A 115,343-nucleotide genomic window follows, 5' to 3' on the forward strand; every position below is an offset into this window, starting at 1 on the left:
AAAGCAACACATGTTCCGCATCCCTGACAAAGACCGGGATTGACCCGCGCCACTGTCTTAATCACATTGCCTCCACGGTCTTTTATCTCTTCACGCTCAATGGCTTGATAAGGACAGGCAGTCTGGCACATGAAACATCCTACACAAGTGCTGAACATCGGCGGTGCCGTACGATTGACCACTGCAATCAACGGTTCACGAACCAGATTAGCTTGTGAGAACAATCCGGCAACCTTAGCGGCGGCTCCTGATGCCATTCCTACTGTTTCGGGAATGTCTTTCGGCGCCTGACAAGCTCCGGCAAGAAAAATACCTGCCGTGTTTGTTTCCACCGGTTTTAATTTGGGATGTGCTTCGGCAAAGAACTTGTAAGGATCATAAGAGACATGCAGCTTCTGCGCCAACTCCTCAGCACCTTTATTGGCAACTCCGGCTGTGGCAAGTACTACCATATCGGCTTCTATCTCCACAGGCGAAGCTCCCAGCAAAGTGTCTACTCCTTTTACAATCAATTTACCATTTTTCTCATAAATGCGCGAAACACGTCCACGTACATAGTTCACCCCATCTTCTTCGATGGCGCGGCGTACAAACTCTTCATAGTTTTTACCTCCGGCACGAATATCCATGTAGAACACATAAGACTCGCCCTCATGCACTTTGTGCTGATAAAGCATGGCATGTTTAGCCGTGTACATACAGCAGATTTTAGAACAATAAGGGATTCCTTTGGCCGGGTCACGCGAACCGGCACAGGCCACAAATACTATTTTCTTAGGAATCTGTCCGTCAGAAGGGCGACGTATTTCCCCCAATGTAGGACCGGATGCCGAAGCCAGACGCTCAAACTGAATACCTGAAATCACATCCTTATATTTTCCATAACCATATTCCGGAAAGAAGTCCGTATTTAATACATTGAATCCGGTGGTCACTACCACTGCTCCCACCTCTTCGGTGATGATACGGTCTTCCTGATCAAAACGGATAGCACCGGTAGGACATAGCTTCTCACAAACCCCACACTTCCCGGTACGATAGTGTGTACAATGCGCCCTGTCAATAACCGGTTTATTGGGTACTGCCTGAGGAAAAGGGACATAAATAGCAGTACGCATACCCAAACCTGCATTAAATTCACTTGGAATCTTCCTGGTGGGACATTTAGTAGTACAAAGCCCGCAGCCGGTACATAGTTTTTCGTCGATACTCTTTGCTTTCAACCGGATACTCGCTTTGAAGTTTCCAATGAATCCTTCTAAAGAGTCCAGTTCGGCGTATGTATAAAGAGTGATATTGGGATGTTGCGCAACTTCCACCATCCGGGGGGTAAGGATACATTGAGAGCAATCCAGTGTCGGAAAGGTTTCGGAGAGTTGCGACATATGCCCACCAATAGAAGGTTCTTTTTCCACCAGAATCACCTGATGTCCGCAGTTGGCTATATCCAGACTGGCCTGTATACCGGCAATCCCCCCCCCAATAACCAATGCTTTCTTTGTGATAGGCACCTGAATAGGGGTCAGCGGATGATTGCGCTTGACTTTCTCCACCAGGCTCTTTACTATATCGATGGCTTTATGAGTGGTATTCTCCCCTTTCTCGTGTACCCATGAACAGTGTTCACGTATATTAGCTATTTCACAGAGGTAAGGATTCAACCCAGCTTCTGCACAAGCTCTGCGAAATGTAGGTTCGTGCATACGCGGTGAACAAGCTCCTACCACAACACCGTCCAACCCATATTCCTTAATCGCTTGTTTGATCAGTGTCTGTCCCGGATCGGAACACATATATTTATAATCAATAGCACAGGCTACTCCATCCATCTTTGCAGCTGCTTCGGCCACCTTTTCACAATCTACCGTAGCACTGATATTCTCGCCACAATGGCATATAAAAACTCCTATTTTTGACATACTTCTGCTTCCTTTAGATTGACGGTGATAAAATGGCGGTTCAAACCCAACTCAGCGGCAGTAAGGCCGATAGCCAGCCCGATAGCCTGAGTGATATACAGAACAGGAATATCAACCGGCTTTTTAAGATAACGATTAATGGCAGGACGCCGCATATCCAAATTAGAATGACACATCGGGCAAGCTACAATCACAGCTTCTGCCCCTCTGTCGTCCGCATCTTTCAGTATATTACCAGAAAGACGTTCGACAAGATCTGTACGAGAAACCGACAAACCAGCTCCACAACATTCGGTCTTAAAAGCCCAGTCCAGAGGGATAGCACCAATCAGAGACATTAATTTGTCCATACTCTGAGGATCTTCCAGACGATCAAAATTCAAAATCTTATGAGGACGTACCAACAAGCAACCATAATAACAGGCTACATTGTGGGCAAACGGATGTACAACTTTATCAGGAAGTGTACCCAACATATATTTCTCTATCATCTGAATGACATTGAGTATCTTTACAGTACCCAGATAAGTCATACCGATAATTTCCAAAACTCTCTCTTTCAGTGTTTCATCACTTGCCAGTTCATGCTGGACTACACTCAAGCGGTTATAACAGGAAGCACATGGAACAACTATTTCATCCAGCCCCTGCAATTCAGCCAATGCCAGCACCCGGGCAGGCAAAGAAAGAGCAAGCTCCTTATCCATAGAGTGAGCCGCTGTTGCACCACAACAGTTCCAATCTTTTATCTCTACCAACTCAAGTCCGAAAGCCTTTGCCAGTGCTTTGACCGATTCATTATATTCCCGTGAAGTGCCTGTAAGCGAACATCCCGGATAAAAACCTGTTCTCATAGTCTGCATATTATCTGGACTTTTCAATGGTTCGTGCAAATATCTTTTTGATTCTTCCGGTATCTTTTATTGAATCAGGAAGCATATGTAACTTTCCTTTCATCAACATAGAAGGAACTACATTCAGGTCTTGTGTCAAACGGAAAGTACGGACCTTGAATCCAGCCACTAATCCTACTTCGTACAACCTCCCCGTATACTTCACCGAATCAAGAAAAGCGGAATGAAAAGCAACCACTGGTTTTGCTTCTTTATTAATAGCTCTCGTTTTACGGGCCTCTTCGCGCAGATAGTCCATAACTTTGGGGATGTCAACTTCTTTAGGACATCTGGCAATACAATTTTCACAGTTTAAGCAAATCCAAATGGCATTGGAACTCAAAACGCGACGATCGTTCGCCTCGTTCTTTGTTTGTAACAGTCGTATGATGTAGCTGGGGGCATAGTCCATATCCTGAGCCAGTACACACCCGGCAGTACACTTACCGCATTGATAGCAATAAGATACTTTCACACCAGTTCTCTGCTCCAAACCATTGGAAATACATTTTTTGTTTTCCATGTGGGCATGAATAAAAATAGGTAATAAAAAAATAGATTATCGAAATCGCAGAGAAACTGAGAAAGTATAGAAATTACTTACTCTGCAAATGGATAGAATAGTGAATTGACTAAATAAGAATATGAGCTAACGTATAGATATAGTATCCACACGAATACTTCATGCAACTGGTACTGCAAGGTAAATTCCTGTACTTGTTCTCGGGTAACTGAACACTGAGTGCACTAAGAATCTGTATAACAGAAGTTGGCTTATTAAATTTCAAAAGTTTAAACGGTGCAACATTCCTTGAACCGGAAAGGCTGGAAAGAATCCCGTCACAAACCTTATAACCAGATGATTCATCATGAAATACAGAATGCGTATCTCTGACACAATCATTATCTGTTCTGGAAGATAGAATGCAAGCAGACTTTACAGATTGAGAGGTATCACCTACCCGGACTTCAATTTCATTCTGAAGTCCGGATAATTCTTGTCCGGGAGCGATGGTCAGTCCCAATACAAAAAATATACCTATCAATATGTAAAATGCATACTTTATCATAATCGCTGCAAACGTAATAATTATTTTTAATGAAAAACACACTCTACACAAATAATTAACTATTATTGCAACTTGTCTTTCCTATAAACCATGCACCACCTTCATCAATTGTTCCCCCAATCCAATAGTATATCCCTGAGACACAAAGACTACCCTGTTAAATGTATCGGCGATGATAAATATCGGCAATGTTTCGGAATTCGACAATTTCATAGATTCCGCAATTTGCTTTTGAATACTTCCGTTCACATCCACCCCATAAAGAATAATAGAAGGTAATCCTGGGAATTCTGCCGGATGAAACTTTTTATACTGTTCTTCATCGGGGAAAAGAAATACCATTTTACGTCCCCACTTCTCGAAATCGCTACCCAATGCAGCAATATCTTTCAGAGCATGATTGGTGGGCTCCTGCCCTGCGCCCAGTATACCCACAACAAAGTAACCACGTCCACAGGCTTGCAAGATACTTTGCATATCACTACCCTCTACCGGACGATACATAGACTCAGAATTAAAATTACCGATAACCTGCACCTGAGTTTCACTTTGCCGCATTGTCAAAGCAGTCGTTGTCACCTGGTCTTTCTCTACATTGAAGAAAGAGAGATTAGCAAGTACAGAGCCATTGGCAAGGCGGGTCCCGGTGGTAAGCATATAATAACCGGCATCCAGTCGTGTACCGTTCTTCAACAGATTTTCCCAGGAAGTAGTACCTTCATCATAGTTCAACAGATGAAAAGTACCCTCTTTAAAACGTGACAGTGTAAAATGAGAGTAATACTTGGGATTATCGAGTGAGCGGATAGGCCGATAAGTGGCTTTTACAACACCCGAAGGTGCCAGGGTCTGTTCGGCCACCTCAAAATCCACATCGAAGGTTTCTCCATTCTTCAATCTGTTATTAGCAAAATCTTTATACTGTATTTTCCCCGTCACCTCGTCTATCCAGGCAGGAATGCCTAAAGCACGTGCCAAGGCTACAAAGAAAATATCCCTGGATTTTTCATCAGCTACCGATGCTTTCCATACACCTGCAGGCGACATAGGAATACGTTGTGAATTCAACTCATTATTAATAGCAATATTCTTTTTGCACCAAGCTACCAATGCTTGTGGATTTTTTCGATAGTGTTCCACTTCATCAGCCGAAACAGCTTTCTGGAAAAACTCCTTATAAGGAGTCAGCATTTCATTTGCTATCCGCGGATTGAGAATAGAATAATAATAATCTCCGCAATACCCGGCAACGGAATGGCGGAAATGATCTTCCAGAACTTCCGGTGTTACATCGCGCAAATCCTTATCCGATACCAACCTGAGCAAACTAAGTGCAAGCTCTGCCTTCTTCTCTTTGGCAGCAACCGAAAGAAAATCGGTCAGCGTTTGATGATTACCCCTCGAAGCAACCAACAGACGAGATACAGACTCAGCATTCATAGCATACTCACGGGCAAATGCCACTCCTTGCTCTTCTGTGGTAAAGGTAGCCACATATGCATTACGAATAGAATCCTCCTGTGCCATACGACGATTGTTTTCTGCCCGCTGTTCCGGAGTTACTTCAGGCAAATCCGTACCTTCGGCAGGAGGAACAATATCCAGTGTCAGTGAATACGTCTCACCCGGTTTCTTATCAAGGACAAGCGTCAGTTCACTCTCTTTTCCAAAAGATAGTTTACTGAATCCGAAATTATCTCCTTTTGAAGCCCACACCAGCATATCTCCTTTACCCGCTGTCAACGAAACCCGGCCGGTGTCATCTGTATACTTGGTAGCTACTGAGTAGAACTCGGCATAATTGTATACCTTAAACTCCACCTTAGCCTCCGACACAGGATTACCACCGGCATCTACCACCGTAACAACTGCTTTTGCCGTAGGGGCATAGTTCTCAATAACATTAATTTCAGTATAGTTGGGTGTTTCATACATGATTTCTTCTGCTCCTTTATAACGTCCAAATACTTTTGTATGCATCAGCATCCCCCGGCTGGCAGGTGCGTTAAACCATCCCAGATTCAAGACAGGCTCCGGTTCGCAAGCTCCGAAAAAATACCATTTACCATCTGCCCAAGCCTCTACCCAGGCATGATTATCATCTGTGTGTGCCCAACGCGGAGTATATACCTGCCGGGCAGGAATCCCCACCGCCCGAAGTGCAGCTACGGTAAAGGTAGATTCTTCACCACAACGTCCGTAAGCCGTCTTGACAGAAGCTAACGGTGAACTGGTACGGGCATCACTCGGACGATAAACTACCTTCTCATGGCACCAGTGATTTACTTCAAGAATAGCATCCTGCATCGAAAGTTTTTTAATGCGTTCTTTCAACTCACCATAAAACACACTACGGGAATTATCCAGGTTCTCATTATTCACCCGGACAGGAAGTACAAAATGACGAAAAACATCTTCTGGGATCTTCTTTCCCCAGGGCATTTCTTGCCGGGCCTGTTCAGACAAACGGATATTTTCCAGATAATAGTCTCCCGAATAGTCAGTGATATCTCCTATAGGCATATAAGCATACAAAAACATCAACGCTTCCCGTTCCGCAGTAGTCAACGTAGAATCATTAAAGATAGCAAACAAGTTACCCAAAGGAAGTTGCAATTGTTTTATTCCGAAATCAGCTTTCACCTGATTACGATATGCTTCCTCCTTCAGGAAATGAGTTTCACCACAGGATAATAAGAAAACAGCCAACAACAGGCACGAGAAAAAGTGAATCGATGTTTTCATTTTATTTCTATATTATATAATAAGGTACAATCAAAATCTGCTCAGTTAGAATAGTATCATAGAGCACAAAGTTATGTAATATATTTGTAATATCCACTTGTCATTTCGGCCTCTTTCAAGAAAAAAGAGGGTAAAAAGCATAATTTTTATGTTGCACAACATGTTTTTCGTGAACTTTTCGTATCTTTGCAGTGTTAATAGAGAAAACAAGATATAAAACCGCTCTTCAAAACGTGGAGGGCAAAAAAAGATGAAGATTATGAAAAAGAATGCAAATGAAAAAATTATGATGTTGCAGTATCGTATTAAACGTTATCATGCAATGGGAAACGGAACAATGTGCCAGACTTTGAATGGCCAACTTCAAAAACTGCTTTCAAAGCAGATTGCCATGTAATAAACACACCACTATATTATATGTAACAAAAGCGGAGAGTCTGAAAAGGTTCTCCGCTTTCTTTTTATCTACACAATTCATTTATGCGCAAGAGTTTATTGCAAACTGATCTGTACCGTAACAGATTTTATCCCCAGTCACTAAACTCAAAACTAAGCTGCTCCCACACTCCGTGCTGTTCTTCTATTTCATCTTTCGGATTGGAAACAGAAAGCCCTATCAACCGAATGGGGTGATGTTCATAATCCACCTCTTTTAATAACTGTTTTGCTAAGGGAAGAATCTTATCCAAATTTATCAGTTCATTAACCTGGGTGATACTACGCGTTATCTGACTAAAATCATGAAACTTAATCTTTAACGTCAATGTATTTCCTTTAAATTCCTTTCGGTGTAACCTCTCTACCAGCTCCACAGCCACATGATACAGTTCAATAATAACTGAAGAGCGTAAAGAGATATCTTTCTCTAATGTTCGTTCGCAACCAATCGATTTACGGATGCGAATAGCTTCCACCGGGCGAAGGTCTATTCCGCGGGCAAAATCATAATACAATGTACCAACCTTACCAAACTGACGGATAAGCATTTCCACCGAACATGTGCGTAACTGTAATCCATTATGAATACCCAAAGAATGCATTTTTTTTGCTGTCACCGGCCCTACTCCCCAAAATGATTCAATAGGTAGAGTACCTATAAAATCCATAGCCTGATCCGGATGAATGGTACACAACCCGTCGGGCTTACGATAATCCGAAGCAATCTTTGCCAAAAACTTATTGTAAGACACACCGGCAGAAGCTACCAGGTTCAATTCTTCCCGAATACGTTTTTTTATTTCACAAGCTATGTCTACAGCAAGCCGGATCCCTTGTTTGTTCTCCGTCACATCCAGGAAAGCCTCATCCAGTGAAAGTGGTTCAATGATGTCTGTATAATCATGAAATATTTCATGTATCTGACGTGATACAGATTTATACACTTCCATTCGTCCGGGAACAAAGATCAAGTGCGGACACAAACGTTTGGCCTTCTGCGATGCCATGGCCGAACGTACTCCATAACGACGAGCCTCATAACTGGCAGCCGCCACTACACCCCGCTCTTCCGAATGCCCCACAGCAAGCGGTTTACCACGCAGTTCCGGATTATCCCGCTGCTCTACGGAAGCATAAAATGCATCCATGTCAATATGAATTATTTTTCGTTCCACAGTCTTCAGTTTCGAAGATCAAATATAAGAAAATCCGCATATATCCTAATAGGATTTACACGGATTTTCATTTCACTAACCTCCGGTTATAAACTATTCACAAACTTTTTGGGCGATTCTCCGTAATACTTCTTAAAAACCTCCCGGAAGTATTTCGGATCACTAAATCCTGTAAGATCTGCTACCTCGGCTACCGTATATTTTTTACTCATCAACAGAATCAAAGCTTTATTCAGCTTCACCGTACGAATATAGTCGGCCGGTGCCTGATGAGTGATCGATTTGATCCTGGTATAAAAACCGGATCGGCTCATATTCATCTCAGCACTAAGTACATCCACATTAAAATCGGGATTGGAAAGATTCTCCTCTACGAGCCTCCGTACTTTATCAAGAAAATTTTGTTCATCTCCGGAGAAAGCATCTTCAAGATCGGATTTAGCCTCATCTTTACCGCCAAGCACTAATGTTATATATCTTTTTCTTATAATCCGACGATTAAATATCAAGTTGTTTATCTCTACCCGCAGGCGAGATATATCGAGAGGCAACGCCAAACAACAATCTGCCACTCTTTGAGAATCATCTTCCACATTCACAGGATCTTTGAATAGAATAACAGGAATATGAGCAGTTTTCACATCAGATTTTATTTGAAGACAAAGTTTTTCTCCCGAAATCATATCAAAAGCCTCAGCCAAAAGTACAACCTCCGGTCGTTCTTTACGCATTACATCACAGATCGACTCTGCTTTAGATACCGTATGAACATTGTATTCTTCTGATAACACCTGTATTAAGAACGAACTGAACTCTCGATTTTCTTCCACCAACAGGATAGAATGCTTCTCTCGATTTTCTCTTTCTGAAAACTTCCCGCGAACGGTGTCTCTTAACAAAAAAGCCTCCTCATCCGGATGTTTTTTATAAGTAGAAAACGAAGTTCTGAATAATGAAGTAACTGACAATGAATGCTGCACACTTGAGAATTTTCTGAAAACGATAGGGAAAGTAAGCATGACAGATGCTTTTTTATTTTTGTTTGAACAGAAAAGAATTTTTCCTTTATGTAATTGTATTAATCTGCGGATTAGTAACCAACTTATTACGCCAAATGAGTAAGTTTCCGCCCCTTTTTTGTGATATAGCATTTTTTTTTAATACAGTCATTATCTGTAAATTCTAATTTAATTTTCCAGTTTCGCAAAGTATATACAGTAACTATTTCGATACTTTCTCCCTCATTCATACAATCAACTATCATTTCTAATAGTCCCTGTAATATTGCCGTCATCTTTTCTTTATCAATCCAAACATGTACAAAACCGGGGGTTCCTTCCCAATGCAGTTTTATTTTTTTCTGCTTTACAGAAGAAGATATGGATTCTATTGTTTCACCCAAGTAAGTATTCAACTCTGTTTCAAGTAAAGAGAGGCGCCGGGAATGAGAAGTTATACGCCCAACAGTAACTAAATTAGTAAACATACTATCAATACCTTTGATCTGTTGCAAAATATTTTTAAGAGTATCCGAAGAGTACTTCCGACATAGATTTTCCAATGGATTTTTAATCAATGTCAATGGCATGCACACATCACGGGCGGCACTAACAAAGACTTTCACTGTTTCCCGGGATAAGTTTCTCTGTCTCCATACCAACCAAACATAAACAAACAGAAAGCCCAATAACACGATCAATATGCCGTAGCATAAAAAAGCCCCTCTCGTTTGCCACAAGGGGGGATGTATGATGACCCGCATATTTCTTTGTGAAATCGGATTACCATTCTGCGCGGATACTGCCCGCACAGATACCAGATGTTCTCCCGGAGTTAGATTAGAAAAAGAAATAAGATTTTTTCGGGTAAGTGGAGTCCACTCCCGATTATTTAATTTCCATGAATACAAAATCAAATCAGATGCATCATAATTTATAGCAGCAGCTGTAAATGAGAATGTATTTTGATCATAACTCAAATTCAGCACTTTCGTATAATTCAGAGCATGGTTTAGGGGAGTATTCTTCGTGGTAGTAGTAATCAGTTGATGTAAAATACTAAAATTATCCAGATACAGATATGGATGAATGCTATTCAACGAAAATGATGCCTGCTTATCAAACCGGAATGCTCCCATAGAGGTGCCCAACATAAAAATTCCGTCCTCCAAAGAGCTTCCGGAAGTAAGATAGTCAATTCCCCCCAACAGTAAATGAAATTCCTTATTCGCCGGATTAAAATTATATAGTTCTTTTCCGGTTCCTATCAGCATACAATCTCCATCCGGTACAATCAAGGAAATGTCCCGAATGTATTCACTGGCATAAATTTCAGTCTGATCTTCTTCCTGATTTATAACTAATAATCCCTTCCCTCCTGTACCAATATAGAGTTTACCATATTTATCCTGATAGAGTGAACGGATAAAAGGTTGTGAAGACACTGGTAATTTAATTTTTTTCCACTCCTGTGTTTTCCCATTTAGTAAATATAATCCACAATCAGTACCTATCCATACATCAGTTTCGTCTTTTGGAAAAATTACATTAGCAGATATTGCATCAGCAAATTTATCTCCTATTTCCATTTCACCTTTACGAATCAGAAACAATCCATGCATATAGTTGGTTACACAAATATCTCCCGATGGTAATTCGCAAAGCGAGGTATATAGCTTACAAGGTAAGTTTGATGCCACCTCCTGCCACCGACTGGTTTCAGGAGAAAAACAACAAACGCCCTTATCTGTAGCAAACCAGATGTGCCCTCCCGAATCCTTCAGCACAGCATTTACCCTGTCATTAATCAGTGACTGACTATTTCCGGCAATGTGTCTGAACCATTTATATCTTTCCTGACCAGGTGGCGTATACATCGTTATTCCATCCGGAAAATCAGCAACCCATAGGCGTTGGTATTCATCCACATACAAATCGGCAATTCGATTACTGCGGATACTCATTTCTTTTCCAATATCAGTATCAAGAAAAGGAGTGATCCGATAATTTTCCATATTCATTTGAAAAACCCCTACTCCATCGGTAGCAATCAGAAGATTATCCTCTCCCAATAACTTCATGTTATTTACCCGAAAATTCTTCCAGCTTTTATGAGAACAGAGTAATTCACCATTATTGCAATCAAAAATATTTATCCCTTGCGACCGGTCAACAATGACAAGACTATGCCACTTGGGAGAGTAAAACAGATTATATATCTGCTTACAGTGCCCTCCCGACAGTTCCTGAGAAATATTTGTAATACTCTCATCCAACAAAGAAAAAGAAAAAACGCCCCGATCAGAGCTGAGATAATATTGACTATTCCCCACAGGCAATATTCCTGTTATATACCCCAAAGGGTGCTGTATCCGACGTACGGCCTTGGTAGGTAAATAGCAGACATACAATTCATTTTTACTACAAAACCAAAAATTATCCAAACTGTCAAGAGTCAGAAACGTGAAATTTCCTTCTATCTGCTTCCGAAAGTCAAAATAGCCTTCAAAACGGTCGTCTATCCTGTTATAAGACAATAAATAGCCATTTCGGGTAACTACCCACAACTCTTTTTTACTATCAGTAAAAAGTTCACTATTAACTGAATAAAAGTCAATCGAGTCATTATCAGCATGTAAATCATAGTGTTTCAAAGAAGTGCCATCATAGCGATTTATCCCGTTATAAGTCAAAAACCACATGTATCCGCACACGTCTTGCTGAATTCGGAAAATAGACCGGTTATCTGTATCTCCATTTCCTGATACGTGTTTACAGATGCCGGCATTACACACTAAGCCGTACATCATTATAGCAATAAATAATGCATATTTCATTTTTTTATAAAATTTAAATTGAAAGAAAGTAGTTTGTAAAAATCAGAAACTATTCAGCAGACTTTAAAAAGAAGTAATGCTGCCCTATTCACAGCGTGAGTAGGTGATCTTATTTTACGTGCTCCTTCACGATTCAAGCCCTGCCCCTTCATGGTATAGGAATTAAACAAAATACTATTTATATTCTTATATCAATCTTATTGATCAGACATTGAGTATAATGGAGATGAGGGAAACGTACAAAATCAATCCGACTGATATAACAACGAATGACACATTCAAATTGTTTAGCAGACTCTACAAATATTGAAAAATAGAAAGGAAAAGAGTAATTATACAAACTAAAAGAACAATATAAAGATCAAGAAAAGAGAAAATGAAGTATACAAGAGTGAAGCATTCACGACAAGAAAACAGATATAAAAATAAAAAAAGTTCTCCCATACCTTTGAATCTCAAAAAAATGAGTAATTTTGCATGCCATAAAAATAAAAATTCTTATGGCAATCTACGTAGAAGAAGTTTCCAGAACTTTTGGTGAATACTTACTTATTCCCGGTCTTACTACCAAGCAGTGTGTACCCTCTAATGTTTCATTGAGAACACCGTTGGTAAAACACAATGTGGGTGCACAATCGGCAATCGAGTTGAATATCCCTTTTGTTTCAGCAATCATGCAATCTGTATCTGGTCCTGAATTGGCTATTGAGCTGGCACGTAACGGAGGTCTTTCTTTTATCTTTGGTTCACAACCCATTGCCAGCCAGGCAGAAATGGTGCGAAAAGTGAAAAAGTTTAAAGCTGGTTTTGTAACAAGCGATTCAAACCTGACACCGGAACATACGTTGGACGATGTACTCCGTCTGCTTGCACAAACAGGGCATTCTACTATTGGGATTACAGACGATGGTACCCCGAATGGCAAACTATTAGGCCTTGTTACCAGTCGTGACTATCGTATATCAAGAGATGCACGTGACAAAAAGATCAAAGATTTCATGACCCCTTTTGAAAAACTGATTGTAGGTGAAGTAGGGCTTACATTAAGCGAAGCCAATCAGATAATCTGGGATCACAAACTCAACACCCTTCCTATCATTGATAAAGAACAACATCTGGCTTATTTCGTTTTCCGTAAAGACTATGACAGTCATAAAGAAAATCCCAATGAAGTATCCAGCCCGGACAAAAAACTGTTGGTAGGTGCCGGAATCAATAGCCGTGATTACATGGAACGTGTTCCCGCTCTGATAGAAGCCGGTGTAGATGTACTTTGCATCGACTCTTCAGATGGTTACTCGGAATGGCAATATGAAACTTTGAAATGGATCAAAACAAAATATGGCAACAAGGTACTGGTTGGTGCCGGTAATGTTGTTGATAAAGAAGGTTTCCGTTATCTGGTAGAAGCCGGAGCCGATTTCATAAAAGTAGGCATTGGCGGAGGTTCTATCTGTATCACCCGCGAACAGAAAGGTATTGGACGTGGACAAGCAACCGCTTTGCAGGATGTAGCCAAAGCACGTGACGAATACAAAGCTCAAACGGGTATCTATGTGCCTATTTGCAGTGATGGTGGCCTGGTACAAGATTATCATATGGTGCTTGCTTTGGCTATGGGAGCTGACTTCCTGATGATGGGACGTTATTTTGCCCGTTTTGACGAATCTCCTACTAAAAAGCTATGTATCAAAAACAGTTATGTAAAAGAGTACTGGGGTGAAGGCTCCAATCGTGCACAAAACTGGCAACGGTATGATATGGGTGGAACGGAGTCATTGAAATTCGAAGAGGGTGTAGACAGTTACGTACCTTATGCAGGCAAGATGAAAGACAACCTTGCTGTAACTTTGGGCAAAATTAAAGCAACCATGTGTAGCTGTGGTGCTGTCAATATCCCGGAATTGCAACAAAATGCCAAGATTACCATGGTTTCATCAACAAGCATTACCGAAGGTGGTGCACATGATGTGATTCTGAAAGAAAAAGGGTAATAATTATTATCTATCATATACACCCCGAAAGTTCATTCAACAAATACGCAGTTTGTTAATAGTGTTAATGCATTTTTTAACACTTTGGATTTACTTTACAAAAATGTACATTTTAGTCTGTCAAGAATGTACAATGTAGTATAGCAAAAGTGTACAATTAACATTCGCATAAGTGTACACTCTTGCTTACCTTTAAACAGGATATGTATATTAGCTATAAATCAAGCGATTACATAAGAATAAATATTCATATACTATCTTACATCTCTTTTTTTAAAATCTTGTACTTACTTTTTTGACAACCACGTATTTGTTGGATGAACATAAAAAAGAAACCACCCTTAAAAGAGTGGTTTCTTTTTTTTGTGTGGAGCTGGAGGGAGTCGAACCCTCGTCCAAACGAGGAAATCATAAGCTTTCTACATGCTTATCTTTGCCTAATTTTTCGTGTAACGGCAGAACCAAAGCCATCAACCATTACCTTATCCTCTTAAGTTTCACCCAAAACGCGAGGCCGCTTCAGGCTATCCCCGATGTAACTGCACCACTGAACCGGAATGCTTCGGAGCAACAGCTTCCGAGTGATGTCTCGTCCTGGCACCTGGTGCCTGGATTAAGCTAATCTACTATGATTCGATTAAGCAGCAAGAGCGTAATTAGTTTCGCCAGATAAAATTTTGAGGACTGAGATTTAAGTGCCAATCAACGACGCACTGCATGCTTACTCACTATTTCTGCCCGCTGTCAAATCCAGTCAACCCCAGATATAGTTCTGCAAAGATAGAAAATCTTTCGTGACATTGTGTCATGTATTCACAAATATTATCAATCATTCTACACTACTTCCTAAAAGTAATAAACAAAAGTACCTCTCCGGATCATTTTTCTCCTGTTTTCGGACTATTTTACCCCTTCCTTATCATAAACATACACTATCTTTGACCCTCAGAATATTATTAATAAAACCACATACCATGAAAAGACTTATCATTGCGACTCTGCTCTTGGGAAGTACTCCGATACTTTCGGCACAAAAAACAATGAAGTTACCTGCCGTATACAAACCTGTAAAAACCGAAATGTATAAAAAAGGCTGGATAGATTTTAATAAAAACGGCATTAAAGATGTATACGAAGATCCCACTGCTCCCATCGATGCACGTATTGAAGACTTACTCAGTCAGATGAACCTGAACGAGAAAACCTGCCAAATGGTGACCCTCTATGGATACAAACGGGTACTGAAAGATGCATTACCCACTCCCGAATGGAAACAAATGTTATGGAAGGATGGTATGGGAGCTATCGACGAACATCTCAATGGATTCCAGCAATGGGGATTACCCCCCTCGGATAATGAGAACGTATGGCCTGCTTCGCGTCATGCCTGGGCTTTAAACGAAGTACAACGTTTCTTTATCGAAGAAACCCGATTGGGTATTCCCGTAGATTTCACCAATGAGGGAATTCGCGGAGTAGAAAGTTACAAGGCAACCAATTTTCCTACCCAATTGGGATTAGGACATACCTGGAACCGTAAACTCATCCATCAGGTAGGACTCATCACCGGTCGGGAAGCACGCATGCTGGGATATACCAATGTATACGCTCCCATACTCGATGTAGGACGTGACCAGCGTTGGGGACGCTATGAAGAGGTATATGGAGAATCGCCCTATCTCGTAGCCGAACTGGGTATCGAAATGGTAAAAGGCATGCAACACAACTATCAGGTAGCCGCTACGGGAAAGCACTTTATCGCTTACAGCAACAACAAGGGTGCCCGTGAAGGTATGGCACGTGTAGATCCGCAAACGTCTCCGCGCGAAGTAGAAATGATACACGTTTATCCCTTCAAACGGGTCATTCAGGAAGCCGGATTGCTGGGTGTGATGAGTTCGTATAACGACTATGACGGACTCCCTGTTCAAAGCAGTTACTACTGGCTGATGACGCGCTTGCGCGGACAAATGGGTTTCCGCGGATATGTGGTTTCCGACAGTGATGCAGTAGAATACCTCTATACAAAACACGGTACTGCCAAAGATATGAAAGAAGCTGTGCGCCAAAGCGTTGAAGCGGGACTGAACGTGCGTTGTACCTTCCGCTCTCCGGATTCATACGTACTTCCTTTACGGGAACTGGTGCAAGAAGGCGGACTAAGCGAAGAGATTATCAATGACCGTGTACGTGATATTCTGCGGGTAAAATTCCTCGTCGGACTTTTTGATACTCCCTATCAGACAGATTTGAAAGGAGCAGATGAAGAAGTAGAGAAAGAAGAAAATGAAATCGTAGCTTTGCAGGCATCCCGCGAGTCGATTGTACTATTAAAAAATGACAAGAACACACTTCCATTGGATGTAGCTTCTATCAGGAAGATAGCTGTCTGCGGCCCCAATGCAGACGAAACAGCCTATGCACTGACTCATTACGGACCATTAGCAGTGGATGTAACTACCGTGCTCAGCGGTATCCGTCAAAAAGTAGACGGAAAAGCCGAGGTACTCTACACCAAAGGTTGTGAATTGGTAGATGCCAACTGGCCGGAGTCAGAAATCATTGATTATCCGTTGACAAACGACGAACAGAACGAAATAGACAAAGCAGTGGCACAAGCCAAAGAGGCAGATGTAGCAGTGGTGGTACTGGGTGGCGGACAACGGACCTGCGGAGAAAATAAATCCCGCAGCAGTCTTGATCTTCCGGGACGTCAGCTTGACCTGCTGAAAGCAGTACAGGCTACAGGCAAACCAGTTGTACTGATACTTATCAACGGACGTCCGCTCTCTGTAAACTGGGCAGATAAATTTGTACCTGCCATTATAGAAGCCTGGTATCCGGGATCGAAAGGAGGAACGGCAGTAGCCGATGTACTGTTTGGTGATTATAATCCGGGTGGTAAGCTTACAGTCACTTTCCCGAAAAGTGTAGGCCAGATACCTTTTAACTTCCCCTGCAAACCTTCTTCGCAAATTGACGGTGGTAAGAATCCCGGACCGAAAGGTAATATGTCGCGTGTGAACGGTGCCCTTTATCCATTTGGGTATGGGCTGAGTTATACTACATTTGAATATTCGGATATCAGTATTTCTCCCAAAATCATTACTCCCAACCAAAAGGTGCAAGTGCGTTGTAAAATAACCAATACCGGAAAACGTGCCGGAGATGAAGTGGTGCAACTTTATGTACGCGATATCCTGAGTAGCGTCACTACCTACGAAAAAAATCTTGAAGGATTTGAACGTATTCATCTGCAACCGGGCGAAACGAAAGAAGTATCGTTCACTCTCGACCGCAAAGCACTGGAACTTCTCAACGCCAAAAACGATTGGGTAGTAGAACCGGGAGACTTCAGTATCATGCTGGGTGCTTCTTCGGAAGATATTCGGTTAAGTGATATCCTGACTGTAAAAGAGTATGGTGCCATAGAGACAGGACAAACAAAAACAGCCGACCCTGTCAGTGCCAGTACTAACGGAGAAATGAAGAATAATGTACTTGATAACAATTTATCCACTGTCTGGGAAGGAAATAAAGGAGATTATATTACCTTTGCTCTTGAGAACGGAGCCAAAGTAGACGGAGTTTCCATAGCCTTCAGCCGCGCCAACGGACTACCAGCCGAATTTGAAATTCAGCTCTCGGGTGGCGGAGGGCAATTCCTTACCGTATACTCAGGCACTGTAAAAGAGTATAACAAACTGCTTCCTTTCCGTTTCAAGGGAACCACCGCAAGCGACCTGCGTATCGTACTGGGCAGTGACCGCGTGGGTATCTCAGAAGTGAAACTGGAGCAGTTGAAAAAGAAATAAATTATGTTCAGATTGGTTATCGGCCTGTGTGCCGCCAGTATGCTGTCATCCGCCTGTACTACCCGCAATGCATCTCAACAACGGGCAGAACATGAATTGACTATGCTGGTGGGTACTTATACATCAGGTAGCAGTAAAGGCATTTATACATTTCGTTTCAATGAAGAGAGCGGCGTGGCAACTCCACTTAGTGAAATAGAAGTATCAAACCCCTCCTATCTCACCCTCTCACCCGACAATCGATTTGTATACGCTGTCAGCGAAGAGAACGACACAACAGCTTCTATCAATGCTTTTGCCTTTGACAAGGAGAAGGGTACATTGACCCTTTTGAACAAACAAAGAACAAAAGGAAAAGATCCATGCTACGTAGCTACCGATGGGAAAAAAGTGCTTACTGCCAATTACAGTGGTGGCACAATGTCTGTTTTCCCTATCCGGTATGATGGTTCTTTGGAATCAGTCGATACGCTGTTTCAAGGTACAGCTTCAGGACCGGACCTGGACAGGCAGGCTACTCCACATATTCATTGTACGCTCTTCTCTCCGGATGGTAATTATATTTTTGCTACAGACTTCAGTGCCGACCGTATATTACGCTATGCGGTACATTCAAAAGAGGAGTTGCCACGACCTCTGTCCGAGGCTGTAAACATTCAGCCCGGATCTGGTCCAAGACACCTGATATTCAGTAAAGACGGAAAGTATGCTTATTTAATAAACGAATTGTCCGGAAAAGTAATTGCTTTCACTTATTCGGACGGGAGACTGAATGAAATACAAACAATTGTAGCAGATACCATACAGGCAAGAGGTAGTGCAGATATCCACCTGAGTCCGGATGGAAGGTATTTATATGCGAGCAACAGACTGAAAGAGGATGGAATTGCCATCTTTGAAGTGAATCCGGAAAAAGGCACACTGGCTAAAGTTGGTTATCAGCTAACAGGCCTTCATCCACGTCATTTTAATATAACTCCTAACGGAAAGTTTTTGTTGGTAGCCTGCCGGGATAGTAATATGATCCAGGTTTTCGAAAGAGACACAGTAAGCGGATTACTTAAAAATACCGGTAAGGATATAAAAATGAGCAAACCTGTATGTATTCAGTTTGCTAAGAATAAATAAGTATGGACATGAAGCTGTTCACCACGGAGGACACGGAGAGCACAGAGATATTATTTTCTCTGATGAAACGCGGATGATCACAGATGAACGCAGATTAAAAGACTGCAGTTCTTTGTTTTATCGTTATTTCCCTTTGTGGGAATCTGCGATCATCTGCGTTTTAAAAGATTTAAACTCCGTGTCCTCTGCTACCTCTGTGGTGAAATACCATACAGAAATGAATCTATTTAAACAAGCTAAATTGTATTTGCGTAAATCTGCGTTTCCGAAGACACCCATTAAAGGTCCTATCAGACTTTTAACACCCTCACTAAAAACAGTTGAGCCTGTTTCAACCCATTACTTTTTGGCTATTGCTTTCACCAATATTCCATTTCCTTTTTTTGCACATTGAACGCACTCTTTACGTAAAGTACCTTCTTTCAAATTAAAAATGAGATCCGGATTAAAATGTTGTCCGTTAATTCGGGTTTCAAAATGCAAATGCTCTGTCGTAGCCCGTCCTGTACGTCCGGTCAAAGCCACTGGTTGCCCGGCTAATACCCTATCTCCACTCTGCACCAGATTCTTCACATTATGACTATAAATGGTCTCAAGTCCGTTCGAATGCCGAATCACCACTACATTTCCATAAGCAGCATAAGGTTTTGACATTCGCACAACTCCGCAAAAAGCAGCACGTATCGTATCGCCGGCACACGTTTTTAAGTCCGCTCCACTATGTCCTCTCCGGGTTCCATACGGAGAAATAACCTTTGCACCAGGCAATGGAAAAGCGTATTCATTCTCTGTCAGAGTGTCTAAATGCAACAAGAGACTCTCATCCTTAGTAAATAATCCCGGTGTCGCTACCCGGATATGATTGATCTCCATACTTGAAAAGTGTGGTTTCTCGGGTAAATCTACATTATTTACTATAGAAAAAAGAGTGCATAATAGCCAAATCAATGTGTTTTCCATGCTTTCGATAATTATTCAAAGAAAAATAGTTGCGCACTATCACAACCGGCATATTTTTTTAATAATTCCTGTATCATATCAGCCGCTTCAGCCAATCCGTCCGCACCACTATATCCATTGACTATTGCAAGGATATGAGTAGTATCCAATCCCATCTTTGTTCGTTCATTATCACTGGTAGGCGTACCTATGCCTCCTATTTCATCCCTGTATACGGGTAATCCTTCAATATTCAGCACACCTCTGCCAATACCTTCAAAAGGTTCATTTGCTTTTCCGATCCCCAATTCCAATGTTGTCCCCTTTATTTTATCGGCATCAAAACCACCAATGGAATAACCGGTACGAAGCGACACCAGATTAATCAAATCAACCAGCGTATCTATCTGATACAATGGAATACCACGCATTAAACGTCTGCGCAAAGCCTCAGCCGAAGGACGGTAACGTCCCGGATCTTTACCACAACGTTTATATGCCTCACGTGTAGCAGCAATAGCTGGCTGCAACTTAATATCTTCCATCCGTGTAGTCGAAGTCAATTCTTTAGTAAAAGCATTTATCTCCTCCCAAAGTCCTTTACAGTAAGCTGTGTTTTTGACTTCTGCATAGACTGCTACTCCCGCAAAACCGGGACATGCTTCTTTTATTTCTCCAGATACTGTTATCATAAAAAAATTATAGAATTATAGAGCTATGGAAGAGGTGAGGATTATAAAGTTATAGGGTCACTATAAAAGCTAAAAACATAACTCTATAACTTTATAGCCTATCACTCTATGGCTCTGTTACTCTCTTCATTATTCCCGATAAAATACGCCCTGAGGTGATGCCCAACCTTCGTGCCGAAAAGAATTCATCATGATGAATATAAGTACAAATGCCCGATACTTCGATCTGGCAACCGGGGACACCAAAGTCAAGCAATTGCTGGCGATTGGCCTCCCACAGATCGATATGATATTTTCCCGTCTCCGCCTTACGATAAGAGATACGTGACATATCAAAACCATTCAACCGAAAGGTATCATATACCTCATCACCGACTTCAAAGGATTCCAACGAAATACCAGGACCGATGCAGGCCACAACCTCCGAACCTTCCGTTCCATAAACCGTCCGCATCTGTTCCAGTGTATGACCAACGATAAAATTCACCGTCCCCCGCCACCCGGCATGAACGGCAGCTGCCACCTGATGCTGCCTGTCATATAGCAATATAGGAACACAATCTGCCGTAGAAACGCAAATACAACAACCTTCCTCACGAGTTATCAGGGCATCAATACCTTCCAGACGCATACATCTATCCTCTTCAGAAAGAGCAAGAAAGGCTTCATCTACCACCAGATTCTTCGTTCCATGTGTCTGGTGTGGGATAATCAATTCATGAGGCTTCTCCGGCATTGCTTCAAACAAGATCTCCTGATTCCGGCGGACACATGCCATCTCGTCACCAGCAAAAGGCGAGCAATTGAATGTAGCATATGTCCCCTCACTGCACCCGCCTATACGGGTGGTTACAAAATGAAAAATGTCGGAATACACATCCAATGATACATATCCCAACATTCTTTTATCTTTTGTAAGTGAAATCATTTCTCTTCCCAATCCTCTTCTTCGTATTCATAATCCAGATCATCGTCATCATCGCCGTCCTCATACTCATATTCAAGATCTTCATCCTCTCCCATGGCTTTGAGTTCTTCCTGCAAGCGACTTACATCCTTAGGACGATGTACAATAGCCTCTATCTTATTGCTTTCTTTATTCAACTCTTCCCACAGGATATCTTTCAATGCTGAAATTCCCAAACCGGAAACAGAAGAAATAAACAAATGCGGAATCCCCTGAGGCAACGTAGGTTCTATCTCATCCATCAACTCCTGATCGAGCATATCACTTTTTGTAATAGCGAGTACACGCTGCTTATCAAGCATTTCCGGATTAAAGGTACTCAGTTCATTCAGCAGTATTTCATATTCCTTACGGATATCATCACTATCTGCCGGGACCATGAATAACAAAAGAGAGTTGCGCTCAATATGACGCAGGAATCGCAATCCAAGTCCCTTACCTTCACTGGCACCTTCAATAATTCCGGGGATATCGGCCATCACGAACGATTTCCCGTCGCGATAAGAAACAATACCTAAATTGGGTTCCAGTGTAGTAAACGGATAGTCGGCTATTTTGGGCTTAGCAGCAGAAACGGCAGACAATAGTGTAGACTTACCCGCATTGGGGAACCCCACTAACCCCACATCAGCCAAAAGTTTCAACTCCATGATTACCGTCATTTCCTGCATCGGCTCACCGGGTTGTGCAAAGCGGGGTGCCTGTCGGGTAGCCGTTCTGAAATGCCAGTTTCCTTGTCCACCGCGTCCACCTTTCAACAAGATAACTTCCTGTCCATGTTCGGTCACATCACAGATATACTCTCCTGTTTCAGCATTGTATACCACTGTTCCACAAGGCACTTCAATTATTTTGTCTACACCGTCCTTACCAAAACTCTTGTTTTTACTACCGGATTCTCCATGAGTAGCCATCGCATGACGGTCATACTTCAGATGGAGCAACGTCCAGTAGTTACGGTTACCTCGCAAAATAACATGGCCTCCTCTTCCGCCATCGCCCCCATCAGGACCACCGTTAGGAACATATTTCTCGCGCCTCATGTGCGTAGAGCCTCTTCCGCCCTTACCTGAGCGACAGTATATCTTTACGTAATCAACAAAATTCGATTCAGCCATAATATTTAGTAGTTAGAATTTAGTAGTTAAGTAGTAAGTAGAAGATGGATTTAGTAATATTTCAGCAGACCTTGACAATAAGCATTCAGCATTCTACTCACTTCAGAAGCCAACCCCAGGAGTACTGTTTTATCTTCTTCTGAAATATATCCCAGGTCTTTGGAAAGAATAACGAAGTTTCTTGTTTCCTCCAATGAGCCTTGTGATATGTTGTAAAAGTGTAATTTATCTTTCTGCCCTACTCTTACAAATCCTTCTGCAATGTTAGCAGTAATAGAAGCAGAGGCACGTCGCATTTGATTAACCAATCCGAACATCTCTTCTTTAGGAAAGCCTTTAGTCACCCGATAAATATTTAAAACATATTTATGAGCTTTTTGCCATACTAAAAGATCTTCAGATGATTACGCCAGCATTCCTACTTAACTACTTACTACTTAACTACTCTAATTATTTATAATGTATCTACCGCCTTACATATTTCCTCAAAAATACCATCCATTGAGCCAAGCCCATTGATGTGTTGGTATTTTCCTTCACCTTTATAGAATTCTTTCAAGGGTGAAGTCTGAGTATTATATACTACAAGACGTTTTTTGATTGTTTCTTCGTTGTCATCGGCACGTCCTGAATCCTTTCCGCGTTTGATAAGGCGAGTCATCAACTCATCTTCGGGAACATCCAGGTCAAGCATTACAGAAATATCCTGTCCACGTTCTTTCAACATTACTTTCAACGCTTCTGCTTGCGGAATAGTTCTTGGGAAACCATCAAAAATAACTCCCTTACTATCCTCAAAACTATCAAAAACGCTGGCTAGAATATCTACCATCAGTGCGTCGGGAATCAGTTGTCCCTGATCAATATAACTTTTAGCAGTCTTGCCCAACTCTGTACCATTTTTAATTTCTGCACGCAAAACATCTCCGGTAGAGATGTGATTGATACCATACTTTTCTACAATACGTTCACTCTGTGTTCCCTTTCCTGAACCGGGAGCACCGAAAATTACAATGTTCAACATCTTTTTTACCTATAAATTAGTTTGTATTTGAATTTAGTCTACCACAGTATAAATGTCCGGATAGTTTCGCCCGAAACCGTCATAATCGAGTCCGTAACCAACAATAAAGTCGTTCGGTATTTCCATTGCTACATATTCGATATTCAAATCCACTTTCAGTTTGTCGGGCTTCACCAGCAGAGAAGCAATATGTATAGTCTCCGGATTTCGGGTACCCAATGTCTCGAGCAAACGCTGCATCGTAAAGCCTGTATCTACAATATCTTCTACGATAACTACCGTGCGGCCGGCAATGTCTTCGTTCAGACCGATCACTTCTTTGATAACTCCCGTTGAAGTGATTCCCTGATAAGAAGCCAGTTTCACGAAAGAAATCTCGCAAGGGATAGTGATATGTTTCAACAGATCGGCAGTAAACATGAACGAACCGTTCAGCACACTGAGGAACAAAGGGTTCTTACCTGCCAGGTCCCGGTTAATTTCGTTCGCTACACGAATTACTTCTTTTTGAATATCCTGTTCTTTAATGGAAACAGTAAACAATTTGTCTTTTATCTGAATGGTGTCCATAACCGATTATTTAAAAAAGTTGGATGCAAAAATACAATTTTTATTCCACTCCATGCATCATCTTTTGCAATTTCTTCGAGAGAAGGAACAGAATAAGGGACGCAATGCCCGACATAATGACGAACACCATAAAGAAGTCGTACATATTTGCAATCTGATATCCAAAGAGTATTTTTACTTTACCTGCCTCGGGGTAAAGCCCGGCAAGCATCCCGGCAAATTTATTGGCAGTAGCAGTAGAAAGATACCAGATTCCCATCATAAGGGAGGCAAAACGAATCGGAGTCAGTTTATTTACCATCGACAAGCCAATGGGCGACAAAGCTATCTCACCCATTGTATGAATAAAATAAAGCCCTGTCAGCCAGATGATACTTACTTTCACACCCGGTTGGGCATCTTTCACTCCAAAGCAAATAAAGAGGTATCCCAAAGATAAAAGTAACAGACCAATAGCTTGCTTGGTAGGTGAAGAAGGCTCCATATTCCGTTTGTTGAGAAAAGCCCAGACGCCCGGCATTATATAGGCAAGTATTACCACAAAAAACGGATTGAAAGACTGAAACCAGGAAGCCGGCATCTCCCAACCTAAGATATCACGATTCGTCTGGTCGGCAGCAAAGAGAGTTAAGGAAGCACCGGCCTGTTCATAAGCTGCCCAAAAGAAGATGACGAAGAATGCTACAATGTAAATTACAAAAATACGGCTACGTTCGATCTTTGTTAATGAACCATCCAATAAAATGGTGGTAGGAAACACGATGCAAGCGGTGAATATACCGATACTGACCCATTCGTCGCCAAACCAAAGATAAAAGAGACTGCCCAATACTAGTGTAAGAAGCACTAATAGAAAAATATTCCGCCTTTTCTGGCTCCGGCTTAGTTGCGGATGAGCTATTTTTTCTTCAGTATCCATCTTTTTCTCCTTCTTCGCGTCCGGAATTATACCCAGCGGTTCACCGTCAGGAGATATCAAATACTTGTTCTTCTGCGTTTCAAACAAAAGGATAGTAAATACAATCATACATGCAGCAATCAGAAAACCCCATTTAAAATCTTCCGGATTACCGGTATCTCCAAAATAGCCACAAACCAAAGGAGCAATAAAAGAGCCCACATTCACTCCCATATAAAAAATGGTATAGCCTGCATCAAGACGCTTATCTCCCGGTTTATAAAGTTGTCCTACCAATGACGATACAGTAGGTTTGAATGAACCATTTCCTAATATAAGAAAGGTGAGCCCACCATACATCAACCAATGTGACAGTTCCGCTTTATCGAGCATGGAGGCACTCAGAAACATCATTAACTGTCCTACCCCCATCATTACAGCACCCCAAAAAACAGAACGGCGTATCCCCCAATACTTATCGGCTATATATCCGCCAATCAACGGAGTTAAATATACCAATCCGGTATAGCTACCATAAATGGATGCTGCTGCTTCGGTATCAAAAAGTAGAGCCTGAGTTAAAAAAAGAATAAAAATAGCACGCATACCGTAATAGCTGAAACGTTCTGCTGTGCTTGTTGCAAAGATTAAATAAAGGCCCTTTGGATGCCCTTGTAATGCTCCCATAAGTAGAGTGTTTAGTAGTTTATGGGACGCAAAGGTACGAAAAAGTACTTTTATTCCGTAAAAAATATGCAACTAAAGGTGAAAGAAACAATGTGTTTCATCCTGTTTCATTACTATGAGAATTTTGTTTCAACCTATTGAGAATTTACTCTCAACCTATTGAGAAAAGTTTCTCAACGTATTGAGAATTTTTTCTCAATGCATTGAAACAACTACAAAAAAAAGCATTGTATGGAATCTTTCGGGTTACTTAAGTAGCCGAAAGGAGCAAAGGATTCATACTAAAACAAGTTTTAATCGGACAAATAATTACTATCTTTGCGAGTCAGAAAATTAAAGAAACAAATCATGAAAATATTTCCAAGTAACACTATCAAGAAGCTGGATGCTTATACCATTGAGCATGAACCCATTCAGTCAATCCAACTGATGGAGCGTGCAGCCAATGCACTAACAGAAGCCATCACTAACCGCTGGGATAACGAAACCCCGGTTACTGTATTTGCCGGACCTGGCAATAATGGAGGAGACGCCCTTGCCGTAGCCCGTATGATGGCAGAAAAAGGGTATAAAGTAGAAGTTTTCCTTTTCAACACCAAAGGAGAACTTTCACCCGATTGCCAGGCCAATAAAGAACTGGTAGAGATCATGGACGAAATAACCTTCCACGAAGTAAGTACGCAATTCGCTCCACCGCCCTTGACGGATGAACATCTGGTTATCGACGGTTTATTTGGTTCCGGATTGAACAAGCCTCTCAGCGGAGGGTTTGCAGCAGTAGTCAAATACATTAACTCTTCGCCTGCTACTGTAGCATCCATTGATATTCCTTCGGGACTGATGGGAGAAGAGAATACATTTAATGTCCGGGCCAACATCATCCGGGCCGATGTTACCTTCAGCCTGCAACTGCCTAAACTTGCTTTTCTTTTTGCTGAAAATGCTGAATTCATCGGAGAATGGGAGTTACTTGACATCAACCTGAGCCAGGAAGGCATCGAGGAGTTAGATACCAACTATGAAATGTTGGAAGTGGAGGATATACGGTCTATTATCAAACCCCGAAAGAGATTTTCGCACAAAGGAAACTTTGGTCATGCACTATTGATAGCCGGTTCACGCGGAATGGCAGGAGCATCGATACTGTCGGCTCGTGCATGTTTACGCTCGGGGGTAGGTTTACTCACTGTGCATGCTCCTATTTGCAACAATAACATTTTACAGACAGCGGTTCCCGAAGCAATAGTGGAGCAAGACGCCAGTGAGACTTGTTTTGCCATACCAACAGATACGGATGACTATCAGGCAGTAGGCGTAGGACCGGGATTGGGACGAAACGAAGAAACAGAAGCTGCACTGCTGGAACAATTGAATGGCTGCCAGACTCCTTTGGTAGTAGATGCGGATGCACTGAACATATTGGCCAATCATCGCCATGCACTGACCAACCTACCCAAAGGTTCAATCCTTACTCCCCATCCCAAAGAGTTGGAACGCCTGGTAGGTAAATGCCAGGATTCTTATGAACGCCTGACCAAAGCAATAGAGCTTGCCCGTACCGCCAAAGTACATATTGTATTAAAAGGTGCCTATTCTGCTATCATCACTCCAACCGGAAAATGTTTCTTTAACCCCACCGGCAATCCGGGAATGGCTACTGCCGGAAGCGGAGATGTGTTGACAGGCATCATTCTGGCATTACTCGCTCAGGGTTATACGGCAGAAGAAGCTGCCAAGACCGGAACATTCGTCCATGGACTTGCCGGTGACTTCGCTCGTAAAAAGTTAGGTACAATTGGGCTTACAGCAGGAGATATCGTCAACAGTCTGCCTATGGCATGGAGACTTGTAAGCGAATAAAGGTTAAGAACTTATGAATTTCCGAATAAGTTCATTAACTTTGTTTTCTAAACCAGTTAAAAATAGACAGAAATGAAAAAACTAATCATATTGACAGGACTGTTGGCTACCACCACTATGATATCTGCTCAAACAGATGTTGTGGCTGGTGTAATGCGAGGCAAAGATTACGGAGTAACCTATGCACTTCCCAAAACACAGATAGAGCTCGAAGTCAAAGTTAATAAAACAACATATACACCGGGAGAATTTGGTAAATATGCAGATCGCTACCTGCGGCTAAACAACATATCTGTTGATCCGAAAGAATATTGGGAATTAACAAGCGTAAAAGTAAAACCGGTAGGTATACCCGATAAAGAGAATGTATATTTCGTAAAGATGAAAGATAAAACCGTAGCTCCGTTAATTGAACTGACAGAGGATGGAATTATCAAATCAATCAATGTACCTATCGAGGGAAAAAAGACTCTGCCTGCCAAGACAATTGTACCTGCACAGAAAAAGGTTAATCCAAGAGATTTCCTCACAGAAGAGATCTTAATGGCCAACTCAACAGCTAAAATGGCAGAACTCGTGGCAAAAGAAATCTACAACATCCGTGAAAGTAAAAATGCGCTGGTACGCGGACAAGCAGACAACATGCCCAAAGACGGAGCACAACTCAAACTGATGCTTGACAATCTGGAAGAGCAGGAGCGGGCTATGACAGAAATGTTCTCTGGCACATACAATAGAGAAGAGAAAATATATACGATTCGCCTGAATCCCGCAAAGGAGATGAATAATGAAGTAGCTTTCCGATTCTCAAAGAAACTGGGCGTGGTAGCCAACAATGACCTTGCAGGCGAACCGGTTTATATTACCCTGAAAAATCTGAAAACAGTTAATATTCCACAGGACGACGGTAAGAAAAAGGTAGATGGTGTGGCCTACAACGTACCAGGCAAAGCTTCTATTTTACTGACTCAGGGAAAAGATGTGTTATTTGAAGATGAAGTGCCTGTTACTCAATTCGGAACAGTAGAATATCTGGCACCTACATTATTCAACAAAAACTCAACGATTAAAGTAACATTCAATCCGGTTACCGGTGGTCTGGTTAAAGTTGACAGGGAAGAAGGGAAATAAACGACTATTATTCATTCTCTAAATAACTTATAATATGGGTGGCGAAGGACATATGCTCGACATGATCCGTCGATTGAAAGAAGGCAGAGACTCTGCCAACTTACGCAGAGCGCGAACCAACGAGAGGATGAAACGCTTACAAACGAAAACACCCTATCCCCTACCCGACACGACTCCTGAGGAAATGGGACGTATCATCCGGCAATCCAAAGAAAAGAAAGAAGCCGATGACCGTTACTTTGTGTTCGGAACTCTCATTATCATCGGGGTTCTATTGGCATGCGCCGTTATATTATGGGCTATTTTTATTCGTTAATTGTCAGTTTGACAAATCCATCTTTTTGTAACTGAGAAAAATAAGCAAGTATCCGAGACTCGTAGTTCTCTTCATGGTTGAAGTGATCTGCGAGTTTTTCTATTATCTCACGTATCGTACTTTTGCCATCTATTTGCTCCCACACGGCAGTACCATGTTCTTCAAGATGTACATGAATATCAGAGGGCATTCCTTTGGGTAGTAAAAAACGTTGCATCCATTCATACTTAAACCGGGGAAAAGCGATGACAATAGTACCATCGCTTTCCTTTTTGGTTGTAATGTGTGCACTGCGGAAGGGAATAACCTCCAACAAGTTGATCTTTTCTTTCGCAGCCATACATTTATTTCTTTATATTGGGTAATTCCAAACCATATCCCTTCTTTTTATCAACTACCTTTAACAAGAAAGCGACAAACAAAGACAAGGTGGCTAAACCTGTAAAAATACACATCGGGATTGTATAGTCATACTCGTTAGCATTTCCACTTGTTCCCACTACACAATAGGTATCAAGTACCCAACCAATAAGAGTAGGAATACCCCACAGACCTATATTCTGTATAAAGAAAATAAGAGCATATGCCGTTCCTAACTGATTTACAGGGAATATTTTTGCCACAGAAGGCCACATGGCCGAAGGTACCAGAGAAAAAGCAATGCCCAGAATAATCATCAAAACAATTGCTACAAGCCAATTATCAATGCTGGGAATTGCATAAATAAAGTGAACACAAATCAACATAGCTGCACCCAACATCATAATAGAAGCAGCTTTTCCACGTTTATCAACCAGACCACCAAAAACCGGAGTCAGTATCAATGCTCCCAAAGCAGGCAGGCCCACAATAGAACCAGCCACGCTTTCATCAATCCCATATTTACCAATCATCAGCTCGGATGCAAACTTCTGGAACGGAAAAACACAAGAATAGAACAGCACGCACAACAATGCAATCAACCAAAATCCCGGATTGGTAAGAATGTGCTTTACATCTTTAAAGGAGAACTTATCCTCATCTCCATCCTCAGTAGAAGCCTCTACTTGCTTATCCAGCTTTTTGTCCATCATAGAGAAGGCAAAAAAGGCAACTAACCCTCCTATAAGTAATACAAAACCAATCAACAGAGGAGTATCAATACTAAAATTACGTGCCAAAGGTATAGCTACAGAATAAGCAGCTTGGGAACCGATACGTGCCAAGGCAACCTGTACCCCCATAGCAGTGGCCATCTCCTTTCCACGAAACCATTTAGCTATAATTTTAGAAACAGTAATACCGGCTACTTCAGCTCCCACTCCAAAAATAGAGTAACCGGCAGAAGCGACAAATACCCCGGTTTTATATCCAAATATAAGTGATTCATCTCCAGCCAGAGCTGTAATAGCATAGTATTCCAATCCCGTACCTACTACCATCAGGATAGCTGCCAACTTTCCGGTGAAACGAATACCAAAGCGATCCAGAATCAATCCTCCCCAAATCAGCATCAGCAAGAATACATTCAGGAAGCTGTATGCTCCCGTGAAAAAGCCAAACTCCGTACTGGTCCATGCCAAATCTGATTCCAACATGTTTTTCAATGGCGCCATTACATCATTCACATAATAGGCTGCCATCATAGTAAAGGCAACAATGGCTAATGCTCCCCAACGGGTAGCCACAGAGTCATTCAATTTCTTTTTTAATTGTTCCGTCATAGTTCTATTTTATTAACAAAAAAAGGCTACAAATCCCCTGGATTTATAGCCTCTTCTCTTTTTCTTTAACTTTCCATCTGTAATTATTCTGCCACAGGAGTTTCTGTTGCAGGTGCAGTCGGTGTTTCTGCAGCAGGTGCTTCAGTAGCAGGTGCAGCTGTACCCGAAGGCAGGTTATACGGATTTGTTTTTTCTTCTTGCTGAGCTTGTTCCAAAATTACATCCTGTCCTCTGGATGCATTAGTAGGGACAACATAAGCTGTAGCAATACTCATTATAACCATGAATGCTGCCAATCCCCAAGTAGCTTTTTCCAAAAAATCTGTAGTTTTGCGAACGCCCATTATTGCATTGGATGATGAGAAGCCGGATGCAAGACCACCACCTTTAGAATTTTGAATCAGTACAATAAAGCACATCAATATGGCTGCAATGACCATTAAGATAACGAATAATAAGTACATTTTTTGTTATTTTGATTTAGCGTTAATAATCAGTTTCTCTAAAAATCTTATTTGATCTGCAAAGTAAGCATTTTTTTTTGGATATTTCAAACTTAATTTTTTAATAATTTCAAGAGCTTTGGAATATCTTTGCTGTTTAACATAGATTTTAGCCAATGTTTCTGTGAAACAGCTATCATCCTCCTCTTCTTCTTCGGTACTCAATTCTTCGGAAGAAGATTGTTCCGGAGATTCTTCTCCTGATAAATTTCCATCTGGCAAAGGTTGTAACTTAAGAGCCGGTTCACTCTCACTTTTTTCAATAAACCCATCAATCAGTTCAAAGCCACGAAGTTTGGGTGCTTCGGTTTCATCATCGGTAGAAATACCATCATCCTGTAGTAAATAAGCCGTATAGTCCGTCGTATAATCCAGGCTGGTCTGAGAAGTTACTTCTTCCGGTACAGTAGACAAAAAAGCATCTATCAACGCTAAAGTGCGATCAAGATTCGGCTCTATTTCCGGCAATTCATCTACAGAGGTTGTTTTCTTTTTACGGGATTGCAATATATACTTATCTCCTTCTATGAGGTAGAAAAGTGAGCGTCGGTCGGCCACATAAAGAGTTGCTTTACGTAATTCGGCCCCGAATGTAATGTCGTGTAATAAATACAAATTCTTTAAATATAGTAACCACAGCGTTTGAAAATAAGGATAGCGTGTAAGCATCGTCCGAAGCTCATACAACGTATCCTTATTCAGCATCTCGGGGTGCTGAATCCATTGTTGAAGGTTAGCAGAAGTCATTCAAATTACCAATTTGCCACTGTCGCATTAAATATCTGATCAGTTATCTCTTTCGTTATTTCAGCAATCGTTGCATCCGGTATATTCGGTAATAATGAATTCGGATCGAGGTCGGAACGGAAAGCCGAAAATTGTTGTTCGAAGTCTTCTGCATGATTGGTATTATTCACAAAACGAACATTAACTGTAACAGTTACTTTTGCTTTTGAAGAAAACCCATCAGCCGAAACAGCTTCATTATACACATTTATACCTGTTATTTCTCCTTCAATCTGCAAATCAGCATTGGCATTTCTCACCAATTGCAAACGAGTCTGACGAGTAAAAATATCTTTTAAATCGTCATTAAACTTATTTGCCAAAGGCTGATAAACATAAGCAGATTTTATCGGAAAATCAGCAATTGAGATTGTCTTTACTTTATCATAATTAATAGACGCCCCATTAAACTTATAAGAGACTGTACACGCCAGAAGTATTACCGGCAAAGCCAGTAATAACATCCATTGTGGTATTTTTTTATTCCAATCCATATTCTTTTATTTTTCTGTAGAGGGTGCGTTCCGAAATATTCAAATCCTGAGCTGCACTTTTTCTCTTCCCATGATGTTTATCCAGGGCTTTACGTATCATTTCTTTCTCCACTTCATCCAAAGAAAGAGACTCTTCCACATACTCTTCCGTATCTTGTATATCATCATCTACCGGGCAGGGAGCCTTCACCGTATGAATGATTGTAGGCATTGTTGAAGGTGGCGTAGGTGCCACAATGGGCACACTTCCCTTCTCTGCCATCAAATTGTGAACCATCTTCTTCAATTCAGATACTTCCTGTCTCATATCAAACAAAACCGAATAAAGAATCTCACGTTCACTCTCAAACCCTTTATTATCTTTTATTCCGAACAAAGCCGGCAGACGTTGCGTGTTCTGAGCCGGGAGATATGTTTGCAAAATAGCTGCGTTAATCTCACGATTGGTTTCTATAATCGAAATCTGTTCTGTTATATTCTTTAGCTGGCGCACATTTCCCGGCCATGGATAAGCTAGTAACACCTGTTTGGCATCTTCTGTCAGCTGAATAGCAGGCATACGATACTTCTCGGCAAAATCACTGGCAAACTTACGGAATAGTAACAACACATCTTCACCACGTTCACGCAAAGGAGGTATCTGAATAGGAACCGTATTGAGACGATAGTACAGATCTTCGCGAAAACGTCCGTCCGCAATAGCCTGTGTCAGATTAACATTAGTAGCAGCAACGATACGTACATCCGTCTTCTGTACTTTTGATGAACCTACCTTGATAAACTCTCCGCTCTCAAGTACACGAAGCAAACGAGCTTGAGTTGGTAAAGGCAATTCCCCTACTTCATCCAGAAATATTGTTCCACCATCAGCTTCGCCAAAGTATCCCTTTCGTTCGCCAATTGCTCCCGTAAAAGCTCCTTTTTCATGTCCAAACAGTTCAGAATCAATTGTGCCCTCAGGGATAGCACCACAGTTTACTGCAATGTATTGCCCATGTTTGCGACGGCTATACTGATGAATAATCTGCGGAAAGCTCTCCTTTCCCACACCACTTTCTCCGGTTATCAACACGGACAAGTCAGTGGGTGCAACCTGGATGGCAACATCAATGGCGCGCGACAAAGCCTCTGTATTACCAATAATACCGAACCTAAGTTTTACTTGTTGAATTTCCGCTTTCGTCATAATCGCACTATAAATTCCTTCTTGTGTTTTTGTTTATACATCATCATCCACAGTGTCAAGCTTCAACTTATCACTGTCATCACGTTTCTCGTAATATTGTTTTCTCAACGGATTAACATGAGCTTCTTTATCACGCAGGCGATTGCGGAACACATCTATTGCCACATAGATTGCCTGACGGAAAGAGTCTTCACAAGCCAGTCCTTTTCCGGCAATATCATATGCTGTTCCATGAGCTGGCGAAGTACGTACTACCTGAAGTCCGGCCGTATAGTTTACCCCTTCATCCATAGCCAATGCCTTGAATGGTGCCAATCCCTGGTCATGATACATAGCCAGCACACCATCAAAATGAGTAAAGTTACCCGAGCCCATAAATCCGTCAGCCGGATAAGGACCGTAGCAAAGTATTCCTTTAGCAGCCATTTCCTGAATTGCCGGGATAATAATCTCTTGCTCTTCGGTACCAAGTAACCCCTCATCTCCTGCATGAGGATTCAGAGCCAGTACAGCAATACGTGGTGCACCAATACCAAAATCCTGCTTCAGGGAGCGATTAAAAATAGCAATTTTCTCCTGAATAAGTTCTTTAGTAATGGTTGAAGCAATATCACGTACGGGAATATGCCCTGTTACCAGTGCCACCCGAAAGTCGTCCTTCATCAGGATCATCAATGATTTACTTCCATCACCCAGTCTCTCCTCAATATATTCGGTATGTCCGGGAAATGAAAATCCTTCCGACTGAATGGTATGTTTATTGATCGGAGCCGTCACGATGACGTCAATCAATCCTTCTCTAAATTCTTCAATAGCCTTCTCTAAAGCACCGAGTGCAGCTTTTCCTGCTTCCGGATCCGGTTTAGAGAATTCCACTTTCACTTCGTCGTCCGTACAGTTTACTACACTCAAACGATTGAAAGCTGCCTCAGAAGCAGAATTAACAATACTAAAGTTAGTAGGTAAATCCAATGATTTACGATGATAAGCTGCCACTTTAGGGGAACCGTAAATAATTGGAGTACACAACTCCAGCATAACAGGATCGGCAAAAGTTTTCAATATCACTTCATAGCCTACGCCATTGATATCTCCTTGCGTAATACCAACCCTTATTTTACTATCTTCCATGTGTCGTTATTTATTAGTTTGTTCTTCTCTGGCCACACCCATCGGAATCTCTCCCAGTTTTTTTTCTGTAGGAAGCTTCAATGTATACAACGATGCTTCGAGCATACGTACCAGATTACGTTTTAATTTATTAGGTGAATATACAAATACTTCTGCTGTTACAATGCGCTGATTGGCTTTGTCCAAACGGGTATGAGACACAAACGGACCACCCATAAAGTCGCCCTTCATACGCCAAAGTCCACGGGCTTCCATGGTGTAATCTCCATGCACATCGATAGGACGGACATCCACTGTTATAGAATCCGTAGACATATACATGCCTTCTTTAGCTCCCGGAATATTAGCTTTCATCACAGAGTCACGCTTATGAATAAAATATTCTTTAGTAAAAGTATCCTTATCAGTATAAGGATAAGAATAGATCACAAAGTTCTGATCTCCGGTAGCCGTATTAGTAGATGCCCAGAAAAAATCTTCCCCTTCTTTAGAAGAAGATAATTCAGACGGAAGCCAAATATCACAATCAAATTTACTGCCTACTTTGGTAGAGATGTAATCATTGTGTTTATTATGAAGCTGGGAAATTTGACGATTCATCTCAGCACGTGTGAAGAAGTCGATAATCTGTTGTTTGTTTTCCTCTACAAACTTTTCAAACTCCTGCTCATTGGGAGCCTGAATAGTCAAAATAAGCTGAGGAGCAGCATATACATCCTTTGCATACTTAAATGCCGGTTTGGTATATATATCACGCACATCCACTATAATAATGTTGCGTATTAATTTTAATGTAGAATCATAGTCTCTCGGAGAGGTATACATAATCCTGAATGAACGTTCAGACTGCGGTAATCCCGGAACATCCGTATCAAGCACATCAAACAAAGCTCTTCCCGCAGGACGCTCCCACAAGGCATGATCAACTACTACAAGAATCTCATATGCACGCCCACTGGAGGTCGGAGTAAACACACCCTTCTTGCCGTTACAAGAAGAAAAAGTCAATGCTACAAGAGCCATACTGATAAAAAACAGATACTTCTTCATATTGATCATTTTTAATGTTTTTACAAAACTACGATAAGTTCGTATATTTTCATCGGATAAGTTAATAATTTATATTAATTCTTGTTATTCCCCTCCCGCTTTGCAGTAGACAACATACCACAAGCCGCAAAAATGTCTTCACCGCGCGAAGCACGAATCGTAGAAAAAACACCATGTGAAGTCAGATAATCACGGAATGTTACCATTGTCTCCATATCCGTTCCTTCCAGATCTACTCCCGGAATAGCATGAAAACGAATCAGGTTTATTCTACAATCTACCCCACGGAGCAATTTCACAAGTTCTTTGGCGTATATCATCGAATCGTTGACGCCTTTAAAAACAATATATTCAAATGAAAGTCTGCGTTGTTTGCTAAAATCATAGTTCTTTAACAAATCTACAATTTCAGTAATAGAAAAAGCACGCTCTGCAGGCATTAGGTCTAAACGCTGCGAGGGAATCGGAGAATGTAAACTAATAGCCAGATGACAATCACTCTCCTCTATGAAACGCTGCAAACCTTTACGCAAACCGATAGAAGAAAGTGTTATTCGCTTAGGACTCCAACCATAACCATAAGATGCAGTTAAAACTTCCAATACCTTTAACACTTCATCCAGATTATCCAAAGGCTCGCCCATTCCCATCAACACAACATTAGTCAGCTTGTCCCGCTCGGGCAATGAACTGATCTGATTTAGTATCTGATTAGCAGTCAGGTTTGTAGTAAAACCTTGCTTACCAGTCATACAAAACTTACAATTCATCTTACAACCTACCTGAGAAGAAACACAAAGTGTTGCACGATCGTCATCAGGAATGTAGACTGCCTCTACAAAGTTCTTCTCACCTACCTGAAAAAGATACTTAATAGTCCCATCTACCGAATGCATTGCCTCAACAGGAGGCACCCCTCCTACTTCGTATTCTGCCCCAAGTGCTTCACGGTGTTTCAATGACAGATTTGTCATCTCATCAATAGAGTTTACCTTTTTATCATAAAGCCACGATGCAATCTGCTTAGCAGCAAACTTCGGCATTCCCAGGCCTCTCACCACCGACTGCAACTCATCAAGAGTCATTCCTAAAAGAGGATATTTGGACATATTCTGTACAATTCAATGTTTATTTATGCAAATGTAAGGAATTAAAGTTGATTTCAGAGCAGACTACCACCAAAAGTTAACGTAAAAAGGCTGCTCCCTATGCGGAAACAGCCTTTTCATATATAAGTCAGTTCTTCTTAGAAGAACAGATAACGTGTATCTTTCACCTCAGCCTTCAGATAGAGATCGTTCATCAAACGTCCCGCCAGGCGTGCATGCATATTTTCCAATGTAGCTTCTTCAGCTTTTACATCAAATGTTTCATTCAACTTGTCCTTAGCATACATCTGCAATACAAATACTCCTGCATTACCTTTAATCGGAGCACTCAACTTATTCAACTCAGCAACCGAAGCATAAGCACCTACTAAAGGTTCACTACTACGCAAAGCCGGTATATAAGCAGGAGCCGCAAAAGTTACATGTTTTACAGAGTCGCTCACAGCGTTAGCCATTGACTTATACTGATCAAAAGAAGTCGCATTGACAGCCTTCATATCATTCATGATCTTTTCGGCTTTCTTATCCTTTATTATTTCAGCTCTCAACTGATCCTGTACCTGTTTCAAAGAACGGTAACCTTCAGGAGTTATGCCAGCCAGTGCAACCACCAACATTCTGTCGCTCTCACCACATTCATACAAACCAGAAACTTCACCTGGCTTAGCTGCGAAAGCCCACTTCAAAGCTTCTTTTGTACCCTTAACTCCACCAATTCCATGCTCAGAGCTATACAGATCATTTCTTTCGAGTAATCTATAACCAGCTTCTTCAGCATTAGCCACCACTTTATCCAAAGAAGGATTAGCTGCGATAAACTGGCTGAAATCATTATAAGCTCTACTATAAGTTTCCTTGCTAAAGTCCACTGTACGTTTAATAACAGCCACTTTATATTTATCCTTAACGGCTTTCTTATTAGTAACCTGAAGAATAACATTAGCCTGTCCCAAAGGAAGATTGGTCATTTCGTTTACACCCAGATTATTAATAGTTGAGATAAATTTCAGATTATCACCATCAATCTGCGCATTTTCATAATTGGCAGATGAAACCCAGTTTGCTTCTCCGGTCTGACCATATTTCTTTGCTAAATCAACAAAGTTTGCACCACCTTTTATTGCATTATAGATACTATCAGCCAATGTTTTAGTCTTTGCAGCATCTTCAGCTACAACTTGAATCTGACGGAACTCTACAGAGTCGGCAGCTGCAGTTTTAGCAATAACTTTGAAAGAGTTGATTGTGTTATCACTACCATTATAGTAAGGACCATACACTTTATTCAGAACTGCAGAATCCATACGGGCTACTACATCTCTCGGGAAAGCAGTTTTGTTATAATACAAATCAACATAAGGTTTTTCTGAACCTGTCGAACGAATAAAAGTAGTATATTCACTTTCAGTATTTGCTAACTGCTGAGTATATTCGCCCACTTCTTTTTCGATAGCAGCTCTGTCTTCAGGACTTGCAGTTACCTGTACATCGATGTATTTAATGTCACGGGTTTCTACATACTGCTTGAACTGTTCTTTCTTCTTATTATACAGATCTTTCAACTCAGACTCTTTCACTGTTATTGTAGAATCAACAATAGAAGAATAAGGAACGGCAGCAAGCAACAAATCCATCTGATTTACTCTTGCATCAAAAGCATCCTGTGCTTCTACCGGATTAGAGAACAGTGATTTTGAGATCAATGCCTGATATTTCTCAGCAAGACGATTCTGTATCAGACTTTTTTCTACAAATGACCAGAACTTATACATTGAGTTATAATATTCAGCGTATTGTGCCGGCATTTGAGACTGATTCATTTTAGAATAATCTACCAGGAATTTTTTCAGCATATCTTTATCAAAAGCACCAGTCTGCGGATTACGAAACGGAGTCTGCTGTAAAAGCGGATGAACACCTGCGTCAATAATTGCCTGGATTTCAGCTTTTGAAACTGTAAGACCTAATTTTTTTGCTTCTTTTTCAAGAAGTTTATTATTTACATATGTACGCCATACTTCATCTTTCACCTGATTGGTTTGCTCATCATTCAACGAATTTGTTCCACTGGAGAACTTAATTACGTCAGTATATTCTTCTACCAATGCCTGATAGTCCTGAGCGGAAAGTGCGTCCCCGTTCACCTCTCCTACGTCATGTGATTGGTGTGGCTGAAGAACTTTCCATGCGTCACCCGCAATGAAAGCAAACAACGCCAAGCCAATAACGATCACCAATAAAGGTCCTTTCGATCTAATGTTTTGTAATGTTGCCATTTTAATTAATACAGTTTATTTGTTTATTATTATTTTCGTCTCAGTTGTTTTAGCGCACGAAGATACAAAAAATGCTAATATACATCTATTTATTAGCAAAAAAAATGGAGGTCTACACCATTATTCCATCACTTTCAGCCGCACAAGCTCTATTTTAGTCGGTGTTACCTTAATAATTTTAAACTGATAACGCCCTACGGAAATTATTTCATGCAGTTTCGGGAAGCTTTGATACTGGCTCAGAATCAATCCACCAATAGTCAGATAGTCATCCGCTTCCGGTAAATCAAGATCAAAAGTTTCATTTACTTTTTCAATTTCCAAACGGCCGGAGAGCACATACTCCCCCTCTCCTATCTGCTTACAGATATACGATGTATTATCATGTTCATCTTCTATGTCACCAAAAATTTCCTCTACCAGATCTTCCAGAGAAACAATTCCGGCAGTACCTCCAAACTCATCCACTACCACAGCAATCGTTTTCTTTTGCTGCATAAAAAGTTTCATTAATTTGTGAGCAGCCATCGTCTCAGGCACAATAGGTACCTCCTTTACATTGTCCCGCCAATCCTTAGGGTTACGAAACATTTCTGAAGAATGGATATACCCGACTACGTTATCAATATTTCCGTCGTAAACAATAATTTTTGAAATTCCGGATTCTACAAAGCGATTTTTCAAATCTTCAAGTGAAGTAGATAAATCAACAGCCACTACCTCTGTACGTGGCACAATACAATCCCGGATTTTTATAGTTGAGAAATCAAGCGCATTCTGAAATATCTTCACCTCGGTATCCAGTTCATCACTATTATCAGCGTTATCAATACCGGATTGTACAAAGTAGTCCAAGTCAACTTTACCAAATGCTTTTGCTGATGCCTCCTTATTTATCTTCATTCCGAAAAGACGCAGAAACATATAAGAAAGTCCGGAAGAAAGTTTCGATATGGGATAAAGGATAATATAACAGATAAACAAAGGAACGGCACATACATTCAGTACCAGATTAGGGTTGATTTTAAACAATGTCTTAGGCAGGAATTCACCTGTCACCAAAATAATTAATGTTGAAATGATGGTTTGTACCAATACCATCAGAAAGTGGTTAGTGATAAACCCGGACAACAAATTATCTCCAATAATCTGTGCCATCAGAATACCATAAATGACCAATGCTACGTTGTTACCAACCAACATCGTAGAAATAAAATCATTTGGATTTTTGAAGAATACAGACAGAATTTTTGATGACAGCCCCTCTTTTCGCTCAAGCTCAAAACGTAGCTTGTCAACAGAGACGAACGCGATCTCCATGCCCGAAAAGAAGGCTGAGAAAGCCATAGTTATTAAAAGGTAAACAATAATACTCATACTTATCTTACAGAATCCGTTGATGCTTTTTGTTCTTCTTCATCTACGTAAAAAATACCTCCCATATTTCTTATCTGATAGATGGTCATTTGCTGATTAGAATCAAAACCATACCCGGTAATAATCCGATCGGGCTGTTCTATACGTATAAACCGATCCGAATAAACCTTCTCGGTGGCCTGATTCCAATACAACAGTTCTGTATTAAACCGTTCTCCCTTTCGGTTTTTAATATCGACATTTCCCATCAGCTTCCAAAGTTTTTGCTTATCATAGAAATAAGCAGTATCAGCTTTTATACTGGCATCTACATTAAATAAAGAATCAAACTGTTCAAGATAGACACCTTTTTCAAATGCCCAGTAAGAAGGTCTTTTACGATCGTACATCAACCATTCCTCGGCCTCCATACGATAGCGTGTCACACCCGAATCCGAAATATAGGTTACAACCCCTAAAGTTGCCATCGAAGGCAAAGAATCCCGTTCCGTTATAGCCTCACCAAGCTCTTTCTTCTTCCCTCCGCAGGAAGAAAATAAAAGAAGCATAACAATTGTCCCCAGGACAATTGTTATGCTCATGTTTTTACTAAATAAAAAGTTACTTTTTTCTTGTAACATATTATATTATCTGATCGTTGTAGTCTCTCCGATCCATCCGCCAATTGTGATACGGTCGCCAGCTTTATAACCTAACATGAACAGGTCTTTAGCTTCCGGAGTATAAGCAGAGTATGAAGAAATCAACTTATTAGCTTCTTCAGCCACACTTGGATCTACTGCTTTAGCTCTTTGCAATTTATCAATGGCAGCAAAGAAAGTACATTTATTCAATGCCGGTTCATCATTCCATTTATAATTACCAGCATATAACTGAGCAATCAGGATATAAGGAGCACCATAGTTTTCATTGAAACTGATAGCTTTCTGGGCATAGCTTCTTGCCTGCGAAATCTTCTTAGCTGATGCCAATACACTGGCAGCCTTATATGCCGACTCTGCTTTCTTTACATTATCAGTTTCATAAGATATAGCTTCATCGAAGAATTTAACGGAACCGTCAATATCTCCTTTTTTGAATGCCATAGCAGCACAACCGATAGCAGCATCAGCACTTGGTTCCAGTTTGTAAGCATATAAAGATGCCTGAAGATATGCATCACTATCTTTACAGCCCATCATAGCCATCACTTTAATTACCTCTTTCAAAGCTTCCAGATTTCCCTGATTAGCTTCTACTTTAGGAGCATATATCTCTTGCAATGACTCACAAGTAGCAGCTCCACTATTTATGAACTGTGCATCCAGACCTTCTCTAACAGATCTCAAAGCAGCCTTAATGTTCTCTTTCTCAGTTTTAGCAATTGCTTCATCCGTATACTGAGTGTCAAGTAAGTAATCCTTAATAAACTGTTCTTTATGAGAAGGATCAGCTTTCAACTTTTGCAAAGACATATCCAGGAAGAAATGCATCACATTAGGAGAAGCATCAGCTTTAGCTCCTTCAAGAGACTGTTTAAACCATTCATAAGCCTGATTTACATCCGGAGATGGCGCAAACTGAATGTAGGCCAATGCCTTATCACCCAATGCATCTTCTACCGAAGGAACTCCCTTCATTCTTGTCTGGAAATCGGGAATATACTTCATACGCACATCATGCGTATGCATCAAATCATCAAAATACTTCTTATATTCAGGACTATTCCTATCAGTCATTTTGGACATCAAACCCTCCAAAATTGTAAAACCGTCCTTAAAAGTATAATAGCGAAGTGTAGGACAGGTTTCCAACACTATTTTCCACGGCGCATAGGCATCTTTAAAATTACCTGCTTTTACAGCTTCATGTGATACACTACTGTTGGGGATACAGATGCTATCGTTCTGTGCCGCAACAGAGGTTGCACCCGCCGAAAGGAACAACACAGCCACAAGCGTTTTAATCTTCATTGTATCTAAATTTTAGTTGTTATATAATTAGTCTATTCAATATTAATCAACCTTACGTTTGAAGAACCAACGTTCATTAAACGTGATTCCAATGCTGAATCTCAAAATATTTTCATTCAACATACCAGTCTGCAAACCCTCTACACGCACATACTGCGCTGTTAGACTAACGATAGAACGTGAGCGTGGAATAGGTAAACCCAAACCAGCTGTAACACCATACTCACGTGAAGCCCTTTCACCAGCTTCTGTCTTGTAATAAGGAGTAGTGTAATAACCTCCTAAACGATATTTCACATGTCCAAAATAAGTTTTTCCAAGTTTCGAAGGCAAATATTCAGCGCCTACCGAAATTTTTGTACGATCACAAAATGCATTAGGTTGATTCATATAAGTCACATCCCCCCACTTTTGCAAGCTGTAATCAATTCCCACCGTCAGGCGGTCATCATATTTATAAGTAATACCAGCTCCAAAACTATTCGGTAATCCGAATGTTGCAATCGTATCTTTAGTAGTTATTACACTCGTATTGGTTTGCACATAAGTATCATTATTCAAATTATGCTTCGGAGAAAACACAGCTCCCAATGTTACTAAATGTTTCTTACCAATAGGTTGTGTATATTGTATACCAAAATCCAGTTTATAATCACGAACCGACATTCCGGTCGACTCTACATACGAATTGGAAACTGTTTGCCCGTCTACATCCGTATAAGAAGGATATACCATAGCCAAGGTACGTGTTATGTCTCCCCAAAAATAAGAAACATTAGCACCAATACTTAAGTTATTAAGTACCTTCACACCCAAACCGGCATATAATTGATGCAAACCTCCATCACCTAACAGCTGCTTTGTGTAACTCGGACTGGCAGATGTCTCCGAATATCCCTGTGACACATTATAACCGACATTTGAGAAAGGCAGCAATCCGATGCTCATTGCCAGTCTTCTATGCAACCGAAACTGCATCGCAATATAATCAAAGCTCGAATTTTTTACATTCAACTTCAAAGCGCCATCACTGATATTAGCATTTTGCATACTCACTCCTCCTTCAAATAAGAATGTCAGTGAGTCAATAGCAGTATATGAAGCAGGATTCAACGGATTAATTTGTGAACCATCGCGCAATCCAAAGGCAATCCCTCCCATTGCTTTACTATTTCCGAAATTCTGATTGACTAAATCGCCATAGCCATATCGTGTATAAGGAGAGTTTGTATTATTTTGAGCGACTGCCACTCCTGCAAAAGTCGTGAGCAAAAGCGCACAAAGTGTCTGTTTAAATCCTACCATTATTATAGTTTAAAATTCTATTTAATCCTTTCAACACTAAAAATCTATCTGCAAAGATGACACTTTTTACGTTCGTATCAAAAGAAAAATCATCTCCGCCCGTTAAAAAAACCAAAACTTCAGGATATTTATGTTTCATAGCCGTAATATAACCTGATATTTCATATTCAATACCTTTCCATACTCCGGCACGCATAGCAGTCTCTGTATCCTTCCCCAAAGCCGGCGTACATCCCTGTGGACTAACTAATGGCAAACGTCCCGTAAACTGATGAAGTGCCTTAAAACGCATCTGCAACCCCGGAGAGATATTCCCACCATGGTATTGCCCCAGAGAATCAATAAATTCGTAAGTAATACAAGTCCCCGCATCAATCACCAGAATATCCCTTCCCGGAAATTGTTCATTGGCAGCCACCACAGCAGCCATCCGGTCATACCCCAGTGTCTCGGGTGTTTCGTATAAATTGATTACCGGAAGCGGAGTATCTTTATCCAGCCAAAGCAAAGGTACAGAAAGCTTACTTATTTGTCCGGAAACACGCTCATTCAGATTAATGACAGTTGCAACAATACCTCTGTCAATCGGATATTCAGTACAAATATGTTCCAGACAATCCAGCGATTCATTAGAATCATAGATAACATTTACCATTGTAGCCCCCTCAAAGAGTGCCACTTTAGCTACCGTATTTCCTATATCGATAATTAAATTCACTGTTTTTATCGTTTTGAGCGTGCAAAGATACAGATAAAAATTCAAGCACACTGCACACACATATAAAAAAACTCCCGGCAAGTTCTCTTTCACAGAACCGCCGGGAGCTTTCTCCACTCAATTATCGTCTTTTATTTCAGAACGTCATTGCCTGACCGCCAATTACTCCTGCAATAGCACTGGCCACTGCAATAATCACTTTCAGAATCGTACTCCAAACCATCTTTTTCATAGATCTCTTTTTAATTATTAGTTATTACATAAAAGCTTCAAACACCGCGCAGCCAACTTTCAACTTTCAATTTTCAACTCTCAACTAAACCGACGGATCCTCACCTTCTCCCTCATTTCCTCCGCCATTGTTATCAATGCCTTTCTTCATCAAGTCAGCATGTGCAAATGACAATCCCTGAGTCAGTGCCCGGGTAGTACCCACTGCTATCGGACGGAAATATTCAGGAGTAAACTGACACTGTACCGATGTGATCTGATTAGGATTCACCTTGTCTTCTGTTTCTACCCCTTTGCCTTGCGAACGGACCTTCATTGTAAAAGTCCCCAGCCCTTCAAGGCGTACCGTATAGCAATCCAACAGATATCTACGCATCACCGAAAGCAAGTTCCGTACCACATTCTGCACATCACCCGGTGTCAGTGAAGCCTTTTCGGCAATCTCCTCTGCCAAGGTTTGTGTATTAATCCTTTTCTTCATCTTCACCAAAGACGGATGCCATGTTTTCACTCCGGCTTTATTGGCTTTACTGGTTTGTATTCCCTTATAAAATAAAGGCATAAATCCCTCCTCTTTTTAATGTTACTAATCGTTTTTTCATTCACGTTTTGTTGATCAACATTGCAAAGATGGAGGTTTATTCTAAGCCCTCAAAGCAAAAAGGAGTCTGCTGAATGATTCACAACACACTGATTTTGTATTCTGTTATTTATCAACAAACTACAAGCCTTCGAAATCATAAAAATAAAACTAGCCAAGCATTTCCACAAACAGGAAAGCCTGGCTAGCTAACAACTACATTTGAGATGAAAAGAATGCAGTATTATAATTCAAAAAAAGGATCTACAAAACTTTAATAAAAAAGCCCTCCTTATAAATAAACCACGCCTGATTTAAAAGGAGGGCTACACAAACAAACAATAATATTAAGCAGAATTATCATGATTCACATCAGAATAATCCGGCACTCCTTACTCCATCTTAATCTTTAAAGTAAGGAAGAAAGCATTGGACGAATCCAATGTTTGGGGTTATAGAGTCGTCTTCTGTTTCCAGGCAAAATAGGGAATACAAAAGAACAAGAAAAGTCCCTTTAACAAGTTCAAAAAAGTCCTCATCAAAAGCTTATTTTTTACAAGGGCATCTAACAAATATTTATCTGTCTCATACTCTTAATTCGAAAAATAACGATTAAGAATTTCATGTTTTATCAATCTTCTGTGGTCAGAATAAGTATGTGTAGAAAGTCCATATTTCTTTTATGAGTGTCTTCATCAATAAGCTCGCAACACAATTTCGAAGGCCTCACTATACTCCTGTCCCCACTGACCACCTCTCATCGCAGCAAGACCAGTGATGTATTCTGCTGAACGTGGATGTGGATATGGACGCATCACACCACGATACATTGAGAGAGCCTTCACCTTAGCATCAACGCCTTCCTTGCCTACCTCTATATAGCAGTTAGGATTGAATGTTGTCATTGCATTGTTGATCTTCCACTCCGTACAACTAGGAACCTCCATATACCAGAACTCCTGCACACGCTTCACTTCTGGTCTACGTTGGAATAGACGGATAGCCTCTTGGCACGCTATAGAAGTCTGTAGGTGGTCATTGTTAGTATCCGCAGGATGATGAGTGATGATAACATCTGGCTCGCTCTCTTTGATGGCACTCTCAATGAACTGCACCAGTTTGAGATGAGGTACAGTGTTCATCTCGATATTCGGGAACGTACCCTCATATATGCGGTTCACACCCAGGAACTTGTTCGAGGCATTCGTATCATCGCCCAATTCCTCGTCTGAAGGTCGGAAGGCCCTCGCCTTCGCCTCCGTACACATGATGCACACGTCCACCTGATGGCCCTCGCGTGCCCATTTCCACATAGACGCACCTGCGCCCAGCGTCTCATCATCAGGATGAGCCACTACAAGTAAGTATTTCATATTCTCTAATTTTTAACAATTATACAACTTGGGGTTCGTATCTACAGGAACCAATATCAGACACAAGCTATTTACAGTAATACTTCGAAAGATTGTTTTAGGATTGATCACCCTCACTTCCCGCAACACTTCTTGAATTTCTTACCGCTTCCACAAGGGCAAGGATCACTTCGACCGACAGCTTTGAATGGATTCACATAGGGTTGCTGCACACCATTCACCAGATAGTCTAACTCTTTCGGAATCAAATGGCTGAAAAAACCATCCTATAAAAGACCGAACCTTTTCATCCTTGCCCTGCAATAAGGCTTTTTGAAAGCGATCCCTCATATGAGCCATACAACACGTAATTAATTGGACGTCTACAAATCAATTCAGATAAACCTCCGCATTTTCTCTATCCAGTTTCTCATACACAGAATTATTCGACTTAAACTCAGGTACCACCTGTTTCATCAGTCTCACCGTATCTTCAATCTTCACCGAGAGTGCCAACTCCGCCAGTTTATCATAAGAGGCAAGTATCTCATCCCGTTTGTATTCCCTCACTTTGGCTATACGTATTTTATAATGATCCGTCGGAATCGTATTCTCCTCATTACTCAAGACCTCCTCATAAAGCTTTTCACCGGGACGCAAACCGGTAAACTTTATTTTAATATCTTCACCCGGAATGTATCCTGCAAGGCGGATCATTTTCTCGGCCAAGTCTACAATCTTCACCGGTTCACCCATATCGAAAACAAATATCTGATTACCGGTACTCATTGTGGCTGCCTCCATCACCAAACGGCAGGCCTCGGGAATAGTCATAAAGAAACGGGTAATCCCGGGATCGGTGACGGTCACGGGGCCGCCTTCCTGTATCTGTTTTCTGAAATATGGAATCACACTGCCATTACTGCCAAGTACATTTCCAAACCGGGTAGTCACAAACTTCGTTTTTCCTTTCACCTGCCCATGTTCCATAGCAAGACCCAGACTTTGTACATAAATCTCAGCCAAGCGTTTGGAAGCTCCCATCACATTCGTCGGATTAACGGCCTTATCGGTGGAAATCATCACCATCTTCTCTACACAATATTGTACACAGAAGTCGGCAACCAACCGGGAACCAACCACATTGACCCGGACCGCTTCACAAGGATTCTCTTCCATCAAAGGAACATGTTTGTAGGCGGCCGCATGAAATACGACCTGTGGATGGAACCTCTCAAAAGCCATCTGAAGACGTTCTTTCTGGCGGACATCACCAATAAAAGGAACAAATGTCAGTTCGGGGAAAAAGCGTTCCAATTCCAGACGGAGTTCGTGCATGGGAGTTTCAGCATTATCAAACAGAATCAATTGTTTAATCCCGAAGGTAGCCAACTGGCGGCATAATTCACTGCCAATACTACCGGCAGCTCCTGTAACCAAAATGGTTTTACCTGTAAAATTCTTAATAATTTCCAGCATGTTGATCTCGATCTCATCACGCCCCAATAAATCCTCTATCCGAATTTCTCTGATGACAGTTTTCTTCAAACCATCCCCCAAAACATCAATAGGAGGAGAAACATAGTTTTTCACATTATTATCCTGACAGAATTTCACCAAATGCCCCTGCTCCTTCTGAGCATCTTCATACGAAGGAAAAATAATGCCGTTAATATTGTGTTTTTCTACAAAACACACAAAATTGGATTCATCTGCAAAATAATAAACCGGTGACTCTGATACTGAATACGCTTTAAGATTTTCATTTGGATTCACAAAGCCGACTACTTGAAAATGCTTACTTGTGTACATACGCTTCTTGAGTGCAACACTTTTATCACCGGTGCCATATACCAACACTCTAGCTTTTCTGGAAGTGAACTGTGATACAACAACATCATAAATCAAAATGAGCATAACACGAATACCCACCAAAATAGCTGTCGTTGTCAGCAGGTCAATAAAACAGCATACATACAAATATTTTGTCGGTAACCATGAGCCAATCATCATGGCAATAATTAATAGAGATAGCTCCTTCAACATTATTGCCATTTCAATTTTACCTACACTTTTTATCGATGCATGACGTATAATGTTTCTACTTACTTTCAAAAAGTGAAAAGTAAGAAAACTGATGATGCCCGAACAAACTGCAATAGTTATGATGACATTTTTCTCTACACTAATAATGAAACCATTAACAAAAAGCAGAGTAATGCATGTACCTGTAACAGACAATATTACATCAATGAATAAAACAGCCCGATAATTTACAAATTTCTTCCTTTCAAACAGGTTGTCGAAAATCTTACAAATAATACTTCTCACAATATTTTTTTTAATGTTAGTTAGCGTCCAATTTTGACGTGTAGCCCAAGGAAAGCCCCCACAAGGCGGTTCCCTAATTAATAACGTCAAAAATGATATTGATTTTTAATATTTGTTTTTAATTTAGTCCGATTGTCAAGGGCAATAAATGTTCATAATTCCTACGTCCTTTAACAATTTCGCAGAAGAATCTTTTGAAATAATCCAGCACTGCCCCCTGCATCTTGACCTAAAACGTTTCTCAAACATGCTATAAGACCGTTGGTCATAGCTGAACAAACGCACCAGACGTAAATCTTTAGACATCACTATCCTCCGGTTCACGGTTCAACTGTTGATGAATTATAGATAAAACATTCTCATTTTTACAACGCATATCGTGGAAATCACGGACAAGAAAAAAGCGGTTGAAACCTGTTATATTCAACATAAGTCCTCCAGTTTCCCTACCAGATTTTTCAAACCTTCGTAACTCAAATTCTTCTGACTGACATGCACACCGTTGCTCATACGGATATCCACCAATATACGAAGTTCGGTATGCGAAAGAACCAGGGAATCGCTTGTCGGATTCTGATTCAAAATCGATGCAGATGTTTCCACCAAATCCACCTCCGCGGGAGGGGTACCCAGGACTTGGACAGGTATTATCTTTTTTCAGGTATCCTTGTACCATTTTTCAAACAGGTTATAAGGTACTTTGTTGGACAAACAAAATTGCTCTATGGAGATTCCATTCGGAACCCCTTCTAATTTGTAACGCAAAAACAGACGTTCAAATTCATTGTAACTATACATAAACTTTACTTTTTGATTTAACGGAAGCAAAGTTCGGAGTTTTGCAACGGGTAAGTAATACGTCACTTTTAGACGCTAACGACATTCCTTACGTCATTTTGTCTTATCTGTTTTTTGTGAAACAAAAAAATAACTTATAAATTGCCAAATGGCATATATGTATTTCATACTTCACAATGGGTCCTTACATTTCCTTTGAATACTCCACCAACTTGTTGTGCATCCACTGAGGGTACTTTCCGCAAGCGGTATAAAGGATAGCCAATACAGTCCAGTTGATGAGCTTGATGTCTCCAAAGAAAGAGGCATGCTTTACATAATATACATCTAGTTTCAGCCGAATAGGTAGCACCTTCTCGTTGTACTTATCTTCCTCCTCAAACTGGTCGCCATAGATGTAGTCCCACAGACTTGACTGACTAGTCAGTCCGCAAGGAACGGTAGCAGAAATGGCATTCTCACCACCTCTGGTAATCTCCACCTGATCCACAGCAGCCGGACGAGGTCCAACAATACTCATCGTACCATTCAGGATATTCAGCAACTGTGGTAGTTCGTCAATCTTGAACTTACGCATAATCTTGCCCCACCAGAATATTCTATCCTGATCAGGACGCAATGAAGCCTCATTCGCTCCCCTTACCACACGCATAGAACGGAACTTCCACATCTTAAATTTCTTGTTATCCTTGCCCACACGATTCGCGAAATAGAACAACGGTCCCCAATCGCTAGCTAGTGTGAGCACAATACTCATAATCCAGATAGGCGAAGTGCCAATGATACCAATCAAAGCGCAAGTAAAATCAAATATGCGCTTAACTATTTTGTAAACCATATCAATAAAGTCTTACTACTGTTTCAAACGCTTCAGCATAATTGCAACCCCACTCACTACCACGAATAGTAGCAAGTCCAAGGATATACTTCATTGCTCCTTGGGTGCGGATACGAACGCATAAACCTCTATACATGCTCAGGGCTTTCACTTTAACATGTACACCTTCCAAACCTACTTCAACATAGGTATTGGGACGGAACGAATTCATCGCATTGTTAATCTTCCATTCAGTACAAGAAGGAACCTCCATATACCAAAACTCCTGCACGCGCCTCACCTCGGTCCTGCGTTGGAACAGGCGAATAATCTCTTGGCATACCATCGATATCTGAGATGGTCATTGTTCGTGTCAGCAGGATGATGAGTAATGATCACATCAGGCTCGCTCTCCTTGATGGTGCTCTCAATAAACTGTACCAACTTCAAGTGAGGCACAGTATCCATCTCAATATTCGGGAACGTACCCTCGTATTCACCCCAAGGAACTTATTAGAAGCATTGGTATCATCTTCCAGTTCATTGTCCTCTGGACGGAACGCACGAACCGCATCTACCACAGTCTTATCGAGAGTAAGTGAGTTGCACATCATATCACGAGTACTTACGTCATACTAGAAGTTCTCTACCTCAGTACGCTTCTTATCCAACTCCCCTGGAGTATCGAAAGCAATATAAGCTTTATCGTTATCGAGGAGTACCTTAACATACTTGCGATAAATATCTCTACGTTCACTCTGGCGGTAAGGGCCATGCTCACCACCGAAGCTCACACCTTCATCAAACTTGATGCCGAGCCAGTTAAAAGCCTCAATGATATACTCCTCAGTACCCGGAATAAAACGAGTAGAGTCTGTATCTTCAATACGAAAAATAAGATCACCTCCATGTTGCTTTGCATAAAGGTAATTATAGAGTGCTGTACAAACACCTCCTATATGAAGGGGGACCTGTTGGCTCGATGCAAAGCATACACGTACTTTTCTGTCATTTATATTTTGTCAATGATTTATTATTGTTTCGAGATTATCTATACATTTGCCTAGTACGAAATTCTTTTCATAATACCACCTACCTTTTCTTCCCATGTTAGCAAATTCCGACCTATTTGGTAATACTTTCTCTACAATAACATTTGCCAACGCCTTATAATCCCCAGGATCTACAGCATAACCACAATCTGCTTCTCGTATTAAATATTGAGACCCTCTACCTAACATTGCTAGTATCGGCTTACCCGCAGACATATACGACTGTACTCTTGCTGGTACAGTCATATCCAGAAACTCATAACCACCCTTTAATGTTGCTAATAACGCATCAGCTTTCTTGAAAAAAGATGGCATTGCACCACCAGGGTATCTTCCCATTAAAAATGCAATATCTGTGAGATCATTTTCTTTAATGAACGATTCTAACCATAGTTTCCTACTTCCGTCTCCTACAAAAATCCACTTAATTTCTTTATATTCCTTAAGTAAAAGCATGCATTTACCTATGGATTCAAGATTTTGTCCATCGCCCAAATTTCCAGCTAACATAATTCTAAATCCTTTAGGGAGGTTTGGTATGTTATATTGTGGATCTATTTTAGACATATCTACACTCCAATTAGGGAAGTAGACTATTTTATCGTGAAAATCTTTATTGCGGCAAATAAGTTTCTCGAAACCCTTTGATGTAATTAAAATTCTAGTAGATTTCTTATAAGTCCATTCTGTGATATAAGTAAGAATAGGTGAAACTCTCTTATACAACTTAGAGCTAACGCTCAACATTATGGAATCTGGCCAAATATCCATAATCCATGAATATACGCTTGTACTTCTTATTATACCTAATAAACAAGCAGGAATAAGTTGAGTTATTGGAGATGGTTCATGTGTAATGATGGCATCATACTTTCTTTTCCACATAAAGTAGAATATAATCCATAATATACCAGAAAAAACGAAAGATAAATAGTTAAGCGACAACCCTATAGCAGAAGCACGCCTACCTCGTGGTAGCTGCAAGCATCTATAGAAAGTAACTCCATCTTTCTTTTCTATCCTACGCTTAAATAAGTTATATCCTTTGTAATATACCCCCTCCGGATAATTAGGGATTCCAGTCAACACATCAACCTTATACCCCCTTTTCGCAAGTTCAAAAACAAGTTCATTGCTTTTGAAATTTTCAGGGTATATATATTGTGTCACTACTAAAACTCTTTTCATAACTGAAGGCGATTATCTCATATATTTTCTTATATCAAGCCCTTTCAACGAGTCCTCAAAACTTACGACATTATAATCAAAGTCATAAATACTCATCTCTGGGTCGTAGTATGAATCTGAGAACATCTTGGGTATTGGAGGTAGAAAATAACTACCCAACCATACCAATGGGTTAAACAATCGGGTAATCCAGATTTTGTGACCATTCTCTTTCGCAAAGTGGCGCACAATCTCCACCGTATCCACCAGTTCCTTGTTCTGAGGGAAGAATGTTCCGTTCATCTCGCGCACAATTATCAGCTTCACAAACTCTGCCAGATTGTCCACATGCAACATGCTTCGTTTGTTGTGCCAAGCAGGGAAGATTGGAGTCTTCGTAGCCAACCAACCCAATCGAGGCAGGTTACCCTTATTGCCCACACCATAAATCATAGGCGGACGTAAAATACACACCTTGAACGTTGGGCAATCCAAATCTTTCAGTCCATTCTCTGCCTGCAACTTAGAGTCACCATAGAAATCATTAGGATCTGGCTGAGTGTCAATCGTGGTCACGTTCGCCTTCATCGACTTCGATGCACGATACACAATTCTCGAACTCATGAAGATAAATTGCTTCACCCCCATCTCCTTCGCCCATTTTGCAATCTCAATAGTCAGATCCTTGTTTACCTTGTAATACAATGGTGCCATTTCAGGTTTAGGATTTACATGTGCAATACCTGCCACATGAAACACTACATCATATTGTGAGAAATCAGCTTTCTTCCAAGCCTCATTCATTGTATCTACCGTATCCACAAAGAATTGCTTCTCCTGTCCGTCAAATGACTTATCAAGCCAACGCTCTATCGACATGCCAACAAAACTGTTAGCACCGGTTATCAATACTCTTTTCATAAGTTTTCTTGTTATACCGAAAAATTATAGTTGTTTGCAGGCATCTATAAAATGACCAGCATATATTTTAAATTTCTCAGACATTTTCACCAATCTATCAAATGAAGCTGACGCCTGTTTTTTGTTGCTATTCTGAAATTTTGTAAACACTTTCATACCTGGAATAAAAGAGTCTCCGGTAAACAACATTCCGTCGATTTCATAGCACAAGCAAGACGGATCATACCCAGGTGTTTTAAAAATATTAAAGGATACATCCTTGAAGCCAACAGAATCACCATCATTCAAACAAACCACATTAGAATTATCCTTTATTCTAAATGAAGTTTCATGGTAGCAAGAAATATTTTCCATTGGATCATTTAATGCTATCATTCCATAACGATTGGTGTGTACATCTATTAATGGATATTCCTCTAATAATTCATTTAGTCCATAAATATGATCAAAAAGCACATGAGTCAGTAGGACTCCTTTTAGCGTGAGTCCGACCAACATAATCTTAACATCCTTATAATCTCCTACATTAATTAATAATTTTTACCACCCAAATCTGTTATTAAATAACTGATAGATGAGAATATAGAATTGATGTGATGAGTGACTTGCAACATTAAATTAGGTCATAGTTCGATAGGTTTACATCCCAGCATTTGATATTGAAAACCTCATTCTTCTTAACTGCTTTCTCGTCCAGAATCTTAGCTGTAAAGAAGAATTTCTTTGGTTCAAACTTCCTTGGAATACGAAACATGCCATTACAATTAAATAACAGCTCACCTACGTATAAAAGTAAATCAAAATTATTTGTCTCATGCTTCATGATATATCTCACTGCTTTACAATAGTTCTTAGCAGATTTTTGAGTTACGTCTATCAAAAATGCAGTACGAATACCTTCATGTACTTTTACCTTGTAGAAAAATATTACGCCATCAATATCTACTTTAGAGTATACGCCATCCATACACTTATATCTGGTCTTGTTGAAAGTTTCATCTTCCTTTGCTATTACATTTTTTTTAACATCAGAAGACGCAAACAAAGAGGATAAACCAACCCAAGCCATACAGAATAGTTCAGAGGCCCAATTAAGGAAACCCATACCTTTCTTAATACCACCTATTCTATAGGGTAAGCAATAGGTATGAAGTTTATCAACATCAAGCAAAAACTTCATTGCTGTAATAAGTGGGTGTGCATTATCATTGGGGAATCCAATAACCATTGCATAACCATCTTCCTTATATCTACAATAAGCCGTATCCATCAGTTCATAGTAATTCTCAATGCCACGATGTTCTTTAGCTATCATAGTGTCAATGTTACATATTACTTTTACGCGTTCGCCATTTACTATGTAATAACTAGGAACTCCAGAATTATGGCCTACTATCTTATCATCAACTATAAAAAGTGTATGATAAGAATAGCCCATAGGATTTTGGATATTTTGATTCTCATATTCTTGTAAAGGCCTTTCTCTTTCAAAGACAGTATTAAACAGGTTGAGAATCTGTTCCTTCTCCGCAACTGTAAGTTCAGTTGTTTTCTTTACGATGAATTTCTCCATTATTACTTATTTGCAGTGTAACATTGTAGCACCCCAACTGAGCCCTACGCCAAAACCAGCCAGCAGCACGTTACCCTTTAGGAGACCTTCTTTCTGAGCCTCATACAAAGCAATAGGTATGGTATTTGAAACTGTATTCCCAACATGTTCCATGAACACATAAAACTTTTCTTTATTTATGCACATCAACTTACGCAAATAGTTAATCATATATTTATTTGCCTGATGGAAAATCCAAAGATCCACGCCATCCTGATCCAAGTTTTCTTTCTTTAACAATTGCTCTACCATTACGGGTACAACATCCGAAGTGAAATTGAAGATCGCGCCACCATCCATGTAGAGATTATCATCCCATTTCTGTGTATCATTCCCATCCTCTGTTACACACCCCGCTTTTTTAGGCAGACGGGCACCACCTGTTTTTAACATCAGCATTTCTGCTCCTGAACCATCTGTTCCAAGAACAAATTCACCTATCTCGGCAAACCCCTCCCTTGCAACAATGGTTGCAGTTCCAGCATCACCAAAGATTGTCTGGTTACCCTTGTCTTCGGGATGGATGTATTTTGTATATGTCTCTGCAGTCAGAACCAGCACGTTAGTTGCTATACCACCTACTATCAAGCCCTTGGCAACCGCCAATCCGTATTCATAACCGGAGCATCCCAAGTTAAAATCAAAGGCACCACACGATGTCTTCAATCCCAACCTATTCTGCAATATACATGAGCTGGATGGAAGCTTATAGTCCACACTCTGCGAGCAGAGCAACAGGAAATCTACTTTCTCACGTTCCTCGGGATATTGTGCAAATAACTTTTCTGCCGCCTTATACGCTAAATCAGCTGCGGTTTCATCCTTGCCCGACAAGTGACGCTCTTTAATACCCACCTTATTGGCCACCTTTTCTGCATTCCACTCCGGGAAACGTTCCGCTATCTGTTCATTTGTTAATACGTTCTCAGGCAAGTAATAATCCACTGCCTTAATGAATGCCTTACTCATCATATTTTCTTCAACTTTGTTTTACGTTAATTTAGGGTATATCCACCATCTATCAACATTGATGTTCCTGTCATCCATTTTGTTGCATCAGATAGCATATATACAACAGCATATCCAACCTCTTCAGGCTTTCCATAACGCTTTAACGGATAACGCATTTTATCAGCCTCTATCTGTTCCATGTCTATGTCACTACCATCAAGTATTGGAGTTTCTACCATGCCTGGAGTTACAGTATTCACTCTAATCTTCTGTGGAGCTAGTTCAAGTGCAGCCGCCTTGGTGAAACCTTCCAACGCCCCCTTAGTCGCACCATATAGTGAGCCTCCAATATAACCACACTTTACTCCAGAAATAGATGAAATAAACACAACTGAACCTTCCTTTGCTAAGCACTTTTGTTGAATTATTGTTCTTAACAAACGTATAGAAGAGAAAACATTTGTGTTAAATAGTTTTTGAAGATCTTCATCCTCGGTGAACTTCAGCATCTTTGTTTCTACAACTCCCACACAGCATACCACACCGTTCACTTTCGGCAGTCTCCCGATCAGTTCTTCGATGGCATTCACGTCACTCAAATCAGCAATAATCATCTGGTGATTTTCACCCTCCAAACTTATCAGAACCTCCTCTAATCGTCTTTTGTTTCTAGCTGTGATGATACAGGTAGCTCCTGCCGCAGCACATTGCTGTGCTACGGCTTTACCAATACCTGATGATGCACCTGTTACTAAGATTGTTTTTCCTTCAAGGGAAAAAGTTGTAAGCATTACTTTTTAGATATTACTAAATTATACAGACCCTCAATAGTGTTTGTTAACTTTAACTCTGCCGGAGTTACTTTTACACCATATTTCTTACCAATCATATTTAGAACTGCCAAACCTGTCAAGCTACTCCATTCTTCGAAGTCACGAAATTCGCTTTCAGCCTTAAACTCACATGCATCTGTCTCATCAAACTGATCTGCAAAATCTGCGATAAATTCTTTGATTTCCATTTTGTTAAATTTTAAATTATTTTTAATTGAAATTTTATATTTCTATCTTTTACATCTTGTTAAAGTCAGTAATTCATTATATAAATTGACATATTTCTGATAACTATCCCTCACATCATAGTGCACCTGGACGTGACGAACACAGTTTACAGAATAGACATTAGTCTTATTTTTCCTAATTTTCTTAATACAAAAATAAGCCTTTTTGTAATCACCATCGGGAACCACAAAACCTGTAGAGTTCGTAATATGATACGGTGGAGCAGAATTATTATATACAACTGCAGGTGTTCCACATGCCATTGCTTCAATTATTGTCAATCCAAATGTTTCTGCTTTTGAAAAACTGACAAAAACATTAGCCCGAGTGTAGGCCGCAGTTAATTCCTCAGTTGAATTAGTACGTTCGAGCCCGATAATATTATTCGGTAATTGCTGTATCATCTTTCGTGGCAATCCTATTAGTAGAATCTTCTCATCTTGTTCTAACATTTTGCTTAATTCCACAAAATCTTCAAATCCTTTTCCAACATCCCATTGAGAGGCAACGCCTAATATTAAAAAATCATTACTTCCTATCATTGAATGATTAAATCCTACAGTAGGCTTAAAAACATTCAAATCAACACCGTTATTAATCACAACATGTTTTTTTTTGCGAAGGAATGAAATTGACAAATATTTGTCAACCCATTCTGATACTGAGACAATTGTTAAATTAGGGTTTTGGGAGAATAATTTTTTTTTCTTTAAGTAGTTCCTTCTAGAAAAATCTGAAATAGAAGAAGGGTATTCTTTATGTAAAGGACAATTAAAACAAAGCTCCTTCCATTTGTAACAACCTATACCACAAAAATGAAAACAATGTCCTGTAATCGCCCAAAAATCATGAAATGTCCAAACAACCTTAACATCTGTGTTGTTAAGATAGCCAAATAAAATATCATAATTCAAAACATATCCATGGATGTTATGTAGGTGTATGATGTCTGGCCTTGACAATTCTATAAATTTAATGAGTTCACGGGTTGCTCGACGCATACTTAAGCCAGCACGATCTAAAAGGCGAGTTTCAAGAACCGCAAATAGAACATCGAACTTGTTACCTATACGAAATAGATTGGAACTAGATGAATTTGCAATTCGTGAATAGGCGATATAAGTATCCCAACCGGATTTCTGTGCTGCCAAGTTAATACCTTCTGCAATGCGTCCTGTAGAGCCCCAATTAGCTGATACATTTATTTGTAAAACTTTAGGCATATTTGATTAACAACTAAAGTGATGTCTTTTCGTACGGTTCTTAATAACATCTAAACCTCCAAAGAGGATACATTTCAAACGGAAAGTAGAACTATCTTGTACAAGATTTCTGCAAATAATATTTTCATTAGGATCATAACTGCCAGGTACACTAATGTAAATTTTAGTATAACCAGCTTTAGTCGACTCATCAATAACCTTTTGTGAATAGTTGCCACAAGGATAACATATTGAATCTATCTCAGAGTTGAGATGAGCCGATATTATTGCTCGAGAATCAGCTAATTCTTTTACAAGAACGCAATCGTCAACATCTGTTAAAACTACATGATTGTATGTGTGACTTTGAAAGTTAAATCCTTTCTCTTTTAAAAATAATATTTGTTCCCAGTTGAGATAGCCGTGTTTGCCAACTAATCCAGGAGCTATGAAGACTGTAGGAAATATATTATTATTTATAAAAAAATCTTTTGTATCCCAAAGCCCCAACCAGCCATCATCGAAACATAAGTGAATCTCAGAATCATAAATAGGTAAACGATTTACTATCTTGAAACCATTTTTTTTTATTACTGAAATATGGGACATAAACAGTTCCAAACTAGTACCCATATCTGTATACTGTACTTTGTCAAAAACATCATGGTAGTATATAATCTTACCATGTTGATTTTTGTTAAAAAATGAATGGATTGCAATTAATATTGTTTTAATTATTTGTTTCATCGTCTTATTATAGGCTTTATTATCAGTTTAAAAAAATAAAAAAAGGACTTAAAAGTCTGACTTATACCTCCACATATAGTTTTACTATATGATAACCTATATAACAAAGAAAGCTCTGGCTTAAAATTATTAATCTTATAATCATAGCCACCTCTACCAAAATTAATCTCATAATTAGAAGATATCGTGGAACACTTATTTATAATATAATGTGTATTGTTCCACAAATTATACTTTGGCTCTGTATACAATATTACCCACCTCACAGAGATATTCTCGTTAAAAAAGACCATACCAGCAGAAACAGGATTACCTTCTTCTTCTAGTATACCAATTTCTATAAGATTACTATCAAAACAAGACTCAACAAAAGACCAAAAAGAATCGTTAAACGTGTTAGCAGATCGAAGCCCCTTTTTTACCATTATGCTAGAAATCTCAAGAAGTTGCTTCTTCGGGAACTGGTGTTCTAACTTTTTTTTGAACATTTGGAATGTATACTCCCTAGTAGTTGCTACGATTTTTTTGAGTTTTTTCTTTTTGTCATTATTTAAATTGCAAAAATTATCGTAAACATTTGCCAAAGGACAACAACTTAAATATGAATATTCATTAATGCAGTATATTAGCGATGATCTAGAATAAATTCTAAAATATGGCAAAAGAAGTGAATCTGGTCGAATATTATCAAGAGTAATAGACTTTACATTGTCATCATGCTGAATGAAATCGAAAAGTTCGGAAAAAACATCGTGTTTCTTCGCATTTTCATCGATAATAATATCACAAAAGTCTGTATTTCTATCATTAATAAAACTTAACTCCCCCAAATACAAATATGTAGGTAATATTGCCTGAAGTTGATTATTAGGATTTCTATAACATAATAAATATAGTTCAACCTTCCTTTTTTGAATGTAATCAAATGAGATTTTATTATATGCATAAGATTGGAATACTGAATAATTACCATAATTATACAATCTGTTCCAATCTGTTTCTATATTAGCAAAGCTATTTTCTACTCGTATCATTTTTTAGCTGTTTAGAATTACAAACACAACGTGATAGTATTAAGAAAAATGCGAAGCTTGTTCTATATGAGAACAATACTGTTGATGAAATTATCCAAAAGAATAGTAATATAGCTATAATATTTATACCTCTTAACTTACCTATTGTTTTTATCAAAAATGTGAAATATACAACTATGAAAAAATATCCATAAAAATACACTGCATTGCCCCATTCTGAATCGAACTGACTAAACGGCGTATGATAAACCGTACATATAGAATCTACATCAAAATTTCCGACAAGAATTTGTCTCGCCTCTGTAACAATATTATTGTAATACGCAAAATTTGCGTATTTATATACGATGCTGCCTCCGTCACTTGTCCCATCCTTTATATCAAACATACGAAATTGACTTGAAAAAATCTCGGATACACAATAGAAAGTAATGATAATAAATACAGCTGGAAGAAAGATTGTTTTTATAGATACTTGTTGTTTCTTCCTTAAAAAAAGCATCAAAGCAACAGTAGCAAATACAATAACAAAACCAGTTCTACTACCAGAAAGCAACGCAGAGGAAAACACTATCGCCCAAAAAGGAAGTTGTAATTTTATAGGTGTTTTAAGATTCTCAATAGCATAAATAATTGAGCACATTGAGATATATTTCATACATTGATTTGAGTTATGAAATAGACCACCAAATCGAATATTCTGCAAATCGCTCAATGATGCTGCATTAGCAGAATGTTCTAAAAGATAATCAGTAGATTCTGAAACCACATCCCCAGTATATGGATATAAAAAATCCATAATACTTATTATTACTCCTATACCATATACAAAAGCTAATTGCGATAACAAAATTACTACTACTATTATATATATATATACGTTTCTAAATTGGACATTCCCGATATATGGAAAGAGAACCAGTAATTCAATGATGTAGATTCCTCTAATTATTGACTTAAAATCTATTGGAATGCCATAGAACATATTCCAACATAAAGATAAGACAATCAAAAGCACCATTATTATTTGAAAGGGGGATGGTACTTCTGTTTTAGGAAACTTAAATGCTAAATATAACAGTAGTATAGGATTTACAATATACAAAATTCCAATGTGTGGAAGCAAAACAGATATTATCAATATAATGCCTGCTAACCTTTCTTGTGGCGTAAATTCAGTATAATGTGCCGAGATTTGTTTAAATAAACTCATCTAATGCCTTTTTAAGAGATTCTAAGAAGCCTGTGCCATATTTTAAATCAGGCTCAATATAATTACCTTCCCCCCATTCGTTCCATGAACGCAAGAATACTATTCGCTGTGGTTGTGGCTTATCTTTTACAAAATTCAGCACTTTCTTCATATATTTATAGAAAGCTTCAGGAGTAGAATCCGTTAAGATTAATCCATTTCTTTTTGAGCGAGGCGAGTGATCCCAATTAGGTATAATAGATGGAATAGTAGCGATATCTTTGTCCAACGATTTACAGTAATAATCAAGTGCTTCGCTATACTTGTATGTGATAGGTATATTAAAACATTTTTTGCCTATATAATGAATTGCTCTAAACAAGAAACTCTTTTCTTCATGAATGGTTAACACAATAGTATATATTGCACTAAATCCCATGTCTACAATTTTCTTTTTATCTCTGATGGCACCTTGTGCTACAAAATAGAAACCATCTATACCGTTCTCTTTTGCCAATCTATTCCATGTATTAATAAATCTACTAGTATATGGCATGTCAAATGGTGAGTAGATAACAAACAAGGGCTTTCCATTTATACGGATATAGCGTTCATCCATAAATGCAGGTAGCAAATGATAGAAGTGCTTAATATCGTCCTCTTCGCCAAGATACTTCTGCTCAATTAAAAGTTTATCTTCCTTTCCCGGTTCCCAAGTCTTATTATACCAAGAATGATTAGCCCATGCAAGACAGAAAGGAAAATCAGGCTTCTTAGATTCAACAACTTCGTTGAAAGGGCGCTCGAGGAGCTGTTTACCATCACCGAACCAATAATGCCAATAACAAAAACCCTCAACACCATACTTTTTGGCCATCTCGGCTTGGGCCTCTCTTGTCTCAGGTACTCGAAGATCATAATAACCCAAATCTGCAGGAACTCGAGGTTGATAATGCCCTCTAAACAAAGGCTGAGCTCTACCTACATTCGTCCATTCTGTAAATCCTTTGCCATACCATTCATCATTCTCAGGAATTGGATGGAATTGTGGTAAATAAAATGCTATAACTCGCACGGATTTTTTTTCTTTCTTATCCATATTTATTTATTTTTCATTTTGTATATACACATATTGATTGATTGTCTCTCAGCGCGTGTCATACCTATGGCATAAATAATTAATACTGAAAATAATATTGATACAAATGTTATTGCTATTAGTCTAATAATAGAATCTGAGAATATAACACAGATGAATAATGGAATGGTAACTGATGTTAAAGTCACTATAAAAATCCGGAACAAAACATTCTTACAATAATCAAATATGTGCATACCTGTAAGCTTTACCATATACATTATGCGTTGTACTTGCGTGAGCAAAGTCACAACTGTAGATATTATCAACACAGAATATGCATCATATCCCAATTTGATAAACAGAATACTTAATGGTATGGTTAGTAATAAAACTATTGAAATTGCAATATTATATCCCTTAATCACTCCAGTTGCTTGAATCGAAGTCACCAAAGGTGTGCAAAGAGCTTCTATCAGAGCCATAAGAATCAAAATTCTTGAAAATCCCAAGGTATATGCGGGATATTCACCAAGCCAAATATCAAGAATACAAGGAAGTTCAATAATACAGGGAATCGCGACAATCATCAATAAGAAATAAGAGTATTTCGAAGATAAATATACGAGTTCGAACATACGCTCCTTGTTATTTTCAGCATATTTCTTTACTATTTGAGGTTGTACTGCCAATAAGAAACTGCTTACAAATTGATTTACTGCACTATAAATCTGATTAGCAACAGCAAAGGCTGCATTAATTATAGGCCCGAAAAATGAATTTAGGACAACCACTATACCTTGAGCTTTAATAACAGCTGAAAAAACGCCTAATGTATTCCAACCTAAATATTTCGTTAACTCCTTGTATGTATCTTTATGCCAGTATAGTTGAAGCTCACACTCAGGAAACCGCTTTACTGAATAAGTTGCATAGACGATTAGCTTAATGACTGAAACCAAAAATAAAAGAATTGAATACACCACTAAACTATCAAAATCCACATACAACAAAAGAAATACAACAAGCAGCTTGAGGATCACTTCCAAGATACTAATATATGCGTAAATAGACATCTTCTCCCTAGAAATAATCACTGAATTAAAAGGTATCTGAATAAAACTAACAACGAGTGTTAATATTGAGAAATGGAAAACCCCCATTGTTGCATCCATACGATCTGATGGAATTCGTAAACATTTTTCAATGAACCATTCCCCAGACACTTCAGCAATAATTGCTATTATTAAGCCAATAATACCATATATTATTAGGAGAGAGTTAAACAATTGTCGCAACCGTAATCCATCTCCCTTGCCAAGGTAATATGAGAAATATCTTTGGGAAACAGATGTCAACGTATTACTTAAGAATGCAAATATTGCAATAACGCCACCAATTGTGTTATAGATACCATAATCGACAAAACCTAGTATTTGAAGAGTTACTCTAACAGTGTATAGAGTTACTATCATTATTAAAAATGTTCTCAAATATAAAAGGAGACTATTTTGAGCAATCGTCTTATTTTCAGATTCCATTTCAGTCGGCCATTTTTGTTAATTGTGCATCAAGAAAGTCAACCTTAGCTTTTAAAGATTCCATATCATACTCCCACCATTTTTGATCTTGAAGAAACGCTATTTGTTGTTCATTAAATCTCTTTCTAATTATTTTAGCCGGATTACCAGCTACGACTGTATACGGTGGAACATCATGGGTAACAACACTTCCTGCTCCTATAATTGCTCCGTCACCTATTTGCTTGACAGCAGGGCAAATAATAACACCGCTTCCGGTCCAAACATCATTACCAATTTTCAAAGGAGGCCTATCTAGCATGTCTTTGCTAGTATATTTGAAAATAGGATTATATAGAAATGGATGAGTGGTAAATCTATTTGAAGGATGGTTCGCTCTAAACACTTTTAAACCCGAACCAATACTACAATACCGGCCAAAAGAGATATGACAAGGTTGAGGGAAATTTACATGATGAAAACACCCACCATAAGTACCGTATCCAATTTCGAGACCATAATACTTTTTATACAAATATCGCAAAGAAGTAGAATATGAATATCCACCCTCAATCCTCAGTAATATCTTTTCAATAATGCGACGTAGATATCCATTGTTTATAGAATACAGTTTTATGAAAAGATTGTTCATTTCGATAACCAATTATTAAGTCGTTGCTTTGCCCCCAGGGCCTCTTTTATCCCCCGCAATATATTATACTGAGCACACAGTCGGATTAGCGATAAATCCTTCAAATTAAACAATCTACCAGTAGTAAAATTAACAAATGCAAGCTTATATCCGCTAGAAAGTCTTTTCCTGACATGATTTGGCTGTACATAATTGAGCATAGACTCTTCCATCAAGTCTGCTTCTATGTAAGTGTCACTTAGCATAGAGTCAAAAATAACTTTAGACTTAGAAGATCTAAGTAACACACAACTTACTCCTGGTCTGTCTGCAAAACTAATTTTGCCATTCTCATAGACCCATGAATCGCAAACTGAAATATCTGCAATAGTGCCAACACTATCTGGACAAACCTTACACCTATAATGGATATCTTTACCTAGATAATTCATCCATGCATCCTCATAAGTTTTTATGTTGCAAGAACTATCATCATAGATGATTGTAAAATCCCCTGGCCACCCATTTCCTCTATATTGATATCTAGATATTCCTTGTGTGTTTTTAAACGAATCAGCTATCTTTATTGAAGCGTTATATGATGGCATACCTGCACAGAATATACAGATTGTGCAATATATTCTATCCTTGTAATTTGGATATTCTTTGATAAAATTGTTTAGGCAAAGGATATCGCATGACTTTCCTACAAAGACGTACTTTTTGTTGTCTAAATCAAGTATTTGTTTGATTTCACTAAACACTAGGGCTGGAGCATAGCGTGACGAACAATTATTAATTATTTCCTCTTTTGTAAACGAAGCCTTTAACTTGTTTTCAATAGGTGAACCATCAACCAAACCAACATGTAACACACCGTTTACTAATCCTTTTTCCAAAAGATAGATACATGTCGAAGTTACAAAACCTCCGCTTGAAGCCTTATACCTTATATTAGAATCAGTACTATAGGTATTATAGACACCTACATTATGTCCCCAAATATTAGAGTCACCAACTCCTGATATTGAAACAGAAGGACAACAAGAGGCCAACTTAGCCTCTAATCGAGTATCGCGCATAGAACTTTCAGGGACATCAACAGAGTAAAATCCATTCGGTTTTAAAGATAGTTTATAACCTTTCTCTTTCCCTAATGATTCGCATAAACCGCACCCCATGCATAGTTTATAGCCTATTATTTTATCAAATTTGCTCATACTATGATTTCAGAAATTTGCTAATATGCATTTTCATTACTTCATACTTTTCTTTTACCACTGTATTTAATAGTATCGCTATCTCCTCCTTTATTGCTGCTCTGTTATCAAAAGTATCCATAAGGTTCTTAATGACCTCATCGTTACTCATTGTTGTTAAATCCCCCACATGGTTGTATCCTAAGGTTTCCATAAATAGACCATTAAATTTTCTACTATATGCTATTGGGAAAACAGGCACTCCAGATGAAAAAGCACCAATACATGCATGCATTCTGGCTCCAGTAAAGAAATCCATTGTGCTTATATAGTTTTTGGCTTTAATAGGATCTATAAAGAATGGAGATAGTATGATTCGTTCATTATGATAATGCTTCCAAAGATCGTAACATAATTCGTAGTCATTTCCCAAAGATACATTCTCGCAAACTACATGTGGTATGAGGTGTAAATACACATTGTCCATTGATAAAAACTTCTCAATAATACGAGACATAAGTTCTCTATAATTATCTTTATAACTCATTACCTCATCCAGATTTTTATTCCAAAGCATCTTGGAGATTCCTATACCAACATTGATAGATCCCTTTTTAAGGATAAGGTCGTCTTTTGTGTAAGGCATATAGAATGCCATATCAATAATCTCTGCTGATAACACATTTGGCACATCTTTATGAACAAGATCGTAACTCATTTTATCCCTACATAGTAGTACTTGCATATTGCTCATAGCTTTTATAGCAGCCTTGTGTACTTTCGTATCAAAAAAGGGGCCTACAGTCTGTGGTAATAGCATTTGTTTTTTACCTAAGAATGAGAAGAAGCGCTTTATTGAGTTGTGAGACAAAAAGTTTGGTACGCCATAAATATCAGAATAACTATCTCCATATCCTGCATCTAATACATAATCTAACTTACGATATACCAGCAATTTTTTAAAGTAAACTAATAATTTGGCAAAATGGTTAGGTCGATAAATACTTATTAAAGGAAGTAGATAAACTCTTCTTTTAGTTCCATTAATATCGAGCTCAGTGTATTCAGGTAACCCTGAACCATTTAATATAAAATAATACGTGTACTCATTTTTCTCCTGTGCAGCAATATCATCCAGGATATTAATTATCGAGTAAGAAAGAGCTCCTACACCTCTATTCCCGTCAAAAGGGTTAACACCAGTTATACCAATACTTATTCTTTTCATATTTTACGTATACAAACTAAATGATTACACAACAATTGTTAAGAAAATTTTATAACCATCAAACAGGAATCATTAAATTAACGTTCTTTGTACATATCTTCATAATACTTCTCGTATTTACCTGAGGTGATATTGTCCATCCAAGCCTCGTTCTCAAGATACCACTTCACAGTCTTTTCTATACCCTCTTCAAACTGAAGTGATGGGGCCCATCTCAATTCCTTCTGAAGTTTTGTTGAGTCAATAGCGTAACGTACGTCATGACCAAGACGATCAGTAACATATGTAATCAGATCCAAGTCGGCACCCTCTGGACGACCGAGGAGGCGATCAACTGTCTTAATGACAATATGGATGATATCAATATTCTTCCACTCGTTAAAACCACCGATATTGTAGGTCTCTGCAATGGTTCCGTTGTGGAAGATGGTGTCGATGGCACGAGCATGATCTACTACATACAACCAGTCGCGTACGTTTTCGCCCTTGCCATAGACAGGAAGTGGTTTACGATGGAGGATGTTATTAATAAAAAGGGGAATCAACTTCTCTGGAAATTGATAAGGACCATAATTGTTAGAACAGTTTGTCACAATGGTAGGCATTCCATAGGTATCGTGGAAAGCACGAACAAAGTGATCTGAGCTCGCCTTAGATGCAGAATATGGGCTATGAGGATTGTACTTGGTAGTCTCATTGAAGAAATCCTTGCCGTACGCTAGATGGTGCTCTGAACTTGAAGCAGTAGTAACGAAAGGAGGTTCTATTCCCTCAGGGTTTGTCATCTCAAGAGTACCATAAACCTCATCAGTTGAGATGTGGTAGAAACGCTTACCTTCATACTTCTCAGGGAGTGACTCCCAATAGAGTTTAGCAGCCTGCAGCAAACTCAAAGTACCCATTACATTAGTGCGAGCAAAGATGAAAGGATCCTTGATAGAGCGATCCACATGGCTCTCTGCAGCAAGATGGATGATACCATCAATCTGCTTTTCCTGAAAGAGTTTGTAAATGAAGTCAAAATCACAGATGTCTGCTTTGACAAAATGATAGTTGTGCTTATCTTCGATATCTTTGAGGTTAGCCAAATTACCAGCATAGGTAAGTTTATCGAGATTGTAAATCTGATAATCGGGGTACTTATTAACAAAGAGTCGTACAACATGACTGCCAATGAAACCAGCACCACCGGTGATAAGAATATTTTTTGCCATGATTATTTCTTTAAGTTGCTGATACATTTTTTGAGTGAATCTGTCCAATAAAGTACTGTGATACCAAAAGCTTCTTTGATCTTAGTCTTGTCAAATACAGAATAGAATGGACGGGTAACAGAACTCGGAAACTCGTTTGAGTGGCAAGGCTGAATGTCACAAAACCCCTCTAAATCTCTCTGTTTAGGAAGACTTTCATAATATCCCATTTGTAAGGCTATTTCCTAAATCATCTTGGTAAAATCGTACCATGAGCAGACACCCTCATTACTGTAGTAATAGATACCACAATAGGTTTCAGGAGTTTCACAAGTTTCAAGGGCTTTCTTTATTACTACTGCAAGATTCCATGCATAGGTTGGTGTACCACATTGGTCAAAGCCCACCTTCAATTGTGGTTTTGTGGCTGTGAGGTCCAACATTGTCTTACAGAAGTTCTTACCAAACTCTGAATAAAGCCATGCTGTACGATGATGATGTACTTACAACCGGAAGCTATAATCTTCTCCTCACCATGTAACTTAGTTAAACCATAAACACCCGTTGGAGTTCCTTTCTGGTTTTCCTTACATGGAGTATTATAAGACTCCTTTCCGAATACATAATCAGTAGAAATTTGCACTAACCAACCATCGACCTCTTTCATAACCTTAAGCACCTGTAACCAATATATTCATATTTTAAATGATTTCAAGTTTCAAGCAAACTTAAGATACAAATCCATATCTATTGAGAATGGGCTATCAAAGTCCATCAAGCATTCATAAAGAGTATCCTTTTCGCTAAGAAGGGCTTTGTCTATAGGTATCTTCCAGTCAATGTCAAGGCTCTCATCCTTGATACTGATGCCACCATCTGCCTGTGGTGTATAGAAGTTATCGCACTTATACTGGAATACAGCCGTCTCAGAGAGGACAGCAAAGCCATGAGCAAAGCCACGAGGTACAAAGAACTGTCGATGATTATCTTCTGTAAGTTCTACTGCTACATGCTGGCCGTATGTAGGAGAGCCCTTACGAATATCTACAGCCACATCGAGCACGGCACCTTTCACACAACGTACAAGTTTGCTCTGTGTGAATGGAGGATGCTGGAAGTGAAGACCTCTCATTACACCATAGCTTGACATACTTTCATTGTCTTGAACAAAGTTTATCTTGCGGACTTTTTCTTCAAATTCACGCTGTGAGAATGACTCAAAAAAATAACCTCTGGCATCCTTGAACATGACAGGTTCAAGGATTACTACGCCATCTATTTCAGTTTTAATTACATCCATTTTATTCGAGATTTGCGTTACCGGTTTGTTTAACTTCATCAATTACTTTAAGGAGGTATTGACCATATCGGTTCTTCAACATAGGCTTTGCGAGTTCACGCATACGCTCTTCGGTTATCCAACCTTGACGGTATGCAATACCTTCAAGGCAAGCCACTTTAAGCCCCTGGCGTTTTTCAAGGACTTCTATGTAGGTACTTGCCTCCGAGAGAGAATCATACGTACCTGTGTCTAGCCAAGCGAAGCCACGTCCAAGGGTATGAACTTTCAGTTCCTTATCGTTGAGGAACCACTGATTGACAGTAGTGATTTCGTATTCTCCTCGTGCTGAAAGATTAATCTGATGTGCTACATTCACTACTTTATTAGGATAGAAGTAGAGACCTACCACAGCATAGTTTGACTTTGGATGTTTTGGCTTCTCCTCAATGCTCAGGCAGTTGCCGTTCTTGTCGAACTCTGCCACACCATAACGCTCCGGATCGTTTACCCAATAGCCGAAGACTGTTGCCTTTTTCTCTTCCTCTGCTGTACGAACTGCTTCCTTCAGCATCTTGGTGAAGCCTGCTCCCTGAAAGATATTATCCCCAAGAACAAGACAGACAGAATCGTCACCAATGAAGTCCTTACCTATGGTGAACGCCTGTGCAAGACCATCAGGCGAGGGCTGTTCTGCATAAGTGAAGTTTACTCCATAGTCGGAACCGTCACCAAGGAGTCGAATAAAACCTGGAAGGTCGTATGGAGTGGAGATGACAAGGATATCGCGTATGCCTGCCAACATCAATACTGATATTGGATAGTAAACCATTGGTTTATCATAAATGGGCATGAGCTGTTTGCTGATACCTTTGGTAATGGGATAAAGTCTTGTGCCAGATCCACCGGCGAGTACAATGCCTTTCATATTTCGTATGTTTTCATTTTTTTTTGCAGCGTACAAAGGATTTGAACCTCTGTGAGCATCTATGTACACGCTTATTATAAAACAGCCTTAAAGATTCACAGACACGAAAAACTGCAAAATGCACTTACAGTTCTTGTTGGCTGTAAGTTTCATTATTGAACAAAATTACCTTCTCCATTAAGTTCTTTCTGAATATACTCCAAAGAACCAATCTTCAGCTTTGTCTCCTCGAGATTCAAGCGACGAGTGTTGTCAGAGTTAAACTCCTCGATAGTGGCACGCTTCTGGTCGCCTTCTTTGAAAAACTGATCATAATTGAGATCGCGATTGTCAGCTGGTACTCTGTAGAAATCTCCCATATCGATTGCCTTAGCACATTCTTCCTTCGTAAGAAGTGTCTCATACATCTTCTCTCCATGGCGTATACCAATGACCTTGATATCTTCCTTCTTGCCACCAAAGAGCTCGCAAATGGCCTCTGCCTGAGTTTGGATGGTACAAGCAGGAGCCTTCTGTATAAGGATGTCACCATTCTGACCGCGCTCGAAGGCAAAGAGGACAAGATCGACTGCTTCCTCGAGGGACATGATAAAGCGAGTCATCTTTGGTTCGGTGAGGGTAATAGGATTGCCCTGGCGGATCTGGTCGATCCATAAAGGAATGACGGAACCACGTGAACACATAACGTTTCCATAACGGGTACAACAGATCTTGGTGTTGCCTGAGTAGCGACTCTTGGCAACGGCAATCTTCTCCTCGATGGCCTTGGTAATACCCATCGCATTGATAGGATATGCTGCCTTATCGGTAGAGAGACAGATGACGGCCTTCACGTTTGCTTCGATAGCTGCGGTAAGGACGTTATCAGTACCGATGACGTTGGTCTTGACGGCCTCCATTGGGAAGAACTCGCACGACGGTACCTGCTTGAGGGCGGCAGCATGAAAGATGTAGTCAACCCCAGGCATGGCGTTCTTACAGCTCTGGAGATTGCGAACATCACCAATAAAAAACTTGATTTTATTAGCGTATTCAGGACATTTTACCTGATACTCATGACGCATATCGTCCTGCTTCTTTTCGTCGCGACTAAAGATACGGATCTCTGCGATATCTGTTTTGAGGAAACGGTTGAGAACTGCGTTACCAAATGAACCGGTTCCACCGGTTATCATGAGGGTTTTACCTGCGAAAATTGACATACTTATATAATGATCTTATTGTTTATTATTCTTTTACTACTTTGTCAAAGAAAGTATCCGGACGATTCGGATCAAATATTTCGTTGCAGTACATTACTGTAACCAAATCTTGAGTTTCGCTCAGATTTATGATATTGTGGGTATAGCCGGGAAGCATGATAACGCTTTGAATCTTATCTCCACTTACCTCATAGTTCAAAACTTCATCTGTACCTTCCTTGCGAAGCTGAATCAAGCCATGACCACTTACTACAATGAACTGCTCCCACTTGGTGTGGTGCCAATGCTCGCCTTTGGTGATTCCCGGCTTACTGATATTGATACTTACCTGACCACAGTTGAGAGTGTGAACAAGTTCGGTAAAACTGCCACGAGCATCCACATTCATCTTGAAGTCAAAGATGGCCTTCTCCTTGGGGAGATAGCTGAGATAAGTGCTGTACAGACGTTTTGCGAATGAGTCAGCTGGAATCTCAGGAATCATCAAGGTCTTTGGCATCTCTGCAAACTGGTAAAGGAGGTCAACGATTTCTCCAAGTTTGACATGATGCGTGATGGGGGCAGCACAATATCGGCCTTCGGGAGTGAAGACTGTATCTACGCCATCGAACTCGCAATAATGCTCTTCGTCCTTCAACGCGCAAATCATTTCCTCAACAAGGTCATCGATATAAAGGAGTTCCATCTCTACATTCGGATCATTGACTGTGATGGGAAGGTCATTGGCAATGTTGTTGCAAAAGGTGGCTACGGCTGAATTATAATTAGGTCGACACCATTTGCCATAGAGGTTAGGGAAACGATATACCAGCACTTTTGCGCCAGTCTCTTTCCCATACTCAAAAATGAGTTCCTCACCAGCCTTCTTACTCTTACCATACTCTGAAGTGCCAAAGCGACCTGCCAATGTAGCCTGAATAGAGGAACTAATCATCACAGGACAGTTGTTCTTGTACTTCTTAAGGGCATTGAGGAGGACGGTAGCGAAGCCAAAATTTCCTTCCATGAACTCTTTTGGGTCCTGAGGGCGATTGACACCGGCAAGGTTGAAAACGAAGTTACAATTCTTACACCAAGCATCTAAATCCTCTGGAGTTGAGTCTATATCGTACTCGTATACCTCGGAGATGGTAAGGTTACCATAGCACTTGACCTTACCTTCCTTGATATTGTTGAGTTGAGCACAAAGGTTCTTACCTACAAAACCTTTTGCTCCGGTTACCAGTACTTTCATCTTTTATATTCCTTCTTTACGCCAGACCATCTTGTTAACTACACCTACATAAGACTGGATAATCTTAACTACTTTGGTAGAGATTGAATCGGTGTAGTCAGGAACCGGAATACCATAGTTGCCATCCTTATTGAGATCAACAGCGAGTTCTACAGACTGAAGGAGGCCCTTGGTGTCGATACCAGAGAGAACAAAACATCCTTTGTCAAGTGCTTCCGGACGTTCTGTTGAGGTACGGATGCACACAGCAGGGAATGGATGTCCTACAGATGTGAAGAAGCTTGACTCCTCAGGAAGGGTACCAGAATCAGACACCACACAGTATGCATTCATCTGAAGGCAGTTGTAGTCATGGAATCCAAGAGGCTCCTGCTGCATGACACGTTTGTCGAGTTGGAAGCCTGATGCAGCCAGACGGTTACGAGAACGTGGATGACAAGAATAAAGTATAGTCATATCATACTTCTCCGCCATCCTGTTGATAGCGGTAAAGAGTGATGTAAAGTTCTTCTCTGTATCAATATTCTCTTCACGATGGGCAGAGAGGAGGATGTACTTACCCTTCTCGAGACCAAGACGCTTGTGTACATCAGATGCTTCGATCTCTGCAAGGTTCTCATGAAGTACCTCTGCCATAGGGGAACCGGTGACGTATGTACGCTCACGTGGGAGTCCGCATTCTGCGAGGTAACGACGTGCATGCTCAGAGTAGCACATGTTGACATCGGAGATGATATCTACGATCCGACGATTTGTCTCCTCAGGGAGGCATTCGTCCTTACAACGGTTACCGGCTTCCATGTGGAAGATTGGAATATGAAGACGCTTTGCACCAATTACACTCAGACAAGAATTAGTATCGCCAAGTACGAGAACCGCGTCAGGCTTGGTTGCCAGCATCAACTTGTAAGATGCGTTGATAATATTGCCACAAGTTGCACCAAGGTCATCACCCACAGCATCCATGTAAACTTCAGGATCCTTGAGCTTGAGATCATGGAAGAATACTCCATTGAGGTTGTAATCGTAGTTCTGGCCTGTGTGGGCAAGAATTACATCAAAATACTTACGACACTTGTTGATAACTGCCGCGAGACGGATAATCTCAGGACGTGTACCAACAATGATTAGTAACTTTATCTTACCATTGTCCTGAAAGTGAACATCGGAATAGTCTGTACGTAGTTTCATATTCGTATCTTTGTTTATTATTATCGTAGATCAATTATTTTTGTTCTCTCGGGACGTATTAAACGTCGAATTCTACTAAAATCCTAACTGTACCAGTGATTTCCTCTTCATTAATGATCCCAAATTGGTACTAAATTTAATTTCTCAAATAACTTTTGCAGTATGGACTATTGAGAAACTGTTTTAATTTTTACCATTACCATACTTAAAAATCAGAGTAAAAAACATAGAAAAGCTATTTTACCAAATGTGTCGTAAACATTTGACTCTTATGAGCGTTTAAAAAAACGGGAGAAAAGATTCTTCAAGCTTTCATACCTTCCGTGCTTATGACCGTGGCTTTCGTTTCCGTAACCATAGCCATAACCATAGCCGTATCCATAACCGTAACCATAACCATAACCGTAGCCCTTATGATCTGAAGGAACACCATTCAATATCACAGACATATTGCGAAGTTGTTCCTGGCGGTACATATTCTCCAACTCAGGTAACTGACGACGATCCATCACACCCGAACGGACTACGAAAATAGTCAGATCGGCCACACGATTGACAATAGAAGCATCCGCAACCATACCTGCAGGAACATTATCCACAATAATATAATCATAACGTTTACGAAGTTCCGTTATCAGACGATCAAAGCGCTCACTCAACAACAATTCGGCAGGATTCGGAGGTACGGGACCGGAGAAAATAACATCCAGTTTTTCATACTCTTCACTCGTACCCACAATATCGTCCACTTTATCCGTACTGCCGGAAAGGTAATGCGTCAGCCCCATACGGTTGGAAGAGTTAGAGAAAATACCACTCAATGTTCCCTTACGGATATCAACGTCAACCAGAACAACTTTTTTATTCGTTTGGGCAATACTCATGGCAAGGTTACTCGACACAAACGTCTTACCTGCACCCGGATTGGCGGATGTAAACATAACAACCTGTAATTTATCAGACTTTACACGCATAAAGTCCATGTTCGTACGAATGATACGGAAAGCCTCGGAAACAGAATCGCGACCATTTTCACGAACAACAATACCATCCGAATCTTCACCTTTCTTGCTTCCATGACGGGGAATATTACCCAGGAAAGGAATGGTAAGCACACCATCCAGTTCTTTACGGGTACGTACTTTGGTATCCATCATATTCAGCAGCCAAAATACACCCATGGGAATAGCCAGCCCCAAAACAATAGAAGCCAGAAAAATTGTCATTGCTTTGGGAGCTATCGGGGCACTGCTACCCGAAGCGGAATCTATAATACGGGCATTACTCTCGGTAATAGCCTGTGTCAAAGCGTTTTCTTCACGTTTATTCAACAAATACAGATAAAGTTCTTCCTTGATTTTCTGCTGACGTTCTACCGTAAGAACATATTTCTGTTGGGCAGGTACAGCCTCGATGCGTTTCGTAGTCTGTTCTTCCTGCTCACGGATATTTTTCAGTTGGATATTCAAGCCGACAATCAGATTGTCCACTGACCGGATAATGGTCTGTTTCATGGCGCTCAGAGAATTATTCAGATCCATCACAATAGGATTCTTACTACTGCTTCCCGCTACCAGTTTATCACGTTTGAGAAGGATATCATTATACTCCTTAATCTGGGATTCCACACTATTGTCCGAGATACCCGTATTGGCAGGGATCAGATCTGAATTTTTCAGAGGGTCCGTCAGATACTCTTTGATATATCTGGCAATACTCAACTGATTCTCCAGGCTGAGCCCTTCCTGCTGGTAACGGCTCGTATTAGCAAGGTACATACCTGTCTCAGAGGTAATATCCGTCAATTGGTTCTCACGTTTAAAACTTTCGATATTGGCATCCACACTTCCCAGTTCACGTTCAATGATGATCAAACGCTCATTAATGAATTTGGAAGTATTTACGGCTATCTGGTTTTTGTCATTAATAACATCCTCATTGTAAACGGCAATAAGCATATTCAGGATATCTTCCGCACGCGCCGTAGATACATCGTCCAGAACAAGATTGATAATGGTAGCCGTCTTGCTGGCAAGAGAGACTTTCAATCTATTACGGTAATTTTCGACAACACTCTCCATATTGGATTTAGTGACATGTACGGGTTTATCGTAAAAGACGTCCGTGTAATAGAGTGTGGGAGTAACCACCATCGTACCAATCGGTGTAGAAACAGTATCATTCAAATGTACATCCAAGGTCTCTTCCGAATGAATGATTCCACCGCCTACTGCCAGGGAAAATCCGGAAAGGCGTACCGTTACGGAATCCACAGGAACAACTGCTACTTTTATAACCTGACGTTCCTCTGCCTCCGGAAAAGAGACCGTTACCGGCGTATGCGTATAAAGTTCGTCTTCGCGCAGGCCATTCTTCACCTTATAGCTCATATCCAGATGCAGGCGACGGGCTACTTCTTCTATCAGGTGGCGCGACTGGAAAACAAGCACCTCATTGTCCACGTTACGTTTCCCGCCAAAGAGAGAGAGATCGGCAAAAGCAGAGGATTCGCTCATTGCACCTCCTTTTGAATCATCGCGAATCAAGACGGACGCCTTACGGCTGTATACTTTGGAAGAAGACTTTACGTAAAAGTACGCGATGCCGGTACAAACCAGAACGGACAGTACAAACCAATACCAGTTGGCAAGTACAAAACGAAAAATATCGGTTATATTGATCTCAGATTCCTGTCCGGGGTTATTATTATTTTTCTGTTCGGTATTCATTATCAATTCTTTATATTCCGGGTTATTTAAACATGGTGACAATCAGAGAAGTAATGGAAGCAAGCACGGAAACCGCAGAAAGCCATACGCCAACGGAATTATTGGAGTTAATGCGGCTCTGACCTGTCTTCGCTTTGTTAGGTTCTACATACACAATGTCATTCTGTTGAAGGTAGTAGCAGGGCGATTGAAAAATATCGGAAGAGCGAAGATCATGATACAGAATACGGCGTTTACCATCTTTTTCGCGAATAACAGCTACGCGGTCACGACGGCCATAAATAGTCAAATCGCCTGCCATACTCAAGGCTTCCAATAGAGTTATCCGGTCACCGGAAATATCGAATGTACCGGGACGGGCCACTTCACCCATCACAGAAACTTTAAAGTTCAGGAACTGGACAGTAACAATAGGATCTTTTATCAAATCTCCACTGATGAGTTTTTGTTTGATTAGTTCGGTAACCTGCATACGAGTCAGCCCCTCCACATGGAGCTGCCCCAAGATAGGAAAATCGATATCCCCGTTCTGATCGACGAGATAGCCTAACAAGCGTTGTTGACCGGGATTCTGACTTCCGATCTGATAACTTACCAGAGGCATATTAAAAGGCAAAGCCAATTCAGGATCTTTACTGTTCACCAGGATTGCCAACAAATCATCCTTATGAATAATTACTTCGTAGTTCTTATCAATATTTTCTTCCTTCAAGGAAGTTATATCCTGCAAATAAAGTACCTCTTTAGGAGCAGAACAGGACACAAAAAGTGTAACCAGGCACAATAAAAAATAATTCAGTATTCTAATACACATAAGATTTCTATTAAATAAAGTTCCGTATTGTTATTTGTATTCAAATTTTACTCTTCTACATCCCAGTTACCCCAAGGGTTGGATTCCAGACTATTCAGGTACTCGATAACTTCACATTCCGCTAAAGTTAACTCCCGGCCTTTCCAACCATTAATGATAACATGGGCCTCTTTTGACAGATCTTCATCAAACACCTCTCCATAACAAGCCACCAGTAGCTGACATTTCAACAGGGAAGCAGGAAGCTGATCAAGAACTTTCCAACTACGATCAAGAAGCTTCTGGATCTTTTGATTTTTATCACCATGATCATAGATGGTAGCATGATACCCTGTAAGCAGAACATAACAGAGCTGTGCTTCTTCCTCCGCATTGGAGCCATGCAAATGGAAAAGGCATTCGGATTGACGATAGACCTCCGTATTTAGTTTGCAGAATTCGTTGGAAAAAAGAGGAGTACCCTCAAAACCTAAATTAAGAAGTTCATGAGTGATACGCCGCAGAGTATCAATTTGTGATTGCAAAGACATGAGGAAAATTAATTGTTAAGAATTAAAGCAAGGCAAATAAAAGTCAATAAGGGGAGAATAGTTTAATCTTCGATTTTTTCCATCAGAGAAGGATGAACATAGGTAGTGGCTACAGCCATGACCCCTTTTATACAAACGGATACGCGCCGATCGCCCTTGACACGAAGAATAACACCTTCTACACCTTCAAATATACCACCGGTAATACGTACCCGATCTCCTTTCTGCAAAGCAGTGACAGCGGGATCAAGATAAACAATCTGTTCTTCATAATTACCGGAAACAGCAATAAAGCTACGCATTTGAGAATCAGGAACGGTAAGAGGACGCTGTGTCTCACGATCCATAATATAACGGACGGACAAAGAAGAACCCACCGACCGTTTGATATGGTCAATACATGCAAAGGAAGCATGAACGAATACAAGATTGTGTACTACAGGAACCAACTTGCGTATCTTACGATCCGCATGCCTGATGTACTCATAATGCATCGGAATAAAATTCTCAATTTTTTCGGCATCAAGCACCTCCTTTAGCAATAGTTCACGACTATAAGTAACACGAAGCGGATACCAACAAATGTCTGTAGTTTTGTTCACAATTGGATATTCTTTGGGGACACCGGGGTAATGAATTCCCTTCCGGTCAAGCGTGTATAAAACTAACTTTCTAATCTTAATACACTAACCCTCAGATGTATCCCTATCACAGGAGATAAACAATATGAGGGGTGAGATGTAGTATGTATATATTTATTTTCCCTTATACATATTTCATTATAAACGAACCACTTGATTATGAAAAGTGTTTCAATTGACGTTCGTTTAATGGCACACTTATTTCAAGCTGTTTTTTCATGTTCCAAATGAGATTAATCATTTAATAAACAGATTTTCGCTATATGACATAAACAGTTATATATCAATAACATATATAACATTAGACAGAAATATAAATTATTTTATTGAGAAATATTTTGTACATTAAAGAATAGTATATACTTTTGTGCCATTAAACGAACGTTTATTGAAACACTTTTCTATAAAAATAAGGTTTTAATTATCAAAGACCTATCTCTACACTCTATACAACCTCTTCTTTTTATTATTGATTCATTGCCCAAATCGTAACTTTTAACAATCTTTGCAAAGTACAAAAATCATTTAAAATTTAAGTTTATGACAAACAACGATCAAAAAAAACAGATTTTAACGGTTCTATAAAGATAGAACTCGGAAACGGAGAAACGATAGAAGGTATTATTAATGTACAGCGCATTGACAAACAAGAAATTGACCACAGAATAGTAATCAGACATCACAAAGGATCTTTAATAAAAGCACTGGCTATTTCGCTTGCCTCAGAAGAAAAAACAACAGTCAGTGTAACGGAAATTGCCAAAGAAATCAATACTCTATTTCGATTTGAATATAAAAAACAAGGAATATATAAGGAGGTTGAATTCAAAACATTAACAACTGAGATTGGCAGAACGATCACATCCCGTAAAAAGTAGATATAAACTTCAAAAAGTAGATACAATAAAAATCCGCCATTCGAGCGGATTTTTACATTTTTCCAACGATTAGTTCCATCCGAATATTATCCCGACCTTGCAACCGTTATCGGAAAAATATAAACTCATAAAACAAAATGAAATGAAAAAAAGAAATTTGGAACCTGTTATGGAGAATGTAAAAAGGAGATGGACAAGACAAATCGTACAAGAGAAAGGTTATACACAAACCACTGCTATATGGATGGCAGAGCGTATTGAGGCACTGATAGACTGGATGCAACATGGGCATGCGGTGATTGCTTATCGTAGGGCTATTGATGGAGAGTTTCAGTTTGTAAAAGCAACACTGATTTATTACAGATACGACTTCAAACGGGAGTACGAAGCAAGCAAAGTACAGGAAGCTGTGATGTACTGGGATGTAGAGGAAGGAAAGTGGAAACGCTTCCGGCTGGAGAACTTTTTGGAATGGAAAAAGTGTATTTAATTGAAAATTGAAAGTTGAAAATTGAAAATTGCTGTTCAGCATGATAGCACAGCCAATTTTCAATTTTCAACTTTCATTTTTCAACTTTCAATTAAACAAATATGGCAACAGAATTTAATGGAATCGTTTATTTTCCTACGAAAGCAGCTTTCTTTGAGGGAGCCGTATCCGAATCATTGGAGGCTAAATATGGTATCAAAGGACCTTATCTGGTAATAAAAATACTTTGTAAGATATATAAAGAGGGGTATTACATACAATGGGATGAGGAACAATGTGAGATATTTGCCTATAAATTGGGAAGGGAATATACGAAAGAAGAAGTAGACAGTATAATCGGTATACTGATTGAAAAAGGATTTTTTGATAAGGAAAGCTATGAAAAGCATCGTATACTGACCTCGGTGGATATTCAGCGGGTATGGTTGGAGGCTACCAGCCGGAGAAAGAGGGATTTAGCAAAATTACCCTATCTCCTGGAAGAGGTGAAATGTAAGGAGGAAGAGATAAAATGTAAGCAGAAAGAGAGTACGAACTCAGAAAATGCGAACATTTTTCCCGTTCAGATGGAGTTGAGTCTGGAAAATGCAGACATTTTCAGACAAAGTAAAGTAAAAGAAAGTAAAGTAGAAGAAAAGAAGAAGAGGGAGGAGGATTCTGTTTTGCCTCCACCTCCGGAATATGCACTCAACAAAAAGACGCACAACTATGACGGGTTGCTACTGGCATTGGATCGGATTAAGGTGACGGACACCGGAGACATAAAGGCTATTCTGCGAATGTCGAACTATGGGGAGATAGGTACTCCGGTGTGGAAGGTGCTGGCACAGACCTCGTGGGCAAAAATAGGGATGCCGGGGAAATACCTCATAAAAGTACTCAGAAGTGGCTGATAATCAAGGCTTATAAAGTTGTACACTTTTGCATGACAAGAATGTACACCTTTGTGATACAAGGTTGTACATTCTTGTCATGCAAAAGTGTACAACTTAATCTATTTCAATTTTTATTTCCTTTTTTTGCTAAAAAAGCGAAGATATGCTGCACCTTGGCATAAAAAATGAACGAGTTCATTTTATTCTACTCTCGGTTTGCATTATCTTTGCAAAAAAATAGAGGTATCAGTCTTACAATCCTCATGATGAAAAGAATAAAAATAATATTGATATTGTTCCTTCTGTGCCTGGCTACAAATGGCAAAGGAACACCGGATAATAACGCGGATTCCATTCGTCTCAGTTTGCTGACATGTGCTCCCGGAGAAGAGATCTATTCTTATTTCGGACATACTGCCATCCGTTATGAAGAGCCATCCAAAGGCATTGATTGGGTATTCAATTACGGAATATTCAACTTCGGCGCACCCAATTTTATTTTTCGCTTTGCACTGGGACAGACAGATTACATTCTCGGAGGAATGAATTATGACCGGTTCGCAGCCGAATATATCTTCGATGAACGTAGTGTATGGCAACAAACACTCAACCTGACTCCGGAAGAAAAACAAAAACTCCTTGCGCTACTGATAGAAAACAGCCGACCGGAAAACCGAGTGTACCGGTATAACTTTTTCTACGATAACTGTGCTACCCGCCCACGGGATAAAATAGAAAAAAGTATACAGGGAAAAGTGTTTTACAACTATCCGGAGAAAGACGGCACGAAATCATTCCGCGACATTGTACACCAATATACCAACGGGCATCCATGGGCACAATTCGGTATTGACTTTTGCATCGGAAGCGAAGCAGACCGCCCCATTACAAGCCGACAAATGATGTTTGCCCCGTTTTATCTGAAAAATGCATTTGAAACAGCAAAAATCACGAATAATAGGAACGAAAGGCCACTGGTGGCAGATACAGAACTAATTATCAATTGTGAAGACGAAAATTCATCACCTGCCCCAATAAGTATCGCGGATATATTTACCCCAATGAGATCGGCGCTGCTTTTGTTTATCGTTGTAGCAGGTGCCAGCATCTATGGTATCCGAAAGAAAAGAGGACTTTGGGGAATCGATCTCATATTGTTTGGCACAGCGGGCATTGCCGGTTGTATTATTGCATTTCTCGCTCTGTTTTCAGAACATCCTGCTGTCAGCTCCAATTACCTGCTTTTTGTATTCCATCCGGGGGAGCTTATCTTTCTGCCAATCATTGTAAATGCTGCCAGAAAAGGACGAAAATGTTGGTACCATATGCTAAACTGCATTGTTTTAACACTTTTTATACTGCTTTTTCCGGTAATACCGCAAAGAATTGATTTAGCTGTCGTACCTTTGGCACTCAGTTTGTTGATACGTTCAGCAAGCAATCTTATTTTGACTTATAAAAAAACGAAATGAAAGGATTACTGACTTCCATACTTACTGTACTTACCATTACCGGGCTACAGGCTCAGCCGTTACCTGCTACTCCAAAACTGGTGATAGGCCTGACCATCGATCAGCTGCGTACAGACTATCTGGAAGCTTTCTCCTCCCTATATGGCGAAAAAGGATTCAAAAGACTCTGGAAAGAAGGCAAAGTATTTCGTAATACGGAATATAATTTCAGCAAAGTAGACCGCGCCTCGGCTATAGCTGCCATTTATACCGGAACAACGCCTTCTATGAACGGAATTACCGCCAATCAATGGCTGGATATTTCGACACTACGCCCTATTAACTGTGTGGACGATCCGGCGTTTATGGGAAACTACACAGACGAAAGCAGCTCTCCTGCCCTATTGCTCACTTCCACTATCGCCGATGAACTTAAAATAGCTACACGCAACAAAGGGCTGGTATACGCTATTGCCCCTTTCCGTGATGCTGCCATATTTGCAGCAGGACATGCCGGTAACGGTGCTTTCTGGCTGAATAGCAATACCGGAAAATGGTGTAGCACCACTTATTATACAGAATTTCCCTGGTGGGTTAGCCAATATAATGATCGTCAGGCTGTTGATTTCCGTATCGGAGATATGACATGGACACCGGTTCATCCCATGGAGAAATATATTTACCTGCCGGAATGGAGAGACACCCCTTTCAAATATAAATTTGATGATGACCGGAGAAATAAGTTCCGCAGACTGATAGCCAGTCCGTTCGTTAATGACGAAGTAAATTTACTGACCGAAGAGTTACTGGATAAGAGTAACATAGGAAAAGATGAAGTACCGGACATGCTTTCGCTAATGTATTATGCCGGTAATTATGCTCATAAAACCTCGCAGGAGTGTGCTATGGAATTGCAGGATACATACGTAAGACTGGACCGCAGTATTGCCCACCTGCTGGATGTGATCGACAAAAAGATCGGACTTCAAAATGTACTTTTCTGCATTACTTCTACCGGATACGTGGACACAGAATCGGCCGATCATGGACTTTACCGCATTCCCGGAGGAGAATTCCACCTGAATCGTTGTGCAGCTCTGCTGAATATGTTTTTGATGGCTACTTACGGCGAAGGGCAATATGTAGAGGCTTATTATGACCAGCAAATATATCTCAATCACAAACTGATAGAGAAAAAACAACTCGATCTTTCTGAAATACAGAATAAAGCAGCCGACTTCCTGATGCAATTTAGTGGCGTAAACGAAGCATATTCGGCACAACGCCTGCTATTAGGCTCATGGACACCGGAAATAGACCTGATACGCAACGGATTTCACCGCAAACGTTCGGGAGACCTGCTCATTGAAGTGCTTCCGGGATGGACAATTGTCAATGAATCCAACCCGACGGAAAACAGAATAATCCGTAGTGCACATATCCCGGTACCACTTGTGTTTTTTGGTAACTCGGTGAAACCGGAAATTATAGAAATACCTGTAAGTGTAGGCCATATCGCACCAACACTGGCTCATACTATGAGGATACGGGCTCCCAATGCCTGCTCTTCAACTCCACTTACCATACGGTAAAAACACACTTTTTTCAACTTAGTAAATAATAATAAATATAATACACAAATGGGATTTAATGAATTTTTGAGCTCGATTTTCGGAAACAAATCCACACGAGACATGAAAGAAATTCAACCTTGGGTAGACAAAATCAAAGCCGCTTACCCTGAGATTGAAAAATTGGATAATGATGGACTTCGTGCCAAAACACAAGAACTGAAACAATACATTTACAACTCTGCTACCCAGGAACGTGCCAAAGTGGAAGAACTGAAAGCAAGCATTGAGTCAATAGAACTGGAAGATCGTGAAGAGGTATTTGTTCAGATTGATAAACTCGAAAAAGAGATACTCGAAATATATGAAAAAGCACTGGAAGAAGTACTCCCGGTAGCTTTCTCTATTGTAAAAGACACGGCCAGACGTTTCACCGAAAATGAAGAAATTGTGGTAACTGCCACAGACTTTGACCGTACACTGGCCGCAACCAAAGATTTCGTACGCATCGAAGGAGACAAAGCTATCTATCAGAATCACTGGAATGCCGGTGGAAATGATACGGTATGGAATATGATCCATTATGATGTACAGCTTTTTGGTGGTGTAGTACTTCATAAAGGAAAAATTGCTGAAATGGCAACAGGTGAAGGTAAAACCCTGGTGGCTACCCTGCCTGTATTCCTCAATGCGCTGACAGGAAATGGTGTACATGTAGTAACAGTGAATGATTATCTGGCAAAACGTGACTCCGAATGGATGGGACCGCTTTATATGTTCCATGGATTAAGCGTTGATTGTATTGACCGTCATCAGCCAAACTCAGATGCACGCCGTCAGGCTTATCTGGCTGATATCACTTTCGGTACAAATAATGAATTTGGTTTCGACTACCTGCGCGACAATATGGCTATCAGTCCCAAAGACCTTGTACAACGCCAACACAACTATGCTATTGTCGATGAGGTAGACTCGGTATTGATTGATGATGCGCGTACTCCGTTGATTATCTCCGGTCCCGTTCCTAAAGGTGAAGACCAGCTTTTCGAATCTCTTTGCCCATTGGTAGAACGTCTTGTAGAAGCCCAGAAAGTATTGGCTACCAAATATCTGACAGATGCTAAGAGATTAATCGCATCAGATGATAAGAAAGAGGTAGAAGAAGGATTCCTCGCTCTCTTCCGCAGTCATAAGGCATTACCCAAAAACAAAGCATTGATCAAGTTCCTGAGTGAACAGGGTATCAAAGCTGGTATGCTGAAAACAGAAGAGATCTACATGGAACAGAACAATAAACGTATGCATGAGGCTACTGACCCATTGTATTTCGTTATTGAAGAAAAGATGAACAGCGTAGACTTGACGGACAAAGGTGTTGACCTGATCACAGGTAATTCTGACGACCCTACTCTGTTTGTATTACCGGATATCGCAGCACAGCTCTCTGAACTGGAAAATGAGAAGGATCTGAGCGACGAGCAGAAACTGGAAAAGAAAGATGCCCTGATGACCAACTATGCCATCAAATCGGAACGCGTACACACCATCAATCAGTTGCTGAAAGCATATACCATGTTTGAGAAAGACGACGAATACGTTGTAATTGACGGACAGGTGAAGATTGTTGATGAGCAGACAGGCCGTATCATGGAAGGTCGTCGTTATTCGGACGGACTCCACCAGGCTATCGAAGCTAAAGAACGTGTTAAAGTAGAAGCTGCCACACAAACTTTTGCTACCATCACATTGCAGAACTACTTCCGTATGTATCACAAGCTATCGGGTATGACCGGTACTGCCGAAACAGAAGCAGGTGAACTTTGGGATATCTACAAACTCGATGTAGTGGTTATCCCTACCAACCGCCCTATTGCCCGTAAAGATATGAACGACCGCGTTTATAAAACAAAACGCGAAAAGTATAAAGCCGTCATTGAGGAAATAGAACAACTGGTCAATGCCGGCCGCCCGGTACTGGTAGGTACTACTTCGGTAGAAATCTCCGAAATGCTGAGCAAGATGTTGACCATGCGTAAGATTGAGCACAATGTATTGAACGCGAAGTTACACCAGCGGGAAGCTGACATTGTGGCAAAAGCAGGTTTACAAGGTACGGTGACTATTGCTACCAATATGGCAGGTCGTGGTACCGACATCAAACTGAGTCCGGAAGTTAAGGCTGCCGGTGGTTTGGCTATCATTGGTACAGAACGCCACGAATCCCGCCGTGTAGACCGCCAGTTGCGTGGTCGTGCCGGACGTCAGGGTGATCCGGGTTCTTCTGTATTCTTCGTATCACTGGAAGACGATTTGATGCGCCTCTTCTCTTCCGACCGCATCGCCGGTGTTATGGATAGACTGGGATTCCAGGAAGGAGAAATGATCGAACATAAGATGATTTCAAACTCCATTGAACGCGCACAGAAGAAAGTGGAAGAAAATAACTTCGGTATCCGTAAACGTTTGCTGGAATATGATGACGTAATGAACAAGCAACGTACAGTTGTTTATACGAAACGTCGCCATGCGTTAATGGGCGAACGTATCGGTATGGACATTGTAAATATGATCTGGGACCGTTGTGCAGCAGCCATTGAAAACAATGCAGAATATGAAAACTGTAAGTTTGACCTTCTTCAGACATTGGCTATGGATGCTCCTTTCACAGAAGAAGAATTCCGTAGTGAGAAGAAAGAAAAGCTGGCAGAAAGAACTTTTGATGAAGCAATGGCTAACTTCAAACGTAAAAGTGAACGTCTGGCACAAATAGCAAATCCTGTAATCAAACAGGTATATGAGAACCAGGGACATATGTACGAAAACATTCTGATTCCTATCACGGACGGAAAACGTATGTACAACATCTCCTGCAATCTGAAAGCTGCTTACGAAAGCGAGTCTAAAGAGGTAGTGAAATCATTCGAGAAATCAATCCTGCTTCATGTAATTGACGAAGCATGGAAAGAAAATCTTCGTGAACTGGATGAATTGAAACATTCAGTACAAAATGCAAGCTACGAACAGAAAGATCCGTTATTGATCTATAAACTGGAATCAGTGAACTTGTTTGATACTATGGTAAACAAGATCAATAACCAGACTGTATCTATCCTGATGCGCGGACAAATCCCGGTACAGGAAGCTCCCGAACAGGCACAACGTGTAGAAGTGCGTGAAGCAGCTCCCGAACGTCGCCAGGATTTAAGTAAATATCGTGAACAGAAACAAGACCTGAACGATCCGAATCAACAGGCTGCTGCACAGCAAGATACCCGCGAAGCTGTAAAGCGTGAGCCCCTACGTGCAGAAAAGACAGTAGGACGTAACGATCCATGTCCTTGCGGTAGCGGTAAAAAATACAAAAATTGCCACGGAAGGGCGTAAGATTCAGTAGTTAGTAAATAAGTCAGTAGTTAGAATCTATGCAGCATGTAAGCGTTATCATGCCGAAGGCATTCCAACTACTAATTACCGGCTTCTGACTTCTTCCCCATTTACTACTAAAAAAGTTCAAAACAATTAAATATTGTTTTGAACTTTTTTTTATTCATACAAAATCGTACTTTTGCTGAAAAAGAAAGCAAAACTATGGCAAAATACTCATTCACGCTATTGTTACTCTTCTGTCTGGCATTCAGTTCTTGCCAAACAATAGAGCAAATCCCTATCGAATATATGATGCCTGCGGAAATAAACTTTCCTCCCGAACTGCGTCGGGTCGCGATTGTCAATAATACCAGTAGCGTGCCTGACAATAAATGGATAGAATCGGACAGATCACGGAAAGACGATGAGATAGCCCGTGCCGTTGCTTACAACAATGGAGATGCCAAAATAGCGGCCGAATCATTGGCTGAAGGTATAGCAAACCAAAACTATTTTGATGAAGTAATCATTTGTGACTCTGCTCTGCGTGCTAATGATAAATTTGCACGTGAAGAAACACTTACTCGGGAAGAAGTAAAGGACCTGACAGAAAGTCTGGATGTTGACTTTTTGATCTCACTGGAAAACCTTCAGCTAAAAGCGACCAAAACGATTCGTTATATTCCTGATTGGAGTTGTTATTATGGTAGTGTAGATGTGAAAGTGTATCCTACGATTAGAATCTATATTCCCCAACGTAAAAATCCGATGTTGACCGTCGCTCCCAATGACAGTATTTTCTGGGAAGAGTTTGGCAACACAAGTTCGTACGTACAGACTCACCTTATCCAGGATTCTCAGATACAACAAGAAGCCTCGGAGTTTGCCGGTACGATTCCAGTAAAGCACCTCCTTCCCTACTGGACATCAGCCACCCGCAATCTCTACAACAATGGTTCCGTAAACATGCGTGACGCTGCCATATACGTCCGTGAGAACTCATGGGACAAGGCCTTCAAACTTTGGGAACAAACTTTCAATACAGCGAAAAGTGATAAAAAGAAAATGCAGTCTGCATACAATATTGCTGTTTACTACGAAATAAAAGATGAACTGGAACAAGCCGAAACATGGGCACTAAAAGCTCAAGAATTAGCTTATAAAATAGATAAAATAGACCAAAGAAACAAAGACAATGTAGACATATCCGAAATACCGAATTACGTAATGACCAGCCTTTATGTGGTAGAGTTACAGAAACGGACAGCCGGATTGTCATCATTAAATATGCAAATGAACCGATTTAATGATGATTTTTAATCAAAATATAGTCGGATTTGCATTTTTTTTATACCTTTGATCTAAATAAAAGGAGGAAAACCAATGAAACTGAGTCAACAATCACAATCTGTAATCGAATCGGCTATACGAAAAGCAGTCGCAAAGTTTACTTGCGGCTGCGAACAAACAATCGTTACAGATATTCACATACAGCCGAATCAGAATTCCGGCGAACTATCCATCTTCGATGACGAAGATGACGAATTGGTCAATGTGACCATTGACGAATGGTCTGCATATGAAAGTGATGATTTTTATGAGAATGCCGAACGTGTCCTCCGCCCTATTCTTTGCCGAATGAAGGACAATGGAGATTTTGATAAGCTAACAATCCTCAAACCTTACTCTTTTGTTTTAGTAGACGAAGACAGAGAAACAGTAGCCGAATTACTTCTGATAGATGATGATACACTGCTTGTAAATGACGAACTATTAAAAGGTCTGGATGAAGAATTGGATACTTTTCTGAAAGAATTACTTGAAAAATAATAAAAGCTTCCTTTACCGACAGGAAAAAAGAATTATTCTTGTCGATAAGGAAGAGTAAACCAAAATACAGAGCCTTTATCTGGTGTTGAGTCGACTCCTATTTTTCCGCCCATTTTTTCAATTATCATTTTACAGATAGATAATCCTAATCCTGTACCCTGAATAAATGAGTTGTATTTCACAAATCGCTCAAATACATGTTGACACTGTTCATCAGACATACCACATCCGGTATCAGAAACATAGAAATAAATTGTATGTTTATCTTTCAAACGATACCCCATTGTGATCGTCCCGCTTTCCGTGAATTTAATAGCATTCGTCAGAAAATTGGTTATTACTTGTATCAACCTGTTCCGGTCAGCATATAATACACATTGCGGGAGGCGTTCTTCAAAAATGAGATCCACTTTTTTATTCTTAATTCTCAAACGGATACTTTGTTCTATTTCATCCAGTATCGAATTGACATCCACATACGTTTCATGAAAATCATATGTACCGGCCTCTATCTTCGCCATATCCAGAATATCACTAATCAACTGAAGAAGTAAATTTGTATTATTCTCAATAATACAAACATACTCCTCCATCTCTTCTTTTTCCTCAACATGAGGCAACATATTAGAAAAACCCACAATGGCATTCAGAGGTGTACGAATCTCGTGACTCATATTAGCAAGGAAAGCAGATTTTAACTGATTGGCTACTTCAGCCTGTTCTTTTGCCTCTTTCAGACGACCATATGCCTTTTTAAGAATAGAAATATAATAAATAACAGCAATCACTATTACCAGAAGAGAAATACCCGCCCAAAGTAACTGCTTCTCATACTGCTCCAGAAAAGGGGCTGGTTTGTTCACATAAGTCACGTCTTTCGGATAAAGGGATTCGGGGATACCATGCTCTTGTAACACCGGATAACAGAGAGTAGCAGAAGGTATGCCCCCATCCGTTCCGGGAATATCACAGGGAGATTCTCCATCCAATACACGATAGATCACAGAAAGTAATGAATTTCCAAAAGATTCGGAAGAAACATAATAACCACCTGCAAAAGTATCTTTGGATAAATCCTCGGCAGCAAGCAAAAACAGAGGAGTATGAACAAAATTATGAATAATGTCCTGTAAATGATCAAAAAGATAGTTATTATCATTCCGGTTGTGAGATTCGAACCAGGAATAGTAGATAAGGCCGGTAGTATGATCATAACTACGCAGTGTATCCAGCAGCATCTCAGTGGAAAGAAAAGTCGTAGACAGCTGATGAAGTTCCTGATCCGGAAAGAAATTCGCCACAGCATTCTCTACGTCCGAACAAGCCATCTTACTAATATAACGATCGTCTGAAATAAAAGCAATACGCTTCATTTCAGGCATTATCTTCCGCATTAACTCAATCGTTTCTTTGACATAATAAACCTGACGTAAAAAAGTGACATTGTACCCCTTTCGCCAGACATCCGCCGAAACAGAGTTGGCTGCAGTCAATGGTTCGTGAGACAAAAGTACTTCGAGCGTAGCCGGCAAATATTCACGGGAATTGGTTATAATTACAGGAACATCTTTCCATATTCCATCAAAAAGTTCCCGGCATACAATCCAGCCCGGATCACCTATCATGACTATTAACTTTGGAGGAAGCGGATATTTTTCTTTCAAATGCAACAATACCGCATCTACTTCACTTTGGTCTCTCAGAGCAGGTACTGATAACGACTCGGCTTTTACATCGAACCCTTTCCGCTCCAAGTCTTCACTGGCATGCCAGTACATAGCCTTTGCCCAGGGAAGATTAAAATTTATTGAATTCAAAAATAAAATCTCATCTCCATTGTTGCCATGAGCAAATATAGAAGAGCTTGTGCCGCATAGTAGTAAAGCAATAAAAGACAATAATAGAGTTGCCTGTTTCATTTGTTTGTTGTTTTTATTACAGAGGCAAAGGTAAAATTTATTTTGATAAAAAAAAGAAAGGTATCCCAATATTTTGGAATGCCTTTCTACTTCTATAAAATCGGTTTATGCTTTCTTTACCTATACATAAATAGAGAACTTTCTATTAAGACTTAGCTGATGATTGAAAAAACGGACTGTTTTTTTTCAATTGTCAAACATTCTATCATAAATTGTTTTATTCGTTTCGCATAATAGAAATAAAAGCAATACATTTGCACACTACATCTATTGTTTGATAATTTATAGAAAATATAAATCTCATAAAAGTAGTTCCGGATTGACAGATGTACATTATTGGATAAAAGCAAGTAATTTATGGTCACACAAAGCGAACAAGCATTAGAGTATGGATTGATAAAGACATTACAAGATAATGCCTACGAATATGTTGTTCTCAAAGAAGGAGACAACTTGAAACAAAACTTCAAAGCCCAGCTTGAAAAACACAACCAAAAAGAACTCCAACGCCATAACAAAACAGTGTTTACTGATACTGAATTCGACCGTATTCTTCTTTATTTAGAGGGTGGCACGCGATTTGAAAAAGCAAAAAAATTACGGGATATCTATACACTTGATGCCGACGATGGACAACATATCTGGGTGGAATTCCTTAATAAACAGAAATGGTGTCAGAATGAATTTCAAGTATCCAACCAAATAACCATGGAGGGTACAAAGAAATGCAGGTATGACGTCACCATCCTGATCAATGGCCTTCCTTTGGTACAAATAGAATTGAAAAAGCGAGGTATAGAGCTAAAACAAGCCTACAATCAGATACAACGTTATCACAAAACCTCATTCAGTGGTTTGTTCGACTATATTCAGTTGTTTGTCATTTCTAATGGAGTAGACACCCGTTACTTTGCCAACAATCCCAATTCGGGCTATAAATTTACCTTCAATTGGACGAATATAGAGAATCGACCATTTAATGACCTCAGCAAGTTTGCCAATTTTTTCTTTGCCAAATGTACGTTAGGAAAGATTGTCAGTAAATACATTGTACTACACGAAGGAGATAAATGCCTGATGGTACTCCGGCCTTATCAGTATTACGCTGTTGAAAAAATTATAGACCGCGTGCAAAATACAAATAAAAATGGCTATATATGGCATACCACAGGAGCAGGAAAAACGTTAACCTCATTCAAGACGGCTCAATTAGTATCCGAAATAGACGGTATAGACAAAGTGATGTTTGTGGTGGATAGACACGACTTAGATACACAGACGCAATCGGAATATGAATCATTTGAGCCCGGAGCGGTTGACAATACCGACGATACCCGTGAATTGATAAAAAGATTAAGCGGAAGCTCAAGAATTATCATTACTACCATTCAAAAGTTGAATTGTGCCGTCACCAAGGATTATTACAATAAATATCTGCAGGAAGTAAGGAAGCAGAACATAGTGATGATATTCGATGAATGTCACCGAAGCCACTTCGGTGATTGCCACAAAAACATTGTAAATTTCTTCAATCATTTGCAAATATTCGGATTCACAGGAACACCCATCTTTAAAGAAAATGCCAAACAGGGACGCACTACAGCAGAAATCTTCGGCGACTGCCTGCATAAGTATCTCATAAAAGATGCCATTGCCGATGAAAATGTATTAGGTTTCCTGGTGGAATATTACGAAGGACAAGGTAGTGTATTAGATACTACAAACAAAAATAGAATGAGAGAGATTGCTCAATTTATTCTAAATAATTATAACAAGTCCACTTTTGACGGAGAGTATGGTGCTCTCTTTGCTGTCCAGTCCGTACCTATGCTATTGCAATATTACAAGATATTCAAGGAGCTAAAACCGAAAATAAAAATCGGTGCAATTTTCACTTATGCCAATAATGGTGACCAAGACGATAATTTAACAGGTATGAACCAAAATTTCAGCAATGAAAAGGTAGATGCCGATGAGTTGCAAGCCATTATGAAGGATTATAATGAAATGTATGGTACAACCTTCGGCACAGACAATTTTCGAGCCTATTATGACGATATCAATCTGCGTCTGAAAAAGAAACGGGCAGATATGGAATCACTGGACCTATGTCTGGTAGTAGGCATGTTTCTAACCGGTTTTGATTCAAAGAAACTCAATACACTCTATGTGGATAAGAATATGGAATACCACGGACTATTGCAAGCCTTTAGCCGAACCAACCGTGTACTGAACGAGAAAAAGCGATTTGGCAAAATCGTTTGCTTTCGCAACTTGAAAAGCAATGTAGATAAGTCTATCAAGCTATTCAGCAACAACTGCCCCAATGAATTCATTATTCGTGAACCTTTTGACAAGGTAAAGAAAGAGTTAAATCTCAAAATGATTTCGTTCCTGGAGAAATATCCCGCCCCTTTTTATATAGATGCGTTACAGAGTGAATACGATAAACGAGAGTTCATACTGGCATTCCGTGATATTATCAAGAAGAAAATTGAGGTGCAAATTTATGAAGAATATCAAAAGGACGACCCTTATTTCTTGATGTCGGAGCAGGAATATATGGATTTCAGAAGCAAATATCTGGACATAGCTATTGGTAATACAAAAGAAGAGATTTCAAGGAAAATGGCTGCCGAGCCTGAAATCCCTTATGGCGAACCCAAAACAATGGAAGATATTGATTTCTGTTTGGAATTACTTCACAGCGATATTATTAATGTGGCGTACATACTCGAATTGATTGCAAACTTGAATCCTGATGAAAATGATTATAAAGAAAAGCGCCAAAGCATCATCGACACAATGATAAAAGACCCTGCTATGCGCAATAAAGCCAAATTGATAGATGAATTCATACAACAAAATGTGGACGAAGATAAGGAAGGCTTTAAAGATGCAAAAGCCGATGAAAAAATAGATTTGGAAGCCAAACTGAGCCAATATATAACCAAAGCACGACAAAAAGCTGTCAAACAGCTTTCTGAGGAAGAAGGCATCAATATAGAATCCTTAATGTCTTTCCTTGCAGAATATGATTACTTACAACGCGAAAAGCCCGAAATCATTCAGGAAGCGATTGAGCAGAAGAAAGTAGGATTTAAAGAGAAACGTCATTTACTTAAACATATAATGGGCAGATTACATGCTATTATTGAGATGTTTAGTTGGGAATAAAAGAAAGAATAAAATATATGAGCGAAGAATTACAGCAAAAACTGCGTAACCAACTGTGGATGGTTGCCAATACATTGAGGGGAAATATGTCGGCAAGCGACTTTATGTATTTCTCTCTTGGTTTCATCTTCTACAAGTACTTATCCGAAAAAATAGAACGACATGTTAACAATGAATTACGAATAGACGAAATAAGCTTTCAACAGGCTTGGGCATCAAACGACGAAGAACTGAAAAAAGAGATCAAAGAGTCTTGTATTCAGGACCTTGGTTATTTTGTAGAGCCTGAATTTCTATACTCTACTGTTATAGCCCTAATAAGAAAAAAAGAAAATATTCTTCCTGCATTGGAACGTTCTCTTAAAAAAATAGAGGACAGTACCATCGGTCAAGACAGCGAAGATGATTTTGAAGGTTTGTTTTCCGACCTTGACCTAACCTCTCCCAAATTGGGGAGAACTGTTGAAGATAAAAACCGATTGGTAAGCGATGTACTGATAGCTCTTGATGGTATTGATTTCGGTTTGCAGAAAGCTTCGGATATTGATATTTTGGGCGATGCCTACGAATATATGATTAGTCAATTTGCCGCTGGAGCAGGCAAGAAAGCAGGTGAATTCTACACTCCCCAAGAAGTGAGCCAAATATTAGCCGATATAGTAACTACCGGAAAGACGCGATTGAAATCGGTTTACGACCCTACTTGTGGCAGTGGTTCTCTACTACTTCGTACAGCCAAAAATGGCAATGCTGATACTATTTTCGGTCAAGAGAAGAATCCCACGACCTACAATCTTGCACGAATGAACATGCTTCTGCATAGTGTGAAGTATAACGATTTTGATATTCGTAATGGCGATACCCTTGAGTCTGATGAATTTGAAGAACTGCAGTTTGATGCCGTGGTGGCCAATCCTCCATTTTCTGCCGATTGGAGTGCTGCCGACAAATTCAACAATGACGACCGTTTCAGTAAAGCAGGTGTACTTGCTCCTAAATCAAAAGCTGACTACGCTTTTATACTCCACATGATCTATCATCTGAACGATGGTGGAACAATGGCTTGCGTAGCTCCCCACGGTGTTTTGTTTCGTGGAGCATCTGAGGGTAAAATCCGTCAATTTCTCATTGAGAAGAAGAACTACATTGATGCTATCATTGGTTTGCCAGCTAATATTTTCTATGGCACAAGTATCCCCACTTGCATTCTTGTAATGAAGAAATGTCGTAAAGAAGATGACAATATTCTCTTTATTGATGCAAGTAAAGAATTTGAAAAGATAAAAACACAAAACAAACTTCGTCCAGGACACATCCGTAAAATTATTGAAACCTATCAAAAACGTACGGAAATAGAAAAATACAGCCATCTCGCCACACTCCAAGAGATTCAAGAAAATGATTACAACTTAAACATTCCTCGCTATGTAGATACATTTGAAGAAGAAGAACCTATAGATATCAAGAAGGTTATGGCAGATATTAAAGGCCTGGAAGCCAAACGTACTGAATTGGATAAGGAAATTGAAGTGTATCTGCGAGAATTGGGATTAGTAGAATAGAAACAAGTAGTATCATATCCTACTGTCCGAAGATACTGAACAGTTCGATTGAGATGTAACAAATAAAGGAATATGGATAACCAAGATGAAATCATCTTATACCAACCTGATAAAACGGTTAAAATAGAAGTGCGAATGGAAGATGAAACGGTTTGGCTGACACAAGCACAAATATCGGAGCTCTTTCAACGAGACCGTACCGTCATAACGAGGCATATTAATAACGTATTTAAAGAGCATGAGCTCGACGAAAAAAGCAATGTGCATTTTTTGCACATTGCAAATTCAGATAAACCTATAAAAATGTATAGTCTGGACGTTATTATATCTGTTGGGTATCGCGTTAAGTCTCTTCGTGGAACTCAATTCCGTCAATGGGCAAATAAGGTATTAAAAGACTTTTTACTGAAAGGTTATTCGATAAACAATCGTATGGAACGATTAGAACAACGAGTAGCCCAAACTGAAGATAAAATTGATTTCTTTGTCCGCACTACGTTACCTCCAATTGAAGGAATTTTCTATAATGGACAGATCTTCGATGCGTATAAATTTGTAGCTAATCTAGTAAAGAGTGCCCAAACATCGATTATTCTGATAGACAACTATGTAGATGAGTCAGTACTCACACTCTTGGATAAACGTAACGCAAATGTTACAGCAACAATCTACACACAGCGAATCACAGCACAGTTACAACTGGATATAGATAAACACAATACCCAATATCCCCCGATTCAGGTAGACATATTCAATCTGGCGCACGATCGCTTCTTACTAATAGACGAAAAAGTATATCACCTTGGAGCATCAGTTAAAGATTTAGGTAAAAAATGGTTCGCTTTTGCATTGATGAGTGATATTACCGTTGATGAATTATTGGCAAAAATCAAAGGAGTTATATTATATGACAACAAATAGAGTGCTGAAAAACCTTAATGCAATAGATTGACATTTATAAATAATCAAGATGAAGCATAATACGAACAATAACAAAAAGTTTCCTAATTTGAGATTTAAGGAGTTTGAAGGGGAATGGGAAAAGATAACATTACATTCTATTGCATTGATAACCAAAGGTACAGGTATATCAAAAGATCAACTATCTTTAAATGGAATGCCTTGTATTCTTTATGGTGAATTATATACTAAGTATAAGTATGAAATTATTAATGAGATTATTAGCCGAACTGACATTAACCCTACTAACCTTGTAAAAAGTAAAGTGAATGATGTAATCATTCCTTCTTCCGGTGAAACTGCAATTGATATTTCAACCGCCCGCTGTGTAACTCAAAATGACATACTTTTAGGAGGAGACCTGAACATCATTAGATTAAAAAATGACGATGGATGTTTTTTAAGTTACCAACTAAACGGAATTCGTAAATTAGATATTGCCAAAATAGCACAAGGGGTATCTGTGGTACACTTATACGGAGAAAAGTTAAAACACCTACAAGTTTATATGCCAGAGAAAATAGAGCAAAAGAAGATTTCATCGTTGCTATACCAGATTGACGAACGCATTTCAACCCAAATTAAAATAATTGAAAAATTTGAATCCTTAATTAAAGGGCTTTGCCGTTTACTCATAATGAATAATAAACCAACAACAAAAATAAAAGATTGCCTTGTATGTCATTCGTCAACATTATCTGAATCTGAAATTGTAAATGATAGTGGGATTTTTTGTGTTTATGGAGCAACTGGTATAATAGCATATACATCTCAATACCAAATTGACCAAGATTCGATTCTCATAATCAAAGATGGTTCTGGAGTTGGAAGAGTTCAATATGCAAACGGTAAGTACTCTACTATAGGTACCCTTAACTCTTTGACTGCAAAAAATAACGTCTGTCTAAAATATCTCTTTTATTTTCTGAGTATATTTAACTTTGAAAAATTTATAGTTGGTTCAGGGATTCCACACATATACTTTAAGGATTACGGGGAAGCTGTTTTTTATTGTCCTTCATATGACGAACAACAAAAAACAGCTAATGTGCTTACAACCATAACTGATAAGGTAGAAATAGAGAAACAAATGTTACAAAAGATGAAAGAGCAGAAACAATATCTACTTTCTAATTTATTTATATAAACATACTTTGTAAAAGGAATTTTTTCTGCTTTTGATAAGCTGCAAGAATACCTTTTTCTATGCCTATCTTATCAACTACTTTGTCAAGAGTATTGGCCATCTCTTTTTGCTTTGTCAATGTGGGCAGTGGTACACCAAAAGAAGATAAATCTTTCTTTTGGATATTAGGTAGCCCACTACCTATACGTAACGCCATTATTGATGCTTCATTAGCTTTCAAATAATGGAAAAGGTATCTATCATTAATGATACCTTCTACGTTTTCTAATGTATAACAATGTCCTCCACTCCAAAAAGGAAGATCATTATATTGCACGTATCCACACGAGTTTCCTCCTTCGCTAATTGATATTGTATTACTATTAGTGTTATAGAAATTATAAAATCCCGATGGAGCAATTCCACCATTCATTACATAGTATTCACCAAACTCTGTTAATTCAGTTCCATTAACTTGCTGACCTTTTTTAATCTCGCACAGTCCACCAAGTTTCATATAATCACTTGACTCTCCCAATAGAAAATTGTATATCCCTTTAATTAAGGATTCAAATTTTTCAATTATTTTAAATTTGGGTTGAAATGCGTTCGTCAATCAAGGATAAAAAGACTCCTATTTTATCTTGCTCGTCTTTTGTTGTTATATAATTCTCTAATTTCTCAAAAGAAGATTTAGATAATATTGGTACAGCTTGCACAGAAACTAATGCTAAATATTTTGGAAATCGGCTTTTGATAGCATAATAAATATAATCTTTATTATTAGATGGAAATGAAATAATTGAATTTATCTGTTGATTTGTTGACATCTCTTGTTGAGCCATTCCCATCTTTCCGATAGTGGATCCAATGCAAGTCACTAAGATTGTTCCGAAAGGCAATTTTCGGGTTTTATTAAATCCTTTTAATGATAACTTAGTCTGGGTTTCAATAACAAATTTGCCAATGTCTAAATCTGCTGGTGAAGCCCAAAGATATTCGCCTTGATAGTTTTCGGAATCTGCTGTTGAAGGTGTATTTCCAGTAATAATTGTCCCATAATCTTTAATTTGACATTTTTCCCATTCCCCTTCAAACTCCTTAAATCTCAAATTAGGAAACTTAGTTATTTGGAGTCTCTAATATTATTTCTATCTTATTTAAATAGTTTAATTACCTAAAACAGAATAAAATGGAAACAACAATGACAATTAAAGAAATTGCAATCCTATGGAAAGAGGATAAAAAACAGTACGTGAAGAAATCAACTATCTCGGCATACTCACTATTGATCGAGAATCATCTATTGCCAACATTTGGAGAGATGTGCCATATTGAAGAAAGCATGGTACAAGAGTTTGTTTTTCAGAAATTAGAAAATAAACTCAGTCAGAAATCAATTAAGGATATACTCATAGTACTAAGAATGATTTTAAAATACGGTGTAAAAAACAAATTTCTTGAATATAGCCAGATTGATATTAAATTCCCTACCGAACGAGAGCGACATGATATAGAAATATTGAGTAAAAGTAATCATAAAAAAATCATTAACCACATTCAAGAACATTTTACATTTAAGAATTTGGGAATATACATTTGTTTAAGTACAGGATTACGAATAGGTGAGATTTGCGCATTAAGATGGCAAGATATTGACACAGAATCAGGTGTTATCAGTATTAAGCAAACAATTCAACGTATATACCTTATTGAAGAATCTGAGCGACGTACAGAATTAGTTTTAGATACACCCAAAACGAAGAATTCTATTCGAGACATTCCCATGACCAGAGATTTAATCAAGCTACTTAAACCATTAAAAAAAGTGGTTAATGCTACATACTTTGTACTGACCAATGAATCAAAACCGACAGAACCCAGGACATACCGAAACTACTACAAACTTTTTTTGAAAGATTTAGGAATATCTGATTTGAAATTTCATGGCCTGCGCCACAGTTTCGCAACTCGATGTATCGAAAGTAAATGTGATTATAAGACTGTAAGCGTACTTCTTGGGCATTCAAATATTAGCACGACTCTCAACTTGTATGTTCATCCAAATATGGAGCAAAAAAAGAGGTGCATAGAGCAAATGTCTAAGGCATTAAAATAAATAAAAATTGGGCTGTTCTATAATCCTCAAAGAACAGCCCTTGATTTTTTACTACTTTGTTTTAGACTCAATCTGATACCGAAAAGCGATCTATTTCCTATCTGCTACTAAAAAAAGAAAGGCATCCCAATATTTTGGAATGCCTTTCTACTTCTATAAAATCGGTTTATGCTTTCTTTAAAGAAGCAATACTTTCTTTCAATGAATTAATAATACTCTCGGCATCTGCCTGTTTCTTTCGTTCAATCTCAATTACTGCCGGTGGAGCATTATTTACAAATTTCTCATTACTAAGTTTCTTCAACACACCTTGCAGGAATCCTTCTTTATGTTTCAGTTCAGCTTCCATACGAGCGATCTCCGCTTCTACATCAATCATATTGCCAAGCGGAACAGCAAACTCAATAGTGCCTACCATGAATGAAGATGCTCCTTCTGCTTTGGCTTCTACCACTGCAATACCGGACAAATTACAAATCTTAATAATCACAGCATTAAATGCAGTAACCGGATTTTCACCTATCACCTGCAACTCAAGTGCTTCTTTCTGTGCAATATTCTTCTGCAAACGAATCGTACGGATATTACTGATCACTTCCTTCACCACTTCAAACTGCTGAATAAACGCTTCATCAACGGTTCCATTCAACAATAAAGAATTCACCATCAGACTCTCTCCCTCCTTACGTTCGGCCATCTGTTGCCACAACTCTTCGGTAATGAAAGGCATAAACGGATGAAGCAAATGAAGCAAATTATTCAGGAATCCAATAGTAGCATCAAAAGTAACACGGTCAATAGCTTGTCCGTAAGCCGGCTTAATCATTTCCAGATACCAGGAAGAGAACTCATCCCAGAACAGCTTATAAACAGCCATAAGTGCTTCACTCAAACGATATTTGCTAAACAGATCGGCAACCTCAGCTGCTACTTCATTCTGTTTGGACTCAAACCAGCGGACAGCCAACTTGGACGCTTCGGGAACTTCAGCATTATCAGCAACCTTCCATCCTTTGATCAACCGGAAAGCATTCCATATCTTGTTACAGAAATTACGTCCTTGCTCGCACAATGCATCATCAAAGAGAATGTCGTTCCCGGCAGGAGCCGCAAGCATCATACCCATACGTACCCCATCGGCGCCGTATTTTTCAATTAGTTCCAATGGATCGGGTGAATTACCCAATGATTTAGACATTTTGCGCCCTAACTTATCACGAACGATACCAGTAAAATATACATTCTTAAACGGCATCTTTCCTTCATATTCATAACCGGCCATAATCATGCGGGCTACCCAGAAGAAAATAATATCCGGACCTGTAACAAGGTCACTTGTAGGATAGTAATACTCAATCTCTTTGTTACCCGGATTATTAATACCATCAAACAATGAAATAGGCCACAACCAGGAAGAGAACCAAGTATCCAGACAATCTTCATCCTGACGGATATCGGCCAGAGTCAATGCATTATTTCCAGTTTTTTCTTTGGCAAGTTTCAATGCTTCCTCGTCTGTAGCAGCTACCACATAGCCACCCTCAGGTAAAAAGTAAGCCGGAATACGATGTCCCCACCACAACTGACGGCTGATACACCAGTCTTTTATGTTTTCCATCCAGTGCCGGTAAGTATTTTTATACTTGGGAGGATAAAATTTCAGTTCGTCATTCATTACAGGTGGCAACGCCATCTCTGCAAAGTGCTGCATCTTAAGGAACCACTGCATAGACAATTTCGGTTCAATCACTACATTCGTACGCTCTGAATAACCTACCTTATTCGTATAAGCCTCTGTCTTTTCAAGCAATCCGGCAGCTTCAAGATCTTTCTCTATCTGCTTACGAACATCAAAACGATCCATACCGATATACATACCGGCAGCTTCACTTAATGTTCCGTTATCATTGAAAATATCAATACTCGGCAAATTGTATTTTTCGCCCAGCATATAGTCGTTCACATCATGTGCCGGAGTCACTTTCAGACAACCCGTACCGAATTCGATATCTACGTAATCATCTTCGATCACCGGAATAACGCGCCCTACCAACGGTACGATTACTTTTTTACCTTTCAACCAAGTATTTTTAGGATCGGCAGGATTGATACACATAGCCGTATCACCCATAATTGTTTCCGGACGAGTAGTAGCAACCACCGCATAACGACCTTCCGGATCTCCTTCTACTTTATAACGCAAATAATAAAGTTTTCCATGTTCTTCTTTATAAATCACCTCTTCATCAGAGAGGGCAGTCAATGCTTTCGGGTCCCAGTTCACCATACGAACTCCCCGGTAAATAAGTCCCTTATTATAAAGATCTACGAAAACCTTCAGTACACTTTCGCTACGTTTTTCATCCATAGTAAATGCGGTACGATCCCAGTCGCAAGATGCTCCGAGTTTACGAAGCTGTTTCAGGATAATACCACCGTGCTCTTCGGTCCATGCCCAGGCATGTTTGAGAAATTCGTCACGGGTCAGATCCGTCTTTTTGATTCCTTCCGCTGCAAGTCTGTTTACCACCTTGGCTTCAGTTGCAATAGAGGCATGATCTGTTCCCGGTACCCAACAGGCATTTTTACCTTCCATACGGGCACGGCGAACAAGAATATCCTGAATGGTATTATTAAGCATGTGTCCCATGTGTAACACACCAGTGACGTTAGGAGGAGGAATGACGATGGTGTAAGGTTCACGACCATCGGGTTTTGAACTAAATAATTTGTGATCCAACCAATACTGGTACCACTTTCCCTCCACGTCAGCGGGATTGTACTTACTTGCTAATTCCATGTTATATTTCTATATGTTTAATTTATTGCGAATAATGGATGCAAAATTAATAATTTAAATTCAAATCTTACCACTCTCCGGCTGTTTCTGTACACGGAAAGAGAGTTTATAGCCTTCGTAAAGTGCTATTCCGTAAAATAGAGCAGTAGCAGAAACTATATTTTCGGCCATTACCGAGAATACTGCTTTAAAATCTGTTTCCGCCAGTGCCTCCATATAAGATAAACTATATTCTTTAGCTACATAGCCTATAATAGAAAAGAAATCTCCTAAAATGCAACTCAACAAAGCCAGAGCTGCTCCAATGATTCCGAAAACAGGACGCACTCCCTTTCCCCTGCGCATAGCCAATCCAACAATGAAACCGATACCAATAGCCATATAGCCAATCTGATAGCCAGTGGAAACAGAAACCAATCCCCAGGCAACAGCTCCTAAAAGACAAGCCCCCGTTCCCCACAATACCGCCTTCGGAAGATTTTCTTCTGCCAGTAGCTGCTCTCTGCTCAGCACTGCAGAAAATATTTCCGGATCCGGAGTGGGTGCTATCTTTTCCAATTCTTCATCTTTTTGAAAATTTTCACAAGCATCTTCAAAGTCCGGTAATGTTCCCGTACGTTTACAGACGAGTCCACGTCCCATCACGAAATCACGTGATACGCAATTGCGACAATAGCTTTCTATTCCCTCTGTATTAGCCATAATCAATGTGTGTGTGTTATTGATATATAAATTTGTTTATTAACAGAAATTTCGCAAATATAGAGGTAATTTTCTGCACGGCATTCAATTAATACATATTTTTGTCCTATAAAAGAAATTTGACTATGAAGCGAAAACAAAAGATACGCTATATCATTCTGGGAACTCTCCTGTTACTTATCTGGACCACTCAGCTTATTCCGGCGATGGGTGAGGGCTATGCCCGGTCCGTATACCCGGTTATTTCGTTTTGTCTGTCTTCGTTCTCACGTTTGTTTCCTTTTGCCATAGGCGATTTATTCATATTTCTCAGTATTACCGGTGTCATCCTCTATCCTATTTACGGACGGATAAAAAAATATCCCTGGAAAAAGATTTTATTACGTGACGGTGAATATCTTTTGTGGGTATATGTATGGTTTTACCTTGCATGGGGGCTGAATTATTCGCAAAAGAACTTTTACGAACGTACAAACATTCCCTATGTTGCCTATACCCCCGATAAATTCAAAGCATTTGTGGACGAATACATTGAACATCTGAATGATTCTTATGTCTCTGTTACAGAAATAAACAAGGATATTATCTGTCGGGAAGCAGTCAAAGGATACCGGCAAATCAGTGATACATTAGGCGTACATCTACCTCCATCTGATTCGCCCAAAGTAAAAACAATGCTATTCACTCCATTCATATCGATGGTTGGTGTGAGTGGCAGTATGGGACCTTTCTTTTGTGAATTCACGCTGAACGGCGATTTACTCCCTTCCCAGTATCCGGCAACATATACGCATGAACTTGCCCATTTGCTGGGCATCACCAGCGAAGCCGAAGCCAACTTTTATGCATATCAGGTATGTACACGTTCGCAAGTGGAAAGTATCCGTTTCAGTGGTTATTTCTCTGTCCTGAGTCATATTCTGGGCAATGCACGCCGACTCATGACAGAAGAAGAATACAATGAACTATTCAAACGTATCCGACCGGAAATCATTGAACTTGCCCGCTCTAATCAGGAATACTGGATGGCGAAATACAGTCCTCTGGTTGGCAATATCCAAGACTGGATATACGACCTTTACCTCAAAGGAAACAAAATAGAAAGCGGACGCAAAAACTATTCGGAAGTAGTAGGACTCTTAATCTCATACCGGGATTACCAAACCGAAAAACGATAAATCAACAAACAGGTAGATATATACATTATAGATTATATGCTTAAAAGCTGTATCTTTGCCGTATGAAAAAATTAGTAATTGTAGGATGTGGACGACTTGCTGAAATCGTTGCGGATGCAGTTGTCAATGGATTATTACCCGATTATGATCTGGTAGGTGTTTATTCGCGTACGGCATCAAAAGCCGAACGTATTGTAACTAAAATGCAGCAGTATGGAAAACCCTGTGCCGCCTGTGCTACTCTGGAAGAGCTGCTCGGTTTGAAACCCGACTATCTAGTGGAGTCAGCTTCTCCCAGTGCTATGAAAGCACTTGCTTTGCCTGCGTTAAAAAACGGTACTTCCATCATCACCTTGTCTATCGGTGCTTTGGCAGATACCACCTTTTATGAGGAAGTGAAGAAAACAGCCAGGGAGAATGGTACACGTGTATACCCTGTATCCGGAGCTACCGGAGGATTTGATGTTTTAAGGACTGCTTTCTTAATGGGAAATGCTTCTGCCCGTTTCTTCAACGAGAAAGGTCCGAATGCATTGAAAGGTACGGCCGTATACGATGAAACTTTACAGACAGAGCAACGCATCGTCTTTTCCGGAAATGCAACAGAAGCAATAGGTATGTTTCCAACCAAAGTCAATGTAGCAGTTGCTGCCTCACTGGCCTCTGTTGGTCCGGAGAATATGCAGGTATCCATACAATCCACCCCCGGATTCGTGGGAGATACTCAAAAGGTTGAAATAAAAAATGATCAGGTACATGCTGTAGTAGAGGTGTACAGCGCTACGTCCGATATTGCAGGGTGGTCTGTAGTGAACACCCTGATCAATATAACCTCACCCATTGTATTCTGACAGATTGGCAAGCACTTTCTCGCTCAGGCGGTCAAACGCCTGGCGGGTACGCCCTGTTGATACCTGCATACAACGCACATGCGGATGATTGAGATACTGTGTGCCTCCCAATGCACCTACCGTATCACAAAAACAAAGATTATCTCCTTCGAGCCATTGTGCAAAGGCAGATTCATCCCATGCCGGTGATAAGCCGGTATTGAACAATATCTTTTTGTTTCCAAGCGCTTTGAATTCAGCATCATGTAATAGAACTGTATTTTTGTTGAGACAACAAAAAACTACTTCGCTCTGAGTAAGAAGCTCATTTAACGGCATGAAACGATATCCTTTGGCTGCAGCTTCCTTTTTCTCACTGCGGGCATAATAAGCAATATCAGCACCCAGAAAATTCAATGCATCTGCTATCATGCCACCGGACTTACCAAGCCCCACAACACCAACCTTCAATCCGGTAATCTCACGTGCCATACCATCCCATGGTTCCTGCCCGAATCCATGCAAACAACGTACCAGTTCACTAATCACATACTCTACCACTCCTTCATCACCATAATCGCGGATACCCGTTACCGTAATCCCCTGTTGGTTGGCATAACGAATATCTACATTAGCGCTTTCCGGAGAATAGAGTGAACAACACATGCCGATATACTTAACATTAGGGCATTTCTCCAATGTATACCGGTTTATCCGGGAAGTATAACTTAAAAGTACAGCATCGGCATCACCAATACGGGCTGCAACTTCATCATCTCCCTCCGGTATATCGGAATACATAATAACTTCATTTGCAAAAGAATGCAATGCTTTTTCTGCTGAAGGAACCAGGCTTACCGGTTCTATCGCTACAAGTTTATGAAACATAGTCTTAAAATTTTAGCGGTAAAGTTAATAAAAAATGGCCTTATAAAGGCTCGTCACACCATATTCTTTGGCAGTTCCTGCATAAACCAGCCTAAAGCACAAATGAAACAAAACAAACTAAAAGAAGAATACTTTGCCTCGAATTTCTCTATCTTTGCAAGAAATTATATAGACTCTAATATTTCTTATATAAAAGAAAAGATGCATTCAAGAAAAGAACAAATGGAAGCCTTCGGCCGCTTCCTGGACATATTGGACGAGTTACGCGTAAAATGCCCGTGGGATCGTAAACAGACTAATGAAAGTTTACGCCCTAATACGATTGAGGAGACTTATGAACTCTGTGACGCTCTGATGCGCGATGATAAGAAGGATATCTGTAAAGAGTTGGGAGATGTGCTGCTGCACGTGGCTTTTTATGCCAAGATAGGTTCGGAAACAGGAGACTTTGACATAAAGGATGTATGTGACAAGCTCTGTGAGAAATTAATCTTCCGTCATCCTCATGTATTCGGAGAAGTAAAAGCCGAAACCGCCGGACAAGTTTCTGAGAACTGGGAACAATTGAAATTAAAGGAGAAAGACGGCAATAAAACGGTGCTTAGTGGCGTACCATCCGCCCTGCCCTCTTTAATAAAAGCTTATCGTATACAAGACAAAGCCCGGAATGTAGGTTTCGATTGGGAAGAAAAAGAACAGGTGTGGGATAAAGTAAAAGAAGAAATTGCAGAATTTCAGGAAGAGGTAGCCAATATGGACAAGGTCAAAGCGGAAGCAGAATTCGGCGATGTAATGTTCAGTCTTATCAATGCTGCCCGCTTATACAAAATCAACCCGGATAATGCACTGGAGCTTACGAATCAGAAGTTTATCCGTCGATTCAATTATCTGGAAGAACACACGATCAAAGAGGGCAAAAGCCTTAAAGACATGTCACTCGAGGAAATGGACCGTATCTGGAACGAAGCAAAAAAGCTTGAGAGGTAAAAGTTGAAAATTGAAAGTTGAAAGTTAGCTGCGCTGTTATGCCACATAGTAACTTTCAACTTTTAACTCTCAACTAAATAAGGGTTATTTATCTTTTCGGTTTGCATTTTTCAGCAGTTCCCTGTGAAAACGCATTTCGGCTTTCTGCACCATATAAATTTTCTTATTCGATAAGATTTTCTTGAATTTCTCGTAATAATCTCTTTCCAGCTTGTCCGAAGCTGAACGGGCATCATATACACCTTTCAGAATTTCAGCATACTGAGCCTCTGTCGTTTTATCATCTTTTCCTTTACGAAGTAACCCCCAAGCCTTATCATTCAACGCTTTCTTTTTATCCTGAAGCTCAAAGTATACAGGAAAGAACTTTGCTGCTTCTTCTTTGTTCAAACCAGCTTTCTCAATAATGAATGCCTTCTGCTTGGCCCGGAATTCTTCCGGTGACAGACGTTGTTGGTTGCACCCATCCATAGCCCACAACAAAGGAGTAAAGCCGCAAATGATAAACAGCAGAATAATCAGTCTTTTCATTTTTATAAAATCAGTTTAATTTATTTTATTCCACACTGGCATCAGTGAGATATACATACAATGAATAATCGTCCATCATCGAACCTTCGAGCACAGCATTAATATACTCATCAGAATCACTATCAACCTCTACCGTCTCCATCACAGCCATTTCTGTAGCCTCAGGTTTATAGTTTACCGATGCAATACGAATAATAAATGCAGCTCCGACAAACATTGCCGCCATATAGGCCAATGGCTTAATTTTGTCCCACTTCGTCGTTTTTTTCACTTCAAAGGCAGATTTTTCCTTTTCGGGAAGCATGTTCATCACTTCTGAAGTAAGATTCTCAAAGTATCCATCAGGCACCTTAAAGGCATTGCCTGTACCTACTTTCTTCAATATTTCATCTTCTTCTTTCATATAATCTTCTCCTCTCTTTTTCTTAGACATTTAATGATTTAAAAGGTTTAATCAACACCTTCCAAAAACTTTTCGATTTTCTTCACTGCATGATGATAGGATGCTTTCAATGCTCCTACAGAGGTACCAAAGATCTCCGACATCTCTTCATACTTCATCTCCTGGTAGTATTTCAGATTGAAAACCATGCGTTGTTTCTCCGGCAGTGACAATAAGGCTTTTTGCAACATAAGCTGTGCCTGATCACCGGAAAAATAGGGATCACTTTCCAGCCTCTCCACGACAGCGGCTTCCGGATCGTCGATGGCTACGGTATTCATAGCGCGCTGCTTATTCAGAAAAGTAATACATTCGTTCAGGGCAATGCGATAAAGCCAGGTAGATAGCTTCGCTTCTGCCCGGAAATAGTCGATGTTCATCCATGCCTTGACAAACGTATTTTGAAGAAGGTCATTTGCGTCATCATGAGAAAGTACCATCCGGCGAATCTGCCAATATAATTGTTCGCTATATTGCGACACAATCATTTCAAATCCTTTTCGTTGTGTACCTTCGTCCTGAAGGAGCCTTAAAACCTCTCGTTCTTTATAAGAATTCATAAGGTTATTAGTATTCTGTATGTTATGCTTATTTATGGTTCAATTTATTCAATGCTTCAAGCAAAGGGTCATCATATTTGTAAATATCATCACAGTAACTGAGCTTGCCATCGGCAGCCAGATACATGGTTTGATAATCCAGGAACAGAGGGATAGCTTCCTTCAGACTATAATGCTTAAGTTCCCGGTATGCTTCGCTCCGGTTCAGTTTTTTGCCTTCATCGCTCTTCGGAGCTATGTCCATGGCAATACGAATGCGATCTTCCAACAGTTCGTCCGGCTTTTCCAATAAGAAAAAGGCAAAGTCCAACGCTCTCTCCAACCTTACACAACCATGACTTACCGCACGATTGGAACGGTTAAAGGCCCAACGGGAAGGAGTATCGTGCAGATAGACAGCATACGGATTGGGGAAACGGAAAATAATTCGCCCTAAAGAATTGCCTTCTTTGTTGTCCTGCTTTACAGTAAACGGTACGCCTGCTGTATATTTAGCCCATTTTATATCATGAGGATTTACCCGGTTTCCATTCTTATCATATACTTTCATCCGGTTTCGGGTGAAGTAAGTAGTATCGCGACGATAAGACGGAATAATCTCCTTACGTATTATATTTTGGGGAACATTCCAATAAGGATTCAACTCCATGTAGTAAATCTTACTGTAAAGCAAAGGAGTTTTATTTCTTACTGAACCACAGCAAATACGCATCTCAAGAATCGAATCGACCTCCTCATTAAAAGCCTGTAACATAAAGGCAGCTATATTACCGATCACATATTTAGAACCTTTTTCGGGTTTATATTGCCAGCGGGCTCGCTCCAGATTGATCAGCAAATGATCCTTATAGTAAGTGAGAGGGCGATTGAGATAACGGATGGTATAAGTCCCTATAGAATTGTCTGCAGACAGGCGGTTCGTTAAACGGAATTGATTTACCGCCTCCAGTAAAGCAGAAGTCAATGTATCACCTGAGAATTGTTGTTTCAGTTCTCCGGTTTGCATCAATCTACCGGCAATCAATGGTATGATACGATGCCTCTCTCCCACTTTCAGTAAAGTATCACCAATAAGCGGAATTTCTTCAAATTCGGCCTCTCCTAGAGAATCCAAGCGTGCTAATTCTTTCTGCATACTGAGATAGAAGGGAGAAGTGGGCTGAGCCTGGCGAAAAGCAGCAAAAGGATTCTGCCTCAAAGAAGCCAAAGCCTCCAGAGCAAATTCTTTACTATACTCCTTCAAAGGAATGGGGTAAGGTTCTTTCTGTTTTTCAGTATCACTCTTTTTCTTAACATCCTCTTCCTGATTATTCAGAAGTTGTACTGGAGAAATAAAACCATATTTAAGTCCACAGGTATAAAACAGGTAAGAGCTTGTCAACCCGTATTCCAAACGTGCCAGTAGATGATTGATCGTTTCGTCTTCATGCAACTGCAGAGAACGGAAACGTTCCAGATCGGTTCGTATATCAGAGACATTAAAAAGTGCCGGATTTAATCCATGCCGATGAGAATTCTCTAACCAGTAAAGGAGCGAATCGGCATATTGCCCTACGCCATCTTTCATCCAAAACAATGCTGCACTATCTGCTGCATAATAACTCACCATAGCCGAGTCCCAGGCCATCGTATCATTAGTATTTGACAAATTTATACGGACGTATTGACGTATACTATCAGAATTTATTAAATATGCAGGATGAACTAATTCATGAAAAGAGGACAGGGAAAGAACAACCGGAGATTTTGGTTTCTCTTCCTTACAGGCAGATACCACCACGAGTAGAATAAGAAAGCTTAATACGATCCGCTTCATCATCCATCTCTTTATTTTATTACTACTTTCCTCACTATATCACCTATTTTAAAGATATAATATCCCTTCGGAAGATTTAAAGTCACTGATTTATCAACTGTATCAATACGCACTGAGGTGACCTTCACTCCAAGAATATTGTATACTTCCATCAAAGAACCAGGGGTAGCATTCTGAACGCGCACTGTAGTACCGGACACAGTCAATGTAAGAGAAGACTGCTCACTCTGAACAGTTTCCGCTTTACGCCCTTCCTGCGCCGTCATTGTGGAAAAAGGCAGGAGAGTCAGAGCAAAGAAAAAGTAGAAAAATAACCTTTTCATCTGGTATGTATCCGATTCTGTTTATTCAGTACAAATATACGTTGTTCCTCCCTATAAAACAAACTTTACGCCTGAAAGTTGTCACAGATTGATGCAAAGGTTCTCCTTAGCCAGGATAGTATTTGGAAAAACAGCAACGGCTTCTTCCAGCAAGATCTGTTCATTCTCATAACGTGCCGAAAAGTGCCCGATGACAAGTTGCTTTACTCCTGCATCCAGAGCGAGCCGGGCTGCCTGAGAAGCAGTAGTATGAAATGTCTCTTTGGCTCTGGGCAAATCAGTCTGAGCAAATGTAGCTTCATGAAACAGGAGATCAACACCGGCAATCTGACGGGCTATCTCTTTCCGATAGATAGTATCGGAACAATAGGCATATTTTCGAACGGGCTCAGAAGGGCGTGTGAGACGATCATTGGCTATCACTTCTCCTTCCGGAGTTACAAAATCAGCCCCGTTCTTAATGCGGTTTAGTTCGTAGACCGGTACCTGATAGAAATCAACCATCTCCCTGATGATGTGATTGGGACGAGGTTTCTCAGCAAACAGGAAACCGCAGCAAGGAATGCGGTGTTGTAAAGGAATTGTCGTAACAGTCATGGAGCGATCTTCATAGATCAACACAGGCTCTTTCGTATCAAATTCATGAAAAACAACCTGATAACTCATGTTCTTACAGAAAAAGGCCAGTAGCGGAGAAAACAATTCTTCCAACCCTTTAGGAGAATGAATATGGAGTTCTGCCGTACGTCCTAACAATCCGAAAGTAGAAATAAGCCCCATCAGGCCAAAACAATGATCGCCATGCAAATGAGAAATAAAGATGTGATTCAACCGGGAAAACTTCAACCGGGATTTACGAAGTTGCATCTGTGACCCTTCGCCACAATCTATCATAAAAAGTTTGTCACGCAGGTTCACTACCTGTGAAGTCGCAAAATGCCGTGTAGTAGGCAACGCAGAGCCACAGCCCAATATATGTAATTCAAATTTCTCCATAACAGAGACAAAGATAATGCAAACCGAGAGCAGAATAAAATGAACCTGTTCATTTTTTATGCCAGGATGCAGCTTATTTTCGTTTTGATGCAAAGATAAAAAGAAAAAGGGTATCAGTTCGCTGATACCCTTTCTAAAAATATTATAGAATTAATCGAATTAATTCTTACCTTCCAACTGTTCTTTCAAAGCAGCCAAAGCATCGATGTCACCCAGAGTTGTAGAAGCAGCCTGGTTCTGAATCATCGGAGCATCTTCTTTCTTTGCAGAAGTCTTCTTTGCATTAGAAGCAGCTTTCTTTTCAGCTCTTTCTTCTGCCTTAGCAACATCTTCAAAGATACGGCTGTGAGACAGAATGATTCTCTTAGCATCCTTGTTGAATTCGATTACCTTGAACTCAAGTTTCTCGTCCAACTGAGCCTGTGAACCATCTTCCTTAACAAGGTGTTTCGGAGTAGCGAAGCCTTCAACACCATAAGGCAGAGCAACTACAGCGCCCTTATCCAACATTTCGATGATTGTTCCTTCGTGTACTGAACCTACAGTAAATACTGTTTCGAATACATCCCAAGGATTTTCTTCGAGTTGTTTGTGACCAAGGCTCAAACGACGGTTTTCTTTGTCGATTTCCAATACCTGAACTTCGATATCAGCACCAATCTGAGTAAATTCTGATGGGTGTTTTACCTTCTTAGTCCAAGACAGGTCAGAGATGTGGATCAATCCGTCAACACCTTCTTCGATTTCTACAAATACACCGAAGTTAGTGAAGTTACGAACTTTTGCAGTATGCTTAGAACCTACAGGATACTTATCTTCGATAGTTTCCCATGGATCTTGTTTCAATTGTTTGATACCCAAAGACATTTTACGTTCTTCACGGTCCAGAGTCAATACAACAGCTTCTACTTCGTCGCCCACTTTCATGAAGTCCTGAGCAGAACGCAGGTGCTGTGACCATGACATTTCAGATACGTGGATCAGACCTTCAACACCGGCAGCAATTTCAATGAATGCACCGTAGTCAGCCATAACAACCACTTTACCCTTCACGTGGTCACCTACCTTCAAGTCAGGATCAAGTGCATCCCATGGGTGCGGAGTAAGTTGCTTCAGACCCAAAGCAATACGTTTCTTTTCGTCATCGAAGTCGAGGATAACAACGTTGAGCTTCTGATCGAGTTCAACCACCTCTTTCGGATCGCTTACGCGGCCCCATGAAAGGTCAGTGATGTGGATCAATCCGTCTACGCCACCCAGGTCGATGAATACACCATAAGAAGTGATGTTTTTAACGGTTCCTTCAAGAACTTGTCCTTTTTCGAGCTTACCGATAATTTCTTTCTTCTGTTGTTCCAGTTCAGCTTCGATAAGAGCTTTGTGAGATACAACCACGTTTTTGAATTCCTGGTTGATTTTAACAACTTTGAATTCCATTGTTTTTCCAACGAATACATCATAGTCGCGGATCGGTTTAACGTCGATCTGAGAACCCGGCAAGAATGCTTCGATACCGAATACGTCTACGATCATACCACCCTTAGTGCGGCACTTGATGTAACCCTTGATAATTTCTTCGTTTTCCAGAGCAGCATTAACGCGATCCCAAGAACGGGTAGCACGAGCTTTTCTGTGAGACAGAACCAACTGTCCTTTTTTGTCTTCCTGATTTTCGATGTATACTTCTACAGTATCACCAATTTTCAAGTCAGGGTTGTAACGGAATTCATTCAAAGGAATGATACCGTCTGATTTGTAACCGATGTTCACAACGACTTCACGCTTGTTCATTGCGATTACAGTTCCGTCAACAACCTCACGGTCGTTCACTTTGTTAAGCGTACTGTCATAAGCTTTTTCGAGTTCCTCTTGGCTGGCGCCAGCGAATGATTCGCCATTTTCATACGCATCCCAGTTGAAGTCTTCAACAGGAGCAATGTTCTTTAAGTTTTCCATTAATAATTAATTGTTTAGAGATACTTTAATTAAATAAGACATTATATTATTCTATAAATCGGGCGCAAAGATAAAACATTTTTCGTGACTAACCAAAGTTTGGTATAAAAAAAGCCGTCTCACGACGGCTAATATTCAGATATTTAAGTTATTCAGACATTCGTCTTACAATTTGCGCGGATTGCGTTTACCGTTCGATTGGATATTAACCGGACTGCCTTTATAGCCAATATCACCACTTCCGGATATATTGCATTTTAGTGTACCGGAAACATAACAGGAAATAGAACCGGAGCCATCTACACTTGCATCTACATCAACAGCTTTCAGATCTTTCGCATTCAGATCGCCGGAATTGCGTAATGATAATACAGCCCGTTGTGCCGTACCTGCTACCTTCAAATCACCGGAGCCTTGCAATTCAGCCTTTACGGTCTCTCCCTGTATCCCCACAAAATCCAGATCACCGGAGCCGGACAGGTTGACTGTTACATCCCCAGCTACATTGGTACCTTTCACCTTCAGGTCTCCTGATCCATGAAGAATTACCGTAGTAGACTTAGCCGTCAGGTTATATACATCCAGATCACCGGAGCCGGATAAATTCAAATCTACATTCCCTGCATTGATACTGTTTTTGACAGAAATGTCACCGGAACCTTGCAGAGTTGCCGAAAAAGCATTCGTACAAACGATTTCCCCGGTATTGATATCTCCGGAACCTTTCAGAGTAAGGGATAGACGATCTGATTTCACTTTAT

General features: G+C 39.8%; 100 protein-coding genes, 1 other RNA gene and 4 pseudogenes (2 of these 105 cut by a window edge). 22 read left to right on the plus strand and 83 right to left on the minus strand.

What is annotated here, in order from left to right; translation table 11 throughout:
- The 5 genes from VCM39_RS16185 to VCM39_RS16205 all read right to left on the minus strand — a co-directional run.
- Positions 1-1,919, minus strand: the 5' portion of a protein-coding gene (locus tag VCM39_RS16185) for a CoB--CoM heterodisulfide reductase iron-sulfur subunit A family protein (protein ID WP_322933978.1). The gene continues 82 nt to the left of window position 1, outside the view; 1,919 of the gene's 2,001 nt are visible here — the first part of the coding sequence; its start codon is at positions 1,917-1,919; the stop codon falls past the left edge of the window.
- Entirely contained in the window at positions 1,907-2,773 is an 867-nt protein-coding gene (locus tag VCM39_RS16190) for a CoB--CoM heterodisulfide reductase iron-sulfur subunit B family protein (protein WP_322933977.1), read from the minus strand. The genes VCM39_RS16185 and VCM39_RS16190 overlap by 13 nt, the downstream gene beginning before the upstream one ends.
- Positions 2,774-2,783: 10 nt before the next feature.
- Positions 2,784-3,335, minus strand: coding sequence for a 4Fe-4S dicluster domain-containing protein (locus VCM39_RS16195; RefSeq protein WP_322933976.1), 552 nt, complete (start codon positions 3,333-3,335; stop codon positions 2,784-2,786).
- A gap of 109 nt (positions 3,336-3,444) precedes the next feature.
- Positions 3,445-3,882: a hypothetical protein gene (locus VCM39_RS16200; protein ID WP_289291106.1), complete on the minus strand. Its 438-nt coding sequence runs from the start codon at positions 3,880-3,882 to the stop codon at positions 3,445-3,447.
- 81 nt (positions 3,883-3,963) lie between these two features.
- Entirely contained in the window at positions 3,964-6,627 is a 2,664-nt protein-coding gene (locus tag VCM39_RS16205; protein WP_322933975.1) for a transglutaminase-like domain-containing protein, read from the minus strand.
- A gap of 259 nt (positions 6,628-6,886) precedes the next feature.
- Here VCM39_RS16205 and VCM39_RS16210 point away from each other — a divergent pair, with 259 nt between their 5' ends.
- On the plus strand, positions 6,887-7,024 hold the full coding sequence (locus VCM39_RS16210) for a hypothetical protein (protein ID WP_002559705.1): 138 nt from the start codon (positions 6,887-6,889) through the stop codon (positions 7,022-7,024).
- Between the two features lie 127 nt (positions 7,025-7,151).
- On the opposite strand, the gene dinB is transcribed toward VCM39_RS16210, so the two are convergent.
- The 3 genes from dinB to VCM39_RS16225 form a co-directional block, all read right to left on the minus strand.
- Positions 7,152-8,213, minus strand: a complete 1,062-nt coding sequence (gene dinB / locus VCM39_RS16215; RefSeq protein WP_413544808.1) for a DNA polymerase IV — start codon at positions 8,211-8,213, stop codon at positions 7,152-7,154.
- A 113-nt stretch (positions 8,214-8,326) separates the two neighbouring features.
- Complete coding sequence (locus VCM39_RS16220) at positions 8,327-9,259, minus strand: DNA-binding response regulator (RefSeq protein WP_255585307.1); 933 nt, start codon at positions 9,257-9,259, stop codon at positions 8,327-8,329.
- Between the two features lie 86 nt (positions 9,260-9,345).
- Positions 9,346-12,075, minus strand: a complete 2,730-nt coding sequence (locus VCM39_RS16225; protein ID WP_322933973.1) for a two-component regulator propeller domain-containing protein — start codon at positions 12,073-12,075, stop codon at positions 9,346-9,348.
- Positions 12,076-12,575: 500 nt separating this feature from the next.
- Between VCM39_RS16225 and VCM39_RS16230 the strand changes: the two genes are divergently transcribed.
- Positions 12,576-14,069, plus strand: a complete 1,494-nt coding sequence (locus tag VCM39_RS16230; RefSeq protein WP_196039932.1) for an IMP dehydrogenase — start codon at positions 12,576-12,578, stop codon at positions 14,067-14,069.
- A gap of 365 nt (positions 14,070-14,434) precedes the next feature.
- Here VCM39_RS16230 and ssrA read toward each other — a convergent pair.
- Positions 14,435-14,831: a transfer-messenger RNA gene (gene ssrA, locus VCM39_RS16235) on the minus strand.
- Between the two features lie 212 nt (positions 14,832-15,043).
- Between ssrA and VCM39_RS16240 the strand changes: the two genes are divergently transcribed.
- The gene (locus VCM39_RS16240; protein WP_322933972.1) at positions 15,044-17,884 is read left to right on the plus strand and encodes a beta-glucosidase; all 2,841 of its coding nucleotides are present in this window, start codon (positions 15,044-15,046) and stop codon (positions 17,882-17,884) included.
- Positions 17,885-17,887: 3 nt separating this feature from the next.
- Positions 17,888-19,012 carry a lactonase family protein gene (locus VCM39_RS16245; protein ID WP_322933971.1) on the plus strand — a complete coding sequence of 375 codons (1,125 nt, stop codon included), beginning with the start codon at positions 17,888-17,890 and terminating at the stop codon, positions 19,010-19,012.
- A 339-nt stretch (positions 19,013-19,351) separates the two neighbouring features.
- Here the strand turns inward: VCM39_RS16245 and VCM39_RS16250 are convergent, their stop codons facing one another.
- From VCM39_RS16250 to VCM39_RS16285, 8 genes are all read right to left on the minus strand, one after another.
- Positions 19,352-19,972, minus strand: a complete 621-nt coding sequence (locus tag VCM39_RS16250) for a M23 family metallopeptidase (RefSeq protein WP_221648705.1) — start codon at positions 19,970-19,972, stop codon at positions 19,352-19,354.
- Between the two features lie 11 nt (positions 19,973-19,983).
- On the minus strand, positions 19,984-20,643 hold the full coding sequence (locus VCM39_RS16255) for a B3/4 domain-containing protein (protein ID WP_002559661.1): 660 nt from the start codon (positions 20,641-20,643) through the stop codon (positions 19,984-19,986).
- Positions 20,644-20,749: 106 nt separating this feature from the next.
- A complete protein-coding gene (pgeF, locus tag VCM39_RS16260) occupies positions 20,750-21,571 on the minus strand; it encodes a peptidoglycan editing factor PgeF (protein ID WP_322933970.1) in 822 nt (273 codons plus the stop codon).
- Positions 21,568-22,728 (minus strand): GTPase ObgE, encoded by a 1,161-nt coding sequence (gene obgE, locus VCM39_RS16265; RefSeq protein WP_002559659.1) that lies wholly within the window; start codon positions 22,726-22,728, stop codon positions 21,568-21,570. The genes pgeF and obgE overlap by 4 nt, the downstream gene beginning before the upstream one ends.
- Before the next feature lie 50 nt (positions 22,729-22,778).
- Entirely contained in the window at positions 22,779-23,072 is a 294-nt protein-coding gene (locus tag VCM39_RS16270; RefSeq protein ID WP_413544809.1) for a four helix bundle protein, read from the minus strand.
- Positions 23,073-23,182: 110 nt separating this feature from the next.
- Positions 23,183-23,752 carry an adenylate kinase gene (locus VCM39_RS16275; protein ID WP_221648708.1) on the minus strand — a complete coding sequence of 190 codons (570 nt, stop codon included), beginning with the start codon at positions 23,750-23,752 and terminating at the stop codon, positions 23,183-23,185.
- 33 nt (positions 23,753-23,785) lie between these two features.
- Positions 23,786-24,322, minus strand: a complete 537-nt coding sequence (gene hpt / locus VCM39_RS16280) for a hypoxanthine phosphoribosyltransferase (protein ID WP_221648709.1) — start codon at positions 24,320-24,322, stop codon at positions 23,786-23,788.
- Positions 24,323-24,362: 40 nt separating this feature from the next.
- Complete coding sequence (locus VCM39_RS16285; RefSeq protein WP_322933969.1) at positions 24,363-25,907, minus strand: peptide MFS transporter; 1,545 nt, start codon at positions 25,905-25,907, stop codon at positions 24,363-24,365.
- A gap of 348 nt (positions 25,908-26,255) precedes the next feature.
- Here VCM39_RS16285 and VCM39_RS16290 point away from each other — a divergent pair, with 348 nt between their 5' ends.
- From VCM39_RS16290 to VCM39_RS16300, 3 genes are all read left to right on the plus strand, one after another.
- On the plus strand, positions 26,256-27,767 hold the full coding sequence (locus VCM39_RS16290; protein WP_322933968.1) for an NAD(P)H-hydrate dehydratase: 1,512 nt from the start codon (positions 26,256-26,258) through the stop codon (positions 27,765-27,767).
- A 72-nt stretch (positions 27,768-27,839) separates the two neighbouring features.
- Positions 27,840-28,898, plus strand: coding sequence for a DUF4831 family protein (locus tag VCM39_RS16295; protein ID WP_322933967.1), 1,059 nt, complete (start codon positions 27,840-27,842; stop codon positions 28,896-28,898).
- 34 nt (positions 28,899-28,932) lie between these two features.
- Positions 28,933-29,214 carry a hypothetical protein gene (locus tag VCM39_RS16300; RefSeq protein WP_221648713.1) on the plus strand — a complete coding sequence of 94 codons (282 nt, stop codon included), beginning with the start codon at positions 28,933-28,935 and terminating at the stop codon, positions 29,212-29,214.
- On the opposite strand, the gene VCM39_RS16305 is transcribed toward VCM39_RS16300, so the two are convergent.
- The 52 genes and pseudogenes from VCM39_RS16305 to VCM39_RS16560 form a co-directional block, all read right to left on the minus strand.
- On the minus strand, positions 29,204-29,554 hold the full coding sequence (locus VCM39_RS16305; RefSeq protein WP_221648714.1) for a PqqD family protein: 351 nt from the start codon (positions 29,552-29,554) through the stop codon (positions 29,204-29,206). The genes VCM39_RS16300 and VCM39_RS16305 overlap by 11 nt on opposite strands.
- Positions 29,555-29,558: 4 nt before the next feature.
- Positions 29,559-30,917: an MFS transporter gene (locus VCM39_RS16310; protein ID WP_221648715.1), complete on the minus strand. Its 1,359-nt coding sequence runs from the start codon at positions 30,915-30,917 to the stop codon at positions 29,559-29,561.
- An 83-nt stretch (positions 30,918-31,000) separates the two neighbouring features.
- The gene (gene secG / locus VCM39_RS16315; protein ID WP_007484465.1) at positions 31,001-31,381 is read right to left on the minus strand and encodes a preprotein translocase subunit SecG; all 381 of its coding nucleotides are present in this window, start codon (positions 31,379-31,381) and stop codon (positions 31,001-31,003) included.
- A gap of 6 nt (positions 31,382-31,387) precedes the next feature.
- Positions 31,388-32,167 carry a tetratricopeptide repeat protein gene (locus VCM39_RS16320; protein ID WP_221648716.1) on the minus strand — a complete coding sequence of 260 codons (780 nt, stop codon included), beginning with the start codon at positions 32,165-32,167 and terminating at the stop codon, positions 31,388-31,390.
- A 5-nt stretch (positions 32,168-32,172) separates the two neighbouring features.
- Positions 32,173-32,700 carry an LptE family protein gene (locus VCM39_RS16325; RefSeq protein ID WP_025867397.1) on the minus strand — a complete coding sequence of 176 codons (528 nt, stop codon included), beginning with the start codon at positions 32,698-32,700 and terminating at the stop codon, positions 32,173-32,175.
- A complete protein-coding gene (locus VCM39_RS16330; protein WP_221648717.1) occupies positions 32,687-33,886 on the minus strand; it encodes a sigma-54 interaction domain-containing protein in 1,200 nt (399 codons plus the stop codon). Before VCM39_RS16330 ends, VCM39_RS16325 begins: the two co-directional genes overlap by 14 nt.
- Positions 33,887-33,919: 33 nt before the next feature.
- Positions 33,920-35,017 carry a 4-hydroxythreonine-4-phosphate dehydrogenase PdxA gene (gene pdxA / locus VCM39_RS16335; RefSeq protein ID WP_221648718.1) on the minus strand — a complete coding sequence of 366 codons (1,098 nt, stop codon included), beginning with the start codon at positions 35,015-35,017 and terminating at the stop codon, positions 33,920-33,922.
- A 6-nt stretch (positions 35,018-35,023) separates the two neighbouring features.
- Complete coding sequence (locus VCM39_RS16340) at positions 35,024-36,067, minus strand: DUF4837 family protein (RefSeq protein ID WP_322933966.1); 1,044 nt, start codon at positions 36,065-36,067, stop codon at positions 35,024-35,026.
- A 74-nt stretch (positions 36,068-36,141) separates the two neighbouring features.
- Positions 36,142-37,176 carry a 23S rRNA (adenine(2503)-C(2))-methyltransferase RlmN gene (gene rlmN, locus VCM39_RS16345; protein ID WP_002559643.1) on the minus strand — a complete coding sequence of 345 codons (1,035 nt, stop codon included), beginning with the start codon at positions 37,174-37,176 and terminating at the stop codon, positions 36,142-36,144.
- 137 nt (positions 37,177-37,313) lie between these two features.
- On the minus strand, positions 37,314-39,452 hold the full coding sequence (locus VCM39_RS16350; RefSeq protein WP_002559642.1) for a peptidylprolyl isomerase: 2,139 nt from the start codon (positions 39,450-39,452) through the stop codon (positions 37,314-37,316).
- A 120-nt stretch (positions 39,453-39,572) separates the two neighbouring features.
- A complete protein-coding gene (locus VCM39_RS16355) occupies positions 39,573-40,829 on the minus strand; it encodes a hemolysin family protein (protein ID WP_323674044.1) in 1,257 nt (418 codons plus the stop codon).
- Between the two features lie 2 nt (positions 40,830-40,831).
- The gene (gene lptC, locus VCM39_RS16360) at positions 40,832-41,410 is read right to left on the minus strand and encodes an LPS export ABC transporter periplasmic protein LptC (RefSeq protein ID WP_195450047.1); all 579 of its coding nucleotides are present in this window, start codon (positions 41,408-41,410) and stop codon (positions 40,832-40,834) included.
- A gap of 45 nt (positions 41,411-41,455) precedes the next feature.
- Entirely contained in the window at positions 41,456-42,781 is a 1,326-nt protein-coding gene (locus tag VCM39_RS16365) for a tetratricopeptide repeat protein (RefSeq protein ID WP_221648720.1), read from the minus strand.
- A 42-nt stretch (positions 42,782-42,823) separates the two neighbouring features.
- Positions 42,824-44,086 carry a hypothetical protein gene (locus tag VCM39_RS16370; protein WP_221648721.1) on the minus strand — a complete coding sequence of 421 codons (1,263 nt, stop codon included), beginning with the start codon at positions 44,084-44,086 and terminating at the stop codon, positions 42,824-42,826.
- Positions 44,073-44,804, minus strand: coding sequence for a type III pantothenate kinase (locus tag VCM39_RS16375; RefSeq protein WP_322933964.1), 732 nt, complete (start codon positions 44,802-44,804; stop codon positions 44,073-44,075). Before VCM39_RS16375 ends, VCM39_RS16370 begins: the two co-directional genes overlap by 14 nt.
- Positions 44,805-44,940: 136 nt before the next feature.
- Positions 44,941-45,036 carry a smalltalk protein gene (locus VCM39_RS16380; protein ID WP_322933963.1) on the minus strand — a complete coding sequence of 32 codons (96 nt, stop codon included), beginning with the start codon at positions 45,034-45,036 and terminating at the stop codon, positions 44,941-44,943.
- An 84-nt stretch (positions 45,037-45,120) separates the two neighbouring features.
- The gene (locus VCM39_RS16385; RefSeq protein WP_195450049.1) at positions 45,121-45,597 is read right to left on the minus strand and encodes an HU family DNA-binding protein; all 477 of its coding nucleotides are present in this window, start codon (positions 45,595-45,597) and stop codon (positions 45,121-45,123) included.
- Between the two features lie 713 nt (positions 45,598-46,310).
- On the minus strand, positions 46,311-46,988 hold the full coding sequence (locus tag VCM39_RS16390; RefSeq protein WP_007484448.1) for a PIG-L deacetylase family protein: 678 nt from the start codon (positions 46,986-46,988) through the stop codon (positions 46,311-46,313).
- Positions 46,989-47,101: 113 nt separating this feature from the next.
- On the minus strand, positions 47,102-47,209 hold the full coding sequence (locus VCM39_RS16395) for an SEC-C metal-binding domain-containing protein (RefSeq protein WP_413544845.1): 108 nt from the start codon (positions 47,207-47,209) through the stop codon (positions 47,102-47,104).
- Positions 47,210-47,357: 148 nt separating this feature from the next.
- Positions 47,358-49,298, minus strand: a complete 1,941-nt coding sequence (locus VCM39_RS16400; RefSeq protein ID WP_413544810.1) for a polysaccharide biosynthesis protein — start codon at positions 49,296-49,298, stop codon at positions 47,358-47,360.
- Positions 49,299-49,596: 298 nt separating this feature from the next.
- Positions 49,597-49,728 carry a hypothetical protein gene (locus VCM39_RS16405; protein WP_407934720.1) on the minus strand — a complete coding sequence of 44 codons (132 nt, stop codon included), beginning with the start codon at positions 49,726-49,728 and terminating at the stop codon, positions 49,597-49,599.
- Positions 49,722-50,096, minus strand: a pseudogene (locus VCM39_RS16410) (hypothetical protein). Before VCM39_RS16410 ends, VCM39_RS16405 begins: the two are co-directional and overlap by 7 nt.
- Positions 50,097-50,280: 184 nt before the next feature.
- Entirely contained in the window at positions 50,281-50,934 is a 654-nt protein-coding gene (locus tag VCM39_RS16415; RefSeq protein ID WP_322934201.1) for a sugar transferase, read from the minus strand.
- Position 50,935: 1 nt separating this feature from the next.
- Positions 50,936-51,479: pseudogene (locus VCM39_RS16420) on the minus strand (PIG-L deacetylase family protein); the annotation flags it as partial.
- Positions 51,453-51,929 (minus strand): annotated as a pseudogene (locus tag VCM39_RS16425) (glutamate--tRNA ligase family protein); the annotation flags it as partial. The pseudogenes VCM39_RS16425 and VCM39_RS16420, both read right to left, overlap by 27 nt.
- 6 nt (positions 51,930-51,935) lie before the next feature.
- Positions 51,936-53,153, minus strand: coding sequence for a glycosyltransferase family 4 protein (locus VCM39_RS16430; RefSeq protein ID WP_322934198.1), 1,218 nt, complete (start codon positions 53,151-53,153; stop codon positions 51,936-51,938).
- Between the two features lie 12 nt (positions 53,154-53,165).
- The gene (locus VCM39_RS16435) at positions 53,166-54,053 is read right to left on the minus strand and encodes an NAD-dependent epimerase/dehydratase family protein (RefSeq protein WP_279209741.1); all 888 of its coding nucleotides are present in this window, start codon (positions 54,051-54,053) and stop codon (positions 53,166-53,168) included.
- A 24-nt stretch (positions 54,054-54,077) separates the two neighbouring features.
- Entirely contained in the window at positions 54,078-54,551 is a 474-nt protein-coding gene (locus tag VCM39_RS16440) for an MBL fold metallo-hydrolase (RefSeq protein WP_322934197.1), read from the minus strand.
- A 115-nt stretch (positions 54,552-54,666) separates the two neighbouring features.
- Entirely contained in the window at positions 54,667-55,626 is a 960-nt protein-coding gene (locus VCM39_RS16445) for a GNAT family N-acetyltransferase (RefSeq protein ID WP_322934196.1), read from the minus strand.
- A 6-nt stretch (positions 55,627-55,632) separates the two neighbouring features.
- Positions 55,633-56,634 (minus strand): ketoacyl-ACP synthase III, encoded by a 1,002-nt coding sequence (locus VCM39_RS16450; RefSeq protein WP_323674050.1) that lies wholly within the window; start codon positions 56,632-56,634, stop codon positions 55,633-55,635.
- A 26-nt stretch (positions 56,635-56,660) separates the two neighbouring features.
- Positions 56,661-57,407, minus strand: coding sequence for an SDR family oxidoreductase (locus VCM39_RS16455; RefSeq protein WP_322934194.1), 747 nt, complete (start codon positions 57,405-57,407; stop codon positions 56,661-56,663).
- Positions 57,407-57,637: a phosphopantetheine-binding protein gene (locus VCM39_RS16460; protein WP_279209737.1), complete on the minus strand. Its 231-nt coding sequence runs from the start codon at positions 57,635-57,637 to the stop codon at positions 57,407-57,409. Before VCM39_RS16460 ends, VCM39_RS16455 begins: the two co-directional genes overlap by 1 nt.
- Positions 57,638-57,679: 42 nt before the next feature.
- Positions 57,680-58,900: a glycosyltransferase gene (locus VCM39_RS16465; protein ID WP_322934193.1), complete on the minus strand. Its 1,221-nt coding sequence runs from the start codon at positions 58,898-58,900 to the stop codon at positions 57,680-57,682.
- A gap of 6 nt (positions 58,901-58,906) precedes the next feature.
- Positions 58,907-59,626: a polysaccharide deacetylase family protein gene (locus VCM39_RS16470; RefSeq protein WP_322934192.1), complete on the minus strand. Its 720-nt coding sequence runs from the start codon at positions 59,624-59,626 to the stop codon at positions 58,907-58,909.
- On the minus strand, positions 59,623-60,660 hold the full coding sequence (locus tag VCM39_RS16475) for a hypothetical protein (protein WP_322934191.1): 1,038 nt from the start codon (positions 60,658-60,660) through the stop codon (positions 59,623-59,625). The genes VCM39_RS16470 and VCM39_RS16475 overlap by 4 nt, the downstream gene beginning before the upstream one ends.
- Positions 60,641-61,873 (minus strand): hypothetical protein, encoded by a 1,233-nt coding sequence (locus VCM39_RS16480; protein ID WP_322934190.1) that lies wholly within the window; start codon positions 61,871-61,873, stop codon positions 60,641-60,643. The genes VCM39_RS16475 and VCM39_RS16480 overlap by 20 nt, the downstream gene beginning before the upstream one ends.
- A complete protein-coding gene (locus VCM39_RS16485; RefSeq protein WP_322934189.1) occupies positions 61,860-62,951 on the minus strand; it encodes a glycoside hydrolase family 99-like domain-containing protein in 1,092 nt (363 codons plus the stop codon). Before VCM39_RS16485 ends, VCM39_RS16480 begins: the two co-directional genes overlap by 14 nt.
- A gap of 2 nt (positions 62,952-62,953) precedes the next feature.
- Positions 62,954-64,471: a hypothetical protein gene (locus tag VCM39_RS16490; RefSeq protein WP_322934188.1), complete on the minus strand. Its 1,518-nt coding sequence runs from the start codon at positions 64,469-64,471 to the stop codon at positions 62,954-62,956.
- A 1-nt stretch (position 64,472) separates the two neighbouring features.
- On the minus strand, positions 64,473-65,102 hold the full coding sequence (locus VCM39_RS16495; RefSeq protein WP_322934187.1) for a CatB-related O-acetyltransferase: 630 nt from the start codon (positions 65,100-65,102) through the stop codon (positions 64,473-64,475).
- Positions 65,099-66,301: a Coenzyme F420 hydrogenase/dehydrogenase, beta subunit C-terminal domain gene (locus VCM39_RS16500; protein ID WP_322934186.1), complete on the minus strand. Its 1,203-nt coding sequence runs from the start codon at positions 66,299-66,301 to the stop codon at positions 65,099-65,101. Before VCM39_RS16500 ends, VCM39_RS16495 begins: the two co-directional genes overlap by 4 nt.
- A gap of 1 nt (position 66,302) precedes the next feature.
- The gene (locus VCM39_RS16505) at positions 66,303-67,508 is read right to left on the minus strand and encodes a polysaccharide pyruvyl transferase family protein (protein WP_322934185.1); all 1,206 of its coding nucleotides are present in this window, start codon (positions 67,506-67,508) and stop codon (positions 66,303-66,305) included.
- A gap of 77 nt (positions 67,509-67,585) precedes the next feature.
- On the minus strand, positions 67,586-68,722 hold the full coding sequence (locus VCM39_RS16510) for a dTDP-glucose 4,6-dehydratase (protein WP_322934184.1): 1,137 nt from the start codon (positions 68,720-68,722) through the stop codon (positions 67,586-67,588).
- A 2-nt stretch (positions 68,723-68,724) separates the two neighbouring features.
- A pseudogene (locus VCM39_RS16515) lies at positions 68,725-69,374 on the minus strand (SDR family oxidoreductase); the annotation flags it as partial.
- 45 nt (positions 69,375-69,419) lie between these two features.
- Complete coding sequence (rfbC, locus tag VCM39_RS16520) at positions 69,420-70,001, minus strand: dTDP-4-dehydrorhamnose 3,5-epimerase (RefSeq protein ID WP_322934183.1); 582 nt, start codon at positions 69,999-70,001, stop codon at positions 69,420-69,422.
- 1 nt (position 70,002) lies between these two features.
- On the minus strand, positions 70,003-70,908 hold the full coding sequence (gene rfbA, locus VCM39_RS16525; protein ID WP_322934182.1) for a glucose-1-phosphate thymidylyltransferase RfbA: 906 nt from the start codon (positions 70,906-70,908) through the stop codon (positions 70,003-70,005).
- Positions 70,909-71,060: 152 nt separating this feature from the next.
- On the minus strand, positions 71,061-72,110 hold the full coding sequence (locus VCM39_RS16530; protein WP_322934181.1) for a polysaccharide biosynthesis protein: 1,050 nt from the start codon (positions 72,108-72,110) through the stop codon (positions 71,061-71,063).
- A gap of 25 nt (positions 72,111-72,135) precedes the next feature.
- The gene (locus VCM39_RS16535) at positions 72,136-73,344 is read right to left on the minus strand and encodes a capsular polysaccharide biosynthesis protein CapF (RefSeq protein ID WP_279209724.1); all 1,209 of its coding nucleotides are present in this window, start codon (positions 73,342-73,344) and stop codon (positions 72,136-72,138) included.
- 3 nt (positions 73,345-73,347) lie between these two features.
- Entirely contained in the window at positions 73,348-74,535 is a 1,188-nt protein-coding gene (wecB, locus tag VCM39_RS16540) for a non-hydrolyzing UDP-N-acetylglucosamine 2-epimerase (protein WP_122202296.1), read from the minus strand.
- Between the two features lie 269 nt (positions 74,536-74,804).
- The gene (locus tag VCM39_RS16545) at positions 74,805-77,264 is read right to left on the minus strand and encodes a polysaccharide biosynthesis tyrosine autokinase (RefSeq protein WP_322934180.1); all 2,460 of its coding nucleotides are present in this window, start codon (positions 77,262-77,264) and stop codon (positions 74,805-74,807) included.
- Positions 77,265-77,286: 22 nt separating this feature from the next.
- Positions 77,287-78,078 carry a polysaccharide biosynthesis/export family protein gene (locus VCM39_RS16550; RefSeq protein ID WP_221648739.1) on the minus strand — a complete coding sequence of 264 codons (792 nt, stop codon included), beginning with the start codon at positions 78,076-78,078 and terminating at the stop codon, positions 77,287-77,289.
- Between the two features lie 47 nt (positions 78,079-78,125).
- Complete coding sequence (locus tag VCM39_RS16555) at positions 78,126-78,608, minus strand: UpxZ family transcription anti-terminator antagonist (RefSeq protein WP_122200949.1); 483 nt, start codon at positions 78,606-78,608, stop codon at positions 78,126-78,128.
- 62 nt (positions 78,609-78,670) lie between these two features.
- Entirely contained in the window at positions 78,671-79,210 is a 540-nt protein-coding gene (locus VCM39_RS16560) for a UpxY family transcription antiterminator (protein WP_122200948.1), read from the minus strand.
- A gap of 1,059 nt (positions 79,211-80,269) precedes the next feature.
- Here VCM39_RS16560 and VCM39_RS16565 point away from each other — a divergent pair.
- The 7 genes from VCM39_RS16565 to VCM39_RS16595 all read left to right on the plus strand — a co-directional run bounded on the left by VCM39_RS16565 (position 80,270) and on the right by VCM39_RS16595 (position 89,710).
- Complete coding sequence (locus tag VCM39_RS16565) at positions 80,270-80,617, plus strand: SH3 beta-barrel fold-containing protein (protein WP_322934139.1); 348 nt, start codon at positions 80,270-80,272, stop codon at positions 80,615-80,617.
- A gap of 101 nt (positions 80,618-80,718) precedes the next feature.
- Complete coding sequence (locus VCM39_RS16570) at positions 80,719-81,510, plus strand: DUF4373 domain-containing protein (RefSeq protein WP_322934138.1); 792 nt, start codon at positions 80,719-80,721, stop codon at positions 81,508-81,510.
- Positions 81,511-81,758: 248 nt separating this feature from the next.
- Complete coding sequence (locus tag VCM39_RS16575) at positions 81,759-82,964, plus strand: DUF4105 domain-containing protein (protein ID WP_407934718.1); 1,206 nt, start codon at positions 81,759-81,761, stop codon at positions 82,962-82,964.
- Complete coding sequence (locus VCM39_RS16580) at positions 82,961-84,535, plus strand: alkaline phosphatase family protein (RefSeq protein ID WP_221651327.1); 1,575 nt, start codon at positions 82,961-82,963, stop codon at positions 84,533-84,535. The genes VCM39_RS16575 and VCM39_RS16580 overlap by 4 nt, the downstream gene beginning before the upstream one ends.
- A 48-nt stretch (positions 84,536-84,583) precedes the next feature.
- Positions 84,584-87,898, plus strand: coding sequence for a preprotein translocase subunit SecA (secA, locus tag VCM39_RS16585; RefSeq protein ID WP_221651328.1), 3,315 nt, complete (start codon positions 84,584-84,586; stop codon positions 87,896-87,898).
- A 204-nt stretch (positions 87,899-88,102) separates the two neighbouring features.
- Complete coding sequence (locus VCM39_RS16590) at positions 88,103-89,200, plus strand: DUF6340 family protein (protein WP_221651329.1); 1,098 nt, start codon at positions 88,103-88,105, stop codon at positions 89,198-89,200.
- 63 nt (positions 89,201-89,263) lie between these two features.
- Positions 89,264-89,710 (plus strand): hypothetical protein, encoded by a 447-nt coding sequence (locus VCM39_RS16595; RefSeq protein WP_221651330.1) that lies wholly within the window; start codon positions 89,264-89,266, stop codon positions 89,708-89,710.
- Positions 89,711-89,742: 32 nt separating this feature from the next.
- Here the strand turns inward: VCM39_RS16595 and VCM39_RS16600 are convergent, their stop codons facing one another.
- Complete coding sequence (locus VCM39_RS16600) at positions 89,743-91,629, minus strand: sensor histidine kinase (protein WP_221651331.1); 1,887 nt, start codon at positions 91,627-91,629, stop codon at positions 89,743-89,745.
- 357 nt (positions 91,630-91,986) lie between these two features.
- Here VCM39_RS16600 and VCM39_RS16605 point away from each other — a divergent pair, with 357 nt between their 5' ends.
- From VCM39_RS16605 to VCM39_RS16620, 4 genes are all read left to right on the plus strand, one after another.
- On the plus strand, positions 91,987-94,806 hold the full coding sequence (locus VCM39_RS16605; protein ID WP_221651332.1) for a type I restriction endonuclease subunit R: 2,820 nt from the start codon (positions 91,987-91,989) through the stop codon (positions 94,804-94,806).
- 17 nt (positions 94,807-94,823) lie between these two features.
- The gene (locus VCM39_RS16610) at positions 94,824-96,368 is read left to right on the plus strand and encodes a type I restriction-modification system subunit M (protein WP_221651333.1); all 1,545 of its coding nucleotides are present in this window, start codon (positions 94,824-94,826) and stop codon (positions 96,366-96,368) included.
- A 72-nt stretch (positions 96,369-96,440) separates the two neighbouring features.
- On the plus strand, positions 96,441-97,289 hold the full coding sequence (gene rhuM / locus VCM39_RS16615; protein WP_322934136.1) for a RhuM family protein: 849 nt from the start codon (positions 96,441-96,443) through the stop codon (positions 97,287-97,289).
- Between the two features lie 49 nt (positions 97,290-97,338).
- A complete protein-coding gene (locus VCM39_RS16620; RefSeq protein WP_322934135.1) occupies positions 97,339-98,475 on the plus strand; it encodes a restriction endonuclease subunit S in 1,137 nt (378 codons plus the stop codon).
- Here VCM39_RS16620 and VCM39_RS16625 read toward each other — a convergent pair.
- Together VCM39_RS16625 and VCM39_RS16630 are read right to left on the minus strand one after the other, a co-directional pair.
- Positions 98,468-98,971 carry a restriction endonuclease subunit S gene (locus tag VCM39_RS16625; protein ID WP_322934134.1) on the minus strand — a complete coding sequence of 168 codons (504 nt, stop codon included), beginning with the start codon at positions 98,969-98,971 and terminating at the stop codon, positions 98,468-98,470. The two genes, VCM39_RS16620 and VCM39_RS16625, sit on opposite strands and share 8 nt — an antisense overlap.
- A gap of 70 nt (positions 98,972-99,041) precedes the next feature.
- The gene (locus tag VCM39_RS16630; RefSeq protein ID WP_322934133.1) at positions 99,042-99,566 is read right to left on the minus strand and encodes a restriction endonuclease subunit S; all 525 of its coding nucleotides are present in this window, start codon (positions 99,564-99,566) and stop codon (positions 99,042-99,044) included.
- An 80-nt stretch (positions 99,567-99,646) separates the two neighbouring features.
- Here VCM39_RS16630 and VCM39_RS16635 point away from each other — a divergent pair, with 80 nt between their 5' ends.
- Positions 99,647-100,573 (plus strand): tyrosine-type recombinase/integrase, encoded by a 927-nt coding sequence (locus VCM39_RS16635; protein ID WP_221651336.1) that lies wholly within the window; start codon positions 99,647-99,649, stop codon positions 100,571-100,573.
- Positions 100,574-100,739: 166 nt separating this feature from the next.
- Here the strand turns inward: VCM39_RS16635 and VCM39_RS16640 are convergent, their stop codons facing one another.
- Both VCM39_RS16640 and VCM39_RS16645 read right to left on the minus strand, forming a co-directional pair.
- Entirely contained in the window at positions 100,740-103,373 is a 2,634-nt protein-coding gene (locus VCM39_RS16640; protein ID WP_007484391.1) for a valine--tRNA ligase, read from the minus strand.
- Between the two features lie 60 nt (positions 103,374-103,433).
- Positions 103,434-104,075, minus strand: coding sequence for a hypothetical protein (locus tag VCM39_RS16645; protein WP_195350247.1), 642 nt, complete (start codon positions 104,073-104,075; stop codon positions 103,434-103,436).
- 125 nt (positions 104,076-104,200) lie between these two features.
- Between VCM39_RS16645 and VCM39_RS16650 the strand changes: the two genes are divergently transcribed.
- Together VCM39_RS16650 and VCM39_RS16655 are read left to right on the plus strand one after the other, a co-directional pair.
- Positions 104,201-105,253 (plus strand): DUF3810 domain-containing protein, encoded by a 1,053-nt coding sequence (locus VCM39_RS16650; RefSeq protein WP_322934132.1) that lies wholly within the window; start codon positions 104,201-104,203, stop codon positions 105,251-105,253.
- 62 nt (positions 105,254-105,315) lie between these two features.
- Positions 105,316-106,104 (plus strand): aspartate dehydrogenase domain-containing protein, encoded by a 789-nt coding sequence (locus tag VCM39_RS16655; protein ID WP_221651338.1) that lies wholly within the window; start codon positions 105,316-105,318, stop codon positions 106,102-106,104.
- On the opposite strand, the gene VCM39_RS16660 is transcribed toward VCM39_RS16655, so the two are convergent.
- Positions 106,087-106,971: an NAD(P)-dependent oxidoreductase gene (locus VCM39_RS16660; RefSeq protein WP_221651339.1), complete on the minus strand. Its 885-nt coding sequence runs from the start codon at positions 106,969-106,971 to the stop codon at positions 106,087-106,089. The genes VCM39_RS16655 and VCM39_RS16660 overlap by 18 nt on opposite strands.
- Before the next feature lie 201 nt (positions 106,972-107,172).
- Between VCM39_RS16660 and mazG the strand changes: the two genes are divergently transcribed.
- On the plus strand, positions 107,173-107,958 hold the full coding sequence (gene mazG, locus VCM39_RS16665; protein ID WP_221651354.1) for a nucleoside triphosphate pyrophosphohydrolase: 786 nt from the start codon (positions 107,173-107,175) through the stop codon (positions 107,956-107,958).
- Between the two features lie 84 nt (positions 107,959-108,042).
- On the opposite strand, the gene VCM39_RS16670 is transcribed toward mazG, so the two are convergent.
- The 8 genes from VCM39_RS16670 to VCM39_RS16705 all read right to left on the minus strand — a co-directional run.
- Positions 108,043-108,489 (minus strand): hypothetical protein, encoded by a 447-nt coding sequence (locus tag VCM39_RS16670; RefSeq protein ID WP_221651340.1) that lies wholly within the window; start codon positions 108,487-108,489, stop codon positions 108,043-108,045.
- A gap of 25 nt (positions 108,490-108,514) precedes the next feature.
- A complete protein-coding gene (locus VCM39_RS16675) occupies positions 108,515-108,922 on the minus strand; it encodes a hypothetical protein (RefSeq protein ID WP_221651341.1) in 408 nt (135 codons plus the stop codon).
- Positions 108,923-108,939: 17 nt separating this feature from the next.
- On the minus strand, positions 108,940-109,491 hold the full coding sequence (locus VCM39_RS16680) for an RNA polymerase sigma factor (protein WP_007484381.1): 552 nt from the start codon (positions 109,489-109,491) through the stop codon (positions 108,940-108,942).
- A gap of 28 nt (positions 109,492-109,519) precedes the next feature.
- On the minus strand, positions 109,520-111,310 hold the full coding sequence (locus tag VCM39_RS16685) for a L,D-transpeptidase family protein (protein WP_289292267.1): 1,791 nt from the start codon (positions 111,308-111,310) through the stop codon (positions 109,520-109,522).
- Between the two features lie 8 nt (positions 111,311-111,318).
- Complete coding sequence (locus tag VCM39_RS16690) at positions 111,319-111,630, minus strand: T9SS type A sorting domain-containing protein (RefSeq protein WP_195570293.1); 312 nt, start codon at positions 111,628-111,630, stop codon at positions 111,319-111,321.
- 81 nt (positions 111,631-111,711) lie between these two features.
- A complete protein-coding gene (locus VCM39_RS16695; protein ID WP_322934130.1) occupies positions 111,712-112,626 on the minus strand; it encodes a ribonuclease Z in 915 nt (304 codons plus the stop codon).
- A 159-nt stretch (positions 112,627-112,785) separates the two neighbouring features.
- The gene (gene rpsA / locus VCM39_RS16700; protein WP_221651344.1) at positions 112,786-114,582 is read right to left on the minus strand and encodes a 30S ribosomal protein S1; all 1,797 of its coding nucleotides are present in this window, start codon (positions 114,580-114,582) and stop codon (positions 112,786-112,788) included.
- A 165-nt stretch (positions 114,583-114,747) separates the two neighbouring features.
- On the minus strand, positions 114,748-115,343 hold the 3' portion of the coding sequence (locus VCM39_RS16705) for a head GIN domain-containing protein (protein ID WP_322934129.1). Its footprint extends 385 nt past the window's final position; the window shows 596 of its 981 coding nt (coding positions 386-981); the start codon falls outside the window, past its right edge; the stop codon is at positions 114,748-114,750.

The sequence above is a fragment of the Bacteroides mucinivorans genome (assembly GCF_034654355.2).
Lineage (GTDB): Bacteria > Bacteroidota > Bacteroidia > Bacteroidales > Bacteroidaceae > Bacteroides > Bacteroides nordii.

What these genes read in the sequence shown, in the direction of transcription:
- VCM39_RS16495 (WP_322934187.1), bottom strand. Translation starts at nt 65,102, where the DNA reads ATGAACAATCTTTTCATAAAACTGTATTCTATAAACAATGGATATCTA.
- VCM39_RS16460 (WP_279209737.1), bottom strand. Translation starts at nt 57,637, where the DNA reads ATGGAAATCAAAGAATTTATCGCAGATTTTGCAGATCAGTTTGATGAG.
- VCM39_RS16645 (WP_195350247.1), bottom strand. Translation starts at nt 104,075, where the DNA reads ATGGCTAATACAGAGGGAATAGAAAGCTATTGTCGCAATTGCGTATCA.
- dinB (WP_413544808.1), bottom strand. Translation starts at nt 8,213, where the DNA reads ATGGATGCATTTTATGCTTCCGTAGAGCAGCGGGATAATCCGGAACTG.
- secA (WP_221651328.1), top strand. Translation starts at nt 84,584, where the DNA reads ATGGGATTTAATGAATTTTTGAGCTCGATTTTCGGAAACAAATCCACA.
- VCM39_RS16580 (WP_221651327.1), top strand. Translation starts at nt 82,961, where the DNA reads ATGAAAGGATTACTGACTTCCATACTTACTGTACTTACCATTACCGGG.
- VCM39_RS16590 (WP_221651329.1), top strand. Translation starts at nt 88,103, where the DNA reads ATGGCAAAATACTCATTCACGCTATTGTTACTCTTCTGTCTGGCATTC.
- obgE (WP_002559659.1), bottom strand. Translation starts at nt 22,728, where the DNA reads ATGGCTGAATCGAATTTTGTTGATTACGTAAAGATATACTGTCGCTCA.
- VCM39_RS16620 (WP_322934135.1), top strand. Translation starts at nt 97,339, where the DNA reads ATGAAGCATAATACGAACAATAACAAAAAGTTTCCTAATTTGAGATTT.
- VCM39_RS16660 (WP_221651339.1), bottom strand. Translation starts at nt 106,971, where the DNA reads ATGTTTCATAAACTTGTAGCGATAGAACCGGTAAGCCTGGTTCCTTCA.
- VCM39_RS16680 (WP_007484381.1), bottom strand. Translation starts at nt 109,491, where the DNA reads ATGAATTCTTATAAAGAACGAGAGGTTTTAAGGCTCCTTCAGGACGAA.
- VCM39_RS16575 (WP_407934718.1), top strand. Translation starts at nt 81,759, where the DNA reads ATGAAAAGAATAAAAATAATATTGATATTGTTCCTTCTGTGCCTGGCT.
- VCM39_RS16370 (WP_221648721.1), bottom strand. Translation starts at nt 44,086, where the DNA reads ATGGTAGGATTTAAACAGACACTTTGTGCGCTTTTGCTCACGACTTTT.
- VCM39_RS16675 (WP_221651341.1), bottom strand. Translation starts at nt 108,922, where the DNA reads ATGTCTAAGAAAAAGAGAGGAGAAGATTATATGAAAGAAGAAGATGAA.
- VCM39_RS16365 (WP_221648720.1), bottom strand. Translation starts at nt 42,781, where the DNA reads ATGAAGATTAAAACGCTTGTGGCTGTGTTGTTCCTTTCGGCGGGTGCA.
- VCM39_RS16640 (WP_007484391.1), bottom strand. Translation starts at nt 103,373, where the DNA reads ATGGAATTAGCAAGTAAGTACAATCCCGCTGACGTGGAGGGAAAGTGG.
- VCM39_RS16545 (WP_322934180.1), bottom strand. Translation starts at nt 77,264, where the DNA reads ATGAATACCGAACAGAAAAATAATAATAACCCCGGACAGGAATCTGAG.
- VCM39_RS16210 (WP_002559705.1), top strand. Translation starts at nt 6,887, where the DNA reads ATGAAAAAGAATGCAAATGAAAAAATTATGATGTTGCAGTATCGTATT.
- VCM39_RS16570 (WP_322934138.1), top strand. Translation starts at nt 80,719, where the DNA reads ATGGCAACAGAATTTAATGGAATCGTTTATTTTCCTACGAAAGCAGCT.
- VCM39_RS16330 (WP_221648717.1), bottom strand. Translation starts at nt 33,886, where the DNA reads ATGACGAAAGCGGAAATTCAACAAGTAAAACTTAGGTTCGGTATTATT.
- VCM39_RS16200 (WP_289291106.1), bottom strand. Translation starts at nt 3,882, where the DNA reads ATGATAAAGTATGCATTTTACATATTGATAGGTATATTTTTTGTATTG.
- hpt (WP_221648709.1), bottom strand. Translation starts at nt 24,322, where the DNA reads ATGGACACCATTCAGATAAAAGACAAATTGTTTACTGTTTCCATTAAA.
- rlmN (WP_002559643.1), bottom strand. Translation starts at nt 37,176, where the DNA reads ATGTCCAAATATCCTCTTTTAGGAATGACTCTTGATGAGTTGCAGTCG.
- VCM39_RS16435 (WP_279209741.1), bottom strand. Translation starts at nt 54,053, where the DNA reads ATGAAAAGAGTATTGATAACCGGTGCTAACAGTTTTGTTGGCATGTCG.
- VCM39_RS16285 (WP_322933969.1), bottom strand. Translation starts at nt 25,907, where the DNA reads ATGGGAGCATTACAAGGGCATCCAAAGGGCCTTTATTTAATCTTTGCA.
- VCM39_RS16355 (WP_323674044.1), bottom strand. Translation starts at nt 40,829, where the DNA reads ATGAGTATTATTGTTTACCTTTTAATAACTATGGCTTTCTCAGCCTTC.
- VCM39_RS16445 (WP_322934196.1), bottom strand. Translation starts at nt 55,626, where the DNA reads ATGGAGAAATTCATCGTAAAGAAAACAACTGAACTTACAGTTGCGGAG.
- rfbC (WP_322934183.1), bottom strand. Translation starts at nt 70,001, where the DNA reads ATGGATGTAATTAAAACTGAAATAGATGGCGTAGTAATCCTTGAACCT.
- VCM39_RS16655 (WP_221651338.1), top strand. Translation starts at nt 105,316, where the DNA reads ATGAAAAAATTAGTAATTGTAGGATGTGGACGACTTGCTGAAATCGTT.
- VCM39_RS16455 (WP_322934194.1), bottom strand. Translation starts at nt 57,407, where the DNA reads ATGCTTACAACTTTTTCCCTTGAAGGAAAAACAATCTTAGTAACAGGT.
- VCM39_RS16385 (WP_195450049.1), bottom strand. Translation starts at nt 45,597, where the DNA reads ATGCCTTTATTTTATAAGGGAATACAAACCAGTAAAGCCAATAAAGCC.
- mazG (WP_221651354.1), top strand. Translation starts at nt 107,173, where the DNA reads ATGCATTCAAGAAAAGAACAAATGGAAGCCTTCGGCCGCTTCCTGGAC.
- VCM39_RS16635 (WP_221651336.1), top strand. Translation starts at nt 99,647, where the DNA reads ATGGAAACAACAATGACAATTAAAGAAATTGCAATCCTATGGAAAGAG.
- VCM39_RS16505 (WP_322934185.1), bottom strand. Translation starts at nt 67,508, where the DNA reads ATGAAAAGAATAAGTATTGGTATAACTGGTGTTAACCCTTTTGACGGG.
- VCM39_RS16290 (WP_322933968.1), top strand. Translation starts at nt 26,256, where the DNA reads ATGAAAATATTTCCAAGTAACACTATCAAGAAGCTGGATGCTTATACC.
- VCM39_RS16380 (WP_322933963.1), bottom strand. Translation starts at nt 45,036, where the DNA reads ATGAAAAAGATGGTTTGGAGTACGATTCTGAAAGTGATTATTGCAGTG.
- VCM39_RS16485 (WP_322934189.1), bottom strand. Translation starts at nt 62,951, where the DNA reads ATGGATAAGAAAGAAAAAAAATCCGTGCGAGTTATAGCATTTTATTTA.
- VCM39_RS16190 (WP_322933977.1), bottom strand. Translation starts at nt 2,773, where the DNA reads ATGAGAACAGGTTTTTATCCGGGATGTTCGCTTACAGGCACTTCACGG.
- wecB (WP_122202296.1), bottom strand. Translation starts at nt 74,535, where the DNA reads ATGAAACTACGTACAGACTATTCCGATGTTCACTTTCAGGACAATGGT.
- VCM39_RS16650 (WP_322934132.1), top strand. Translation starts at nt 104,201, where the DNA reads ATGAAGCGAAAACAAAAGATACGCTATATCATTCTGGGAACTCTCCTG.
- rhuM (WP_322934136.1), top strand. Translation starts at nt 96,441, where the DNA reads ATGGATAACCAAGATGAAATCATCTTATACCAACCTGATAAAACGGTT.
- pgeF (WP_322933970.1), bottom strand. Translation starts at nt 21,571, where the DNA reads ATGATTTCACTTACAAAAGATAAAAGAATGTTGGGATATGTATCATTG.
- VCM39_RS16625 (WP_322934134.1), bottom strand. Translation starts at nt 98,971, where the DNA reads ATGAAACTTGGTGGACTGTGCGAGATTAAAAAAGGTCAGCAAGTTAAT.
- VCM39_RS16310 (WP_221648715.1), bottom strand. Translation starts at nt 30,917, where the DNA reads ATGACGGAACAATTAAAAAAGAAATTGAATGACTCTGTGGCTACCCGT.
- VCM39_RS16695 (WP_322934130.1), bottom strand. Translation starts at nt 112,626, where the DNA reads ATGGAGAAATTTGAATTACATATATTGGGCTGTGGCTCTGCGTTGCCT.
- VCM39_RS16295 (WP_322933967.1), top strand. Translation starts at nt 27,840, where the DNA reads ATGAAAAAACTAATCATATTGACAGGACTGTTGGCTACCACCACTATG.
- VCM39_RS16670 (WP_221651340.1), bottom strand. Translation starts at nt 108,489, where the DNA reads ATGAAAAGACTGATTATTCTGCTGTTTATCATTTGCGGCTTTACTCCT.
- VCM39_RS16600 (WP_221651331.1), bottom strand. Translation starts at nt 91,629, where the DNA reads ATGAAACAGGCAACTCTATTATTGTCTTTTATTGCTTTACTACTATGC.
- VCM39_RS16555 (WP_122200949.1), bottom strand. Translation starts at nt 78,608, where the DNA reads ATGTCTTTGCAATCACAAATTGATACTCTGCGGCGTATCACTCATGAA.
- secG (WP_007484465.1), bottom strand. Translation starts at nt 31,381, where the DNA reads ATGTACTTATTATTCGTTATCTTAATGGTCATTGCAGCCATATTGATG.
- VCM39_RS16475 (WP_322934191.1), bottom strand. Translation starts at nt 60,660, where the DNA reads ATGATACGAGTAGAAAATAGCTTTGCTAATATAGAAACAGATTGGAAC.
- VCM39_RS16470 (WP_322934192.1), bottom strand. Translation starts at nt 59,626, where the DNA reads ATGAAACAAATAATTAAAACAATATTAATTGCAATCCATTCATTTTTT.
- VCM39_RS16340 (WP_322933966.1), bottom strand. Translation starts at nt 36,067, where the DNA reads ATGAAGAAGTATCTGTTTTTTATCAGTATGGCTCTTGTAGCATTGACT.
- VCM39_RS16535 (WP_279209724.1), bottom strand. Translation starts at nt 73,344, where the DNA reads ATGAAAGTACTGGTAACCGGAGCAAAAGGTTTTGTAGGTAAGAACCTT.
- VCM39_RS16450 (WP_323674050.1), bottom strand. Translation starts at nt 56,634, where the DNA reads ATGAGTAAGGCATTCATTAAGGCAGTGGATTATTACTTGCCTGAGAAC.
- rpsA (WP_221651344.1), bottom strand. Translation starts at nt 114,582, where the DNA reads ATGGAAAACTTAAAGAACATTGCTCCTGTTGAAGACTTCAACTGGGAT.
- VCM39_RS16500 (WP_322934186.1), bottom strand. Translation starts at nt 66,301, where the DNA reads ATGAGCAAATTTGATAAAATAATAGGCTATAAACTATGCATGGGGTGC.
- VCM39_RS16250 (WP_221648705.1), bottom strand. Translation starts at nt 19,972, where the DNA reads ATGGAAAACACATTGATTTGGCTATTATGCACTCTTTTTTCTATAGTA.
- VCM39_RS16480 (WP_322934190.1), bottom strand. Translation starts at nt 61,873, where the DNA reads ATGAGTTTATTTAAACAAATCTCGGCACATTATACTGAATTTACGCCA.
- rfbA (WP_322934182.1), bottom strand. Translation starts at nt 70,908, where the DNA reads ATGAAAGGCATTGTACTCGCCGGTGGATCTGGCACAAGACTTTATCCC.
- VCM39_RS16225 (WP_322933973.1), bottom strand. Translation starts at nt 12,075, where the DNA reads ATGAAATATGCATTATTTATTGCTATAATGATGTACGGCTTAGTGTGT.
- VCM39_RS16565 (WP_322934139.1), top strand. Translation starts at nt 80,270, where the DNA reads ATGAAAAAAAGAAATTTGGAACCTGTTATGGAGAATGTAAAAAGGAGA.
- VCM39_RS16690 (WP_195570293.1), bottom strand. Translation starts at nt 111,630, where the DNA reads ATGAAAAGGTTATTTTTCTACTTTTTCTTTGCTCTGACTCTCCTGCCT.
- VCM39_RS16390 (WP_007484448.1), bottom strand. Translation starts at nt 46,988, where the DNA reads ATGAAATACTTACTTGTAGTGGCTCATCCTGATGATGAGACGCTGGGC.
- VCM39_RS16205 (WP_322933975.1), bottom strand. Translation starts at nt 6,627, where the DNA reads ATGAAAACATCGATTCACTTTTTCTCGTGCCTGTTGTTGGCTGTTTTC.
- lptC (WP_195450047.1), bottom strand. Translation starts at nt 41,410, where the DNA reads ATGAGCATAACAATTGTCCTGGGGACAATTGTTATGCTTCTTTTATTT.
- VCM39_RS16605 (WP_221651332.1), top strand. Translation starts at nt 91,987, where the DNA reads ATGGTCACACAAAGCGAACAAGCATTAGAGTATGGATTGATAAAGACA.
- VCM39_RS16530 (WP_322934181.1), bottom strand. Translation starts at nt 72,110, where the DNA reads ATGTCAATTTTCGCAGGTAAAACCCTCATGATAACCGGTGGAACCGGT.
- VCM39_RS16325 (WP_025867397.1), bottom strand. Translation starts at nt 32,700, where the DNA reads ATGGATTGGAATAAAAAAATACCACAATGGATGTTATTACTGGCTTTG.
- VCM39_RS16320 (WP_221648716.1), bottom strand. Translation starts at nt 32,167, where the DNA reads ATGACTTCTGCTAACCTTCAACAATGGATTCAGCACCCCGAGATGCTG.
- VCM39_RS16300 (WP_221648713.1), top strand. Translation starts at nt 28,933, where the DNA reads ATGGGTGGCGAAGGACATATGCTCGACATGATCCGTCGATTGAAAGAA.
- VCM39_RS16465 (WP_322934193.1), bottom strand. Translation starts at nt 58,900, where the DNA reads ATGCCTAAAGTTTTACAAATAAATGTATCAGCTAATTGGGGCTCTACA.
- VCM39_RS16245 (WP_322933971.1), top strand. Translation starts at nt 17,888, where the DNA reads ATGTTCAGATTGGTTATCGGCCTGTGTGCCGCCAGTATGCTGTCATCC.
- VCM39_RS16550 (WP_221648739.1), bottom strand. Translation starts at nt 78,078, where the DNA reads ATGTGTATTAGAATACTGAATTATTTTTTATTGTGCCTGGTTACACTT.
- pdxA (WP_221648718.1), bottom strand. Translation starts at nt 35,017, where the DNA reads ATGGAAGATAGTAAAATAAGGGTTGGTATTACGCAAGGAGATATCAAT.
- VCM39_RS16195 (WP_322933976.1), bottom strand. Translation starts at nt 3,335, where the DNA reads ATGGAAAACAAAAAATGTATTTCCAATGGTTTGGAGCAGAGAACTGGT.
- VCM39_RS16440 (WP_322934197.1), bottom strand. Translation starts at nt 54,551, where the DNA reads ATGTTGGTCGGACTCACGCTAAAAGGAGTCCTACTGACTCATGTGCTT.
- VCM39_RS16415 (WP_322934201.1), bottom strand. Translation starts at nt 50,934, where the DNA reads ATGGTTTACAAAATAGTTAAGCGCATATTTGATTTTACTTGCGCTTTG.
- VCM39_RS16240 (WP_322933972.1), top strand. Translation starts at nt 15,044, where the DNA reads ATGAAAAGACTTATCATTGCGACTCTGCTCTTGGGAAGTACTCCGATA.
- VCM39_RS16610 (WP_221651333.1), top strand. Translation starts at nt 94,824, where the DNA reads ATGAGCGAAGAATTACAGCAAAAACTGCGTAACCAACTGTGGATGGTT.
- VCM39_RS16405 (WP_407934720.1), bottom strand. Translation starts at nt 49,728, where the DNA reads ATGTTGAATATAACAGGTTTCAACCGCTTTTTTCTTGTCCGTGATTTC.
- VCM39_RS16350 (WP_002559642.1), bottom strand. Translation starts at nt 39,452, where the DNA reads ATGGCAACATTACAAAACATTAGATCGAAAGGACCTTTATTGGTGATC.
- VCM39_RS16430 (WP_322934198.1), bottom strand. Translation starts at nt 53,153, where the DNA reads ATGAAAAGAGTTTTAGTAGTGACACAATATATATACCCTGAAAATTTC.
- VCM39_RS16305 (WP_221648714.1), bottom strand. Translation starts at nt 29,554, where the DNA reads ATGGCTGCGAAAGAAAAGATCAACTTGTTGGAGGTTATTCCCTTCCGC.
- VCM39_RS16230 (WP_196039932.1), top strand. Translation starts at nt 12,576, where the DNA reads ATGGCAATCTACGTAGAAGAAGTTTCCAGAACTTTTGGTGAATACTTA.
- VCM39_RS16510 (WP_322934184.1), bottom strand. Translation starts at nt 68,722, where the DNA reads ATGGCAAAAAATATTCTTATCACCGGTGGTGCTGGTTTCATTGGCAGT.
- VCM39_RS16490 (WP_322934188.1), bottom strand. Translation starts at nt 64,471, where the DNA reads ATGGAATCTGAAAATAAGACGATTGCTCAAAATAGTCTCCTTTTATAT.
- VCM39_RS16275 (WP_221648708.1), bottom strand. Translation starts at nt 23,752, where the DNA reads ATGTTGAACATTGTAATTTTCGGTGCTCCCGGTTCAGGAAAGGGAACA.
- VCM39_RS16255 (WP_002559661.1), bottom strand. Translation starts at nt 20,643, where the DNA reads ATGATAACAGTATCTGGAGAAATAAAAGAAGCATGTCCCGGTTTTGCG.
- VCM39_RS16595 (WP_221651330.1), top strand. Translation starts at nt 89,264, where the DNA reads ATGAAACTGAGTCAACAATCACAATCTGTAATCGAATCGGCTATACGA.
- VCM39_RS16220 (WP_255585307.1), bottom strand. Translation starts at nt 9,259, where the DNA reads ATGCTTACTTTCCCTATCGTTTTCAGAAAATTCTCAAGTGTGCAGCAT.
- VCM39_RS16685 (WP_289292267.1), bottom strand. Translation starts at nt 111,310, where the DNA reads ATGATGAAGCGGATCGTATTAAGCTTTCTTATTCTACTCGTGGTGGTA.